The sequence below is a fragment of the Dactylosporangium sp. NPDC005555 genome, assembly GCF_040605635.1.
In the GTDB taxonomy this organism is placed as follows: domain Bacteria; phylum Actinomycetota; class Actinomycetes; order Mycobacteriales; family Micromonosporaceae; genus Dactylosporangium.
In genome coordinates this window covers 209,748-320,393 of sequence record NZ_JBEXDG010000004.1, presented here as the reverse complement: position 1 = coordinate 320,393, position 110,646 = coordinate 209,748, and the positions used below count along the sequence as shown (strand labels likewise).

The following is a 110,646-nucleotide window of genomic DNA, read 5'->3' as shown; positions in this document are numbered from 1 at the left end:
GTCGACAGCATGTGTAACGGGAGCTTCGTTGCTGCGCAAGCCGCCACGCGGCATCGACAACCCTCGACGCAAATCCTTAACTCACCGGCATTGCGCCAGGGCAGCACAAGCTCTTCCGGATCATGGAAACGCCCCGAACCAACATCCCCCGGCCGCCCCAGCATCACCGCCGAGGCACCCATCATCCGCGCACCACCACCCACGACTCCAGCAGTCGCGGCCAGACCGGACCCCCTGTGCACACCGGTTACCCACCACAGACGCAGAGCGCGACGACGACCTCGGAACCGGCGGCTCGAGCTGCCGTTTGATGCCACTCGTGCACCACCGCGGCGACGTGACCAACAGCGGGCAGAGCGACGGGCACCCGGCCCGACGCGGCGAACGCTGCCGGGCGGCCCATCCACACGAATGTTCGAAGCCGGCGCCCAAGCTGATTCGGCCAACGCCACCACATCCGTGCCGACGGAAGGGCACCCCGAGGCGAGCCCGGGAGCGGCGCCCGCGCAGATACCGCGGATGCCCGCTGCCCACCTATGGCGGCCCGCGCCGTTGCCGGCCCTGGCCGCGCGATGCGGCGCCGACCGCAGGCCGCTGCAGCGGACGCCCGTGACGTCGCCGGCCAGTCCACGACCAGGCCCGCTGCAGAGCGACCCGACCCGGCACACCCGACCCGGCCGAACCAACCCGAACCAACCCGAACCAACCCGAACCAACCAACCCGGACGGAGCCGGACCGAGGCCGAGCGGAACCGACCGAGCGGAACCGACCGAACCGAACCGAGCCGAGCCGAGCCGAACGAGCGGAACCGAACCAACCCGGACGGAGCCGGACCGAGCGAGCCGAGCGAGCCGAACCGACCTGAACCGACCTGAACCGACCAATCGAACCAGCGTGCGGGCGGCGGGGAAGGGGTGGAAGGGCAGTGGTCCGGGCCGCCGATCCGAGAGGGATGGGCGGCCCCGGGCGGTGGGTCAGCCGCGTTCGACGATGTGGCCGACGATTTCTGGGGCTCGGAGCTGGGCGCCTGAGCCGTCGCGGCGCTGGTCGGGGGCTGGGAGGTCGCGGGGTTCACCCTTGGCGGATGAGGCGGCGGGGCGGGGACCGACCCAGGCGAGCACCAGCCGGGTCTCGCCCTTGAGGAAGCGCTGGGCTCGGACGCCGCCGGTGGCGCGGCCCTTGGCCGGGTAGAGGCGCAGCGGGGTCAGCTTGGCGTTGCCGATGGTGGCGGTGACGACCATGGGCTCGCCGTGCTGGGGGTCCTGGATGTTGACGGCGCCGAAGTAGAGGACCTGGACGCCGTCGGGGAGGGCCATGCCGGCCATGCCGCCGCCCTTGAGGCCCTGGGGGCGGACGAGCTTGGCCGGGAATCGGAGCAGGGACGCGTCGGAGGAGACGAAGGCGAGGGTCTCGGTGCCGTCGGCGAGCCAGGTGGCGCCGACGACCTCGTCGCCGTCGCGGAGGCCGATGACCTCGAACTCGTCGGCGCGGACGGGCCACTCGGGGGCGCAGATCTTGACCATGCCGTTGCGGGTGCCGAGGGCGAGGCCGGGTGAGCCTTCGGCGCCGGGGCCGCCGAGCGGGGCCAGGGCGACGACCGTCTCGCCGGCCTGGAGGGAGACGAGCTCGGCGGTGGACATGCCGCCGCGCAGAGAGACGGTGCCGGTCTGCTCGGGCAGGACGGGCAGGGGCAGGACGTCGACCTTGAAGGCGCGGCCGAGGCTGGTGACGAGCAGGACCTGGCCGCGGGCCGTGGTGTGCACGACGGCGCGGACGATGTCGTGCTTGTCGCGGCCGGCCTTGCGGCTGCCCTCGGGGGCCTCCTCCGACTCGGCGGCGGTGCGGGCGACGAGGCCGGTCGCGGAGAGCAGGACCTGGCATGGGTCGTCGGACACCTCGAGCGGGCCGGCGGGGACGGACGCGGCGAGGACCTCCTTGAGGTCGCCGTCGATGAGGGTGGTGCGGCGCGGCTGGGCGAACTCCTTGACCACGGCGGCGAGTTCGTCGGAGACGACCTTCTTGAGGACCTTCTCGTCGTCGAGGATCTGGCTGAGCGCGGCGATCTCCTCGTTGAGCCGGGCCTGCTCGGCTTCGAGCTCGATGCGGTCATACCGGGTGAGCCGCCGCAGCGGGGTGTCGAGGATGTACGTGGCCTGGATGTCGCTGAGGCCGAACTCGCTCATCAGCGACGCCTTGGCGGCCGCGGCGTTCTCGCTGGCGCGGATGAGGGCGACGACGCGGTCGATGTCGAGCAGCGCGACGAGCAGGCCGTCGACGAGGTGCAGCCGGTCCTGGCGCTTCTTGCGGCGGAACTCGGTGCGCCGGGTCACGACCTCATAGCGGTGTGCGAGGAAGACCTCCAGCAGCGGCTTGAGGCCAAGGGTCTGCGGCTGGCCGTCGACGAGGACGAGGTTGTTGACGCCGAACGACTGCTCCAGCGGGGTCAGCCGATACAGGTCGGCGAGCAGCGCCTGCGGGTTGACGCCGACCTTGCACTCGATGACGAGGCGGGTCCCGTTCTCCCGGTCGGTGAGGTCTTTGACGTCGGCGATGCCCTGCAGGCGCTTGGTCTTGTTGACCTCGTCGGTGATCTTCTCGATGACCTTCTCGGCGCCGATGCCGTAGGGCAGCTCGGTGACCGTGATCGCCTGGCGGCCGCGGCTGCCTTCGAGCAGGCCGATCTCGATCCGGCCGCGCATGCGCACGACGCCGCGGCCGGTCTCGTAGGCGCGGCGGACCTCGTCGAGGCCGAGCAGCAGGCCGCCGGTCGGCAGGTCGGGGCCGGGGACGAACTCCATGAGCTTGTCCAGGGTGGCCGCCGGGTGGTTGATCAGCCAGCGGGCCGCGGCGACGACCTCGCCGAGGTTGTGCGGGATCATGTTGGTCGCCATGCCGACGGCGATGCCGGAGGAGCCGTTGACCAGCAGGTTGGGGAACGCGGCCGGCAGCACCGAGGGCTCTTCGAGGGAGCCGTCGTAGTTGGGCCGGAAGTCGACGGTGCCCTCGTCGAGCTCGCCGACGAGCAGCATCGCCTCCCGCGACATCCTCGCTTCCGTATACCGCGAGGCGGCCGGCCCGTCGTCGGGCGACCCGAAGTTGCCGTGGCCGTCGATGAGCGGCACGTTGAGCGAGAAGTCCTGCGCCATGCGGACCATCGCGTCGTAGATCGCACTGTCGCCGTGGGGGTGGTACTTACCCATGACGTCACCGACGACGCGGGACGACTTGACGTGGCCGCGGTCGGGGCGGTGCCCCTGCTCGCTCATCGAGAACAGGATGCGGCGGTGCACCGGCTTGAGACCGTCGCGCGCGTCGGGCAGCGCGCGGGAGTGGATGACCGAATACGCATACTCCAGGTAGGAGTCCTCGACCTCGGTGATCAGCGGGTTGTTGAGGACCCGCGCACCCGCCTGGTCGAAAGCGGACAGGTCGGCCTTCACTGGTGTGGCCTTGCGTGCCATGTCGGCGAACTACCCTTCCTGACTCAGGCGTCGATGTTCTCTTGGTCGACCCGCGGCGCGGCCTCGATGAGCCAGTTGCGCCGGGGCTCGACCCGCTCACCCATGAGCAGCTCGAGGACCTCTTCGGCCTTGTCGACGTCTTCGAGGGTGATGCGCCGCACGGCCCTGGTCGCCGGATTCATCGTGGTGTCCCACAGCTCGTCGGCGTCCATCTCGCCCAGGCCCTTGAACCGCGGGATCGGCGTGACGACCTGCTTACCGGCCTTCTCCAGCCGGGTGACGGTGCTGACCATCTCCTGCTGCGTATACGTGTAGATCGTCTCAGGGTTGCGGCCCTTGGTGACGATCTTGTGCAGCGGCGGGACGGCGGCATAGAGCCGGCCGTCGGCGATCGCCGGCCGCATGTATTTGGCGAAGAGGGTGATGAGCAGGGTGCGGATGTGCGAGCCGTCGACGTCGGCGTCGGCCATGATCAGGATCCGGCCGTAGCGCATCGAATCGAGGTCGAACGTGCGGCCGGAGCCGGACCCGAGCACCTGCACGATCGCGGAGCACTCGGCATTGTCCAGGACCTGCTGGATATTGGCCTTCTGCACATTGAGGATCTTGCCGCGGATCGGCAGCAGCGCCTGATACTCCGAGGAGCGGGCCATGCGGGCGGTGCCCAGGGCGCTGTCGCCCTCGACGATGAACAGCTCGCTGCGCTGCACGCCGGTGGAGCGGCAGTCGACGAGCTTCGCCGGCATCGACGCGCCCTCGAGGGCCGTCTTGCGGCGGGCGGCGTCCTTCTGCTGCTTCTGTGTGAGGCGGACCCGCGCCGCGTCGACGATCTTCTGCAGGACGGTGCGCGCCTCGACCTTGGTCTTGCGGGCCTCGACCCACGCCTTGATCTGCTGCTCGACGATCGCCTGCACGACCCGGGTCACCGGCGCCGTGGACAGCTCGTCCTTGGTCTGCGAGGTGAACTGCGGCTCGGGGATCCGCACGTGGATGACGGCCGTCATGCCCTCGAGGACGTCGTCGAGGGTCGGCAGGTCCTCCTTCGGCCGCAGCAGGCCGCGGGTGTTGCGGATCGCGTCGGCGAGGGCGCGCAGCGCACCACGCTCGAAGCCGCGGCGGTGCGTGCCGCCGTGCACATTGCGGATCGTGTTGGTGAAGGACTCCACGACCCGCTCATAGCCGGTGCCCCAGCGCAGCGCGATCTCGACCTCGGCGCGGCGCTCGACGTTGGCCTTCATGACGCCGTTCTCGTCGGCGGCATTCTCCTTGTAGGTGCCCTCGCCGGTGATGTGCAGCTGCCCGCAGACCGCGCGGTCGCCGGACGGTGCCAGGAACTCCACCATGTCGGCGAGCCCGCTGGGATAGTGGAACGTCTCGGTCGAGATCTGCCCGCCGGTCGCGTCCTTGAGCACATAGGCCACGCCGGGGACGAGGAACGCGGTGTTGCGCAGCTTTGCGCGGACCGTCTCCACGTCGAGCGCGGCGCCGGTCTCGAAGTATCGGGCGTCGTGCCAATAGCGGGTCGAGGTGCCGGTGGACGAGCCCCGCTTCATGCGGCCCGTGACGCTGAGACCGGAGCGGCGGGTGAACGGCGCCGCAGGGCCGGTGCCGTCGAAGTCGCCGGGGACGCCGTGCTGGAAGGCCATGTGGTGGACCTTGCCGTCGCGGCGCACGGTGACGTCGAAGCGGTGCGACAGCGCATTGACCGCGGAGGCGCCGACGCCGTGCAGACCGCCGGAGGTCTTGTAGCCGGAGCCGCCGAACTTGCCGCCGGCGTGCAGCCGGGTCAGCACCAGCTCGACCCCGGACATGCCCGACTTGGCGTGCACGCCGACGGGGATGCCGCGGCCGTCGTCGTCGACCTGGACCGAGCCGTCGGCGTGCAGGGTCACCTCGACGCGGGTCGCGTGGCCCGCGATGCCCTCGTCGGTGGAGTTGTCGACGATCTCGTTGAACAGGTGAGCGACGCCCCGGCTGTCGGTCGAGCCGATGTACATGCCGGGCCGTTTGCGGACAGCGTCCAGCCCTTCGAGGAGCGTGAGGTCGTCAGCTCCATACAAGGTCTCGGGTTGTGCGGTCAACTCGATGCTCTCCAATGATCTGGTGCGCTGCTGCCCGCGAGCGTAGCCGCAGGGTCTGACATTTCCGTGGCACCCTCGCCGGATGTGGCGCCCGACGCCTCAAAACACGAGGCAGCACGCCGGAACAACAGGCTTTCCGCGTGCCCGCACGGTCCGTCACGAAAACCCGAACTGCCGGACGACCCGCGCCGATGTGCCGGACACACGCACTTTCCTCACCGATGCCGATTGAGGAGCACCCCGCCGTGACCCCTCCGCTGCGCGTGTTCCACGACATGCGGGTCGGCGGGAAGATCTACCTGGCCGTCGTCATCTTCTTCGCCACCACGGGCGGGACCGGCGGGCAGGGCCCCAGCATCGCGGAGTTCGTGCGGATGGTCCACGCCGACGACGCGATCGTCGACGAGTCCATCGCCGCCCACCGTTCAGTGAAGCACGGCGACAACGAAGACGCCGTGCGGGCCTTCGAGAAGGCCGCCCGCGACGGTGCCGCGTTCCGGCAGCCGCCGCCGGCCGGCATCACGGTCCCGACCGGACCTGCTCGCGCTCAACGCGACGATCGAGGCGCTCCGCCCGGTTCAAATGCTAGGCGCTGGTCCGGTCGATCCAGGAGCGGTAGCTGTCGCCGGTGCCGTGCCCTTCCGTGTAGTACTCGCGCAGGTCGCTTCGGGTGAGGAAGCCGGCGACGAAAAGCAGCAGGCCCGCCGTGATGAGCCCGGCGACGCCGTGCACCCACAGGTACCACTCCGGGACGGCCCGGGCGTATTCCTGCCGCAGCAGCTCCGGCTCCTCGCCGGTCGGCGCCACCGCCCACTCGGGGCCGCCGACGAGCCCGCACAGCAGTGCGAGGCCGAGCAGCGGGCCGATCACCCAGAGCGCCGCCCTGACCTTCGGGCTGTGCCGCCGCACGACGAAGGTCAGCGCCGCGAGCAGGACCGTGCCGACCGCCGCGACCAGCAGGTTGTTGTGGTAGTCCGCCTCGACCTGGCGCAGCGACCTGGGCGACATGAGCACGGTGTGCAGCGCCGCGAGGTCGCGCGTGACGACGGCCGTCACGAACGTGTCGACGGCCAGCAGCGCGGCGGCTGCGGCGACGGACCAGAACACCAGCCTGACCTGGTTGCCAACCTGCATCGGCACACGCTATCGGCGTGACCTGCGCCGCGCAGCCCCATTTGGCACCGACAAAGGCGACCGGCATAGTGCACAATTCGCCGGTGGATCCTGTGATGGCCCTGGCCGGGCTCGGCGTCGGCATCGTCGTCGGGTTGACCGGCATGGGCGGCGGCGCGCTGATGACCCCGATCCTGGTGCTGTTCTTCGGGGTCCCTCCCCTGGCCGCGGTCTCCAGCGACCTGGCGGCGAGCGCGGTGATGAAGCCGTTCGGCGGCTGGGTGCACGCCCGCCGCGGCACCGTCAACTGGGCGCTCGTGCGCTGGTTGTGCCTGGGCAGTGTGCCGTCGGCGTTCGCCGGGGTGCTGCTCATGCGGGCGCTCGGCAACGGCGAGGAGGTCCAGGACATCGTCCGTGTGGCGCTCGGCGTTGCACTGCTGCTCGCCGTCGTCGGACTGCTGCTCAAGTCGTACAAGAGCGGCAAAAGCGAAAAGTCGGACAAGCCACTGATCGTCAGGCCCGTGCCGACCGTCCTGCTCGGCGCGCTCGGCGGGGTCGTCGTCGGGATGACGTCCGTCGGATCCGGCTCGCTGATCATTGTGATCCTGCTCGCGCTGTACCCGATGCTGCGCCCCAACGATCTCGTCGGCACCGACCTGGTGCAGGCCATCCCGCTGGTCGCCGCGGCGGCGCTGGGCCACGCGTTCTTCGGCGACCTCAAGCTCGACCTCGCCGCCGCGGTCCTCGTCGGCTCGATCCCCGGCGTGCTCATCGGCGCCCGCCTGTCCTCCCGCGCCCCCGCCGGCGTGGTGCGGGCCGCGCTGGTCATCGTGCTGATCGCGAGCGCGCTGAAGCTGTTCGAGGTGCCGACGGCCACGGTCGGCGCCGTCGTCGCGGCCACCACCGTCGCGGCCGTCCTGATCGGCCTGCGCCGACGTTCCGCGGTTGCCGCGTCGGTACCGCCAACGCCCGCCGAACCGGCAGCGGCCCTCGTCACGGGGCGGGACCAACCGCAAGATCGGCGCACGGAGGACGAGACGCACCCGAAAGGGGCACAATCCCAGTGAGAGTGTGACCTCGCTGAAGGAGTACTTGAATGCCTCACGGCCGACTCAACCAACTGCCCGAATGGGCCGCGCTGGCGAAACACCGCGCCGAGCTGGGTGAGGTGCACCTGCGGGACCTGTTCGCCGACGACCCGGGCCGCGGTGAGAAGTACTCCCTGCAGGTCGGCGACCTGTACCTCGACTACGGCAAGCACCTGGTCACCGACGAGACCCTCGGCCTGCTGCGCGACCTGGCCGCCGCCTGCAACGTCGACGAGCTGCGCGACGCCATGTTCCGCGGTGACAGGATCAACTTCACCGAGCACCGGGCGGTCCTGCACACCGCGCTGCGCGCCCCGCGCGACGCGGTCGTCGAGGTCGACGGCGAGAACGTCGTGCCGAAGGTGCACGCGGTGCTGGACCGGATGGCGGCGTTCGCCGAGCGGGTCCGCTCCGGCGGCTGGACCGGCCACACCGGCGAGCGGATCACCACGATCGTCAACATCGGCATCGGCGGCTCCGACCTCGGCCCCGCGATGGCCTACGAGGCGCTGCGCGGCTACACCGACCGCAACCTTTCTATGCACTTCGTCTCCAACGTCGACGGCGCCGACCTCTACGAGGAGGTCCGCGCGGCGGACCCGGCCAGGACGCTGTTCATCGTGTCGTCGAAGACGTTCACCACGATCGAGACGATCACCAACGCGACCGCCGCCCGCCAGTGGGTCCTCGACGCGTTCGGCGGCGACGAGACCGCGGTCGCGAAGCACTTCGTCGCCGTGTCGACCAACGCCGGCGAGGTCGCGAAGTTCGGCATCGACACGACCAACATGTTCGAGTTCTGGGACTGGGTCGGCGGCCGGTACTCCTACGACAGCGCGATCGGCCTCTCGCTCATGATCGCGCTCGGCCCGGACAGCTTCCGGGAGATGCTCGACGGGTTCCACGCGATGGACGAGCACTTCCGCACCGCGCCGCCGGAGTCCAACGCGCCACTGCTGCTGGGGCTGCTCGGCGTCTGGTACCGCAACTTCCACGACGCGCAGACGCACGCGGTGCTGCCCTACAGCCACTACCTGTCCCGCTTCACCGCCTACCTGCAGCAGCTGGACATGGAGTCCAACGGCAAGTCGGTGGACCACGAGGGTCACCCGGTCGAGTGGCAGACCGGCCCGGTCGTGTGGGGCACCCCCGGCACCAACGGCCAGCACGCCTACTACCAGCTCATCCACCAGGGCACGATGCTCATCCCGGCGGACCTGATCGGCTTCGCGCAGCCGGCGCCCGGCCTCGGCGTCTTCGCCGGGCAGCACGACCTGCTGATGGCCAACCTGTTCGCGCAGGGGCAGGCCCTCGCGTTCGGCAAGACGTCCGAGGAGGTCGCCGCGGAGGGCGTCGCCGCCGAGGAGGTGCCGCACCGCACGTTCCGCGGCGACCGGCCCACCACGACGATCCTCGCCGACAAGCTGACCCCGTCGGTGCTCGGGCAGCTCATCGCCCTGTACGAGCACAAGGTCTTCGTCCAGGGCGCCGTCTGGGACATCGACTCCTTCGACCAGTGGGGCGTGGAGCTCGGCAAGGTCCTCGCCAAGCGGATCGAGCCGGCCCTCACCGGCGGCGGCGACACGTCCGCGCTGGACCCGTCGACCGCCGCCCTGGTCAAGCGCTACCGGGCGCAGCGCGGGCGCTGAGTGCAGGTCACCGACGACGAGCTCACTCGGATGTCCCTGTCCGAGCGGGCCGACCTGGCCCGGCGGCTGGCCCTGCTCGTCCCGGCACCGCGTGCCGGTGAGCGGGTCCGGCGCCGGTTCGTCGTCGTGGCCGTGACCGCCGCCCTGCTCATGGTCCCGTGGGTGGTGGCGCTCGCGTGGACGCTGCCGCCGCGGTACCTCGCCGGGCAGTGGCCGGCCACCTGGGTCGGCTTCGACCTCGTCCTCGCCGCCGCCCTCGCCGGCACCGCGTGGGCGGCGGTGCGCCGCCGGCAGGTCGTCCTGCTGACCGCGATCGTCAGCGCGACGCTGCTGGTCTGCGACGCCTGGTTCGACATCATGACGGCGGCGGGGCCGGACCGCTGGATCAGCCTCGGCACGGCGCTGCTGGCCGAGCTGCCCCTCGCGGCGTGGCTGTTCTACATCGCGCACCACCTGATCCGCCTCAGCCTGCGGCGCTTGCTCACCCTGTCGGGCGAGACCGTCGACGACCTTCCCCTGTGGCGGATGCCGCTGTTCGGCGTCCCGCCCCGCCACCGTTAGGTTCACCGCCACGGCGACCCGCCGGACGCTCGGCTGCGACGCGGCCGACCCGCACGCCCTCGCCGCCTCCTGGACGGCCGCCCTCGGCTACGCCGGGGCAGGCCGGGTCGGGCCTTCCGGACCGCCGCGATGACCTGCTCGCCGGTCGGGCGGCCGTTGTGTCCGAGCCCGGCTACGACGACCCGGACGGCGCGTCGATCGTCGACCCGGACGGCGCCGGCCCGGCGATCGGCTTCCTGCGCGTGCCGGAGCGGAAGACCGCCAGGAACCCGTCCGGGGTGCCGGGCCGCACCTGATCCGCGACAAGGCCGCCGGGCCGGCCGCCGCGGGCGCCACGCTCGTGCGCGAGGAGTCCTACGGCGGGCAGCCCGGCCACATCGTCATGCTCGACCCGGAGGGCAACGAGTTCTGCGCCGCTACCTGCTGAGCTCCTCCAGCAGCGTCGGCCGGGCCGGCGTCCAGCCGAGCGAGCGGGCCTTCGCGCCGGTGGCCTGCTGGTCCAGCAGCAACGCGTCGGCGAACAGGGCGCCGAAACGGGCCCGGGAGTCCTCGGCGGTCTCCGGTGCCACCCCGGCGCCGCCGGACGCGGCCTCGGCGACCTCGCGCACCGTCGGGTTGGCCCCGGACACGGCGAGCACGTAGCCCAGCCGCTCGCCGCGCTCGGCCACGGTGACGTACAGCGCGGCCACGTCCTCCACGTGCACGGTCGTCCAGTGCTGCGAGCCGTCGCCGACGAGCCTGACCCGTCCGGCCTCGTCCCGCCCCGGTGCGAGGACCCCTGCCGGGATGCCGCCGCCGTGGCCGTACACGATGCCGGGCGCGACGATCGTCGCCACCAGGTCCGCGTCGAGCACCAGCCGCTCGACCGCCGTCCGCCACGCGGTCAGGGCCGGCGGCGCGGGCGGTGTGTCCTCGGTGATGTCGGCGTTGTCGCCGTAGATCCACACGCCGCTGGTGTGCACGTAGGGCTTGCCGGTGCCGGACAGCGCCTCGACCGCCGCCGCCACGATCGCCCGGTCGAACTGCTCGCTGGTCCCGTCGCCGGGCGCCGCGGTGTGCACCACGGCGTCGGCGGCCGCGAACAGCCGTGCCGTCCACGCGGTGTCGTAGACGTCGCCGACGGCGGCCTCCGCGCCCGCCTTGGCGACCTTCGCCGCCGCCTCGTCGCTGCGCACCAGGGCCGTGACGGCGTGGCCCGCCGCGATGAGCTGCTCCAGCACCACGGAGCCGATGTAGCCGGTCCCACCGGTCAATGCGATCTTCATGTGCTGACGGTAGGACCGGACCGCCCCGCGGCGCAGCGTGACGGAGAATTCGTGCCGGCCGGGAATTCGCCCCTGACGAGGCTATTCCCGGCGCAGCGGTGACGTGCACTGCAAAGCAGCGCGGTCACGGCAGCACGGTCAGGGCAGCACGGTCAGGGCAGCACGGTCAGGGCAGCACGGTCAGGGCAGCACGGTCAGGGCAGCGCTTCCGCTTTGCGGAGCAGCACCGCCCGCTCCGGGGCGTTGCGGCACAGGCGGGCGGCGAGCTCCAGCTCCGCCCGCGCCTCGGCGGTGCGGCCGAGCCGGATGAGCAGCTCGCCACGGACCCCGGGCAGCAGGTGCGAGCCGGGCAGCCGGTCGGTGGCGACGAGGTCGTCGACGATGTCGAGGGCCCGCTGCGGGCCGCTCGCCATGGCCACGGCGACGGCCCGGTTGAGCTCGACGACCGGTGACGGCGCGATCCGCCCCAGCGCCTCGTAGAGCAGCACGATGCGGTCCCAGTCGGTGTCGGCGACCGACGGGGCCGCCGCGTGGCAGGCCGCGATCCCGGCCTGCAGGCCGTACGGGCCGAGGCCTTTCTTCGACGCGGCGCCGAACGCGGCCAGCCCCCGGCGGATCGCGGACCGGTCCCACAGCCGCCGGTCCTGGTCCTCGAGCAGCACGGCCTCCCCGTCCGGGCCGGTGCGCGCCGGGAACCGGGCCGCGGTCAGCTCGAACAGGGCGAGCAGCCCGTGCACCTCAGGCTCGCCGGGCAGCATCGCGGACAGCATCCGGGCCAGCCGGATCGCCTCGGACGCGAGATCCGTGCGCAGCAGGTTGTCGCCGGCGGTCGCCGTCGAGCCCTCCGTGAAGATCACGTAGAGGACGCTGAGGACGCCGCCGAGCCGGCCCTTGCGGTCCTGCGCGGGCGGCAGCTCGAACGGCACCCGGGCCGCGGCGATCGTCTTCTTCGCCCGGGTGATCCTCGCCTGGATGGTCGGCACCGGCACCAGGAACGCCCGGGCGATCTCCTCGCTGGACAGGCCGCCGACGGTGCGCAGGGTCAGGGCGACCTTGGCCTCCGGCGCGAGCACCGGATGGCATGCCACGAACATGAGCGCGAGGATGTCGTCGTCGATGCGGTCCGGGTCCCAGGGCAGCTCCTCGTGGGGCTGCGGGGCGACCGCGCCGGCGGCGGCCTCCCCCTCGGTGAGCTGCCCGGCGAGCGCGGCGTAGCGGTCGTCGCGGGTGGACCTGCGCCGGAAGCTGTCGATCGCGCGGCGCCGGGCGGTCGACAGCAGCCAGCCGACCGGGTTGTCCGGCGCGCCGTCCCGTGCCCAGCTCACCAGCGCCTCGGCGACCGCCTCCTGGGCGACGTCCTCGGCGAGCTCGAAGTCGCCGGTGAAGCGGGTGAGCGCCGCCACGATGCGGGCCGACTCGATCCGCCACACCGCCTCGACGGCCCGCCGCGCCGCCTCACTTCCCGGGGGCGGGCCGTCGCTGTCGAGGGCGGACATCAGACCTGGCCGGTCCGCTCACGCCACGCCCGCTCCTTGACGATCCACTCGTTGTCCTGCGGGAACTCCTCGATGCTGGGCACCCGGCGGATCTCGGTCTTCGAGCCGGGGATGGCGGGGATGCGCTTGGCCCACTCCACCGCCTCCTCCTTGGTGGCGACCTCGAGGATGTAGAAGCCGCCGAACAGCTCCTTCGTCTCCCCGTAGGGCCCGTCGGTGACGACCGGGATCTCGCCGTCATGGCTCACCACGACGCCCTGCGTCGGGTCGTCCAGACCCTCCGCGGCGACGAGGACCCCGGCCTTGATCAGCTCCTCGTTGAACCGGCCCATGACGTCGAGCATCTCCTCGAACGGCGTCTCCATCATCTTCGCCATTGTCTCGTCGCTGCCGCGCATGATCAGCATGTACTTCGCCATCGTCGTTCTCCTTGCTCTTGGGGTTCGCTCCTCGACCCTCTCACCCCAAGGTCGAACGACCCGGCCGACGATCGACAGACCCCCGGAAAAATTCTTCCGAGGGTCTGTCGATGGCGCTCTCACCTGCGGTCGAGCAGCACCTCCGCGGCGCCGCCGTCGACATGCAGCGTGTACCGGTCGGCCGCCTGCTGCCAGCCGGGCAGCGCCAGGACGGTGCCGCCGGCGAGGTTCTGCTTCGCGGACGCGTCCAGGGTGGCCTTGCCGACGGTGCTGCCCGCGCCGAGCGTCAGCTGGGCCGGCGGCCCGGCCGGCGCGTGCACGAGCAGCTTGCCGACGCCGCCGACCCGGATCGGCAGCTCACCCTCCGGTTTCGGGACGGTGACCTCGAGCTCCTGCACGCCGGCGACCACGTCGACCGCGGCGAGGCGGCCGGAGGCGAAGTCGACGACCTGCCGCAGCCCGCCGCCGGCGAGCCGGAGCTGCCAGCGGACGGTCGAGTTGAGATACACGTGGACGGTGGCCTGCCCGGCGATCTCCGTGCCGTTCAGGCTGAGCCGGACCACGTCGCCGTCGACCGCGGCAGCCGGTTCGACCCGGCTGCCGGGGAGCGTCGAGGCGCGGTACAGGTACCCCTCCATCGGCTCGCTGTGGATGATCACCGACTCCGCGCCGGTGACCACCTCCAGGGTGGCCGCCTGCCGTCCGTCGAGGGTGCCGGTGACGGTGTGCACCGGTTCCTGGGCGGCCGGCGCGTCCGGCTTGCTGGTCCGGGTCGTGGCGATCACGAGCCCCACCAGTACCAGCGCGATCGCCGCCACACCGGTCAGCAGCCTCAGCAAGGGTGATTTGATCATGGGCTGGTGCAGCTCAACGTGGGGGCGGTCGCCGGGGCGGTGCCGGTGGCGTTGAAGCCGAACGCCGTGGTGGCGCCGGCGGCGAGGACCCTGTTCCAGTCGACGTTGCTCACCGCGACGTTCGGCGGTTGGCTGACCAGCGTGCCGTTCCAGGGTGCCCCTTCGAAGCCCTGGCCGCCCTGGTACGCCCACCGCACGGTCCACCCGTTGAGGCTGCCGGACCCGTTGTTGCGGACGGTGACCTCGGCCTGGAAGTGGCCGGCCCACGAGCTGGGCACGATCCGCCAGGTCGCGGTGCACGCGCCGGTCCCGCCTGACGGTGCCGGCGACGACGACGCGGAGCGCGAAGGCGACGGCGAGACCGATCGGGACGGTGACGGCGACACGGACCGGGACGGCGACGGCGACACGGACGCCGACGGGGACGTGGGCGGCTGGTTGCCGATGCCGGTGACCTCGCCGTGCCCGCCGTCGAAGGCGATGTCGGAGCAGCTGAAGAAGTTCTCCTGGCTGTCGGAGCGCACCCACTGGACGAACAGCATGTGCCGGCCGGTCTTCGCCGACGGCAGGGTGGTGTTGAAGTAGTAGTAGTTGAGCGCGCCCGGCGGTCCGGACTGCGGTGGGTCGGTGCTGCTCCAGAACGGCTCGAGGTCGCCCCACGCGAGGGGCGTCGTCGGCGACCAGCCGTCGCGGGTGACGTAGAGGTGGAACGTGCCGGGGTGCGCGGCCCAGTTGCTGTAGCGCAGCTGGATCGTCGAGCCGGCGGTCAGGTGGGTGACGGGCCAGTCGGCGCGGGCGGCGTTGTACGCGGCGTACTTCGTCGTGCCCGCCCCGCAGATCTGCCCGTCGGGGATGAAGCCGGTGGTGCGGCCGCCGGCGTCGGAGCGCAGCACGCCGAACCAGTCGTACAGCGGCTGCTGCCCGCCCTGCGCGACGGCGTCGGCGCAGGCGGGGTTCGTGGGGATGATCTGCCCGGTGGCGCGCAGACCGTCCACGTAGCACAGGTAGGTGCGGCTGCCGGGGACCATCGCGACGCCGTGGGCGCCCGCCGGGGCGGGCACCACGAGGACCGCGACAGCGCCGACGGCGATGGCCGCCAAGACGCTCCAGATTGGGCGCAATGTGCTCCTCCTCACATGAGGTGAGCGCAGTGTTCCCACGGCCTCCAGCCATTGGCAAGCATCGACGCCACCCGCGCGGCGGGACTAGGGCGGGCCGGTGAAAGTTCCACGTCAGCCGGTGATGGACAGCCGCGCCGTGGTGCCCTTTCCGCTGGAGGTGAGGGTCACGGTGCCGCCGTGCGCGATCGCGGCCTGCCGGGCGATGTGCAGGCCCAGCCCGACACCGGGGACGGCCTCCTGGCGGGCGTGCCGGCCGCGGTAGAAGCGCTGGAAGACGTAGGGCAGTTCGTCGGCGGGCACCCCGACGCCGGTGTCGGCGACCTCGACGGCCGGGGCGGGCCCGCCGGTGACGGACACGGTGACGTCGCCGCCGGCGGGGGTGAAGAGCACCGCGTTGCGCACGAGCTGCTGCACGGCGTGGGTCAGCTGGGTGATGTCGGCCCGGACCGGGACCCCCTCCGGCGACGGCACCGCGGCCAGAGCGACCCCGCGCTGCTCGGCGAGGGCGCCGCAGGCGCGCCAGGCGGCCTCGACGACCATGTCCAGGTCGACCTGGGTGCGGTGCGGGTCGCTCAGGACGTTCGCCGGCCGGGTGCCGGTCAGCAGGTGGTCGACCATGCGGATGAGCCGCTCGCCGTTGCGCTGGATCGGCTCGACGAGCCGGGTGTACGCGGCGAGCTCCTCCTCGTCGGCGAGCAGCTCCAGGTAGCCCTGGATCGCGGCGACGGGGGTGCGCAGCTCGTGCGAGACGGTCGCGATCAGGTCCTCCTCGCGCTGGGTGGCGCGGGCCAGCTCGTCGCCGAGGTCGGCGAGCAGGATCCGGTTGCGCAGCAGCGACAGGTGCCCGACGGCCTGCGCGGCGAGGGTGTCCAGGGCCTCGCGCTGGCGCGGCCCGATGTCGCCGGGGCGGTCGTCGACGACGCACAGGGCGCCGAGGGCGTGACCGTCCTCGTCGACCAGCGGGGAGCCCGCGTAGAACCGGACGTGCGGTTCTCCGGTGACGTTGCTGTACGTGTGGAAGTGCGGGTGGACACTGGCGTCGGGCACGACGAGCTGGCGGCGGCCGGCGGTGGTGTGCGCGCAGAAGGAGATGTCGAGGGGTGTCTCGGCGACGGGGACGCCGGTGCCGCCGGCGAACCACTGCCGGTCGCGGTCGATGAGGGCGACCGCCGACACCGGGGTGTCGAAGATCGAGGACGCGAGGCGGGTGAGATCGTCCAGGGCGCGGGGGCGGGGACCGTCGAGGACGCCATAGCTGTGCAGCGCGGCGAGGCGGGCTTCCTCGTCGTGCGTGTGTGCCGTCATCTCGGTCCCCCAGCTTCGCTCTGTGCTCCCCTCAGCGTCGCCGACGCCGGGGTGCCCGCGTCATCGTGTTCGGTTGCCGTGCGGGTGCGAACTTCCGCTCACGGTGAAATCCGGTTGTACGAGTGAGTGCTCGCTCATTAAGGTGTCGGCGTGAACCAACGGCCTGTGCAGACCCGCCGCCGGCGCGTTCCCGCGTTGTCGCCGGACGAGCGGCGGGCGGCGATCATCGCCGCGACCATCCCGCTGCTGCGCACCCATGGCGCGGCGGTCACGACGAAGCAGATCGCCGAGGCCGCGGGCGTCGCCGAGGGCACCATCTTCGGCGTCTTCCCCGACAAGGCGTCGCTGATCCTCGCCTCGCTCGGCACCGCCTTCGACCAGGAGATGGTGCTGCGCCAGCTCAGTGCGATCGACCCGGGGGCACCCCTGCGGGAGCGCATGAGCGACGCGGCGACGATCCTGTTGCGCCGGTTCGAGGAGAACGTCCAGCTCATGATGGTCGCCCGCACGCTGCCAATGGAGACCGGGCGGCGGCAGGTCGAGGAGCTGATGGAGGGCCGGCGGCGACTGACCGAGGCGGTCGAGGCGATCATCGCGCCCGACCGCGCACTGCTGCGACGCAGCCCGGCCACCACCGCCGGACTGCTCGTGCTCCTCGTCATCGCGACGGTCCGGCCCGAGCTGGCCGAGCCCGACGCGCTCGACGCCGACGGCGTGGTCGCCGTCCTGCTGGACGGCCTGCTGGTCCGCCCGACCGACATCTCCGGGGGAGACGCCTGACGATGCTCATCCAACTACTCAAGACCTATCTGGGACCGTATCGCAGGACGATCTGGCTCATCGTGCTGCTGCAGCTGGTGCAGACCACTGCGACGCTCTACCTGCCGACGCTCAACGCCGACATCATCGACGGCGGCGTGGTCAAGGGCGACACCGACTACATCATGCGCATCGGCGGCTGGATGCTCGCCGTCACGCTCGTGCAGATCGTCTGCTCCGCCGCCGCGGTCTACTACGGCGCCCGCACCGCGATGGCGCTCGGGCGCGACGTGCGGGCCGGCATCTTCGCCCATGTGCAGGTGCTGTCCACGCGGGAGGTCGGGCAGTTCGGCGCGCCGTCGCTGATCACCCGCACCACCAACGACATCCAGCAGGTCCAGATGCTGGTGCTGATGACCTTCACACTGATGGTGTCCGCACCGATCATGTGCGTCGGCGGCATCATCCTCGCGCTCGTGCAGGACGTGCCGCTCTCCGCGCTGCTGCTGGTCGTGGTGCCGATCCTGATCGGGGTCATCGCCGTCATCGTGGTCCGGATGCGGCCCCTGTTCCGCACCATGCAGGAGCGCATCGACCTGGTCAACCGGGTCATCCGCGAGCAGATCACCGGCATCCGGGTCATCCGCGCCTTCGTCCGCGACGAGCACGAGCGGGTCCGGTTCGCCAGGACCAACGGCGACCTGCGCGACGTCTCCCTCGCCGTCGGCCGGCTGATGTCGCTGATGTTCCCGACCGTGATGCTCGTCGTCAACGCCTCCAGCATCCTCGTGCTGTGGTTCGGCGCGCACCGCATCGACAGCGGCGGCATGCAGGTCGGCGCGCTGACCGCGTTCCTGAGCTACCTGATGCAGATCCTCATGGCGGTCATGATGGCGACGTTCATGTTCGTCATGATCCCGCGGGCCGAGGTGTGCGCCGAGCGCATCCAGGAGGTCCTGACCACCGGGTCGAGCGTCGTGGCGCCGGCGAAGGCGGTCACCGTGCTCCCCCGCCGGGGCGAGCTGGAGCTGCGCGGTGTCGAGTTCCGGTATCCGGGCGCGGAGTCGCCGGTGCTCAGCGGCATCGACCTCGCCGCCCGCCCCGGGGAGACCACGGCGATCATCGGCAGCACCGGCGCCGGCAAGACCACGCTGCTCAACCTGGTCCCCCGGCTCATGGACGCGACCGGCGGCACCGTCCTCGTCGACGGCGTCGACGTGCGCGACATCGACCCGGCGCTGCTCTCGGCGACCGTGAGCATGGTGCCGCAGAAGCCGTACCTCTTCTCCGGCACCGTCGCGTCCAACCTGCGCTACGGCCGGCCCGACGCGACCGACGCCGAGCTGTGGCGGGCCTTGGAGGTCGCGCAGGCCGACGACTTCGTGCGGGCGATGCCCGAGGCCCTCGATGCGCCGATCGCGCAGGGCGGCACCAACGTCTCCGGCGGGCAGCGGCAGCGGCTCGCCATCGCCCGGACCCTGGTCGCGCGGCCCGAGGTGTATCTCTTCGACGACTCGTTCTCCGCCCTGGACTACGCGACCGACGCGGCGCTGCGCGACGCGCTGCGCGCCGAGATCGCCGACGCGACGGTCGTCATCGTCGCTCAGCGGGTCAGCACGATCCGCGACGCGCAGACCATCGTCGTGCTCGACGAGGGCCGCGTGGTCGGCACGGGCACCCATTCCGAGCTGATGGACGACAACGCGACCTACCGCGAGATCGTCCTCTCCCAGCTCACCGAGCAGGAGGCGGCAGCATGACCGGTGTGGAGCGAAGCGGAACAACCGGGCATCGGATGCTCGGTCCTGGGTCAGGCGGGCGCCGGAGCGCAGCGGAGGCGACAGCATGACCGGTGTGGAGCGAAGCGGAACAACCGGGCATCGGATGCTCGGTCCTGGGTCAGGCGGGCGCCGGAGCGCAGCGGAGGCGGCAGCATGACCGGACCTGGACGGCCCGCTGGTGGCGGGTCACGGCCGACGCCGCCCGCGTTCGGACCCGGACGGATGATGATGGGTGCCGGCGGGCCGCCGGCGAAGCTGGAGGATTTCAAGGGCTCCAGCAAGCGGCTGCTGCGGATGCTCGCCCCTGACCGGGCGCTGATCGCGGCGGTGCTGGTCTTCGGCATCGGCAGTGTCGTGCTGTCCGTCGTCGGGCCGCGGCTGCTCGGCCACGCCACCGACGTCATCTTCGAGGGCATCGTCGGCCGTGGGCTGCCCGCGGGCATCAGCAAGGCCGACGCCGTCGCGGGGGCGCGGGAGCGCGGGCAGGACCGCTTCGCCGATCTGCTCGCCGCGATGGACCACGTCGTGCCGGGGCGCGGCATCGACTTCGACCGGCTCGAGCGGGTCCTGCTGTGGGTCGCCGTGATCTATCTCGGCGCCTGGATCCTCGGCCTGCTCCAGGCCCGGCTCACCACGGTCGTCGTGCAGCGCACCGTCTACCGCCTGCGCGCGCAGGTCTCGGCGAAGCTGTCCCGGCTGCCGCTGAGCTACTTCGACCAGCAGCCGCGCGGCGAGGTCCTCAGCCGCGCCACCAACGACACCGACAACATCGCGATGACCCTGCAGCAGTCGCTGAGCATGCTGCTCACGTCGCTGCTGACCATCGTCGGGGTCCTCGGCATGATGTTCTGGATCTCGCCGCTGCTCGCGATCATCGCCCTGGTGACGGTGCCGGTGTCGGTGCTGGTCACGATGCGCATCGGCAAGCGGTCGCAGCCGCAGTTCGTCCGGCAGTGGGCCAGCACCGGCAAGCTCAACGGGCACATCGAGGAGATGTTCACCGGCCACTCCGTGGTGAAGATCTTCGGCCGGCAGGCGGAGGCCTCGAAGACGTTCGAGGAGCACAACGAGGCGCTGTACACCGCGTCGTTCCAGGCACAGTTCATCTCGGGTCTCATCCAGCCCGCGATGATGTTCATCGGCAACCTCAACTACGTGCTCGTCGCCGTCGTCGGCGGCCTGCGCGTCGCGTCCGGGTCGCTGTCGCTGGGCGACGTGCAGGCGTTCATCCAGTACTCGCGCCAGTTCAGCCAGCCGCTGACCCAGGTCGCGAGCATGGCCAACCTGGTGCAGTCCGGGGTGGCCTCCGCCGAGCGGGTGTTCCAGCTGCTCGACGCCGCCGAGCAGTCCCCCGATCCGGTCAAGCCGTCGCGGCCCGCCCAGGTGCGCGGCAAGGTGACCTTCGAGGGCGTCTCCTTCCGGTACAACCCGGACGAACCGCTCATCGAGGACCTCACCCTCACCGTCGAGCCCGGCCAGACGGTCGCGATCGTCGGCCCCACCGGCGCCGGCAAGACCACGCTGGTCAACCTCGTCATGCGCTTCTACGACCTCACGGCCGGGCGCATCCTGCTCGACGACGTCGACATCGCCACGATGACCCGCGACGACCTGCGCGAGCAGATCGGCATGGTCCTGCAGGACACGTGGCTCTTCCAGGGCACCATCGCGGAGAACCTCGCCTACGGCGCCGACCACCCGACGCAGGACAAGATCGTCGCCGCGGCCGAGACCGCCCACGCGGACCGCTTCGTCCGCACCCTCCCCGACGGCTACGACACCGTCATCGACGAGGAGGGCGCCGGCGTCTCGGCGGGCGAGAAGCAGCTCATCACGATCGCCCGGGCGTTCCTCGCCGAGCCGACGATCCTCATCCTCGACGAGGCCACCAGCTCCGTCGACACCCGCACCGAGGTCCTGATCCAGCGCGCGATGAGCACCCTGCGGGCCGGCCGGACCAGCTTCGTCATCGCGCACCGCCTGTCCACCATCCGCGACGCCGACCTCATCCTCGTGATGGAGCACGGCACGATCGTCGAGCAGGGCACCCACACGTCGCTGCTCGCCTCCGGCGGCGCCTACGCCCGCCTCTACTCCGCCCAGTTCGCCGCGGCGGCGGTCGAGGTCGACTGACCGCACGGCCGTGCCGGCGCCACTGTCGCCGGCACGGCCCTCCGCGGCGCCGGGCGAGAACGGAAACGGGCCCCGCAACCGGCGAAACCGGGCGGCGCGATAGGGTCCGGCGATGATCGATCAGGACGGCTATTTCGGGGAGCGGGTCGCGGCCCGGTACGACGAGTCGTCGAGGGAGATGGCGGACCCCGCGGTCGTGCAGCCGGCCGTCGACACCCTCGTGCAGCTCGCCGACGGCGGGCGGGCTCTCGAGCTGGGCATCGGCACGGGCCGCATCGCGCTGCCGCTGGCCGCCCGCGGGGTGCCCGTGCACGGCATCGACATGTCCCGGGCGATGGTGGCGAGACTGCGGGAGAAGCCCGGCGGCGACGCGATCGGCGTGACGATCGGGGACTTCGCGACGGCCCGGGTCGACGCGTCGTTCTCCGTGGCGTACCTGGTCTTCAACACCATCATGAACCTGACGACGCAGGCGGCGCAGGTCGCGTGCTTCCGCAACGTCGCCGCGCACCTGCAGCCGGGCGGCCGGTTCGCCGTCGAGGTCATGATGCCCGACCTGCGCCGGCTGCCGCCGGGGCAGGACGTGGTGCCGTTCATGGTCGGCGAGACCCGCTGGGCCTACGACCTGTACGACGTCGCCACCCAGTCGATGAGCTCCAACTACGTCGAGATCTCGGGCGGGCGCGGCGGCTTCCGGTCGATCCCGTTCCGCTACGTGTGGCCCGCCGAGCTCGACCTGATGGCGCAGATGGCCGGCCTGCACCCGAAGGCCCGCTGGGCGAACTGGCAGCAGGAGCCCTTCACCAGCGACAGCGCCCAGCACGTCTCGGTGTGGGAGAAGCCACTGCTGCAGGACTGACACGGCGGGTGGACGCCACCAAAATGTGTTGATGCGCAATCGGCGGGTGAACCTGCTCGACATCGGGTTGGACCAGTCGTTCGACGCCTCGATGGCGTTCGTGCAGTCGACGCTGCAGAGCATCAACGCGGGCCTGCCGGACCCGATCGTGGACATCGACTTCGTGCGCTCCCGCGACCCGGACACGATCTTCGCCGCGTTCACCGCCGCCTGCGACGTGCTGCACGTGATGGCACACGGCGACCACGCCGAGACCCCGACGTTCAGCAGCAGCGACGGCAGGACCACGCTCGCCCTGGAGGAGCTCGGGGACTACTCCGCCGAACGCGGGCACGGGCTCAACGCCAGCACCGTCCTCGCCGACGGCTGCAAGACGGGCATCGGCGCATGGCAGAAGGCGATCCGCGACTGCCTGCACGGCGAGATCGTCTACATCGGCACGTCGACGCGGGTCGGCTGGCACGAAGGCACGGTGTTCTGCTCGGCGTTCTACGGCGCGCTGTTCCGCAACAAGGGCAAGGGCCAGACACCCCTCGCGCAGTCGCTGGACGCCGCCGAACGCGCGGTCAAGGCCTACGAGGCGATCACCGACCGGGCCTGCCCGTACAAGGTCATGGTCCTGGAGCCGAGCCGCCAGGCCCTCCTCGCCTTCCGCTGAAGGCCCGGCGCGTCGGGACAACCGCATAAAGCCGGATTTGTCGGGTAGCTCGCGCGCCGTGCTGACGAACCTTGCGCATCTGGACTCGTTGCGGGTCCGCGTCACCCCGCCGCCGCAGCCGGGGCACACGACGTACCGGCTGGCCGAGGAGCCCGCAGTCGAGGTCGTGTGGACCTACGCGGAGCGGCTCCCGGACGGCAGCTACCTCCCCGTCGGCGGCGGGCCCGCCGACCCCGACACCGGCCACTACACCCAGGGCGCGTTCAACGCCGACGACATCGCCCGCGCCGCCGTCGTCTACCTGCGGCACTGGCGCGCGACCGGCACCGGCACCAGCCGCGACGCGGCCCGGCAGCTGCTGCGCGGCCTGTGCTTCCTGCAGACGGTGCACGACGACCCCGACGACCAGGCGCACGGCAACGTCGTGCTGTGGCAGCAGCCGGACGGCACCCTCAACCGCAGCGGCATCCCCGCGGAGAGCCCCGACCCGTCCGACAGCGGCGAGTCGGCGTGGCTGGCCCGCACGGTGTGGGCACTGGGTGAGGGCTACGCGGCGTTCCGCACCGATGAGCAGGGTGACCCGGACTTCGCGGCGTTCCTGCGGCGGCGCCTCCGGTTGGCGATGAGCGCCATCAGCCGTCAGGTGCTGCCACGGTACGGCCAGTGGCGCGTCGTCGAGGAGTCGGCCACGCCCGCATGGCTGATCGGCGACGGTGCCGACCTCACCGGTGAGGCGTTGCTCGGACTTTGCGCGTACACCGGCTGCAGCGGCGACGACGACGCGCGGAAGCTCCTGGAGCAGCTCGCGGAGGGTGTCACGGCGATGCGGACGGGCACCCCGTGGACGTGGCCGTTCGGGGCGGTGCTGCCGTGCGCCCTGTCACGCAGCGCCTGGCACGCGTGGGCCGGGCTGGCGCCCGCCGGGCTGGCCCGCGTCTACGAGGTCGCCGGTGACCTGGCGGCCCGGGACGCGGCCCTGGCGGACGCGGCGTCGTTCACCCCGCACCTGCTGGTGGAGGGCGGCCCGGACAACCTGCGGGTCGCGGTGCCCGGCTCGCGGGAGGCACTCACGATCGACGGGGTGCAGCTGTCGTACGGCGCGCAGTCCCGCGTCGAGTCGCTCCTCGCGACGGCGAGGGTGACGGGCCGTCCGGCGCTGTCGACCCTGGCCGGCATCGCCGGGTCGTGGTTCTTCGGCAACAACCCGGCCGGGGCGCCCATGTATGACCCGGCGACCGGCCGCACCTACGACGGCGTGGACATCGTCGACGGCTCGCCGCGGCAGCTCGGCCGGCGCGGCGTCGTGCACCGCGACGCGGGCGCGGAGTCCACGATCCACGGACTCCTGGCGATGCTCGCCCTGGACGCCGACCCGCACGCGGCGGCGGTCGCGCGGATCACCGAGACCGACCCCGACACGTCCGCGGCCCCCGGGAGCTGCCGCGACGACGCCGAGGTGCGCTGCCGGACGCTGCGCGACCCGCGGACCGAGGCGCGGGTGACGCTCCTGCGCAGCATCGCGACGAGCACCAGGATCTGCGACGTCGACATGCCCGGCGACGGCGCCGCCACCGTGACCGTCAACGACCCCGGCGGCGAGGAACTGGAGCACTACACGACGACGGCCGGCCGGATCCGGGCCCTCGTCCCGGCCGGCGGGTTCACGATCATCACCCGGATGCCCGGGGAGGGTTAGCCTTGGCGGGTGCGTGATCATTCCGCCGGTGTCCTCACCGCGGTCGCCGTCGGCGGGTCCGCGGGCAGCGCCGCCCGTTACGGGGTGGCGCTGCTGCTGCCGCACGACGCCGGCACGGGTGTGCCGTGGGCGACCCTGGCCGTCAACGCGCTCGGGTGCCTGCTCATCGGGGTCCTCTCGGTCGTCGTCGAGGGGCGGCATCCGCTGCTGCGGCCGCTGCTCGGGGTCGGCGTGCTGGGCGGGTTCACGACGTTCTCCACGTATACGGTCGACACGGTCGTCCTCGTCTCGCGGGGTGCGGTGTGGACCGCGGCCGCGTACGTCGCCGGCACCCTGATCACCGCCCTGGCGGCCGTGTCGCTGGGGGTCTGGTCGGCGCGGCGGGTGCGGGCGCGATGACCCTGCTGCTGGTGCTGCTCGGCGGCGCGGTCGGGGCGCCCGCGCGGTATCTCACCGAACGGGCGCTGAAGGGCCGCTCGCCGCTGGGGACCCTCCTGGTCAACGTCTTCGGCAGCGCGCTGCTGGGCGCGCTGATCGGCGCCGGCGACGCGCTGCCCGTCACCGTGAAGACGTTGGTGGGCACCGGGTTCTGCGGCGCGCTGACGACCTACAGCACGTTCAGCCTGGAAACGCTGCGCCTCGTCGAGGAGGGCCGGGCCCGGCGCGCGGCCGCCTACGTGGCGGCGAGCCTGGTGCTGGGCCTGGCCGCCGCCACGGTCGGCTATGTCATGAGTTCAGCGTCATGAGCTCAGCGTGACCTCGCGTGCAGCAGGCGGAACAGGGTCAGCCACTGCTCGGGCCAGACCAGTCCGACAGGGGTGCCGTGTTCGAGCCGCAACGCCCGGAACGCGGCCGCGACGCGGCGCTGGTCGTACCGGCGGCACAGCGACGCGTGCAGTGAGCCGCCGACACCGCTGAACCCGAGCTCCACGAACGCCGCATAGCCCCCCGGCGGGGCGAGCGGCCGGGGCCGGCGGGTCAGCCGCAGAATGCCGCCGTCGACGCGGGGCACCGGCCGGAACGCCTCCCGCGGCACCCGCCCGGCGAGCTCCCACTGCCACCGCGGCCAGGTCGCGATCGTGAGACGGCTCCAGCGGCCGTAGTCGCCGGTGCGTTTGCGGGCGTATTCGAGCTGGGTCAGCAGCGTCGCCCCGGTCAGCCCCGGCGCGTGCAGGCACCAGTCGACGACGGCGGACGTCAGCGCGTACGGGATGTTGCCGACGACGGTGAACGGCTCCGCCGGCGGCCGCGCCGCGAGGAAGTCCGTGACCCGGACGGTGACGCCGTCGCGGGCGGGCAGCGCCGCGGCGAGCACCGGGTCGACCTCGTAGGCGATGACCCGCCGGCACCGGCCGGCCAGCGCGGCGGTGAGGTGCCCGCGCCCGGCGCCGACCTCGACGACGACGTCACCGGGGCCGATCCCGGCGGCGTCGACCAGCCGCCGGACGGCACCGGGTGCGGTGAGGAGATTCTGGCCGTACACGCGACGGCTTCTGCTGCTGGATGATGGCGCCATGACCGTGGTCCCGTCTGCCGCCCCTGTTCCAGGGGTGGCGAAACACGGACAGGCGGCATCGCGGCCCGTCCGTTTCCGAAGATGGACTCGGAGGGCCCTGGCGCGCGACTACGGCTTCTACAGCGGCGTCAGCCGGCGGACCAGGGCGCGACGCCGGGCGCGCAGGCGCATGGCCGGCACGGCCGACATCGCCGCCGCCGCGAGGAGTGCATGCGTCATGGTCATCGCCGCACCGTAGCCCACAGGACCCCGCACGGCATCCGAATATCGCGGTGGCGTCACAGCCGGCCGGCCTCGGTGATGCGGTGCAGGAACTGCCGGGTGCGGGGCTCGCGCGGGTCGCCGAACACCTGCTCCGGCGGGCCCTGCTCGACGATCAGGCCGCCGTCGAGGAAGCAGACCCGGTCGGCGACCTGCCGGGCGAAGCTCATCTCGTGCGTCGCGAGGATCATCGTGACGCCGTCGCCCTTCAGGTCGCGGATGAGGGCGAGGACCTCACCGACGAGTTCCGGGTCCAGCGCGGAGGTGACCTCGTCGAGCAGCAGCAGCCGCGGCTCGTTGACGAGGGCCCGCACGATCGCGACCCGCTGCTGCTGCCCGCCGGAGAGCCGGTCGGGGTAGGCGGCGGCCTTGTCGGCGAGCCCGACCCGGTCCAGCAACGCCAACGCCTTCGCCCGGGCCTGCGAGGCCGGCAGTCTGTGCACGTGCCGCGGGGCGAGGGTGACGTTGTCCAGGACACTCAGGTGCGGGAAGAGGTTGAACGCCTGGAAGACGATGCCGATGCGGCGGCGGACCTTGTCGGGGTCGGCGCGCGGGTCGGTGATGTCCTCGCCGTCGAGGTGGATGGTGCCGTCGTCGACCTGCTCGAGGAGGTTGACGCAGCGCAGCAGCGTCGACTTGCCGGAGCCGGACGCGCCGATGAGGGCGACGACCTCGTGCTCGTCGACGTCGAGGGAGACGCCACGCAGCACCGGATGGCCGTTGAACAGTTTGTACACGCCGTCGAGGCGCAGCACGGTCACAGCCGGTTGTCTCCTGACTGGCGGCGGGCGGCGCGCAGCGTGACCCAGTCGGTGACGGCGACGACGGGGATCGCCAGCAGCACGAACAGGACCCCTGCGACGACGTACGGGGTGTAGTTGTAGGACCCGGCGGTCTCGATCTGCGCGGCCCGGATCGCGTCGATCGGCCCGGCGAGGGAGATGAGCCCGACGTCCTTCTGCATCGCGACCAGGTCGTTGAGCAGCGGCGGCGTGACCCGCCGGACCGCCTGCGGCAGGACCACGTGGCGCATCGTCTGCCGGTACGTGAGACCCAGCGACCGCGCGGCGGCCCGCTGCGACGGGTGGACGGACTCGATGCCGGCGCGGAACACCTCGGCGATGTAGCCGGCGTAGGTGAGCGTGATCGCGATCCCGCCGAGCACCAGCACCGACGGGGTGCCGCTCAGGCGCAGCCCCGGCACGCCGAACGCGAACAGGTACAGGGTCACGATCAGCGGCAGGCCGCGGAAGGTGTACGTGTAGCCGGCCGCCAGCGCCCGCAGCGGGAAGAACACCGCCGGCCGGATGGTGCGCAGCGTGGCGATGCCGAGGCCGAGCAGCACCGCGGCGACGGCACAGACGACGAGCAGCCGCACGTTGAGCCAGAGGCCGCGCAGCACCGCCGGCAGCGAGTCGCGGGCCACGTCCCAGGACAGGAAGCTGGCCCGGAAGCGGTCCCAGCCGGGCGCGCCGGTGACGGCCGCGTAGAGCAGGACCCCGACGACGAGCGTGGACCCGGCCGCGACCGCCACCGACAGGATCGTCTGCCGGCGGCGGTACGCGTCGCGTTCCAGTTGTAACGGGCTGGGTTTGAACGTCATCAGGTGAGCGTCGGTGCGCCCTGCACGGACGACAGCCACTTGTCCGTGAGCGTCTTGAAGGTACCGTCGGTGCGCAGCGTGTCGACGGCCTGGCTGACGCAGGTGGTCAGCGAGGATCCCTTGTCCAGCACGAGACCGAACTGCTCCGGGGTGCCGGACGGCTGCGGCAGCTGCCCGACGATCTGCGCGTCGGTGATCTCGGCGCCGGTGATGTAGAACGCGGTCGGCAGGTCCACGACGAGCCCGTCGATCTGCCCGTTCTGCAGGGCCTTCTTGGCGTCGTCGTTGTTGTTGTACACCTGCGGCTGCGCCGTCGGCTTGACCACCTCGGTGATCGAGCGGTAACTGGTCGTGCCGACCTGCGCGCCGAGCTTCGCGCCCTTGAGGTCGGCGACACTCTTCGCACCGGCGATCTTCGACGTCTTCAGCGCGATGACCGTCTGCGTGACGTCGTAATACGGGGCGGAGAAGTCGACGGCCTGCTTGCGCTCGTCGGTGATGGAGAACTCGTTGACGTCGAAGTCGAACGTCTTCTTGCCGGGCGCGATCGCGTTGTTGAACGTGACCCGGGTCCAGACGACCTGGTCCTTGCTGTAGCCGAGCTTGGTGGCGACGGCGTAGGCGACGGCGGACTCGAAGCCCTCGCCGGACTCGGGTTTGTTGTCCTTGAACCACGGCTCGTAGACGGGCTCGTCGGTGGCGATCGTGAGCTTGCCCGCGGCGACCGTCTTGAGGTTCGCCTGGTCGCACGCGGCGGAGCCGCTCGAGACGGCCGGGGTCGCGGTGGTGTCGTCGTCGGCCGGGGCGCAACCAGCGGTGGCGAGCGCCGCCGTGAGCCCGGCGGCGACGAGAAGGGTCCTTGAGCGCATGGCGGCGATCCTACCCACCGAGGTGATATGAAATGGATCTCCAGTGTGTCGGATCACGGCAGCGGATCGGTGCGGCGCGGCATGAGCAGCAGCGCGCCGACGCAGAGGACCGCGACGCAGGCCACAGCGATGAACACATGGTGCGTGGCCGCATACAGGCTGTCGCGCGCGTAGTCGAGGACGGCCGGCGGGGTGTCCTTCGCCTTGAGCACCACGTCGGTCGCGTCGGCGCCTTCACCGAGTTGCTCCCGCATCCCGGGCGGCGCGGCCGCGAACCGCCGGTCCAGGGTCGTGTTGGCGATCGCGCCGAAGACGGCGGCGCCGACCGCGCTGCCGATCGACCGGAAGAACATGTTGGTGCCGGTGACCACGCCGCGGCGGTCCCAGCCGACGACCGACTGCACGGCGACGAGGCTCGGGCTCGACACGAACCCGAGCCCGATCCCGACGACGAAGCACGCGACCGCGACCATGGGGATACCGGTGTGCCGGCCGAGCACGGCGCACATGACGGCGCCGGCGATGACGGCCACGCTGCCCGCCAGGGACGTGTCACGGAAGCCGAGACGCAGGTAGACGCGGCCGGACAGGGTCGCGGCGATCGGCCAGCCCAGCGACATCGCGGCGACGACGAACCCGGCGACGACGGCGCTCGCACCCAGGACACCCTGGGCGAAGCTCGGCACGAAGGACGTGAGCCCGATGAGCAGCGCACCGACGGTGAGCGCGACGAGGTTGCCGCCGACGAGCACCCGGTGCCGGAACACCCACAGCGGCAGGACCGGCTCGGCGGCGCGGCGCTCCACGAACCAGAACGCGACCATCAGCACCGTGCCGGCGGCGAAGACGGCGATGCTCGGCGCCGACGTCCACGCCCAGGTGGTGCCGCCTTCGAGGGTGCCGAGGATCAGCAGGCTGCAGCCGGTGACGAGCAGCGTCGCGCCGAGGTAGTCGACGCGGTGCTCGCGCCGCTCGATCTTCTCCTTCAGGTTGCGGGCGAGCATCCACGCGGCGAGGACGCACAGCGGGACGTTGACGAAGAAGATCCACCGCCACGACAAGTAGTCGGCGAACACGCCGCCGAGCGTCGGCCCGATCACCGACGACACGCCCCACACCCCGGCGACGTAACCCTGCACCCTGGCGCGTTCCTCGACCGTGTACAGGTCTCCGATGATCGTCATGTTCATCGGCTGGATCGCACCGGCGCCGATGCCCTGCACGGCCCGGAACACGATCAGTGTCACCATGTTCCACGCGAACCCGCACAGCACCGACCCGAGCAGGAACGCGGCGATCCCGGCGAACATCACCGGCCGCCGGCCGAAGACGTCGGCGAGCTTGCCATACAGCGGTGTCGTCACCGCCTGGGTCAGCAGATACACGGAGAACAGCCACGGGAAGTGCGAGAAGCCGCCGAGGTCGCGGACCACCGACGGCACCGCGGTCGCGATGATCGTGCTGTCCAGCGCGACGAGCGCGGTCGTCAGCATCACCGACGCGAGGACGGGTCCGCGCTCCGAGCGCAGCCCCACCGCCTTCCGGGGTGTGAAAGTGGCGTTGCCCATGGGCTGACCTTACGGGACACCGACCAGCCCGACGCGGCTCAGCGCGTCCCTGCACGCCACCCGCCGACGCGGTCGTCGTCGACACTGTCATGGGGCTTCGAGGGATTCGGATCTCGCGATGACCGGGCGGTCATCCGGTTTCAGGCCTCGCCGTCGCGCTGTCCGGGCTCCGCGGTGCGGAACGTCCTCCTCATGGACGACCTCATGGACGACCCGGGTCATTCCCGGCGACGGCCGGCACGGCCGCGCCGTCCTTCCCGGCGACGAGGCCCGGCAGCGGAGCGGCGGCACACGACAGCACCGACGCGACAACCGGCAGCGCGGCCAGCCGCCACGTCCCCGGGTCCGGCACCCGGCGGGCCGCGACCCCGGCCAGCTCCGGCGCGTCGCTCAACGCGAGATCCGGGAACCGCGCCAGCAGCGCCCCGATCGCCACCTCCGTCTGCACCCTCGCCAGGGGCGCACCGAGGCAGAAGTGCGGGCCGTGCGCATAGCCGAGATGCGCCCCCGCAGCGGTCGAACGCAGGTCGAGCCGCTCAGGATCGGGAAACACCCGCGGATCCCGGTTGACCGCGACGAGCGCGGCCGTCACCGGCTCCCCGGGCCCTACGGTGACGCCCGCGAGGTCGGTGGGGTGCCGCACATACCGCGGAATCGTCAGCAGCTGAGGACCGCACCATCGCGTCAGCTCCTCCACCGCGCCGGGCAGCAGATCCGGCTCGGCGCGCAGGAGCTCGGCGCGGGCGGGGTCTTCCAGGAGCGTCGCGACGGCATTCGCGATGAGGTTGACGGGGGTCTGCCCGGCGAGGACCAGGTGCCAGACGAGGGTGATCAGCTCCTCCTCGGTGAGGCCGTCGCCGAACATGCCCGCGACGTGCGGTGCTGCGGCCCGCGCGCCGTCGATGATCGCCGGGACGGCCGCCATGAACGCCGGTCCGTTGCCGGCCGCGACCGCACGCCCGTGCACCAGCCACGCGGGGCGGTCGGCGTCCGGAACCCCGACGAGCTCGCAGATGACCTCCATCGGCAGCGGTCCCGCGAACGCCTCGAGCAGGTCGACCGGGCCGTCGAGCAGGCGATCGGCGACCCCGTCGAGCAGCCGGCCGACGATCCGCTCGACCGCCGGGCGGAAGGCCGCCGCGCGCCGGGCGGTGAATCCTGGCGCGCTGAGCCGGCGCAGCCGTTGATGCTCGGGGCCGTCCATTTCCTGCATGGTCCGCATGAACCGGCGGCAGTGCTCAGGCACGTCGGGGCGCTGATAGCTGGCGGCGCCGTTGGCGAACCGCGCGTCGGAGAGCATCGACCTCGCCTCGGCGTGCCTGGTCACCGCCCACATCGGACCGAAACCGGGCGCGAGGAGCCTGGCGACGGGCGCACGCTCGCGGGCCCGCCCGTAGACGGCGGCGGGGTCGTGCGGCAGCTCGGGGTCGGTGAGGTCGATCTCGGGCACCAGCAGCATGACTCAGATGATAGCATCATTTGGATGATGACGATATCTTCAGCCCCATGGCCCGCCTCACCCGCGCCGAGACCCAGGTGCGCAACCGCGCGGCCGTCCTCGCCGCCGCCCGTGCCGAGTTCGCCGAGCGCGGATTCCGCGACGCCAAGATCGACGCGATCGCCGAGCGCGCCGAGCTCACCCGCGGCGCCGTCTACTCCAACTTCCCCGGCAAGCGCGCCCTGTATCTCGCCGTCCTCACCGACGACGTCCCGGCCGTCCCCGCGACCGCCACCACCACGACCCCTCGCGAGGCGCTCGGCGCCCTGGCCAGGGCATGGATCGCCCGGCTGCCCCTCGCCACCGACGACGCCGCGCCGCTCGCCACCGACTTCATGGCCGAGGTCGTCGCGGACCCTTCGACGCGCGCGGCGTTCGCGCAGCTCAAGCAGCTCGACGCGATCGTCCTCGGACTCACCCTGGAGCGCCTGGGGCACGACGACCACCGGCAGGTCCGGCTGGCCGAGCTGGCGCTCACCGTCCTGCACGGCGCGAGCCAGCTCGCCGCGGCCGCCCCGGGCTTCGGCGAGCCGTTCAACGTCGTGCGGGCCGTCGAGCAGCTGCCGGACATCGTCGACACGCGGATCCCCCCGCAGGTCACGACAGTGGCCCAGGCGACCGACGAGCCATGGGCGCAGCCGTCCACATTGGACCTGTTGCATGGCGTACGAGCGGAAGCCCCGCCGGACGGGATCGTCGCCATCCTCGGCCTGCACCGCCTCACCGCCATCGAGCACGCGCTCCGCGGCGGGCTGCCCGTGACCGCGACCCTGGTCACCGACACCCCCGACGAGCTGCTGCCGCTGGTCCGGCTGTCCCTGGCCGAGCTGCGGCACGACCTGTCGCACGCCGCCCCGCCGGCCGCATGGCCCGACCTGCGGATCAGCTGCGATCCGGAGCCCGCGCCGGACACCACGGAGATCGCACTGCGCCTCGCCGGCGGCCGGATCGTCGCGCGCGCCTCCGGATGGGGCGCCTGCGCCGCCATCCTCTAGCTTGCCATTTCAGCAAGACGACTTGCCGTTCGCGCCAGAGCGACGGACGCTCGACGCATGGACAACGCATATGACGTAGCGATCATCGGCGGCGGCGCGGCCGGCCTCAGCGCGGCGCTGACCCTGTCCCGGGCCCGCCGCCGGGTGCTGGTCATCGACGCCGGCGAACCCCGCAACGCTCCCGCGGGACACGTGCACAACTACCTCGGCAGAGAGAACACGCCACCCGGGGAGCTGCTGTCGACCGGCCGGGCGGAGGTCAGCTCGTACGGTGGCGAAATCCGCGACGACGTCGTCACCGCCGTCACCGGCGCGGTGCCGCATTTCACCCTGTCGATGGCCGGTGGCGGGACCGTCTCGGCACGGCGGGTGCTGGTCACCACGGGTCTCGTCGACGAACTGCCGGACATTCCGGGCGTCGCCGAACACTGGGGCAGCCGGGTGCTGCACTGTCCCTACTGCCACGGTTGGGAGGTCCGGGACCGGCCCGTCGCCATCCTCGCCACGACCTCGATGGCGGCGCATCAGGCGCTGTTGTGGCGGCAGTGGACGCCCGACGTGGTGCTGTTGCTGCACACCGCGCCCTCGCCGTCCCCCGAGGAGCTCGCGCGGCTGGAGCGACGCGGGATCAAGCTCGTCTCCGGGGAGGTCGTCGCGTACGGGCAATCCGGCGCCGAACTCGCGGACGGCACTCTCGTGCCGGTCGACGCCCTGGTGCTGATGAGCCGGATCGCGGCGCGCGTCTCGGCACTCGAGCCACTGGGGCTCTCCCCCGTCCCGTTCGAGGCCAATGGCATTCCTCTCGGCACCCACGTTCCTTCCGGTCTGGGCGGCGCGACGTCGGTGCCGGGCGTCTTCGTGGCGGGCAACGTCACCGACCCGATGGCCACGGTCATCGCCGCCGCCGCGGCGGGGGTCAGTGCCGGTGGCTTCATCAACATGGATCTGGTGCTCGAGGAGGCCGCTGGTTGAGCCGCGCCACAATCCGTGAAGTTTCCTAGGACACTAGGTTTCAGGTATCGTCGGCGGCATGGAGGCCGTGCTGCAGCTCGTCGATCGGATCGCTGACGTGGTCCGGGATTCCCTCCGAGCGGTGATCCTGCACGGTTCGCTCGCGACCGGTGACTTCCTGGCCGGCCGCAGCGACATCGACCTGCTCGTGGTGGTCACGGACCTCCGCCACGACCGGGCCCGGCTGCTGGAGCGGCTCGTCCTTGAGGCCGACCTCGGCGACGCCGCCGGCATCGACCTGCACGTGGTCACGGCGGCCGTGGCGGCGCGTCCGGAGCGGGCGCCGCCGGTGGAGCTGCACGTCGGCCGCTATGCCGAGGGCGCCGTCATCGCCGCGGCCGACGCCATCGAGGCGGCCGGCCAGGTCGCGGGCGCGGATCGGCACCGGGCCTGCGACGGTGCCGGGGTGGCCGCCGGGCGGGCGGAGATCACTCACCGGGTCTCCGCTGATCCCGACATGGCGGTCGAGTGGCGATGGCGCGGGCCGCGGGCGGGGCGTTGCACGGGCCACCGCCCGCTGAGGTGATCGGCGAGGTGCCGGCACGGTGGTTGCGCGACCGTGGACGCCACTGGCTGACGACGTGGCAGGGCCTGACCGACGACGACGAGCACGCCGCGCACATGGTGCTCACGGCGTGCAGGATGTGGCGGTTCGCTGCCGAGGGCGTCCACTGCGGCAAGGTCGACGCCGCGACGTGGGCCCTCGGCCGGGACCCGAGCCTGGCGGCGGTCGGGCCGGCGGTCCGCCGGTACACCACCGGCGGCCACGACCGGATCGAGCCGGCGGCGATCGGTCACCTGCTCGCCACGGTGCTCAGGAAGACCGCCGAAGCGTGGGAGGGCCGACCACACGGGGGTGGACCAGGACGCGGGTCGTGGGCGCACGTCCAGTCCTTCGGCACCGTGAGCAGATAACGCGCCTCCCTTTGGCGGCTTCCTCCCGGGCGGCTCCGCGTCGTCGTGCGGGAGCGGCACCTCGCCCTCGAAACCGCGCCGGGCGCTGGGGCAGCGCAGCGGTTCCGGCCGTCGTGGACGGTGCGTGTCGACGTGGGCGGGCGGTGTCCGCGATACGGTGTGACGGTGACCGCAGCGAATGAGGAGCGCGACGGGGTCGCGTTGACGAACCTCGACCAGCCGCTGTTCGACGAGGCGGGAGCGACCAAGCGCGACCTGGTCGACTACCTCGACGCCGTCCGCGACCGGATCATCCCGGCGCTGCGGGGCAGGCCGCTGTCGGTGATGCGGATGCTGCGCGGGCAGCAGCCGTTCATGCAGAAGAACCTGCCGAAGTACACGCCGGACTGGGTGCCGCGGGTGACCGTGTGGGCGGAGTCGTCGAAGCGGGACGTCACCTACGGGCTGTGCGAGGACCGGCGGACACTGCTGTGGTTCGCCAACCAGCGGTCGATCGAGTTTCACCCGCTGCTGTCGAAGGCGCCGGACTTCGCGCACACGACCCACATGATCCTCGACCTGGACCCGCCGTCGCCGGACGCGTTCGAGCTCGCGGCCGGCGCGGCCAGGCTGATCCGGCAGGTGCTCACCGACCTCGGCATGGACAGTGCGGTGAAGACGAGCGGCGCCAAGGGGCTGCACGTGTTCGTGCCGATCGACGCGCACGCGCCGATGGAGGACATCGCCGCCGCGACGCGGGCCGTCGCGTCCAGGGCCGCGAAGCTCGACCCGGCGATCGCCACGACCGCGTTCATCCGCGAGGACCGGGAGGGCAAGGTGTTCCTCGACCCGACGAGGGTCGGCGGGGCGACCGTCGCCGCCGCGTACAGCCCGCGGCTGCGGCCGGGGACGCCCGTGTCGTTCCCGCTGTCGTGGGACGACCTCGACGACGTGAAGCCGGCCGACTTCACGATCCACACCGTGCCCGCCCTCCTCGGCGACGGCGACCCGTGGGCGGACCGGATGCCTGCTCCGCAACGGCTCGACGCCAAACTGATCGAGGAGGGACACACGATTCCCGTGCCGCGCGTACAGGCGATGCATGAAGGAAAACGCCGGGCCAAGGCCAAACGCGACGCGGCGGTGGACGGCTGATGCCGATCGTCGTCGACGCGCCGAGGGAGGAGTGGGCGGCCCGCGGCCTGGCGCTCGCCGCGCGGATCCGGCAGGAGCTGGCACCGCACGCGCTCGCCGTCGAGCACATCGGCAGCACGTCCATCCCGGGGATGCCCGCGAAGCCGATCTTCGATCTGCAGGTCAGCGTCGCCGACCTCGACGCACCGCTGGACGGCCCTCTCGAACTGCTCGGCATGTCGAGAGGGCGGCACGTGCACGACCACGTCCCCGCCGGACTGACCGACGACCCCGGCAGGTGGGTCAAACGGATTTGGACCGGCGAGGGCGTCAACCTGCACGTGCGCCTCGCAGGCTCGCCGAACGAGCGGCTGGCGCTGCTCTTCCGCGACTGGTTCCGCGCGCACCCCGCGGCCGTCCCCGCCTACGGCGCCTTCAAGACCGCCCTCGCCAGAGCACTGTCCGGCGTCCCTGACGACATCGGCGAATACAGCGACGTCAAGGACCCCGTCGTCGACCTGGTGATCGTCGTGGCCGAAGCGTGGGCCACCGCGACCGGCTGGTCCGTCACCCGAACCCCGTGAACACCGGGTGCTGCTTTAGCAACGCGCGTCAGCACGCCGCTCATGAACAGGAGGCAGCCGGGCACATGCGGGATGCCGCGGGTCGCCAACGGTCCCGGTAGGCGGTCGGGCTCTCCCCCACGATCGCGGTGAATCGGGACGAGAACGAGCCGAGGCTGCTGAAGCCGACCGTCATGCAGATCTCGGTGACGGTCAGGTCGGCCGAGCGCAGCAGGTCCTGGGCGCGCTCGATGCGGCGGCGGGTCAGATAGCGCATGGGTGGCTCACCGAACGCCGACTCGAAGCTCCGCCCGAAGTGATACTTCGAGACCCGCGCGACGGCGGCGACCGCGTCGAGGTTGAGCGACTCGCGATAATGCCGGTCGAGGTGGTCGCGAGCACGCCGCAGATGAGCCAGGAGCTGCACGGGCACCACCCTCGTCGTCATGCCAGCACTGTACCGCCGCCACGGAGCACCGTCACCTGCCGTATTCACCTCCGTGCGCAGTGCGACGGGGGATGTGAAAGGTGCCCGGATTCGGCTAGGTTGGCCGGGCATTACGTTTTGTCGTTCGCTGTCAGCCGTTCGTGTGAGGGGGTGCTCATGGTGTTCCGGCGCAGGACCATGGTCACGTTGGTGGTCGTCTCGATGCTTGCCCTCACTGCGTGCGGCTCGGACAAGAAGAAGGACCATTCGACCGCCCTCCCCGCCACCGGCGCACCCACCGCGCCGGCGTCCGCGGAGCCGTCACCGACGGCCGCCGCGTCGCCCTCGGCGGGGCCGTCCGCGTCGAAGTCGCCGGCAGGAAAGCCGTCGCCGAAGCCGAGCGCGTCGACGGTGAAGGGTCCCGAGGGCACGTTCGTGATCCGCCCGCCGGGCACCGGTCACGGCGCCGCGGGCTCGCAGAGCCGCACCGGGTCCACCGCGGTCGCGCTGACGTTCGACGACGGGCCGGACCCCGTCAACACCCCGAAGATCCTCGACCTGCTGCGCGACAACGGCGTGAAGGCCACCTTCTGCCTCGTCGGCTTCCGCGCCCGGGACAACCCGGCCCTGGTCAAGCGGATCGCGGCCGAGGGGCACACCCTGTGCAACCACTCCTGGCAGCACCTGACGGACCTGGCGAAGAAGGAGCCGGGGTACATCGACTGGGACCTCAAACACACGAACGACGCCATCCGTGCCGCCGCCGGCGCCAACGTTCCGATCAAGTACTTCCGGGCACCCGGCGGCAACTTCACCCCGGGCCTGATCGCGAAGGCGAAGGACATGGGGATGGCGTCGATCTACTGGGACGCCGATCCCGCGGACTGGAACCATTCGAAGGACGCCAATGACGCCGCCCACATCAAGCGGGTCATCGCCGAAGTGAAGAAGCAGATCCGGCAGGGCTCCATCGTGCTGTCGCACGACAACAAGCAGCCCGACACGATCGTCGCCTACCAGACGCTGCTGCCGTTCCTGAAGCAGTACTTCACCCTCGAGGCCCTCTGAGGCGCTCGTCGAGGGCGGCTATGTCGGGCAGGAACCACGCGTCGCGGCGACGGTTGGACTCGCGGACCAGGTCGCTCAGCGCGGTGCTGGCCTCGACCGGTGCGGTGATGTCACCGACGACGGCGAGCCGCACCCGGTAGTTGACGAGCTTCTGCAGGATCTCCCCCGCCACCCCGGTCCGCAGCGTCCAGAACTCGGCGGCGATCCGGGCGGCCGGCACGACGAGCAGCTCGGCGTCGTGCTCCAGCGCGGCGCCGACGAGGTCGCCGGCGTCGAGCTCGGTGCCGACGGCCGGGCCGTCCTCGGGCAGGATCAGCGTCGCGAGGCCGTGCAGGGTGGTGACGGTCGGGTCCATGCCGCCGATTGTCCCCTCACCGGGGCACTCGGTGCAGCACGGTTTCGGTGAGCGCGCCGCCGGCCACGGTTGCCGTCATGTAGGTGGCGTACGGCTGGCTCCTGCGGTCCGTCGGCGACCCCGGGTTGAGCAGTCGCAGCCCCGCGGGTGTAACGGTGTCCCACGGGATGTGGGAGTGGCCGAAGACGAGCAGATCCCGGCCCGGGAAACGGTCCTGGCAGCGTGGCTCCCGGCCGGTCGCCGGTCCGGTCTCGTGCACGACCGACACCCGCAGCCCGTCGAGGTCGGCGTCGGCGATCTCGGGCAGCCGCGCCCGCAACGCCGGGCCGTCGTTGTTGCCGTACACGCCGATCAGCCGCGCCGAACGGGCCTCGAGGCGATCCAGGAACGGCTCGTCGACCCAGTCACCCGCGTGGATGACGACGTCGGCGGCCTCGACCGCTGCCCAGACCGCCGCCGGCAGGTCCCGGGCCCGCTTCGGTACGTGGGTGTCGGCGACGAGCACGAGCCTCATCCGGCCGACGGTACCCGTACATGGAGAAGCACCCCGGAAAACCGGGGTGCTTCTCGCAGCATGCTTACGCCTTGGTGACGACCGTGCCGACGATCTTGTCGCTCAGGGTCTGCTTCTTCTGGTCCCACAGCGGGAACAGGTAGCCGATGCAGCAGATGCCGTCGACGACGTGCGCGAGGTCACGGACGAACGCCATGCCGGCGCCGATCGGCTGACCGGTCTGCTCCTTGATCAGGTGCAGGCCGAGCGCCTTCTTGCCGAGGCTCTGGCCCTGGCCGCCGAGGTACCAGCGGTTGTAGCCCAGGTAGACCAGGCCGAGCAGGAAGAAGACGAAGTAGAGCACACCGAGCGTGCCGTCGTCGTTGCGGCCGAGAGCGGCGCCGATGCCGACCAGCACCGCGTACGGGAGCATGTCGATGATGTAGGCACCGACGCGCACGGGCCAGGATGCGAGGTTCATGGAACTCCTTGGACGTGAACAACTGGGGGTATTGCGAAACGTTCCGGCTCAGGCGAACCCGAACCGGTGCAACTGGAAGGCCCAGCTCACGGCTGCGGCCACGAGCATCGCCCGTCCCATCCGTGACCGGGCCCGGTCCGACCACGGCACCGGGGCGCCGATCAGGCCGAACTGCCGCAGCATGATCAGCGGAATGGTCACGAGCGTCACCGCCGCCAGACCGAAGATGCCGGGGTTCGCCGCCGCGGCGGCGCCGAGGTGTCCGTGCACGAGCGCCACGGCGGCGGTGGTCAGGCCGCAGCCCGGGCACGGGATACCGGTGAACGTGAACAGCAGGCACGGGGCACCGAGACCGGTGGACGCCGTGAACATCGGCCAGCACGCGGCGGCGACAGCCGCGGCGGCGCCGAAGCCACCGAGTCGTTCCGGGACGGAGAACTGCTTACGCACGTGACCTGCTCGATCGACGGTATGGAATCGCGATCGTATGGCACGGGGTCAGTCGATCACCACCCCGTTAGGTCATCCGAACGCACAGCATCCGCGCCGAACGCGGTGACAGAATCGTACGCATACCGGTACACACGCGGATGCAAAGGGCGTGAGCGCGACAATATCGATACGAAAGATTTGTGCGGTGGACGCGCGGCGTGCACCCTAACCCGCCCTGGTCCGCCCGCCGCGCCCGGCCTCAGCCGCCGCTCAGGCGCCCGCGTGTTTTTGCGCACCTGCACGCGCATGACATCCGTCATGGGGTCGCGGGTGACGCCACACAGATCCGCCGCGGTGGATGCCCGGCGATGCTTCTGGCATGACGAACGCAGCAGTCCAGTTGACCGGCCTGACGAAGCGGTTCGGTGCACTCACCGCCGTGGACGGGCTGGACCTCACGATCCGCCGGGGCGAGGTCGTCGCGCTCCTCGGCCCGAACGGCGCCGGCAAGTCCACGACGATCGACATGCTCCTCGGCCTGCTGCGCCCCGACGAGGGCACGGTCCTGCTCGACGGGCAGTCGCCGGCGAAGGCGATCGCGAGGGGCACCGTCGGCGCGCTGCTGCAGAGCGGCGGCCTGCTGCCGGACCTGACCGCGGGCGAGACGGTCCGCCTCACCGCCGCCCTGCAGCAGCGGTCGCGGCCGGTACGGGAGGTGCTCGAACGCGCGGGCGTCACCGAGTTCGCCAACCAGCGGGTCGGTGGCCTCTCCGGCGGGCAGCAGCAGCGGATCCGTTTCGCGATGGCCCTCGTCGCCGACCCTGACCTGCTGGTGCTCGACGAGCCGACGACCGGCATGGACGTCGAGACCCGCCGCGGCTTCTGGACCACGATGCGGCAGGAGACCGCGCAGGGCCGCACCGTCCTGTTCGCCACGCACTACCTCGACGAGGCCGACGCGTACGCGGACCGTATCGTGCTGCTGCGCTCCGGCCAGGTCATCGCCGACGGCACCGCCGCCCAGATCAAGGCCGCCGTCACCGGCCGCACCATCCGCGCCACCCTTCCCGGCGCCGACCTCGTCGGCCTCGCCGCGCTGCCGGGCGTCGACCGCGTCGAGACCCGCGGCGACGTCATCATGCTGCACTGCGAAGACTCGGACACCGCCCTGCGGTCCCTGCTCGGCTCCACCGACGCGCGAGACGTCGAAGTCACCGCGCGCAACCTCGAAGACGCCTTCATCGCCCTCACCGCCGCCGGGAGCGCCAAGTGAACACGACCTACCTCCGCATGGAGATCGTCCGCCTCGTCCGCAACAAGCGCGTCGTCATCTTCTCCATGCTCATGCCCGCCCTGCTCCTGCTCATCATCGGCGGCGTCTCCGTCGGCGGCGACCCGGACGCCAAGAAGTACGTCATGGTCAGCATGGCCCTCTTCGGCGCGATGACCGCCGCGCTCACCAGCGGCAGCACCATCGCCGTCGAGCGCGGCCTCGGCTGGAACCGCACCCTGCGTCTCACGCCCCTCTCCCCCGGCGGCTACGTCGTCAACAAGGTCATCGTCGCGCTCCTCGTCGCCGTCCCGCCGGTCCTCGTCACGTTCCTCGTCGGCGCCATCGGCCTGCACGTCCGCCTTACGCTGGTCGAGTGGGTGCTGTGCTTCGCCGGGGCCTGGCTGTCGGCGCTGCCCTTCGCCGCGCTCGGCGTCGTCATCGGCTACCTCGCCAAGCCCGACGGCGTCCAGCAGGTGACCGCGCTGCTCAACCTGACCCTCGCCGCGTTCGGCGGGCTCTGGGTGCCGGTCCAGCTGATGCCGAACCTCATGCAGCAGATCGCGAAGCTCACGCCCTCCTACTGGACCGGCGAGGTCGCCCGCAGCCCCCTCGACCACGGCCACATCGACGTCCAGGCCATCCTCGTCCTCGGCGGCTGGACCGTCGCCCTGGCACTCGTCGCGCTGCGCCGGTTCCGCGTCGACACCGCTCGCGCCTGAGCCGTCGGTACCGTGTCCGTCATGAGCGACCCGACCAGGCGCCGCCCCACACCCAGACTCTTCTGGCTGTGGGCGGCGGTCTGGCTGTTCTACATGGCCAACCCCATCGGTGCCGCCTGGCGCCGCCCCGAGGTCTGGGAGCGCGCGGTCGGCATCACGGCGGCGCTCGCGTTCTGCGTGCTCTACCTGATGTCGTTCGTGGCCGCCCGCACCGCTGTGAACCGCACGGGAGCGCCGCTGAAGCCGGCCTCCTCGCTGACGCGGCTGGGACTCATGGCCGCCCTGGCCGCCGTCCTGACGTCCGTGGTGGGCGAATCGGGGCTGACGGCCCTGGTCTATCTCGGCGTCATTGCCATCTTCACCCTCGGCCCGCGGCTCGCCTGGACCGTGGTGCTCCTCGCCGCCGGGACCGCCGCCGCGCTGCCGAAGCTCGTGCCCGGCTGGGACGGCGGTATCGACCTCACCTTCGCCGTCCTCGTCGCCGCGCTCGCCGTCTGGGGCGTGACGCGCGTCTTCCAGCGCAACGCCCAGCTCGCCGAGGCCCGCGAGGAGATCACCCAGCTGGCCGTCGCCGCCGAACGCAACCGCTTCGCCCGCGACCTGCACGACCTCCTCGGCCACTCCCTCACCGTCGTGTCCGTGAAGAGCGAGCTCGCCGCCCGTCTGGTCCGCCTCGCCCCGGACCGCGCCGAGGCCGAACTCGCCGACATCCAGCGCCTGGTCCGTGAGGCCCTCGTCGACGTCCGCGCCGCCGTCTCCGGCTACCGCGACATGTCCCTGGCAACCGAGCTCGCCTCCGCCCGCAGCGCCCTGGACGCCGCCGGCATCGAGGCCGAGGTGCCGCTGACCGCCGAGGCCGCCGACCCCGCCCAGCAGCAGCTCTTCGCCTGGGTCGTCCGCGAGGGCGTCACCAACGTGATCCGCCACAGCGAAGCAAAGCACTGCTGGATCCGCCTCGAACGCAACGCCGTCGAGATCAGCGACGACGGCCGTGGCCCAGCCGGCCGCTCTGGCAGTCCGGGCAGTTCGGGCAGTCCAGGCAGCCCTGGCAGCCCTGGCAGCCCCGCAAGCCCCGGTGCCGCCTCGGCCGCTCGCCGGGACGCCGTCTCGGCTTCCTCTGCCCACTCGTCCACGGACCGGGCTTCTGCCGCTGGTCCTGCCGACCAGGACGCTGCCGGCCACGGCTTGGCCGGCCTCCGCGAACGCGTCGACTCCGCCGGCGGCACCCTGATCATCGGCAACCGCGACGGCGGCGGCTTCGTCCTGCGCGCCACGGTCTGACCGGCCCTCCCGTCCTCGACCCGCGAAGGCGACCGTTTGCTGTTCAACAGGCCTAAAGCAGTTGTCAGCGACCAGGCCCCCGGGCAGGCTCCCGCTGGTGGACACACCTCCGATCCGGACGGATCCCTCTCGCTCGCCGTCCACGGCGCCGTCCACGGCCGCTGGCCCTTGGATTCGGCAGCCGCCTGGCAGCACCCCTGCGAACCCGCCAACGCCACAGGAGCCCAGCTCAGCAACACAGGCCGCACAGACCGGCACGGGCACCGCGAACGGAGCACGCAGCATGGGCAGTACAGGTGGGGCTGACGGCACCAGCGGGGCGGGCGCCGCGAGCAAGACGAGCGTCACGAACACGGCGGACGGTGCGAACACCACGAGCACCACGAGCGCCACGGGCACGACGGGCGCCACGAACACGGCGGGTGGTGCGAACACCACGAGCATCGCGGGCACGACGGGCGCCACGAACACGACGGGCGGTGCGAACACCACGAGCGCCGCGGGCACGACCGGTGGAGTAGGCACGACCGGTGGAGCGGAACCTGTGGCGGACGTGGTCGAGCGAGCCCTCGCGACGGTCGACGCGGCGCTGCCGACGACGGTGCGGGCGAAAGCCGAAGCGGCAGGTGCGCACGACTGGCTGCGGCGACTGCCTGAGCTCGTCGCCGGGATCGAAGAGGACTGGGCGGTGCGCGTCGGGCGGGTGTACAGCGACGCCACCGAGGCCTTCGTCGCCGACGTGACCATGGCCGATGGCACGCCGGCGGTGCTGAAGCTGATCGTGCCGCGCCCCGGCAACGCGACGGCGAACGAGATCACAGTCCTGCGGCTCGCCGGCGGTGACGGTTGTGCGCGGCTGCTCCGGCACGACGTGGCGAGGGACGCGCTGCTGCTGGAGAAGCTCGGCCCGAGCCTGTCCGAACTGGGCCTGCCGATCACTCGCCGGCACGAGATCCTTTGCGACGTGGCGAGCCGGGTGTGGCGGCCCGCACCGGATGCCGGACTGCCGACAGGGGCGGCGAAGGGCGAGTGGCTCGCCGCGTTCATCACAGATCTGTGGGAACGGCTGGACCGGCCGTGTGCCGAGCAGACCGTTGCGCACGCCCTCTCCTGCGCCGAACGCCGGGTCGCCGCCCACGACGACGAACGTGCCGTCCTCGTCCACGGCGACGTCCACGAATGGAACACGCTGCGCGCGGCTGACGGCTTCCGTCTGGTCGACCCGGACGGACTGCTCGCAGAGGCGGAATACGACCTCGGCGTCATCATGCGCGAGGACCCGGTCGAACTCGTGGCCGCCGACCCCCGCGACCGGTCGCGCTGGCTCGCAGCCCGCACCGGCCTCGACGAGACCGCGATCTGGGAGTGGGGCGTCGTCGAACGCGTCTCGACCGGCCTCGTCCTCGTCCAGGTCGGCCTCCAGCCCTTGGCCGCCCAGATGCTCGCCGCCGCCGACACCATCACCGCGATGCGCATCTGACACCTCCTCGTCTTTCAGCGTGCCGGCCTCAGGTTTCAGCGGGCCGGCCCCGGGCCGGCGAAGCGTCGCCATCAGCCTCAGTGCGTCGTTGCCGCCGGGTCGCCCCGTGCATCGACGTCACCGGGCCATTCGTGCGTCGTTGCCACCAGGTGCCCTGTGCGCGGCGCTCGCGAGCCGCAGCGAGGTCACAGCGTCCGCACCAATGCGGCTCGGCCACCGAGACTGCCCGGCATCAGCCTCACCGTCGCCACCGAGGCTGCTCGGCACGGGTCGCGACCGCTGCCGCCGCGACCGCTTGCCAGTCGGCGCTCGTGGACTGCCGGCATTGCCGCCGCGATCGCCTTGCGGCGCGCGGCGCGTCCAGCACTGAGTGAACGGCGCCCTGATGGCTTCGGCCGCGGCATCCCCACGTCCGCCGGCGTCGGGCACGCGGGCGTGAGGTGCTCGTTGGCGAACAGGCGGGCGTGAGGGTGCTCGTTGGGCGTCATGCGTGCGACAGGAGGACACGGGCGGCAACGTTGCGGGTGGCGATGCCGAGGCGCGTCTTCGGGATCAGCATCGTCGTGGCGAGGCCGACGGAGCGCTGCTTGGCGTCTGTGTGGGTGCGGTGGGACGACTCGTATGCCATGAAGGCCAAAGCATGGTCGGACGGGCTTGCTGCCAGGGCGGTGGCAAGGGTGTGCGCACCGGCCATGGCGAGGCTTGAGCCGTCGCCGAACAGGGAAACGCAGGACGCCGCGTCGCCGAGCAGCGTCACCCTGCCGTGCGACCAGGACGGCAGGCGGACCTGGCTGACGGAGTCGAAATACAGGTCCGGTGTCGTCTGCAGCCGGTCGAGCAGCTCTGGGACACGCCAGCCTCCACCCGCATAGGCGTCCGTGACGATCCGCTTGTGCTGGGCTGCGTCGCGGTGGTCGAAGCCCTCGACCATCGGGCCACGGAAGATGAACGCGACCATCGCCCGGCCCGTCGACGGATGGATCGACACCAGCTTGCGGGGCGTGTTGTGCATCAGGACGTCGTGCGGATATTCGGCCGGGCCGTCCAGCGGCATCGTGGCCACCCAGACGCCCATGTGCCGCACGAACTCACGCTCAGGGCCGAAGACGAGCCTGCGCACCGCGGAGTGCAGGCCGTCGGCGCCGACGAGGAGGTCGAAACGGCGTGCAGCTGCGCGCTCGAACATGACGTCGACGCCACCGCCGTCCTGGGTCACCGAGGTGATGGTGTCGTCCCACAGCAGCTCGGCGTCGTCGCGGGCGGCCTCCTGCAGGATCGCGGCCAGGTCGCCGCGGGGCAGCTCGACCTCGCGGTTGCCCGCCGCGCTCTTGGAGGTCGGCATCGGCACGCGGCCGGACGGACGGCCCTTGGCGTCGATGACGAGCATCGAGGTGGCGTGGGTGGCGGCGGCGCGCAACTGGGGCATGATGCCCAGCTCCTCGGCGACGGGCAGGGCCGGACCGCGCACGTCGACCGGATTGCCGCTTGAGCGCAGGCCACCGGCGCGCTCCACGATCGTGGGGCGGAACCCGTGGCGGGCCAGGAAGTGCGCGAGTGTCGGGCCGGCCACGCCGGCGCCGGAGATGAGGACCGTGGGAGGAGTCATGCCCGAGACAGTACCTGCATTCAGTGCAGAAATACAACGAGTGCAAGTTGACACTTGGTGCGATACGATGTCGGCATGAACCTGCGTGACCGAAAACGCGCTCGCATCCGGCAGTCGCTCGTCGACGCCGCGACGGAGCTGTTCGAACGGGACGGCTATGAGCGCACGACGGTGGCGGACATCGCCGCGGCGGCGGACATCGGCACACGCACGTTCTTCAGCTATTTCGCCAGCAAGGAGGAGTTGCTGTTTCCCGAGAGCGACTACCGGGTGCAGGCGGCCGTCGATGCGATCGCGGCCCGCGACCCTGAGGACACCCCTGTCGAAGTGCTGGTCCGTGCCCTGCATCTGACCGGCGCCGACAGCGACGACCTGACCGACCGGTTGGCGGCGCTGCGGCTGCGACTGATCCGGGAGGTGCCGGCGGTGCGGGGGCGGGCGCTGCAGATTCAGCTGGACGCGCAGCAGCAGATCGCGGCGCACCTGGCCGAGGCGTTCCCGGAGCAGTTGGACCGGGTCAAGGCCGGCGCGCTGGTCGGGGCGTTCGTCGGCGCCGTGACCGGGGCGGTGCAGGTGGTGATGGACGACATGCCGGCGCACCACGACCCGAAGGAGCTGCGGTCGGCGGTCGAGGAGGCGACAAGCGTTGCGCTGCGACCTTGGATGACGACCCGGAGCCGCTAGGACGTTCCGCTGATGACATCCCCCGCAAGGCTGCGCCGGGCCGGATCAGGCGCGACCAGGCGGGGCCGGACCAGGCCGGACCAGGTGAGGACAGACCGGGCCGGGCCCGGACGGGTGAGGTAAGACCGGGGCGGGTGGAGCCGGGGCGGGCGGGCCGGGCGGGGCGAGCTGGGCAGGGCGAGCTGGGCAGGGCGAGCTGGGCAGGGCGAGCTGGGCGGGCCGGGCGGGCGGGCGGGGCAGGGCGGGCCGGGCGGGCCGGGCAGGGCGCGCCGGGCCGGCGGGGCAGGGCGGGCTTGAGGTGGACCCGGAGTGTTGCTCCAGGGAGTGGGGACCCCACCGGACGGGTGACCCGCGGCGAAGAGTCGGGCATGATCGTGGCAAGGTGGCAAGCGCGACACCATAGCGCGGAAACGGACAAGGGGGACGAACAATGAGCTTCTTCGACCGGGTGAAGGACCTCGCGGACCAGCACGACGACAAGGTTGACGCGGCGTTGGAGAAGGTCGGCGACATCGTCGACGACAAGACGGGCGGCAAGCACACCGAGCACATCGACAAGGCCGTCGACGCCGCGCAGCAGCACACGGGCGCCGGGGACAGCACCAAGAACCAGTAGGGCTAGGCGGCGGCCTTCTTGGCCGCGGCGTAGGCCAGGTGCAGGAAGTCGGCGCCGGCGATCGCGCTCGCCACGCCCATGCCGAAGCGGGTCAGTCGCGGGGCGAACACGAGGCCGGCGCCGAGGCCCGACGCGACCCAGACCGCGGTGCAGAAGGGGCAGGTCAGCAGCTCGCCGAGGGCATGTTGGACGCCGTGGCCGCGGGGGCTCTCGTTGAGTTCCGCGGAGCCTGCGGCGCTCTCGAACTGGGTGACGGGTGCGCGCAGCGGGCTGGTGATCGTGTCCTTGGTGATGAGCCGGGACAGCTTGTGGGTGGACACGGCGAGCAGTGCCACGTCCGCCGCCGAGGGACGCTCCGGGAGCCCTTTTCCGGTGAGTTTGGCAACACCCGCGGCCGCGGCGACTGCGGCGCTGAAGACGGCCATGACCGTCGCGTACCCACGCAGCGGACGCTCATCGGGGGCCTTGCGCGCGTACGCGTCCGCGGCGCGAACATCGATGCCTGCCATAGGGGCCCGGCTACCCGAACCGTGCGACCGGCAAACCAGGTGATCGTCTCGGGTACGATGGGTCCGCAACGTCGACCCCCGCGCCGCGACCACCACCGTCAGCGCCGGGCAGGACGACCCCTCAGACGTTCGGAGACTTCATGGCGGTCCGCCGCCTCATCCCTTCCTCCTCGTCGGCGAGCTTCGCCGATCTCGGCGTGCCCGCGCCGCTCGTCGCGGTGCTCGCCGCCAACGGCGTGTCCGAGCCGTTCCCGATCCAGACGGCCACGCTGCCGGATGCGATCGCCGGCCGTGACGTGCTCGGTCGGGGCCGCACCGGCTCCGGCAAGACGTATGCGTTCGTGCTGCCGGTGCTGATCCGGCTCGCCGCGAGCCGGGCGCGCAACCCGCGCCGTCCCGGCCGGCCGCGGGCGCTGGTGCTGGTGCCGACCCGTGAGCTCGCGACGCAGGTCGAGGCCGCGATGTCCCCGCTCGCGCAGGCGCTGTCGCTGCGCACCCAGGTCGTGTTCGGTGGCGTCGGGGCCAACCCGCAGATCGCCGCCCTGCGTGCCGGTGTCGACGTGCTCGTCGCCTGCCCCGGCCGGCTCGACGACCACGTCCGGTCCGGTCACGCCCGCCTCGACGACATCGAGGTCACGGTCCTGGACGAGGCCGACCACATGGCCGACCTGGGCTTCCTGCCGGTGGTCCGCCGGCTGCTCGACGCGACGCCCACCGACGCGCAGCGGCTGCTGTTCTCCGCGACGCTCGACGCGGGTGTCGACGTGCTCGTCCGCCGGTATCTGACCGACCCGGTGACGCACAGTGTCGACCCGGTCTCCGCGCCGCCGGTCGACATGACCCACCACGTGCTGCACCTGCGGGACGAGGACCGCTTCCCCGTGCTGGTCGAGCTGACCGCGGCGCCTGGACGCACCGTCGTGTTCACGCGCACCAAGCGTGGCGCGAAGACGCTTGCCCGCAAGTTGGTCGCCGCTGGTGTACCGGCCGTCGAACTGCACGGCAACCTGGCGCAGAACGCGCGCGACCGGAACCTCACCGCGTTCTCCGACGGCAGCGCCCGCACGCTGGTCGCGACCGACATCGCCGCCCGCGGCATCCACGTCGACGACGTCGCGCTGGTCATCCACGCGGACCCGCCGGCGGAGCACAAGGCGTATCTGCACCGGTCGGGCCGCACCGCCCGGGCGGGCGCCAGCGGCACCGTGATCACGCTGATGACCGACAAGCAGACCGGCGACGTGCGGCAGCTGGCCCGCGAGGCCGGGATCAAGCCGACGATCACCCGGACGCGGCCCGGCGACTCGCTGCTGACGGAGCTCGCCCCCGGCCAGCGCACGTTCCACGAGCCGCCCGCCGAGCCGGTGGCGGTCCCCCGCCAGCAGGGCCGCGGCCGGGCCAGGGCCGCCGACGACGACACCGACGCCCCGCGCACTGCAGGACGCCGCTCCGGCCGCCGTCGCGGCGCCGGCGCGAGCGCGGAGCACGCCACGAGCGCCGGCGGCCGCGGTACACCGGCGGCACAGGAAAACACGAACCGCCGGAGCACCGCGGCGTCGACCGGAGGCACCCGCGGCACCACGGCGACGGGCGGCACCCGGGGCGCCACGGCGGGTGCGGGCACCCGCGGCACCGCGGCGGCGACCGGGGAAGCCCGGAGCATCCGCGGCGGCCAGCAGGCGAGCACCAGGCGCGCCGCGGACCAGGGCACCACGAGGCGCGCCGCCGATCAGGGCGCGGCACGCCAGACCACGAGCGAAACCGGTGAGGCCGGCGGTGGTGGACGCCGTCACGGGCGCCGGCCGTCCAACCAGCGGGAAGGTCAGCGTCAGTCGTCCACGGCGACCGGCGCCGGGACCACCGGCGGGGGCACGGCGAAGGCGACCGGCACGGCGTCCACCGCCAGGCCGGCCGGCGTGGCATCGACCGGCAGACCGGCCGGCGCCGCGGCGTTCTCATCACAGACCAGGGTCGGCCGCCGCAGCGGACGCTGACAAAGCAGACGCTGACGCAGACAAAGCCGACACTGACAGCAGCGGGTGGGATCGCTCACCGATCCCACCCAGTCGCGTAACAGAGCGTCAGGCCGGCAGACCCCACCGGACCAGCTGGGCCTGCCGCAGCTGCGCCGCCGGGTCGTGGGTGGCGTCGATCGCCCGTGCCCGCTGGTCCAGCCGGCGAAGGGTCACCGAAGAGGCCCATCCGGGATCAGACGTGCACCGCGAGCCGGGTGTCGCCGCGCATGCGATCCGGCCGGCCGGATCGCAGCACCACGAAAGCGCTCAGGAGACGGCCGGCGCCGCCGACGTTGCAGGGCATGGCACGTGCCCGCACCGAGTCCGCCCGGCAGATCGCCGACCTGCTCAAGACCGCCCGTGCGGCGCTCGGGCTGAGCCTGGCGTTCATGACCCGGCTGGACGAGACGACCCAGCACCTGGAGGTCGTGGAGTCGGCGCTGCCGATGCTGTTCCGCGACGGCACGAAGCGCCCCCGGGCCGGCTCGTTCTGCCAGTCCATCATGGACGGCAAGCTGCCTGCGGTGATCCCGGACGTCACGAAGTTCCCGGAGGCGATGCGGCTGCCCGCGGCGAGGATGCCGCGCATCCGCAGCTACGTGTCGGTGCCGGTGGTGCTCAGCGACGGCACCGTCTACGGCACGTTCTGCGCCGCCGGGCTCGGTGCGGACAAGGAGCTCAGCCGGCGCGACAAGGCGCTGATGGAGGTGCTGTCGCAGGCCGCCGCGCTGATCGTCGAGCCGGACTTCCGCCGGCGGGAGCTGCACGCGGAGATCGGCGACCGGATCGGGCCGGTCATCGACGCCGGCGGGCCGCACGTCGTGCTGCAGCCGATCGTCGACGTGGCGACCGGCCGGCGGATCGGGGCGGAGGCGCTGAGCCGGTTCCCGAAGGAGTGGGACCGCGGCCCGGACGCCTGCTTCGCCGAGGCGCACGAGATCGGCGTCGGCGACCGCCTGGAGATCCTCGCCCTGCGGAAGGCGGCGGAGCATCTGCCGCGCGTCGGCGGGTACATCGCCATGAACATCTCACCGTCGACGCTGCTCACCGAAGCATGCCTGGATCTGCTGGGCGGCCTGCCGCTGGACCGGATCGTGCTGGAGCTGTCGGAGCACCAGCAGGTCGAGGACTACGACCGGCTGAAGGGGGTCCTCGCCCCGCTGCGCGGCGGCGGGATGCGGCTGGCGATCGACGACGTCGGTGCCGGGTTCTCCTCGCTGCGGCACATCGTGCTGACCCAGCCGGACGTCATCAAGCTGGACCGCAGCATCGTCACCGGCGTCGGGGCCGACCACGTGCTGCGCGTCCTCACGAGGTCGCTCGTCGACCTGGCCGAGGCGTGCGGTGCCACGGTCGTCGCGGAGGGGGTGGAGACCGAGGCCGACCGGCTCGCGCTCGCCGACCTCGGTGTCCATCACGGTCAGGGCTGGTTCTTCGGGCGCCCTGGTGCCCCGTCGGCGCTGCGGCCAAGTTACGAGCTGAGGCAGCCGATCCTGGACGCGCCGATGGCCACGTCGTCGAACCACAGGGTGTCGTCGCCGACGCCGTAGCTCTCCCAGCCCAGCCGCAGGTCGGTCACCCGCGGCTGCCACACCTTCGACATCCACTGCTGGTCGATGTCGGGGGTCGCCACCCCGTCGGCCTGCAGGCCCGGCACGGCGGCGCCGTTGAGCCACGTCGAGAGCAGCCCGCGGCCGTCCACCATGAACTCCACGCAGTTCCACTGCCCGGTCGGCAGCGGACGGCTCTGCGCGACACCGGCCGGGCTCTGCGCCGGCAGGGTCGCGTCGTCGGACTCACGGTTCCACTGCAGGGCGCTGTTCTGCCCGCCGAGGCGCAGGTCCTTGCCGTCCGCGTTGTCCTTCAGCGCCGCGAACGCGACGTGCGCCACGGGCAGGGCCGTCGAGTGACGGACGTACATCCGCGCGTACCAGACGGAACCCAGACCACTGAGGTCCTTGGTGGGCTTCACGTAGACGTGGTTGCAGTAGCCCGCCTTGCCGTCGACGCGGACCGACTTCGTGCCGCTGTGCGTGACGGCGGTGTCCACCGTGGCCGTTCCCGTGCCTGAGCAGTTGGCGTTGGAGACCGTCCACGCACCGGACACGCCGCCGCTGGTCTGGCTCTCGAAGCCGTCGCAGAACGCCGCGCCGGTGCAGCCCGCGGGCGGCGGGCCAGAAGACGTGCCGGCGGACGGCGAAACCGAAGCCGATGCCGATGCCGATGCAGGAGGCGGCGTCTGCCCGTTGGCAGCGCAGGAGAGCTGCGGCGTCATGGCCGTGCCGTTGGCCAGGAGGCCGAACGTGGTGCTGCCGCCCGGCGGGACGGTGCCGTTCCAGGTCGCGTTGACCGCGCTGACCGCGGCGCCGCTCTGGGTCAGGACCGCGTTCCAGCCCTGGCTCACCTGCTGCCCGCCGGGCCAGGTCCACCCGACACGCCAGCCGTTGACCGCGGCGGTGCCGGAGTTGGCCACCTTGACCTCGGCCTGGAAGCCGCCCTGCCAGCTGTTGGTGATCTGGTACGTGGCGGTGCAGCCCGCGTTCCCGGTGGGCGGCTTCGGGCTGGCCGACGAAGAGGCCGAGGCCGAGGTGGACGCGGAAGGCGAGGCCGACGTGGACGGGCCGGGACCGGTGGTGCCGACGCCGGTCACCTCGCCGTGCCCGCCGTCGAACGTGACGTCGGAGCAGCCGTAGAACGTCTCGGTGCTGTCCGACCGGGACCACACCGAGTAGATGATGTGCCGGCCCGACTTGTTCGACGGCAGCCTGCCGCTCCAGTAGTAGTGCCCGTCGTTGGTGCCGGGCGAGCCGACCTGCGCCGGGTTCGTCACCTGGAGGAACGGCGTGGACTCCAGATCCGACCAGCCGAACTGCCGGGTCGGGTCGAAGCCGTCCCTGGTGACGTACAACGAGAACGTGCCCGGGTGCGCAGCCCAGTTACTGTAGTCGAACTCCATTGTGGAGCCTGACGTGAGGTGGGTCAGCGGCCAGTCGGACCGGTTCAGGTCGAAGCCGGAGAAGTCGTAGACGGTCGCGCCGCCGCTGCAGAGCTTCCCGTCCGGGATGAAGCCGGACGTCCGGCCGGCACCGTCGGAGCGCAGCATCGCGAACCAGTTGTAGAGCGAGTTCGGCCCGCTCTGCGCGACGGCGGCGGCGCACGCCGGGTTCTTCGGCTGGATCGCCCCGGTGGCGTTCAGGCCGTCCTTCCAGCACAGATACGTCCGGCTGCCCGGCACCATCATCGCGCCGTGCGCGGCCGCCGGGTCCGCCGCGATGACCACCGTGCCCGCGCCGACGGTCGCCGCCACGAGCCACAGCGCCAGTCTTCGTCGTCGATTCATGGAACCTCTCTCCCCAAAGGCATTCACTGCCCTGGATTGCACGGGGTGTGACCGTCCCCTGGCAACGAACCGGCGACCGGACGGTGCATCGACGCTGGAGGGCCGTGAAACATTCACCGAATGGTCGGATATTTCGATACTTCAGGTGAACCGCTCGCGCGGGACACGTGCGACCCTCGATGCTTACCGCCATGTCGAGCACTGGACCGGCAGCGGTCCTCGAAGCGGCGGAGCTCTGCGCTGCCGCAGGCGATCACGCCGATGCCGCCCACCTGCTGGCCGACGCCCTGGTCACGGGCCCCGCAGACGCCGACCTGCTGCGCGCGCTCGCCGAGGCGCAGTCCGCGATCGGCTGGGACGGCTGCGCGCTCGCCCTGCTCGCCGAGGCTCACCGCACCGCCCCCGACGACGAGGCGGTGATCACCGCCCGTAACGCCTCGCTGCGGGAGCACGGCCGCTTCGTCGAGGCGCTCGCCGTGCTCGGCACGACCCCGCACCGGGCCCTGCGCGCCGGCACGTACGCGGACATGGGCCTGCCCGTCCTCGCCGTCGAGACCGACCCGACCGGCCGCCGCGGCCTGTGGTGGCGCACCGGCGGCCCCGTCGCGGCCCTGCGCGCGCGTCGGCGCCGCGACGAGGACGAGATCCTCACCGGCCTGGTCGAGGCGGCCGGCCCCGCCACCCGGACCCCGGTCGACATGCCGGCACTGCTCACCCGGATCGTCAACGGCACCGACCAGGACCGCGACGCGATCGCCGCCTGCCGCGCCTCGGTGGAGCACATGGACGCCGGCCGCCCCGCCGAGGCCGCCACCGTCCTCGCCGACGCGCTGCGCCGCGACTCCACCCATCCGCTGCTGCTGCGCCGGGCCGCCCGGGTCGCCGAGCAGCTCGACCGTCTCGCTCCGGCTCTGGCGCTGTACCGGCGGATCACCGTCGACCCGAGCCCGGTCGCCGCACTGGTCCGGCAGGGCACGCTGCTGATCCGGATGCACCGTCTGCCCGAGGCGGTCCGGTTCGTCGAAGGCCTCCCTGCGGAGACCGCCCGCGCCCTTCCCCTGCGCCGCATCGTGGCGACGGCCCACGACGCCGCCGGGCGGCCGGACCCGCAGACGATGGCCGCCTGGCCTCCACTGCCCGTCGAGGACCTGCTCGGCCCGCTCGCGACCGGGCCAGCCGCGGACCTCATGGACGCCACCGCCAGCGCGGCCGACACCCTGCACCGCGCCCGTCGCGCCGACGAGCAAGGCGACGAGCAGGCCGCGGTCGACGTCCTCACCGCGGCCACCGGCGACGGGGATCCGCAGATCCTCAAGGAGCTGTGGGGCCGGTTGTCCCGGGCCGGCCGGGAGGAGGAGGCCCTCGTCCGGGCCGGCGAGCTGGCCGCGACGGACCCGAACGACGTCGACGGGGTCACCGAGCGGATCATGACACTGCACTGGCTGGGCCGCACGAGGGAGGCGCTCGACCTCATCGCGGCGCAGCCGGCGGCCGTCCGCGCCGCGCCCTGCGTCCGGGAACCGCGGTCGTACCTCTACGAACGGCACCGGCTCCCGGTGCTCGCGCTGGACGCGATCGGCGCGGGCCCGACTGCGTCCGCCTGGCAGCGCGGCCGGCGCCGGCTGCTCTGGTGGGCCACCGGCGGTCCACTGTGGATGATCCGGCGGCGGATGCGTGACGCCGACCGTGCAGCACTGGCGTCCTGGCAGGCCGACGCGCTGCCACTGCTGTCCACACTGGACGCCACCGTCCCGTCGGCCACCGCGGCCATGCGGGCGGTCGTCGACCGTCAGGTGCTCGACCGGACGACGCGAACCCTGTACTGGAGACGCGTCACTGTCGTCGCCGTCGCGGCGGTGCCGCTGATCGCCGGTCTCTCGCTCATCGCGGCCGGCCCCGCGGCGTCGGCGGTCGCCGGCCACATCCCGGTGATCGTCCTGCTCATCGTCGCCGCCCAGGTCCTCGCCGCCGTCCTCGGCCGGGTCGCGCGGGCCTGGGCGATCCGGCGGTCGAGGCGGGCCGAGCCGCGGGCTGTCGCGCTCACCGAGACCCTCGCCCTCCTCGGCGAGCTGCAGCAGGTCGGGCGGCGCAACGAGCTGCGGTGGCGGCGGTTCTGGCTGGAGCGGCTGGAGCGGATCGCGTCCGCGGTCGAGCACGACCTGCCCGCGGTGTTCGGCCTCGTCGACGCCGACACGCACCGGCGGCTCGCCGAGGGCGGGCAGGGGGCGGCACGGGCGGTGCGGCAGTTGAAGTTCCTGGTCGCCGCGCCCTCGTCGGCCGACGCGTGGCGGCGGGTGGAGGAGGTGCTGCGGCACAACGCGGGGGCCCTCGCCACCGGGGAGCTGGGTCGGTTGCGGCGGGCCGCGGCGGTCGCGGTGCCGGCGCCGCTGCGGCGCAGCCGCCGTGCGGTCGCGGTGGCGATCCTGCGCATGGCGCTGTTCGCGGGGCTGCCGCTGGTCGCCGTGTACATGGCGCAGCCGTGGCTCAAGTTCTCCGGGACGGTGCACGACTGGGCGAAGGTGGTCGGGCTGGCGTGGGCGCTGCTGTACGTGCTGCTGCACCTCGACCCGACGCTGCGGGAGAAGCTCGGCACCGTCCTGGCCGCCCTCAGCCCCGGTGAGCAGCGACCCGACGCGGTGGCACGTATCCGGGATTCGGGCAGGTCAGCGGCTCCGTAATGTTCTGTGCATCGCAAGGAACAACCACACACACCGCGAACCACACACATACAAGGGGCCATGACATGAGCGAGTACGGCGAGATCGAGACCGGCCAGGAGCACGCCGAGGTCGAGCAGCTGCAGCAGGTCGACGCGAGCGAGCAGGACTACCAGTCGCAGTTCGGCGTGTACGAGCAGGACCACGCCTCGGCCGAGTCCACCAGCTTCGACCAGGGCCGCCACGTCGAGTACACGGACCCGAGCGGCGCGCACTACGAGGAGACGGAGTTCACCTCGTACGACCACTCCGCCGCCGAGACGGACCACGTCTTCGCCGCCGAGGGCTCCGAGTCCGCCAGCTCCAGCGAGTTCCACCAGCTCGACACGCTGCGCGCGCAGCTGGACTCGGCGTTCGCCCAGGCGACCGTCGTCCAGGACGGCCCGGCGATCGCCGCCTCATAGACGAACAGCGCAATCCCTGCAGCGGTGCCGGTCAGCCTGAGAATACGGCGGGCCGGCACTGACTCGTGCGCGACCTTTCGTAAGCCGACGGGCGGGCCTCCACGTGGAGACCCGCCCGTTTTGGAGCAGCGGTCAGACGTTGTACGGGATCCGCAGCGTCGACTGGTTGCCGTTGGCGGCGGAGGCGTCGATGCGGACCGTGGTGGCCGCGTTGCCGATCGCGTTCCAGACCTCCAGGCGGACACAGCCGTTGCTCATCGCACCGAGGCTGCCGGTCGAGGAGGACAGGCCGACCGCAGACGTGTACGCCTCAGTCCCCGGCACCGGGTCGGTGGCGAAGTACCGGTAGGTCTCCACCCGCTCGTAGCTGCCGTTGTTGGTGAGGTCGTACGACACCCGGGCCTGGATGCCCTGCCCGACGGTGCTCCCGGCGTCGACGTGCAGCGTGAACGCCGTCGCCGCGCCGTTGGTGCTGCCGGTGATGCCGCACTTGGTGTAGATGACCGGGTTGTGCGGCGTGCCGTCGTAGTTGCCGTTGGCGGCGCTGACCGACTGGGTGCCCGCGGCCGTCCCGGCGGCCGTGTTGAGCGCCGGCCCGCTGCGCAGGTAGAACAGGTTCGACCCGACCGGGGGCTGCGACGACGGCGGCGGCGAGGAGGGCGGCTGCGACGACGGCGGTTGCGACGTCGGGGGCTGTGACGTCGGCGGGTTGCTGGTCCCGCCGCCGCCGACCCAGGTGTACGCGCCGGTCGTGGCGGTCTTGCCGGCGGGCACGGTCAGCGTCCGGCCGTCGGAGAACGTCACGGTGAGCGGCGAGCCGGTCAGGTTCGACGCCACGTAGGTCTTCGCGCCGTTCTTGGTGAACACCGCGTAGAGCGGCGTGTTCGCCGTGACGGACGTGTCGACCTGGCCGAGCGCGGCGAGGTTGCGCAGCCAGTGGAACGTGTGCGCCTTGCTCTCGCCCTCCTCCGGGGTGTAGCCGGTGTTGGCCCGGAAGTTCGCCAGGGCGGTGTCGCCGTTGCCGAGGGCCTGGAAGGACCACAGGACGTCCTGCCAGACGGTCGGCGGGCCGCCGTTGTTGGTGACCATCTCGTTCCAGTTGACGCTGTTGTAGGCCGGCTTGTAGCCCATGTACAGCGAGCCGCCGGTGATCGGCAGCATGTTGATGCCCTGGATCATCTCCGGCTCGGCGGAGAACCAGGTGGCGTACGCGCCGCCGTCGCCCCAGACCATGCCGACCGTGTTGTGCGCGAACGTGGCCGGGAAGTTCTGGTTGGACGAGTCGAACCAGTACTCCTGGATCGCCTGCGCCTGGGTGGTGTAGATGTACAGGCCGGCGTCGCGGATCGCGGTGTTGCCGGTCGCCTGGCCCCACTGGATGAGGGCGTTGGCGAAGTTCATGCCCTCCGACGAGGACTCCTGGTTGTTGCCGGCGCCGAAGGCACCGTGGCCGGAGGCCCAGTCGTGACCGGCGTAGATGTCGAAGTCCCGCAGGAACGGGAACATCGCGTCGTTGCGGTCGGGGTTGTTGGCGTCGCGGATGAGCAGGTTGACCATGCTGCCGTAGGCGTTGCTGGCGGCCCAGGCGGGGTCGAACTTCGCCAGGGTCGCGGCCGCGGCGATGTAGTAGCCGTAGTGGAAGTGGTGGTCGTTGAGCTCGCTGTCGGAGCCGTACGAGGCCGGGTAGCCGATCAGGGTGCCCCAGTTGGCGTCGTAGACGAACAGCCGGGTCGCCTCACCGGGGCTGGCGGTGAACCAGTTGGTGAGCCGGGTCCGGATCGCGGCCAGCAGCGCGTCGCGCTGCGCGGTGCGGCCGAGCTGGTCGGCGATCTCGGCCAGGCGCGCGGCGCGGCCGACGCCCTTGCCGGTCCAGTAGGTGTCGTCGCCGAAACCTGCCAGGGGGTCGCCGGTGGCGGCCTGGTCGAGGTAACCGCCGAGCGTGGCCAGGTCGGCCCCGCTGCTGTCGGCGACCGCGGGGATCTCCGGCAGTACACCCTGATACTTCGTGCCGGTGGTGAACGACGAGACGCCGGTGAGGCTCTTCATCGGCCCCCGCGCCGAGACGTAGGTCTGCGCGATCGGGGTGGCGCCGGTGAGGTTCTTCCACTGGTGCGGGTAGAGCGACACGACGGTGCCGCTGCCGCTGCCCTCGCGGGCCGTGGTGGTGAAGGCGTAGGTCGCGTTGACCGTGCTGGTGCCGGCGTTGTACGCCCAGCTGACGTTGGTGCCGGTCACGTGGTTGTGCGCGTAAGTGCCGTACGTGTTGGCCAGGGCGGTCCGGTCGGCGGCGGGCGTGGACGGCGTCGTCGGCAGCAGCGCCACCGAGTAGTAGTCCTTGCCGGCCAGCGTCGAGGTGATGTTGTTGCCGCTGACGGTCCAGGTGGCCCCGGTCGGGGCGTAGGCGACGTAGTCGTGGCCGCGGACGGTGAAGCCGATCCGGGCGCCGCTGTTGCTCCACACCGCCGGCGCGCCGCCGAACGTCAGCTGGGCGTTGCCGCCGCTGGTGCGGGCGTAGACGAACGGCAGGCCGTGGCCGATGGTGGCGCGCAGGGTGCGGGCGCCGTCGGACCAGTAGGGCGTCACCGTCCAGTCGGTCCAGCCGTCGACCTTGGTGTCCGGGGAGTTGAGGCCCGAGACGCCGAGGGTGAACTCCGTCGTGTACGGGTAGTGGTACTCCCCCACGCCGGTGGCGGTGCCGGAGATGGCGGCCTCGGTCGTGTAGCTGACGCCGAGCCCGTTGTTGGCCGGCTTGAACGCCATCGGGTGCGCGTTGAGCGGCTCGGAGTAGCTGCAGTCGAACTTCTTGAACAGCAGCGAGGACCACCAGTCGTTGGTGGGCACCGCGCCGGTCGGGGCGTTGGCGGTGACCCACTGCCGGGGGTTGGTGCCGATCGATCCGCAGCCGGCCGGCGGGGCCTGACCTGCGGGGCGGGTGGTGGCGTAGCTACCGGAGCCGAGCGTTGCCGCGTCGGCGCTCTGCAGGGCGAGGAAGGTGACCGCGGTGCTGACGAGCGCGAGCGCGGCGGCACCGGCGAACCAGGGTCGGCCTCGGGTAAGGCGCATCGGGTAGGACTCCGATCAGAAGTGGGCGGCTTCTTGGGTCCCTGGTGATTTTGGGCAACGCCTCTGACCATTGTCAATGGTCAACTTCAGAGAGCGCTCTCAAGTATCGCTGTGAGCTGGGGTTTTATTCTGAGAGCGCTTCCCGCCAGTGGACCAGCGCGAGGTGCACGGCGGCGACGGCGCGGCGCCAGGAGACCTCGACGTCGCGCGGGTCGTTGAAGCCGCCACGGCGCTCCAGGTCCACGAAGCCGTGCAGCGTGCTGCGCAGGAGCCGGACCGCGTCGGTGGCGTCGGGCTCCGCCAGGCCGTAGCCGCGCAGCATCCCGTACGTGAGATCGACCCCGCGGTGCGATCCGGCCGCCTCGACGGGCTCCTGCATCGCCGCGTAACGCCCCGGATGCGCCCTGGCGTAGCCGCGGTAGGCGTCGGCGAACGCGACGAGGGCGTCCCGGCCGGCCCGCCCCGCGACCGCCGGCCCGAGCAGGTCGGCGAACTCCGTGGCGGCCAGGAGCGCGATGCGCTGCCGCAGGTCCCGCAGCCCCCGCACGTGCGAGTAGAGGCTGGCGTCCTTGACCCCGAAGTGCCGCGCGACCGCCGACACGGTCACGCCGGCCAGGCCGACCTCGTCGGCGAGGTCCGCGGCGGCCCGGGTGACGAGGTCGGCCGTGAGTCCCACACGTTTCACCCTAGCCACAATAGTCATTTGCCTAGGGTCATTAGGCGTCGGTACCGTCGGCGGCGTGAGACCACTGAGCGAGCCCGACATCCGCGCGTCCTTCGTCAACTGCTCCAAGGGCGAGGCGAAACGCATCGCGCTCCCCCGCGACCTTGCCGAACGGCCGTGGCCCGACCTCGACTTCCTCGGCTGGCGCGACCCCGGCACCCTGGACCGCGCCTATCTCGTGGCACCCGCCGGCGACGAGCTCGTGGGCATCACGCTGCGCATCGCGACGCAGCAGCGCGGCTTCCTGCACCGCAACATGTGCTCGCTGTGCCTGACGACCCATCCCGGCACCGGCGTCTCGCTGATGACCGGCCGCCGCGCGGGCGAGGCCGGACGGCGCGGTGACTCCGTCGGCTCCTACATCTGCACGGATCTGGCCTGCTCGCTGTACGTGCGCGGGCTGCGCACCCCGGACGCCGGCGGCGGCCCGAGAGAGACGCTGAGCGTGCAGGAGAAGGTCGAGCGGACCCGCGGCAAGCTGGCGGCCTTCCTCGCCCGGATCGTGTAGGCCGCGTCAGCGGCCCTCGCTGGTGCCGATGACGGTGCCCCGCGCGTCCTTGGCGACGCCGGTGACGTTCGCGGTGTCCTGGGCAGCGACCCCGGCGATCCAGGCGATGCGCAGTTGCGGGTGGGCGCTCCAGCGGACGGAGCCGTGGCCGGTCGACGTGGGTGCCGTCAGGGTGACCTCGGTGGCCGGGCCGACGTAGGTGAGCAGGACGACCTTCGTGCCGCCGGGCTGGTCGAACTCCTGGCGGCCGCCGTAGAACCCGATGTCGAACGGCGGGCGGGCGTAGCGGCCCAGGCCGCGCAGCTCGGTGGGTGCGCCGGCCCCGTGGACGCTGCCGGCGAGGAGGCTGGTGCCGCGGTCGTCGCCGCTGAACCACAGCACGAGCTTGCCGCCGTCGGCGAGGATGACGCCGGTCGGCATCAGGTCGCCGATCTGCACGGAGGTGTCGGCGATGACGAGCTGGCCGTCGGTGCGCTGGACGTAGCCGCCGGTCGCGACGACGGTGCCGGCGGCGTCGCGGGCGGTGAAGGCGAGGTCGGGGCTGGGCCCGCCGACGGCGCCGGTCGGCCCGACCGCGATCCCGGCGCGCCGGGCCCAGAACACCGTCGCCCCGGGCAGGCCGGGCAGCTCGGTGCTGGTCGCGTCGACGCGCTGCCCGTCGGCGGTGACCTCGACGCGGAGGCCGGCGCCGCGGACCACGCCGTAGTCGACGATGCCGCCGTGGCGGTCCTCGAACTCCCCGATCACGGAGAACTGGCCGGGCTCCGGCGTCATGAGGCCGAGCTCCAGCCGGCGGAACTGCCCCGTCGCGGCGTTGTAGAAGCCGGCGGGCACGCCGTTCATGTCGTCGCCGGTGGCGGCGATGAAGAACTCCTCGTCCGGGCCGTAGGCGATGCCGGTCCGTACGGCCTCGGAGAGGTCGGGCACCGGCAGGGGCGTCATGACGGGCGCGACGTTCGACGGCGGCGGCGGGAGGGGGGACGGCCCGCCCGGCCCCGCGGAGAGGACCGTCATCGTCGCGCCGATCGGCACCAGTACACCTGCGGCGAACGCGAACAGTCCCGCGAAACGCCGCCGCCGGGCCCGCTGCCGCACCTGCGCGAACGTCACCCCGGGCGCGAGGTCGGCGGTCTCGTCCCGCATCGCCCGGCGGAGCTCCTCGATGCTGCGCATCACCGCGCCTCCTTCGTCTCGTACGCCGGGTCGAGGCGGGGGTCGATCCGCAGCTTCTGCAGTGCCCGGGCGTTGGTGCTCTTGACCGTGCCGACGGCGACGCCGAGCTCGTCGGCGGTCTGCTGCTCGGTGAGGTCCAGGTAGTAGCGGCAGACGACGACGGCGCGTTCCCGCCGGGTCAGCCGTTGCAGGGCCTGCGCGACGCTCTCCCGGGCGGCGATCCCGTCCGCCGGGTCCCGCTCGGCCCGGCGGACGGGATCCGGCACGTCGGCCATGGGCCGCTCCCGCAGGAAGCGCCGGCGCCACCAGTCGTTGTGCAGGTTCACCAGGATCCGCCGGGCGTAGCCGTAGGCGTCGCCGCCCTCGATGCGCGACCAGGCGGTGTAGGTGCGCACCAGCGCCTGCTGGGTCAGCTCCTCGGCCTGTGCCGCGTCCCCCGCGAGCAGGTACGCCACGCGGTACAGCCGGGCCGCGCCGGCGTGCATGAAGCTGACGAACTGTTCGTCGCCGTTCTCGGGCATGCTCTCCATACTCGCCAGCGGGCGGAAAGGTTCTACCCTTCCGGGAGCGTGAAGGAGAACGTGGCGCCGCGGCCCGGCTCGCTCTGCGCCCACACCCGGCCGCCGTGCCGGTCGACGATGCGCTGCACGGTGGTCAGTCCGATGCCCGTGCCGGGGAAGTCGCTGCTGGAGTGCAGCCTGCCGAACGGGCGGAAGAGCTGGTCGGCGCGGTCGGCGGGGAACCCGGCGCCGTTGTCGCGGACGTAGAACGCCTGCGGCGAGCAGCCGATCTCGATCCGCGCCCGCAGGGTCCGGCCGGTGAACTTCCACGCGTTGCCGACGAGGTTCATCAGGACCGCGCGGACCAGCTCACCGTCGCAGGAGGCCCGCATCCTGGGCTGGATGCCGACCTCCACGTCGCGCTCCGGGTCGCGCTGGCGCAGCTCCTCCACGACGTCGACGGCGACCGCCGACAGGTCCACGTCGCTGCGCTGGATCTGGCCCCGGTTGGCGCCGGCCAGCTGCAGCAGCGCGTCGATGAGCGCGTTCATCCGCAGGGCCGCCTTGTGGATGCGCAGCGCCAGGTCGCCGGGCTCGTTGCCGGTCTGCTCCTCCATCAGCAGCTCGCTGAAGCTGAGGATCGTCTGCAGCGGCGAGCGCAGGTCGTGCGAGACGGAGCCGCTGAACGCCTCCAGCTCCCGGTTGCGCCACTCGAGCTCCTCGACGAGCTCGGCGCGGGTCTCGGCGACCTGCCGGGCGGCGCGCTCCTCGGCGGCCTCCAGCTCGCGGCGCACGAGCTCGTCACGGATCCGCCGGTTCTGCTCGTGCAGCTGCTGCCGGCGGATGTGGGCACGGATGTGCGCGCGCAGCGTGCTCACCCCGTCGTCGCGGCGCACGTAGTCGTCGGCGCCGGCGGCGAGGCAGTCCAGCAGCAGGTCGCCGCCGCCGAGCCCGATGACCGGCATGTCCCGCAGGCCCGGCACCGACCGGATGCGGGAGCACAGCTCGAGGCCGCCGGTGTCGTCGACGGCCAGCACGACGCAGCCGGCGGGCTGCACGGCGAGCATCGCGAGGGCGTCGTCGGCGTCGGGCGCGGCGACCGGCTCGTAGCCCTCCTCCCGCAGCTGTTCCGCGGCCCGGTCCAGGAATCCCCGGTCGGGGTCGACGAGGAGCACCTTGACCTGACCGTGGAACGGGCCGGCGGGCGGCAGCGGGGTGGCGGTGCTCTTGCGCAGCACCGCGGCGAGCTTCGCCAGGACCACCGCGAGGTTCTCCTGCTTGCGCACGAACGCGTCCGCGCCGGCGTCGAGGATCTGCAGCTCGGTCGCGTAGTCGTCGGAGGCGGTCAGCAGCAGGCACGGCACGTTGCGCAGGGTCGCGTCGAGCCGGACCCGGCGGATGACGGTCGCGCCGTCGATGCCGGGCAGGACCCCGTCGACGACGATCGCGCTGGGCGGGCGGGCCGCGGCGACCCGCAGCCCCTCCTCGCCGCTGACCGCGAGCAGGACCTCGTAGCCGGCGTCGGAGAGCAGGTCCCGCAGCTCCTCGCGGAACGTGAGGCTGTCGTCGATGACCAGCACCGAGCGTTCGGCGGGCGCGTCGGCGCCGCGCTGCAGCAGCTCCCGGCTGCGGGCGACGACGGCGTGCGCGTCGTAGGGCTTGCCGACGTAGTCGTCGGCGCCGTGCCGCAGCCCGCGCAGCCGGTCGCTGACCTCCGCCTCGCTGGACAGCAGCAGCGCGATCACCCCGGCGTGGCGGGGGTGGGCGCGCAGCCCGCGCAGCAGCTCGACCCCGTCGGCGTCGGGCAGCAGCACGTCGAAGAGCGCGACGTCGAACTGTTCGGCGTCGAACGCGGCGAGCGCGTCGGCGCCGGTCGCGCACAGCACCGTGCGGAAGCCGCCCTCCTCGAAGGCCTCGTGGAGGTCCATCCGGACGGTCAGGCTGTCGTCGACGATCAGGACCGTGTTCGCCATCCGACCTTCTCCGTCAGGCTCGCCGCGATCTGGTCCGGTGGCAGGATCTCCACCGCCGCGTTCAGGGCCACGGCCTCCTTCGGCATCCCGTAGACGACGCAGCTGCCCTGGTCCTGCGCGTACGTGTGGGCGCCGGCGCGGCGCATGGCGAGCAGGCCCTCGGCGCCGTCGCGGCCCATACCGGTCAGCAGGACGCCGGTGGCGCCGTTGCCGACCTCCGCGGCGATCGACTCGAACAGTGCGTCGACCGACGGCCGGCACGAGTGCCGGGGCGGGCCGGAGCTCAGGTACAGGTGCCCGCCGCGGACGGTCAGGTGCCGGTCCGGCGGTGCCATCACGACCTGCCCGGCGATCGACTGGAGGCTCTCCCCGCCGCGGGCGTAGCGCACCGTGTGACCCGTCTGTTCGGCGAGCCAGCCGGTGAACGCCTGCGCGAAGTTCTCGTTGGCGGCGAGGTGCTGCACGTACAGCAGCGGCACCGTGAAGCTCTGGGGGACGCCGCGCAGCAACGTGACGATGGCACCGGGCCCGCCCGTCGAGGCGCCGATCGCGACCAGTCGTCTCGGGATCTGGTGGGTCCGGGCGGCGCCCCGGACCGCGGTGGCGGCGGCGCCGGCCGGGCGGTGCCGGGTCACCACCCGGATCCGGGAGACGACCTTGACCGCGGTGCGCAGCCGCGCGCCCCACGAGTCGTCGGAGGCGTCGCCGCGCGGCTTCTCCAGCACGTCGACCGCGCCCGCGGCGAGCGCGTCGTAGGTGGTGAACAGCTCCTGGCGGGACGTGGAGCTCACGACGAGGATCGGCGTCGGCTGGCTCGACATGATCCGCTCGGTGGCGACGAGGCCGCTCATGACCGGCAGGACCACGTCCATGGTGATGACGTCCGGTCGCAGCCGCCGGCACAGGTCGACGGCCTGGGCGCCGTCGACGGCCTCGCCGACGATGTCGAAGCCGTGCCGAGCCGTGAGCGCCTCGCGCAGGCACTGCCGTACCGTCGCGGAATCCTCCACCACCAGGACCTTGATCACGGGGCGCCCACCAGCTCCCGGATGTGACCGAGGAGCTCCTCCTGGTTGAACTCCGACTTCACCATGTAGGCGCTGGCACCGGCGTCGGCGCCACGACGGCGGTCCTCCGCCGACGACCGTGAGCTGACGAGGATCGCGGGCGTCTCGCGCAGCACCGGGTCCTCGCGGGTCAGCGCGACGAACGTGAACCCGTCGATGCCCGGCATGTCGATGTCGACGAGGAACAGCGCGTAGCGGCGCACCTTGGCCCGCTCCAGGGCCTCCTCGGCGGAGGCGGCGAGCTCGACCTCGTAGCCCGCGGACTCGAGGATGCTGCGCTCCAGCATCCTGGTGGTGAGCGAGTCGTCGACGACGAGGATCGGGTCCCGGCCCGTCCCGGTGCTGGGCTCGCCGGTCACCGGGTCCGCGGCGGGCACCTTCCCGGCGGCCGCCGCGGCGAGGCCGTGCGGGTCCAGCACGATCCGCGGGTTGCCCTCCGCGTCGATGGACAGGCCGTTGATGACCGCGCTGGCCGGGGCGAGCTCCGGCAGCGGCCGCACGACGAGGGCCGACGTGCCCAGCAGGCGGTCGACGCCGACGGCCACGACGCGGTCGCCGGCGGTGAGGATCACCGCGACGGCGCCGGCCGTCGGTTGCTGCGCCGCGGGGACCAGCACCGTCGCCAGGGGCAGGAACGCGATGACGTGCCCGTCGTGCGCCATCGCGCCGGCCGCGGCGGCCGCGGTGACCTCGACGGCGCCGAGCAGGACGCAGGTGCGAACGGCGTCCAGGGGCAGCGACACCAGGGTCCCCGCGGCCTCGACGACGAGCCCCGACAGCGACACCAGCGACAGGGGGACCACCAGCTCGACGGTCGTGCCGCGGCCCGGCTCGGTGCTGACGTTGACCTCGCCGCCGAGCTGCTCGGCGACGTCGCGGACCGCGTCGAGGCCGATGCCGCGGCCGGAGATGCCGGTGACCTCGCCGGCGGTGCTGATCCCGCCGTGCATGAGCAGGCGCATCAGCTCCCGGACGTCGGGCTCGGCACCGTCGGGGACGAGGCCTCTCGCCTCGGCCTGCTCGCGCACCGCGCCGAGGTCGAAGCCGCGGCCGTCGTCGCGGCACCGGAAGGCGGCGTTCGTGCCGCGCCGGTGGACCTCCACGGCGACGTGCCCGGCGGCGGGCTTGCCGGCGGCGAGCCGCTCCCGCTCGCTCTCGACCCCGTGCGACACGGCGTTGCGGACCACGTGCAGCAGCGCGCCCGACGCGAGGCTCAGCACGTGCGGGTCGAGGCGCAGGTCGCCGCCGCGGCTGTCGAAGACGACCTTCTTGCCCTCGCTGCCGGCGGCGTCGTACGCGGCGCGGTGCAGCGTGGTGAGGACCGTGGCGACCGGCACCAGGCGGAGCCGTTCGGCGCGGCCGCGGATGTCGTCGAGCTCGCGTTCGACCTGCTCGACGGTCTCGGTGAGCTGCCGGCCCAGCGCGGTGAGGTCGGCGGCGAGGCGGGTCGCCATCGCGCCGGTGCGGCCGTCGGCGCCGTCGGACTGCGCGGCGCGGATCCGCAGCTGCTCGGTGATCGCCTCGGCCGCCCGGCGGGCCCGCTCCACGGTCGCGACCTGCCGGCGCAGCGGGGCGAACCGGGCGTGTGCCTCGCCGACGGCGTCGAGCAGCTCGTCGATGTCGGCGCTGTCGCTGCGGACGGGTGCCGCTATTTCAGTCGGCTTTTCTACCGTTTTTTCTGGTTCGGTCGATTTCTGCAACGCGCCGGCCAGGGCAGTCATCCGGTCGGTCAGGGTCAGCAGGGCGCCGACGGTCTCCGGTGGCACCGGCTCGGCGCCGTCCCGGTATGGGACCAGCAGCTCCTCCAGGGTGTGCGCGGCGTCGGCGATGTCGGTCTGCCGGACCACCCTGGCGGCGCCCTTGAGCGTGTGCGCGTGCCGCAGCAGCCGGGCCACGGGCTCGCGGTCCGCGCCGTCGCGGGTCAGGTCGAGGACGCCCTGGGCTAGCTGGTCGACCAGCTCGCCGGCCTCGATCCTGAAGTACCGCAGCGGATCCTTGGCCACCGCGGGCGCCGGGGCGCTCAATGCCGCTCGGACGCGGCGGCGACCAGCCTGAGCAGCTCGTTGGAGAGCCCGGCGAGGTGGGTCGCGGTCTGCCTGGTCTGCACGGCGCTGGACTCGCTCTCCTGGGTGACCCGGGCGGTGTCGGTGACGGCGACGTTGACCTGCTCGACCGCGGTCGTCTGCTGCTTGGTGGACAGCTCGATCTCCCGCGCCGACTCGGTGGTCGTCGCGACGAGGTCGGCGATCTGCTGGAACGACGCGGTGACGGCGCCGAACTGCCGGGTGCCGGCGTCGACGGCCTTCGCACCGGTCTCGGTGGCCATCACGGTGGTGTTCACCGCGCCGCGCACGTCGTCGATGAGCGCCCTGATCTCCTTGGCGGATCCGGCGGTACGGTCGGCGAGCTTGCGGATCTCGTCGGCGACGACGGCGAAGCGGCGGCCCCACTCCCCCGCCCCGGACGCCTCGATCGTCGCGTTGATGGCCAGGATGTTGGTCTGCTCGGCGAGCTCGGACACCAGGTCGACGACGCCGCCGATCTGCTGGCTGCGCTGACCGAGCTCCAGCATGTGCTGCACGATCAGGTCGACCTGGCGGCGGATCGCGGTGATCGACTCGCGGGCCTGCTCGATGGTCGCGTCGCCGGAGTGCGCCGCGACCGCGGTCTCCTCGGCGATCTTCGCCACCCGCTGCGAGCCCTCGGAGATCTGCCGCGACGTGATCAGCAGCTCCTCGATCGTCGTGTTGATCTCGCTCATCGCGGTCGCCTGCTCGCGGGCTCCGGTCGCCTGCTGGCTGGCGGCGGCCTCCAGCTGCGCCGACGAGCTCTGGATGTGCCCGACCGCGCCGGCGACCTGCCGGGCCAGCGCCCGGATCAGCAGCATCGCGATGACCACGCCGAGCAGCACCGCGAGGGCGGCGATGACGATCACCGCGACGGTCGCGGTCCGCGCCGTGTCCGAGGAGCCGTCACGCTTCACCGTCAGGTCCTGGCGCAGCAGCGTGGCGACCTCCTCGATGTGCTCGTTGAGCGTCTCCCGCTGCGGCACCACCGTTGCCTCGAACGCGCCGGCGATCCGCTGCGAGGAGATGGCCGGGTCCTTGCGCGTCGCCATGACCGCCTCCAGGGCCGTCTGGTGCGACTGCTCGGCCTGGACGGCGGCGTCGAGCAGGTCCCGCTCGCGCTGCGACGTCGCGATCCCGCGGAGCCGCTGGACCGTCTGGGTGAACTCGGCGCGGGCCGCGGTGATCTGGTTCTGGAACGTCTCGTCGCCGGTCAGCAGGTACCCGCGGGAGGCGCTGCTCTTCTCCTCGACCGCGACCCGCAGCTGCTGCGCCTCGACGAGCCCCTGGACGCCGACGTCGATCACGTCGTCCTTGCCGGCGACCACGGCGTTGAGCGCGCCGATGGTGACGCCGCCGGTGAGCAGGGTCAGCAGCACGACGACCGCGAAACCCGCGGCGAGCCGGCGGCCGAACGTCCATTCTCGCTTCATCGTTCCCCGTTTCCTGCTGTTTTCCCTGCCCGGCCCGTCAGCGCTTCGATGGCGGCGCGGACGGCGGGCACGTCGACGATGGGGCGGGCGCCGCCCTCCAGCGGCACGATGCCGCGCAGGCAGCCGCGCGGGCCGTGGCCCGTGGACTCCTCGACGATGAGCTCCCCCGGCACGCGCAGGTGGCCGTCGAGCTCCTCGAAGGCGAGGGCGACCAGCGGCTCACCGGCGGCGAGGACCAGCCAGCGGGCGGCCTTCGACCCTTTCTCCGCCGGCCCTGCCGCCGGATGCCCGAAGACGGCGGCGAGGTCGTAGACGGGCACGATCGAGCCCCGGAAGCTGGCGACGCCGAGCAGCGACGGCAGCGGTCCCGGCAGCCGCGTCACCGGACGGTCCGGGAAGAGGCCGGCGGCCTGCGTGAGGCGCAGCGCGTACCGGTGGCCGCCGACCCTGATGGCGAGGAGGTCGTCGAAGCCCGCGACCTGCTCGCGGTGCGGGTCGGCGAACGAGCTGTCGAACGAGTCGCGCAGCTCCGCCAGGCGCTGCCGCATGTCCCCGACGTCGTGCCACTGTGCGGTTTCGCCGCCTCGATGGGTTTCGCCGGCTCGATGGGTTTCGCCGGCTCGATGGGTTTCGCCGGCTCGATGGGTTTCGTCGGTTCCGTAGGTTTCGTCGGTTCCGTCGGTCCACCCGGCGCTTTCGCCGCGCTCCTTGTGCCGGCGGTCGCTTTCGCCGCGTTCGTTGTGCCGGGGGTCGCTTTCGCCGCGCCACCGGTCGCTGTCCAGGGCGGCGTGCCGGGCGGTGGTCATCGGGCGGCGGCCAGTTCGGCGTGGCAGAGCGCGATCAGGGCGCCGCGGCCGAAGCCGCCGCCGAACAGCAGGATGCGCTCGTCGCTCTCGTGCCGCAGCAGGGCCACGGCGCGGTCGAGTTCGCGTTCGGCGGTCCGCAGGTCGCCGCGGCGGCGGGCGAGCAGCCCCAGCCGCAGGCGGGGCATCGCGAACGCGGCGTCGAGGTGCGCGGCCATCCGGTGGTGCTCCTGCGCCGCGCTCTTGTCGCCGTCGCCCTCGCGGCACTCGGCGAGCAGGTGGTGGGCGTCGGGGTTGAGCGCGTCACGGTCCAGCAGCCGGTTGCACAGGGCCGCGGCCCGGCCGGTGTGCCCGAGGTGGGCCAGGACGGCGCCGCGCACGAGCATCACGTCGGGGCGGTCCGCCTCGGCGGTGTCGATGGCGTCGAGCACGGCGAGCGCGTCCTTGAAGCGCTCCTCCTGCACCAGTTGCAGCGCCCGGTCCCGCTCCCGGCCCAGGTTCGACCGGACCGGCCTGGCGGGCGCGGTCTTCCTGACCGGTGCGGGGAGCGTCTCCGGCTTCGGGGTGGCGGCCGTCTTCCGGTAGTAGAACGTGCCGTGGGAGTGCTGCACCGTCAGCGCGGTCGGCCGGCTGCCGAGCGAGTCGGTGTGCCCCAGGAACAGGTAGCCGCCGGGTGAGAGCGCCCGCGTGATCCGGGCGACCGCGGCCGCGACCGTCGCCGGCGTCAGGTACATCAGCAGGTTCCGGCAGAAGATGACGTCGTACGTGTCGGGGGCGAACAGCAGCGGGTCGTCGTTGGCGATGTTGTACTCCAGGAACCGCACCCGCCCGCGGAGCCGCTCGTCGATGTCGACGCCCTCGGCGACGGTCTGGAACCAGCGCTGCTGCGCGGGGGCCGGGGTCTCGCGCAGCGACCAGCGGGAGTACCGCCCGGCGGCGGCGACCCGCAGCGCGGCCCGGTTGACGTCGAGGCCGACGATCGACACGTCCCAGGACGGCTCGACGCGCTCGGCGGCGACCATCGCCAGGGTGTAGGCCTCCTCGCCCGTGGAGCAGCCGACCGACACCAGCCGTAGTCTGCGCTCCGCGGCCCGGGCGCGGATCCGCTCCGGCAGCGCCAGGTCGGCCAGGACGTTGAACTGCTCGATGTTGCGGAAGAAGTACGTCTCGTTGATGGTCACCGCCTCCGCCAGCGCGGCGAGCTCGTTGTTCCAGGCGGTGCCGAGGCGGTCGAGGTACCCGCGGCCGGTCAGGCCGTGTTGCGTCGCTCGTACCCGCAGCACCTCGGCGAGCTGAGGATCGCGTTTGTCGTCGAAGGTCATGCCGAGGCGCCGCGACAGCAGCTCGCGCAGGCGGACGACGTCATCGCTACGCGCCAACGGACACCGCCGGCCACTCGGCGTCCGACATCAGCCCGTCGCCGCGCAGGAACAGCAGCGGCCTGGAGTCCAGGACGCCGACGGCCGCCACGAGCCTGGTCGCGGCCGAGGCGAGCATCGGCGGTGGTGGGCGGCTGTCGTCCGGTTCGACGGGCAGGACGCCGACGACGGGCCCGGTGGCGTACGCGAGCGGACCCCGCCCGGTGCGCGTCGTCACGAACCGGTAGGGCCGCTCCACCCGCGCGCCGAGCAGTCTCGCCGTGTCCACGACGGGCACCGGGAGGCCGCGGATGACGCTGACCCCGAGCAGGACGTCGGCGCTGCCCGCCAAGGGCTGCACCGGCAGCGGCCGGATCGTCTCCACCACGTCGCGCAGGGCCAGGGCACACAACAGGTCGCCGACGCCGAAGACCAGCGACAGTCCCGGCGGCGCTTCTGTGACAGCTGTGATCGCCACGTGATCATGATATGTGGCATTGGTCGGTTTTTTACTACTATCGGATGAGCCTGGCTTCCTCGGGCGGCCGTTTCTGTCGTACCCCTCGGATAGCTTGCCGGGTATGGATGTGACCGCACCTGTCGCCCGCCTCGCCGCCGCCGCGGCCTTCATGCTCCGCCTGCTGACCGGCCGGTCCCTCCAGCCGTCACACGCGGGCGCCCTGCTGCGCGCCGATGACGCAGGCCTGCACCTCACCGCCACCGACGGCGAGGTCACCGTGCACCTGCACGCCCCGGCGACCGTCCATGCCTCCGGCGAGGTCGTCGTGCCGCGCCGCTCGCTCGCCGACACGCTGACCGCCCTCGACGCGGCCGACGTCCGCCTCACCGTGCAGGGCGGCCGCCTCGCCATCCGCGTGCCGGGCGCCAGGTTCGCCCTGCCCAGCCTCCCCGACGCCGCCCCGCCCAGCTTCGCCCTGCCGCCGGCGCTCGGCTCGGTCAGCGGCGAGGACCTGCGCACCGCGGCGGTCCCCGTGGCCGGCGCCGCGTCCCGCGAGCACGCCCTGCCGATGTTCACCGGCGTCCGCCTCCGCACCCACGACGCCGTGCTGACCCTGCTCGCCACGGACCGCTTCCGCCTCGCCAGCGCCTCCCTCCCGTGGCACCGCGCCACGGACGCCGGGCAGGCGGACGGCGCCCCGGTCGAGGCCCTCGTGCCGGCGGCCGTCCTGACCCGCGCCGCGCAGCAGCTGGGCCGCGTCCCGATGGTCCACGTCCATGCGGGCGACGACCTGTTCGCCCTGTCCTGGGACGGCGGCAGCATCACCACCGCCACCATCGGCGGCGGCTATCCGGACACCCAGCTCTCCCGCCTGCTCGACGTCACTCCCGCCTGCACCGTCGAGGTCGACGCCGACACCCTCGCCCAGGCGGTCGACCGCGCCGCCGCATATGGCGGCCCCCACGGTCGCGTCACCCTCCAGACCATCGACGGCGCCCTCCTCGTCCGCGCCGACGACCCCCTCACCGGCGAGTCCGAGCAGACCGTCAAGGCCACCGTCGACGGCGGCCACACCGTCCGTTCCTTCCAGGCCCGCCTGCTGACCGACGCCCTGCGCGCCTTCCCCCACCACTGCGTGCAGCTCCGGATCCAGGAGGGCATGCGCGCGACCGCCTTCACCGCCCCCTTGCCCACCGCCACCCTCGACTACCTGGTCGTCCCCCTCCGCACTCCACCCACCTCCTGAATGACCGATTCCTCACTCGGCTGGTGAGGCGAGGCGGGTTGATCAGGACGCGGAGGAAGGGTGTCGATGGCCGGTTTGTGACGACCGACCTCGATACCCTTCTGACCGCACTGCCCGTCTTCCTCGATGCTCATGTGATTCCTACCGGCACCGCGGGGTGGGACGCCCGAAACGGCTGTCCGACGCGGAGCCTGCTCTGCCTGGCCGCGGCCCAGGTCCTCATAGGCCACCCGTCCCAGCGCCGCGGTTCCGGCCGCGGTTCCGGCCGCGGTTTGCCACAGCCGCCTCGGGCACCTGTTCCCGCCGTCTGGTGTGGGCCGCGCCGGGCGCGGACAAGGCAGCCCTGGCCGGGTTCTTCGCCCGGCTCGGACCCGAACGCTGCGCCGCATCACGCACGTCTCCGCCGACGCCGCCGGCTGGATCCGCCAGTTTTCTCGACCACCATCAACTCACCGCCGGGATCGTTCTCATCGGCGACAAAGGCATTGCCGGCAACGACTTCCACCGCCACCTCACCGGCATCAGCATCACGTTCCTGCGCCCAGACCGCCGCGACGAGTCCCACCGGCACGGCAACCTGGCACCCATCCGGACGCGCATCGAGTCGATAAGGGCCAGCTCTCCCTCGAACAGCACGGCGGGCGAACACCGATCACAGCGTTCGCCCGCATCGCCCAACGCATCCTCGCCCTCGCCGCAGCCATTGACACCGACGCCGGAACGCGGCGGATCGACGTCGAGTTCGAGGGATGGAATGCGCCCGAACTCCACTCCTCGATCATCGACAGCGACACAGGGCCGATCCTCCGCGGCATCCACCAGGTGCCGAGACCAGAACGCGGTGGATTACTGGTGTCCTGACCCCAGCGATCGACCGGGTTGGTCAGTGCGGCCCGGTGGGGTCAGGGGGCCGTGGCCGGCATCGTGGAGGTGGTCGGCGAGGTGTTCGCGAGGATCCGCGGCACGGACGATGGCATCACGCCTGCCGGGCGGCGGTGTCGATGCCGGGCATGGCGGGCAGCTGGGCGTGCATCGCGTCGAGGATGTGCGACGGCGGGGTTCCGGAGGCGGGGACCGTCCGCCGGCGTCGCTCGTGCCGGCGGACGGTCGTACCACGGAAGAACGAAGAGCGATCGGCGACGCAGAATCAGTTGTCGCCGAGCGGGTCCAGGCTGCCGGTGAGGCCGGAGACGCCGCAGGTCGGGGCGGACCAGAAGCGGCTCGGGCGGCCGTCGACGTGGGTGTGGTCGTTGTGGTCGGGGTAGCCGGGGCCGAGGATGCCGGCGAAGCCGTGGTTGCGCGCGGTCTGGGCGAGTTTGCACAGCGAGTGCGGCCCGGCGCCGAGGTCGGCGGCGTCGCCGTACAGATGCCGGCTGGTCGAGGCGCCGCCGACGGCGTTGTTGCACGAGACGCTGCGGAAGCCGCTGGTCACGCGGATCGGCTGGTCGCCGAGGGCGTGCCGGAGTGCCTGGAGCTTCCACATCGTGACCAGGGCGTTGGCCTTGGCCGTCGCGGCGGAGACGTTGCCGCCGGCCCAGGTGGTGTTGCAGTTGTTGAGCTCGGCGTAGCTGAAGCTGACCGGGGTGCAGTCGTCGTCCTGGAGGGCGTAGAACTTCGCGAATGTGGCGGCACCCGCGACACCGTCGGCGGTGAGGCCGTATGCTGCTTGGAACCGGGCCACCGCTGATTTTGTCGCGGGCCCGAACTGGCCGTCGATTCCGAGGACCGCGCCCGAGCCGGGGTAACCGGCGACGCGGATCTGCAGCTGCCGGACCGCCTCTCCCGACGATCCCTGGGCCAGGACCCCGCTCCACGTGTAGCAGGCGTCCGCGTGTGCCGGTGCGGCCGTGACGGCGAGTGTGCCCGCCGTCGCGCCGATCATGAGCAGCGCCGCGCTGAGCAGGCGCATCAATCTTCGCATAGACGCATATAAGTGTACGAATGGAGAGAAGTCAATGGATGTCCGTCGCTACATTCTGACGGGGACGCCCGGCGCCGGGAAGACCACGATCGCACTGGCGTTGCGGGCCAGGGGGCACCACGTCGTCGAGGAGGCGGCGACCGACGTCATCGCCGGGTCACCGCACGAGCGGCCGTCGGATCGGGACGACTTCGTCGACCTGGTCGTACACCTGCAGCGGCGACGGCAGGAGGAGGCCGGTGACGTGCCGGTCCAGCTCTTCGACCGCTCCCCGCTGTGCACCCTCGCGCTCGCGCGGTACTGCGGCCGGGAACCCTCCCCCGCGCTCGCCACGGAGGTGGAGCGCGTGGAGCGGGAGCGGGTGTACCAGCGGCTGGTGTTCCTGGTCCAGCCGATCGGCTTCGTCACCCCGACCAGGGCCCGGCGCATCACCTACCCGCAGTCGCTGGTCTTCGCCGCGATCCACGAGGAGGTGTACCGCGAGCACGGCTACGACCTGCTCGAGATCCCGCCCGCCCCGGTGCAGGAGCGGGTCGAGATGATCGAGGAGCGACTCACGCATGCGCGTGGGTGAGGCGGCCACCTCCGAGGATCTGGTGCGGCGCCTCGGCGCCGAGCAGTTTCCACAGTGGACGGACCTGCCGGTGACGCCGGCGCGCGGACCGGGGACCGGCAAGGCGATGCACCCGACCTCACCGTGCGGCTGCCGCGGCTGCCGGGCGGCGGCGCCCGGGCAGGTCGCGGCTCGTCAGACCCCCGGGGGCCGGCCGGCAGCGAGGTCGGACGGGATCAGGCTGTACATGACGAGGTCGTGCCGGCCGGAGCGGGAGACGGCCACGTTGCGCAGCACGCCTTCGGGCTGGAAGCCGGCCCGCTCCGCGACGTGCCGGGACGCGGTGTTGGCGGGGGCGGCCTGCAGGGCGATGCGGGCGAAGCCCTGCTCCGTCAGCGCCCACCTGGCGACGGCCGCGGCCGCCTCGGCGGCGACGCCACGGCCGCGGGCCCACGGGGCGGTCCAGTAGTGCATCTCCGCGGTCATGGCGATCCAGTCGGCGCCGAACAGCGACACGTGCCCGACGAGGCGGCCGCCGTCGCGGGCCGTGACGGCGAAGCCGATGCCCTTGCCGGTGCGGCGGCGGTCCTCGATGCCGGTCGCGCACCAGCCGAGGGCCACGTCGAAGGCGGCGCCGGCGTACGCGTACCCGAGCGGCGCCGAGTCGATGAACCTGGCGTCCTGCCAGACGGCGTGGACGTCCGCGGCGTCACCGGGCACGAAGGGGCGCAGCAGCAGCCGGTGCGTGGTCAACGTGACCGACGGCAGCACAGGGTCACGCATCGGGGGAAGCTCCGCTCAGGGCAGGGTCACGCTGTCGACCGGGTCGGCGGAGATCTCCCACCGCTCCCACCACAGCCCGTCGGGCAGCTCGCCGGACGCCTCGACGATGCGACCCAGCAGGTCCAGGCTCTCCTCGGACACGTCGACCTGCGCCTCGTCGACGATCGCCGACAGCTCCCGCAGCCGCTCCCGCATGACGACGCCGACCAGGTCGCGGCCCGCGGGGGTCAGCGCCAGCCAGGTCGAGCGGCGGTCGTTGTCGCGGTGGAAGCGCCGCACCAGGTGCTTGCGCTCCAGCCGGTCGCACATGCGGGTCAGCGTCGACGGGGCCACGTCCAGCTCCCTGGCCAGCTCCGCGCTGCGTTGCGGGCCGCTGGTCGCCAGCAGCACCAGCGTGCGGTACTGCGCCAGCGTCACGTCCGCGTCCAGTGCCGCCAGATTCCGGGCGGCGAGCACGACCATGCTGCGGCTGACCGCCAGCAGCGCATGAACCAGCGCCTCGTTTCCCCGCGGGGTGGTCATCCGGACATCGTTGCATGATGGATACGTCCTTCTGCGTGCACTATCGTGTCAATGGACGGTTGCAGTAGTGCAACATTCTTGAAGGAGGCCAATGAACGGGGACGGCACGCCGGAGCTTGCCCGCATCCTCCTCGTCGAGGACGACGCCGGCGATGTCGCGTTCACCCTCGAGGAGTTCCGCGAACACCGGCTCCGCAACGAGGTCACGGTGATCGGCAACGGTCTGGAGGCGATCGACCACCTCGAGCGCCGCGGCGCTCACGCGGACGCGCCGACACCGGACATCGTCCTGCTCGACCTCAACCTGCCGGGCGTCGACGGCCGGGTCGTGCTCGACCGGATCCTCGGCAACCCCCGTCTCGCCGACCTCACCGTCGTGGTCCTCACCGGCTCGCCCCTCGAAGAGCAGATGCTGCGCGACTTCGGCGTCCCGTCGGAGCACTTCTTCCGCAAGCCGGTCGACTTCGCCCAGCTCGCGAAGCTCATCAACGGCATCGACCGCTACTACCTGGTGATCGACCGGCTCACCGGGCGATGATCAGCGGGCGGTAGTCGGCGGTCGTCAGCGGCAGCTCGGTGAGCATGCCGTCCGCGCGGGGCACCTTCACCACCTGACCGTCCAGGAGGAAGCGGACGGTGTCGACGTCGGTGCGCGAGTCCAGGGTGCACACGATCTGCCCGATCGCGAGGATGTCGTCGGTCCGGCCGCCCTCCTGCACCCTGAAGGACACCTCGGCGGTCCCGTCGACCAGCCGCACGCCCCTGACCAGGTCGGTGCCGGTCAGCGCGCTGGTCAGGCCCTCGTCGAGCTCGTCGTCCGTCGGGCCGGCGGCGAGGTGCCCGAGCAGCACCGACACGTCCCCGGTCGAGCCGACCCGCCGGTCGACGGCCACCAGCCGATCGCCGCGCACGAGGTACAGGCGCTCGATCACCGGACCCGCGGTGTTCTCGGCGGCCTGCCGCGGCGGGCTGACGATCACCAGGGACGACTCGAGCGGGCGCGGCGCGTGCTCGTCGGGCACCCCGCACCCCTGCAGGGCCAGCACGAGCAGCCCGGCCAGCACGAGACGGCGCCTCACGGCACGACCCCCGGCAGCTCGACCCGGAAGCGCGCGCCGCCGCCGGGGCGGTCGAGGACCACGACCCTGCCGCCGTGCGCCGTCGCGTGCTGGGCGACCAGCGACAGGCCGAGGCCGGTGCCGTCGCCGCCGCCGCGGGCGCCCGCCGACCGGCCGCGGACGAACCGGTCGAAGATCACCTCCCGGTCGGCGGGGCGGACGCCCGGGCCCTCGTCGTCGACCTCGACCCGGCCTGTCCCGGCGACGCAGGTGAGCCGGACCGCGACGGGCCCGCCGCCGTGCCGGACCGCGTTGTCGAGCAGGTTGGCCAGGATCTGCTCGAGCCGCCGCCGGTCGACCAGCCACCGGGAGGCGTCGTCGCCGGGCGGCTCGACGAGCCCGGCCCGCAGGCCCTGCGCCTCGACGACCTTCCGGGCGAGGTCGTGCGGGTCGACCGGGGCGCGCCGGGCCGGTTGGTCGCTGCGGGCCAGTTCGAGCAGGTCGTCGACGAGCGACTGGAAGCGTTCGATCTCCTCGACGACGAGTCCGGCGGCGAGCGCGGTCCGGTCGTCGAGGTGGGCCCGCCGCCGGTGCAGGACGCTCGCCGACGCGGCCAGGGTCTGCAGCGGGGAGCGCAGCTCGTGGCTGACGTCGGCGGCGAAGCGGCGGTCCCGCTCGTGCCGGCGGGCGAGCTGGTCGACCATGCCGTTGAACGACGTGGTGAGCCGCGCCAGGTCCGGCTCGGCGGCCGGGTCGAGCCGGGCGCTGAGGTCGCCGTCGGTGATGCCCTGCGCGGCGTCGGCGACGGAGCGCAGCGGCCGCAGCACATACCTGGTCGCGTACCAGCCGAGGCCGGCGCCGGCCGCCGCGACCGCGGCCGCGACGAGGCCCAGGACCCAGGCGAGGGTCCGCAGCGTCTGGTCGAGCTCCCGCAGGTAGTCGATCTCGTAGAGGGCGGTCCCCGGCGACAGCGGCACCCCGATGACGAGGGCCGGGACGCCGTCGACGCGGATCCACTGCGCGCCCTGCCCGCCCTGCTCGACGAGCGCCCGCAGCCCGGCGGGCACCGCGTCGGCCCCTCCGGTGTCGGCGTTGCGCGTGTACCAGAAACCGTCACGGTGCAGCAGCGTGCGCCGGTTGCCGCCGGTGTCCAGCGACTTGAGGATGGCGACGACGTCGGGGCGGTCGCCGTCGAGGCTCGCGGTGATGATCCGCGCGTCGTAGGCCGTGGCCCGGACCGTGGCCCGCTCCCGCCCGGCGAGCAGAGCGCCGCGGGTGAACTCGTAGGACACGAACGCCATCGAGGCGGACAGCGCCAGTGCCCCCGCGGCGAACCCCGCGATGACCCGTGTGCGCAGCCCGGCCTTTTTCATCGGTGCAGCTTGTAGCCCATGCCGCGGACGGTCAGCAGGCGGCGGGGCGCCCGCGAGTCGTCCTCGATCTTCTGCCGCAGCCGCCCGACGTGGACGTCGACCAGGCGCTCGTCGCCGACGTCGTACTCCCACACGCGCTGCAGCAGCTGCTGGCGGCTCAGCACCAGTCCGGGGTGCTCGGCGAGCTCGCACAGCAGCCGGAACTCGGTGCGGGTCAGCGCGACCGGCACGCCCGCGACCCGGACCTCGCCCGCCTCAGGCATGATCTCCAGGTCGCCGAAGACGAGCGTCGACACCGTGGACAGCACCGCGCGGCCGCGCCGGCGCAGGGCCCGCAGCCGCGCCGACAGCTCCTTCACCGCGACCGGCTTCACCAGGTAGTCGTCGGCGCCGGCCTCCAGCGCCGCCACGATGTCGTGGGTGTCGTCGCGGGCGCTGACGACCACGATCGGCACGTCGTCGTCGCGGCGCAGCTGGCGGATGCACTCGAAGCCGTCGACGCCGGGCAGCATCAGGTCGACCAGGACGGTGTCGGCCGGCTCGGCGCGTTGCGCGACGAGCCCGTCCTCGGCGGTGGACACGCCCCGCACCGAATAGCCCTCGTCCTCCAGCGCCAGCATCAGCGACAGCCGGATCCGATCGTCGTCCTCGATGACCAGTACGCCCGCCACCACAGCATCATGCCAGGCCGGAGGCGTTGTCATCGAACTGTCATACTTCCGCGGAACAGCCGCCACATGCGCGGCGGAGGCTCGCTGCATGCACACCGGCATCGACGTCCCCACTGCTGCCCGGACACCGCTCGTCGAGATCATGGTCACCGAGGAGCTCGACGCCGCGTCCGAGCCGCGCGTCCGAGCGCTGCTCGAGGACGCGCTGACCATGCATCCGGAGCAGCTCGTGGTCGACCTCGCCGACTGCCCCTTCATCGACGCGACCGCGATCGGCATGCTCCTGGACATCCACCGGCAGGTCTGGACGTCCGGAGGCAGGCTCACATTGCGGGCGCCGTCACCCCGCGTCAGGAGAACGTTGCAAATCGCGCACGTAAATCACGTGTTACGAATGGTCCCGGAGGACGACGGACACGACATGATGACGAAGACCCAGTGACCTGATCGGACTCAGCTCAGTGAGAGGAGCGGCGACCGTGACCGCGGCGACGACACCTGACGGCACCGACTTCACGTTGATCTGCGATGCCTGTGGCCAGAGCGTGACCGGGCTCGGCGCGACCATGCACAACTGGGACCTCGTCTGGAGCCTGTTCCGCCGGCACGGCTGGACCGGCGCCCGGCTCGCGACCGGCCCGCACAGCTGCGGGCGCTGCTCCCGGGTGCCGCTCGCCTCCGCCGACCCGGACCCGGTCGGCTGGCTCGCCGGTGACGCGCCGCCGACCGCCGCCGGCTACGACGTCGTCGAGGCGCCCGCCGAGCCGGTGGCCGAGACGGACCCGCGGGTCGAGGCGGCCGTCGTCGAGGAGGCGCTCGTCGTGTCGCTGAGCGGCGATCTGGACATCGAGGTCGGGCCGGCGCTGCGCGCCGCGCTGTCGCCCGCCGGTTACCGCCCCGGCCACCTGGTCCTCGACCTGAGCCGGGTCGCCACGCTCGACTCGTCGGTGCTGGGGCTGCTCGTCGCCGCCCGGCACCGCGCCGCGCAGGCCGGCGGCCACACGTGCCTGGTCGGGCTCGCCCCGTTCATGCGGCGGATGATGCACACCCTGTGCCTGCTGCACCTGTTCGTCGTCCTGCCGGACCGGGCCACCGCGATCGGCTGGCTGCGCGGCGACGACGCGGACCTGCCCCGCCAGCGCGACCTGCGCGGTGAGACGACGCCCGCCTGATCGTGACAAACGCTGCATCGAACTATAGAAATGTCAGGATGAACGGAAGTTCCTGACATCTCGGAGGGAAGTGCAGCATGCCCAGCTCCCCCGCCAGCCCATCCGCCGGCTCGTCTGTCAGCCGGCGCGGATTGCTCGGAGCGGCCGCCATCGTCGGGGCCGCTCCGGCGCTGCTCGGTGCCGAAGCCGCGAGCGCCGCACCCGCGCACCGCCAGTCGCGGGTGCCGCTCGACCGGATCAGCGTCCAGCTCTACACGCTGCGCGACCAGCTCAGCGCCGACCTCGCCGCGAGCCTCGCCCAGCTGCGCGCGATCGGCTACACCAGGGTCGAGCACGCCGGTTTCGTCGGGCGGACCGCCGCCCAGTTCCGCGGCTTCCTCGACGCCGCCGGCCTGAAGGCCACCTCGGGCCACGTCGCGATCCCGCAGCCGTGGGACGCGACCGCGTGGCAGCGCGCCCTCGACGACGCGAACATCGTCGGCAACCGCCTCATCGTGCACCCGTTCTTCGGCGTCGACGCCACCGGCCAGCCGATCCGCGACGGCGCCAGATACCACGCCCTGGCCCGCGACCTGAACCGCGCGGGCGCCCTGGCCCGGCGCGCCGGGCTCGACTTCGGCTACCACAACCATCACCTGGAGTTCGTCCGGCAGGACGGTGGGTCGCGCACCGGGTACGACATCCTCACCGCGGAGACCGACCCTGACCTGGTGCACCTCGAGGTCGACCTCTTCTGGGCGTGGCGGGGCGCCGCCGACCCCGTCGACCTCGTCCAGCGCCACCGCGGGCGGATCCGGCAGGTCCACGTGAAGGACATGGACACCGCGGCGTCGTTCACCGACCCGGGCGCCGGGCTCATCGACTTCGGCCGGATCTTCGAGCACGCGCGCGAGGCCGGCCTGGTGGAGTACATCGTGGAGCGCGACGACGCGGGGACGCCGCCGCGGACTCCGGCCGACGCGCTGACCACGGCGCGCAACGGCTACCGGTTCCTGTCGGACCTGCGCTTCTAGCTCACCATTCGTGCGGCAGGCGGTAGCGCCAGTTCGCCGCCAGGAACGCGCCCGCCGGGGTCCGGTAGAACGGCCACACGCGCTCACCGGACCTCGGCAGGTCGCGGCGCACCCGGCGGGCCTTGGCGCCGTCGAGCTTCGTCTCCCCGTAGCGCCGGTCCGCGTGCACGGCGGGCAGCTGCACCCACGAGGGCCACCTCGCGTACCCGTCGGGCTCGAAGTCGAGGTGCACGGCGACGAGCAGCACCGCGTCCACGCCCCACGGCTCGCCGCCGGCGCGCACCTTTTTCCGGATGACCTGGACGTGGTCGTGCAACTCGTGCAGCGCATCCGGGAAGTTGCCGGCCTCGTCGCCGTCGCCCCACCCGTCGAGGTGCGCGGTCAGATATTCGCCGTCGGGGGTGCGGACGCGGACCCGGTCGGACGGCGCGTCGCGGGGCGGGTCGCCGAGGGGATCCCGGCGGACGTTGGCGCGCTTGTGGAGGACCTGGACGGCGTGGGTCTGCAGCGCCTTCGCGTCCTTGGCCGGCAGATATTCGTGGGCGGCGGCGTCGGCGTAGGCCTCGCCGTCGCCGTAGACCGCGAGGGGTGGCGGCTGCATGATCCCCTCGCCGGGGAAGAAGAACCCGCGCTGCCGCTCCCACTCGAACATCGGCCACTGCACGGCCGCGTGCGCCGCTCCACCGCCCAGCAACGACCCGGCGAACACTCCACCGGCGACCAGCATCGTTCTGCGCTTCACCCGGATGAGTCTAGTCCCGTTTTTCGCTTATGTACCGATATATGAGCAGCTCTGGGCTATGTAGAAAAACGGCCTAGCCCTATGTAGAGTGGGTGTGTGACGGCAGGTGTGCGCATGACGGCGGCGGTGGCGAAGGTGTTGTCGGCCTTCCTCACCGACCCGGCCGTGGACCGATATGGCCTCGATCTCATGCGGGTGACCGGCCATCCGAGCGGCACGTTGTATCCGATCCTGCTGCGCCTGCAGCGGGCCGGCTGGGTCGACGCGCGCTGGGAGGACGTCGACCCGGTGGCCGCGGGGCGGCCCGCCCGCCGCTATTACCGGCTGACCCCCGACGGCGTGGTCGCCGCCCGCACCGCCGTGGCGGAGCTCTATGAGCAGCTGACCCCCGGCACGCCCCGCACCACGCCGGGGCTGGCATGACGGCGGCGGACCGGCTGGCGGAGGCGCTGCTGCGCTTCGCGGCGCGGCGATGGCCCGCGTCCGTCCGCGAGGAGCAGTCCAGGGAGTGGTCCGCCGAGCTGCACGCGCTGCGCACCGAGCCCGGCGCCGGGGCCGGGCGGCGCGCACTCGGCCAGCTGCGGTTCGCGTTCAGCCTCGCCGCCGCCTCACCGGTCGACGACGAGGACGGCGTGCCCCGCGGCTGGCGGGAAGGCCTGCCCGAGGCCGGCCGGGCGCTGCAACCCCTCGCGGCGCTGACGGTCTTCGGGGTGCTCGCGGCGGGCCCGGGCGCCGGCATCCTGCGCACGGTCAGCGAGTGGCTCCTGGGCCTGGCCGGCGTGCCGATCCGCTGGCCGGCGGGCATCGCCGTCACCCTGGCCACGTCACTGCCCGCGCTGCTGATCCTCACCGCCGCCGCGTGGTGGCTCGGCCGCCGCCTGCCCGTCCGGCGGCACCGCGGCCTCGCGTCCGCTTCGGCCCTCTCGGTGGCGTTCGCCGTGCTCGTGGTGGGCACGGTGACCGCCGTCGGCCCGGGCGCCGGCAGCGCGCTCGCCCTCAGCCTCGCCATCGGCGCACCTGCCTGGGCGCTGCTCACGGCGGCGCTGACCCTGGCGGTCGTGCGGCTCGCGGCGCGGCCCCGCCACCGGTGGCCGGCCGCCGTGCTGGCCCTGGCCGGGATCCCGGTCGTGGTGGAGCTGGCGGTGACCGCCGCGGTGCTGCCGTGGGTCCTCACCTCCGGCGCCGACCTGTCGACGGCACTGAATTGGGCGCCCTCGCTGCTGTCCGGCACGGCCGTCTCCGGCGACGCCGGCACGTGGCACCAGTCCGCGGAAGCGATCGCGCTGTCCAATGCGACCAACACGTATCCGTCGCACCTGCTCGTCCTCACCGGGCTCGCCATCGGCCACGGGCTCGGCGCGGCACGTCCGCGCCCGGTCCGCCGCCCCGCGCCGCAGCCGGTCCACGCCCCGGCGCCGCTGCGCCTTCCCCCAGCCGCGACGGCCGCCGGCGTGGTGTCGCTGCGCCCGTCCCCGGCCGCGCCGGGCGCCGGCGTGGTGTCGCTGGTCGCGGGGCTGTTCGCCTGGGCGTATACCCTCGCGGTGCTCACTCCGGCGATGCCCCTGGTCGGCCGGACGGCCCCGATGCCGGGCGGCGACGGCGAGCTCTACATGTGGGTCGCCGAGCTGCGCTGGGGCGGCATCACGCTCGCCGCGCTCGGCCTCCTGCTCGCCGCCGCCGACCGCCGCGCCGCCCCACTCGCCGCCGCCGCGCAGACCGTCGCCCTGCTGATCGTCGACGGCGTCCTCGCCCGCGCCGAAACCACCGACCTGCGCACCGCCCTGACCGCCGCCGCGATCACCGCCGCCGTGTCGTGGCTCATCGCCGGCACCCGCCCTGCCGCGCCCGCCGCCGCGGACGGCCTGCTGACCCGGCGCCGGCTCGCCTGGACCTCGGTCATCGCCGCCTGCTGCGGACCCGTCCTGTTCGGCCAGGGCACCCCCGAGGTCAACCACCCCTTCCTGCCCCCGGGCCTCGCCGGCGTGACCGCCCTCCTCGCCGCGACCCTCGCCGTGGTCGCCGCCCAGGCCGCCGCGGCCGCCCGCCCCACCCGCCTGCGCCCGGCCTGGTCAGCCGCCGTGACCGCCGTCCCCGCCCTGCTGCTGGGCGGGCTCGGCCTCGCCACCGGCGCCGGCGTCTCCAACACCGTCACCAGCGCGGGCTTCCTCCTCACCGTCCCGATGATCCTGCTGGTCGTCGCCACCATGCGCGCACACCGCCCCAGCCAGGGCTGGTCCAGACCGACCCTCTGGGTCGTCCTGTCCCTGACCAGCCCGGTCCTGAGCGTCGCGGTCGTCGCCGTCTCGCTGATGCTGTCCATGGTCACGGCCAACGTCCTGTTCGCCGTGGCCGGCAGCAGCTGGGCCGCCGACGGCATGTCCTTCCTCCCGGGCACGGTGGTGCTCGCCGTGGCCATCGGCGTCGCCGTCTCCCGCACCGTCATCCGCGCCACCGAACCCCCCACCGGCCATCCCGCCCCACCCGACCTCCCACCTGCCCCCCAGCCGACCCAGGCCGCCGACCTCGCCACGCCCCCGGCCACCGACGCACCGCGGGGTCCGCAAGCGGCGGCTCAGCACCCGACCCGGCCAGCCACCGCCCAGACCGCACGCCCGTAGCCCGCCACCAGAGCCCTTTGCCGCGGCCCTGGACGCGGCCCTGGACGCGACCCTGGACGCGACCCTGGACGCGACCCTGCGTCTGATCGACCCACGCCGGGCTACCGCCCGAGCCACCCGCCCCGCAGCCCGATCCCCCGCAGAGGAGCTGGAGGCGGAGGCTGGCGGAGAGGGCCGGGTCGCGGCCGGACACCACACGTGCGACCACAGCGCGGTGGTCGCCGGTGTGGTCTGCGTGGGTCGGCGGGGGTGGCCAGGCGAGCAGGACCGATGCCGGGGTCAGGGGTGCAGGAGGTGGACGGCGGACGCTTCGATGGTGCGGGCCTCGTCCAGGAGGTCGGCGAGGGTGGCGAAGACGGTGGCCGGCTCGGCGTCGCGGGACTCGCGGGCGGTGGTGGCCATCGCTGACCAGATGGCGCCCGAGGCGCGCAACGCGGTGGCCGCCGTGGCGAGCCGGGGGCGGCGGGTGAGGGTTGCGGCCTCGTCCAGGAACGCTGCGTAGATGGGGCGGGTGGCGCCCGGGGCGGTGTACTGCTCTTCGAGGCATTCGTGCACGCGACGGAGGGCGGACGCGTAGGCGGGCGGGGTCGCGAAGCGGCGGGTGAAGCCTGACTTCGTCCTCGTGTCGCGGAGCTGGGCCGCAAGGCGGGTCATGCCGGTGAAGCCGAAGTTGGCGTCGAAGGCGTTGCCGAGGACCGGGCCGGTGAGGTGGGCGGCGGTTTCCGCGAGGGCCGAGTCGATGGCGGCGCCGAGATCGGCAGGCCGCAGGTCGACGCCGGCCGCCACGCCACCACCCGTGCCCGGCGCGACGGTGAGGCGGTGGTGGCGGCCCTTGCGGTGGGCGGACCAGGCCAGCGTGAACGCGTCCACCGGCAGGCTGTGCGGGGCGTCGTCGTGGACCGTGAAGCCGTCGACGGACTCGCCGGTCACGAGGACGCCGTACGGGTCCGCGTCGACAGCCGTCACAGGCGTGGGGTGCCACGGGAGCCGGGCGGCCGAGACCGTGCAGTACACGGGGCGACCAGCGGCAAGGAAGGCCCTCAAGGCCTTCAGGGCGGGCCCCGCAGCGGTGCTGTGGGCCTCGGTGAACGCAATGCCGAGGCGGGTCAGGACGGTGGGGGCCCAAGGGGCGGGGTGGTGCTGGGCGACGATGGTCAGGACCGGTGGCATGCCGCGGTAGTCGAAGACGGCGGCCAGGAAGCCGATGCCGCCGCCCAGGCCGCAGATCATCGGCTCGGTCAGCGAGAACCCCGCGGCGAGCAGCAGCTCGCGCACGACGCCGCTGGGCTGGTGGTGGAGCTGGGCGGGGCGCGCGGCCAGGATGTGCCTGCGGGCGGTGGTGTACGACTCGCCGGTGCGAGCGCTGCGCTCCCGGACGAGGCGCTTCAGGTGCTTGTGATCGGTCATCGCGAACTGCCTCACCGACGGTCGGGCCGCGTCGCCTGCCCACGCGAGCGAGACGGCGACCGTCGTGCGGAGGGTCGGTGGACCGGCCGGGTGCACAAGGGACCGTCCGCGATGGCAGGGACCACCTTCTCCCCCGCGTCGCCGGTGGGCGTGGGCCACCGGTCAGGGGGTACGGCGCGCGGCGGCGCCACCCGGCAGCATACCCCCGACCTGTGTTTCACTGGGTTTCGTGGCTGGTGAGCGGCGGTTCGTGGTGCAGCGGCACCGGGCGACGCGGCTGCATTACGACTTCCGGCTGGAGATCGACGGGGTCCTGGTCAGCTGGGCGGTGCCGAAGGGGCCGACGCTCGATCCGAAGGTGCGGCGGGCCGCGTTCCACGTCGAGGACCACCCGATGGACTACATCGACTTCGAGGGGGTCATTCCCGCCGGTGGGTACGGCGGCGGCGACGTCATCGTATGGGACGCCGGGACGTGGGAGCCGTACAAGGACCCGGATCCGGGTGCGGCGGTCGCCGCCGGGGAGCTGCACGCGCGGCTGCACGGCGAGAAGCTGCGCGGCACCTTCGTGCTGGTGAAGACCAAGCAGGGCAAGGACGACTGGCTGCTGCTGCACAAGCGCGACGAGCACGCCGTGGACGGCTGGGATCCCGAGGAGCATCCGCGGTCCGTCCTCAGTGGACGCACGAGCGAGGAGGTGCTCGCCGACCCCGACCGGCTCTGGGACCCGCACACCGGCGCCCGTCCGCTGAAGGCGAGCCGGGACGAGCTCGAAGCGCTCGACAGGGCCGGCGACGGCGACACGTGGCATGTCTACGGGCGGGACCTGAGCATCAATCATCCGGACAAGGTCGTGCGGAAGCAGGCACCGGCGACGAGGCGGGAGCTGCTGCGGTACGCCACCGTCATGACGCCGACCGTGCTGCCGTACATGCGTGCGGTCACCACCGATCCCGCGGCGCTCGTCGAGGCCGCGGACTGGCGGGTGCCGGTCACGAACATGGCGGTGATCGACCTGGGCGGCGGGAACCCCTGGGCGGACCAGGTGGTCCTCGCGCAGCTGTACCGGACGGCGTTCGAGCACCTGAGGATCCGGGCCGGCATCAAGGTCGGGCCGGCCATCGAGCTGTGGGTGCCGGCGACCGGCGACCCGACCGGCTGGATCCGGTCCCTCGCGAGGTCGATGGCGGCGGTCATGCCCGAGCTCACCCACCACGGCGCGCCGGCCGGGCCGACGGTGCTCGCGCCGTACAGCCCGATCGCCGCGCCCGGCGCGCCGGTGTCGACCCCGATCGGGTGGGACGAGCTCGACGACCCGGACCTGAGCCCGGACAACTTCACCGTCCTGACGGTCCCGGAGCGCCGCGACGCACGCGGCGACCTGTTCGCCGTCGTCCTTGAGCCGCCCCGGGACCTGCCGGCACTGGATCAGGTGTAGCCGCACCGCAGGCCCGGGCGTCGGCAGCCCGATCTCGACGACTACCGCGCGGCGACCGCCCGCGGCGACGAGAGTCCGGGCGCGCCCACCGTGCGGATGGTCGACGGCCGCCCGCAGACCCTGCGCCGGGTGCCGGCGCGCATGACCACCGAGACGGCCCGGCACGCCGGCCACGCTGACATCCTGCGCGAGCGGCTGGACGGCACCACCGGCCGGTAGCGGGTCACGCGACCGCCGCGGCCGCCGCCCTGCCCGCCACCCGGCCGGAGAACAGGCAACCACCCAGGAACGTTCCCTCCAGGGAGTTGTAGCCGTGCATCCCGCCGCCGCCGAAGCCTGCCGCCTCGCCTGCGGCGTACACCCCGGGCAGCGGCGTGCCGTCGGCCCGCAGGACCCGCGCGGCGAGGTCGGTGTGCAGGCCGCCGAGGGTCTTGCGGGTCAGGATGTTGAGGCGCACCGCGATGAGCGGGCCCGCCTTCGGGTCCAGCAGGCGGTGCGGGGTCGCGACGCGGATGAGTTTGTCGCCACGGTACGCCCGGGCGCCGCGGATCGCGGTGATCTGCGCGTCCTTGTTGAACGGGTTGGTGAGCTGCCGGTCGCGGGCCTCGATGACGGCCTTCACCTCGGGTGCGGACAGCAGCGACGAGCCGGCGAGGGTGTTCATGCCGGCGACGAGCTCCTCCACGGTCGGCGCGACCACGAAGTCGGCGCCCTTGCGCTTGAAGGCCTCGACCGGGGCGGGCGCGCCGGGGCGGACCCGCTGCAGCACCTGTTTGACGCTGCGGTTCGTCAGGTCCGGGTTCTGCTCGGAGCCCGACAGCGCGAACTCCTTCTCGATGATCTTCTGGGTGAGGACGAACCAGCTGTAGTCGTGTCCGGTCGCCATCAGATGCTTGAGGGTGCCGAGGGTGTCGAAGCCCGGATACAGGGGCGCCGGCAGGCGCTTGCCGGTCGCGTCGAGCCACAGCGACGACGGGCCGGGCAGGATGCGGATGCCGTGGTTGGGCCAGACGGGGTCCCAGTTCTGCAGGCCCTCGGTGTAGTGCCACATCCGGTCCGGGTTGATGATCTGCCCGCCGGCGGCCTCGGTGATGCCGAGCATCCGGCCGTCGACGTGCGCGGGGACGCCGGCGACCATGCGCTGCGGCGGGCTGCCGAGCCGGGCCGGCCACGCCTTGCGGACCAGGTCGTGGTCGCCGCCGATGCCGCCGGACGTGACGATGACGGCCTGCGCGGTCAGCTCGAACGCGCCGGTGACGTCCCGGGAGCTCGTCTGTCCACGGTGGACGTCGCTGGGCGCGAGCACGGAGCCGCTGACGCCGGTGACGACGCCGCCGGTCTTCACGAGGCCGTCGACGCGGTGCCGGAAGCGGATCTCGACCAGGGGGCTCGCCTCGACCCTCTTGGCGAACGGCTCGACGACGCCCGGGCCGGTGCCCCAGGTGATGTGGAAGCGGGGCACGGAGTTGCCGTGGCCGTCGGCGGGGCCGCCGCCGCGCTCGGCCCACCCGACGACGGGGAACACGCGGTGGCCCATGGCGCGCAGCCAGGACCGCTTCTCACCGGCGGCGAACTGCACATAGGCCTCGGCCCAGCGGCGCGGCCACAGGTCCTCGTCGCGGTCGAACGCGGCGCTGCCGAGCCAGTCCTGCCAGGCGAGCTCCACGGAGTCCTTGATGCCCATCCGGCGCTGCTCCGGCGAGTCGACCAGGAACAGGCCGCCGAACGACCACCACGCCTGCCCGCCGAGGCTCTGCGGCGGCTCCTGCTCCAGCAGGATCACCCGCTTGCCGGCGTCGGCGACCTCGGCGGCCGCGACCAGTCCGGCGAGTCCTGCCCCGACCACGATCACATCTGCATCCACACCATCAGACTAGGCACCGGCGTGCGAGAATCGTGGCGCCGGGAGCAGAATCTCGGCGTCACTTTGTCACTGCGGTGACAATATCGGGAGGTGCACGGTCGACCTCAGCGCAACCGTCCGGGACCGCCTGCGCGGGCTGCGCGAGCGCCTGCACGAGCACACCCTGGCGACGGTGAGCGATGCGATGCTCGCCCAGGGCCGGTCGTTGACGGGCGGGCAGGGCCGCGGGCTGACGATGGGCGTCGAGACGGCCGTCGACGCGTTCGTCGACGCGTTCGTGGCCGGCGGCGACCTGACCCGCACCCGCGCGGTCTTCCACGAGCTGGGCCGCACCGAGTATCGCGAGGGTCACCGCATCGACGCGCTGCGCTCGGTGCTGACCGTCGGCGGGCGGGCGATCTGGTCCACGGTCAGCGATCCGGCGTCCAGGCTCGACCGCGGCGACCTGTCCGCCGTGGCTCACGCGCTGTTCGGATACGTCGACGTGCTCGCCGGTGCCGCCGCCGAGGGGTATCTGGACGAGCAGCAGGACGCGGCGCACGACTGGGCGCTGGTCCGCCGGCGGCTGATCACGCTGCTGGTGCAGCCCGATCCGCCCGGTGACGCCGCCCTGCACGCGGCCGCGGAGGCGGCACGGTGGCCGCTGCCGGCGGCGGTGACCGTGGTCAGCGTCGAGGGCACCGACGCCGAGCATCTCGCCCGGGCCGTCGGCGGCGGCGCGATCGCCACCGTCATCGACGGCGCCACCAGCATCGTCGTCCCCGCCCGCGGCACCACCCCCGAGACGGCCGGCGCACCTCCGGCCACGGGCCACCCCGGCGGCACGGTCGTCCGGGGCCTCACGGATCACCCCGGCGGCACGGCCGTCCGAGGTCCCACGGGCCACCCCGGCGGCACGATCGTCCGGGGCCTCACGGGCCACCCCGGCGGCACGATCGTCCGGGGTCTCACGGGGCGACGGGCGGCGGTCGGGCCCGAGGTGGAGCTGCGGCGGGCCCGGATCTCGCACCGGCTGTCCCGGCGGGCTTTGCAGCTGCAGCAGGCCGGGCTGCTCCCCGACGGCGTCGCCGGCTGCGACGAGCACCTCGTGACCCTGCTCTGCGTGTGGGAGCCGGGTGTCGCGGACCGGCTCGCCGCCCGCGCCCTCGCGCCCCTGGCGGCGGCGACCCCGGCGTCGCGGGAGGTGCTCGCGGAGACGCTCCTGCAGTGGCTGCGCTGCCAGGGTCAGGTCATCCCGACCGCGGAGGCGCTGCACACCCATCCGCAGACCGTCCGCTACCGGCTCCGCAAGCTCCGGGAGGCGTACGGCGCCCGCCTCGACGACCCCGACGAGCGCCTCGCGCTGCAGCTCGGCCTGCGGCACCACCGCAGCGGGCGGTAGCGGTCGCCGCGGACGGCGCGGCGCCACACACCGACCGTAGTGACCGGCGTCGACGCCGGCCGACCGGCATCCGATGCGTCTGTGACGCAGGCCACAGCGACCCGATCGCCGCGCCACTCCGTCAAAGGAGTGAGCGGAGGAGGACTCGGGTGGAGCTGGAGCTGCGGTCGCGGCTGACCGACGAGCTGTCGACCGGCCCGGAGCCGCCGATCGGGGACCTGGTCGTGGCGTCGATGCGGCAGGGCCGGCGGCTGCGTGTGGCTCGGCGGCTGCGGATGGGCGGGATCGCCCTGCTGGCCGTGGTCGTCGCGGCGGGCCTGGTGGGCGGGGTCGTCACGCTGCGGCCGGCGGCGCCGCAGGTCGTCACGCCCGCGACGGGGACGGACCCGCTCGTGCCGGCGACGCCGGCCGGGCTGCTGGTGCTGCTGGAGTCGCTGCTGCCGGACGGCGTGACCAGCGGCTACGCCGCCACCCCCGGCGGCGGCCTGATGGTGCAGGTGTACCTGGACACCGGCCACGGCCCGGGCATGCTGCGGGTCGCGGTCGGCAGGGACGCCGACGGTCCGGCCGCCGTGGGCCACCGGGCCGTCATGGACGGCGGGGGCGCCGTCACCGGCCCGGTGCGGCGCGCGGACGGCGCCCAGGTGACCGTCGTCTTCCTGCCGGACAACTGCGTGCAGCGCACCGTGGTGCTGTTCGACCGCCCCGACGGGATCGTCGTGCAGGTCAACATCGCCGCCTGCCTCGCCTGGGACGGCACCGGGAACCCGCCGGGGCCGCAGGTGCTGACCGCCGTGCAGGCCGAGGCCGTGGCCGCCGACCCCCGCTGGGGCACGATGCTCCCCCGGTCCCTCGTCGACGAGGGCGCCGCCAGACACCCGACCCTGCCGGATCTCGCATGAGCGGTCCGGAGCGGAGCGGGAGGACCGCTCATCAGGGGCTCAGTTCTGGCTCAGGCCGACGCCGGAGCGCAGCGGAGGTGGCGGCATGAGCGACGTCGATGCGGAGTTCGTCGAGTACGCACGGGCGGCGGCGCCGAAGTTGCGGCGCACCGCCTACCTGCTCTGTCACGACTGGCACCTGGCGCAGGACTTCACGCAGACGACCTTGGCCAAGCTGTTCGTGAGCTGGCGGCGGATCCAGCGGCGCGACTCTCCCGACGCGTACGCGCGGAAGGTCCTGCTGCGGGTGTTCCTCGACCATCAGCGGCGCAGCAGCAGCCGGGAGCTGGTCGTGGCCCGCATCGCCGAGACGGAGGCGCCGGCGGACCAGCCGGAGCTGCGGCTGACGCTGCTGGAGGCGATGGGCCACATCTCGGCGCGGGACCGGGCGGTCCTGGTGCTGCGGTACTGGGAGGACCAGAGCGTCGACACGGTCGCCGACCTGCTCGGCATCTCCGCCGGCACGGTGAAGTCGCAGAGTGCCCGCGGCCTGTCCAGGCTCCGCCGCCTGCTCGGCACGACCGAACTGGCGTTGCGCGACTGAGCCCGCACTGTCGCGACCGGGCCCGGCGCGGCGAGGAGTGGCTCAGCGGATCGCGAAGACGGCCAGGCCCTCCGGGGTCTCCTCGTGCACCTCGACGAGCGTGACCGATGCCTCGGCCGGACCGTGCCGGGTCCATGCGACGAGCCGCTCGACCGCCTCCAGGGGCCCCTCGAAGACCGCTTCGACCCGGCCGTCGTCGAGGTTGCGGACCCAGCCGCCGAGCCCGGCGCCGGAGGCGACCCGGCGGCAGGTGTCGCGGTAGTACACGCCCTGGACCTGTCCCGACACCAGCACCCGCCTGCGTTCCATGCTGCGACGGTACGTCAGGCCGACGGCCGGTCGGGCAGCAGGCGCTCCTCGTGGTCGAGCTCCCGCTCCAGCACGCGCAGGCCCTCGTCGGGGAGCGTGCCGGCGTCGCGCCACCGCAGCAGCTCCTCCCGCTGGGCGTCCATCGCCGCCCGCCGGATGCGCAGCGCCGCCTCGTACCGTGGCGAAACCGGCATCTCCGGGGACTCGGCGTTCTGCAGCAGGTCGAGGCGGCCCTGATAGCGGGCGAGCCGCTGGCCGAGCAGGCCCCGCATGACCTGGATCGCCTCGGCCTCGGCGGCGACCTCCTCCGGGTCGCGGTGAGCGGCGTCCCCGGGGTCCTGGAGGTCGTCGAGGCGTTCGAGGGCGGCACGGACGGACGCCGAGCGGGCCTCGTTGCGCAGGCGGGCCTCGTCGACGGCGTCGGCGCGCAGGCCCAGGCGGCGCACCAGCGGGGCGAACGTGAGCCCCTGCCCGACCAGCGTCACCAGCACGACGACGAGGGTGCAGAAGAGCAGCAGGTCCCGGTCGGGCGTGATCCTCGGCAGTGTGAACACGGCGGCGAGGCTGATCACGCCGCGGGTCCCGGCCCAGCTCAGCGCGGTCACCTCGCGGCCGGTGAGCTTGTCGGAGTGCTGCCCGGTGCCCAGCCGCGAGTGCAGCGACCTGGGCAGCGACTGGGTCAGCAGCAGCCACAGCGGCCGGATGAGCAGCACCGCCCCGACCGACACGGCGACCGCGACGACGATGGTGGACGTCTCGTATTCCCGCAGCCCCCGGATCACTTCGGGCAGCTGCTGGCCGATGAGCAGGAACACGAAGCCTTCGAGCAGGAAGTCGACGAGCCGCCAGACGGCGCTGGTCTGCAGGCGGCTGGCGCCCGAGCCGGCGCGGGGCGCGTGGTGGCCGACGACGAGCCCGGCGACGACGACGGCGAGGACTCCGGAGACGTGCAGGTGCTCGCCGAGCAGGTACGCGGCGAACGGCGTGGCGAGCGAGACCGCGTTCGCGGACATCGGGTCGCGGGTCAGGGGGCGCAGCAGCCGGACGACGTAGGCGACGGCGGCGCCCGTGGCGGCCCCGCCGACGGCCGCGACCACGAACTTCCAGACGGCCGCGGTCGCGGAGAAGCCGCCGCCGACGACCGCCGCCGACGCGAAGCTCAGGATGGTCAGGGCGGTGGCGTCGTTGAGCAGGCCCTCGCCCTGGATGATCGTGACGAGCCGCTGGGGCAGCCCGACCTTGCGCCCGACGGCGAGGGCGGCGACCGGGTCCGGCGGGGCGGCGGCGGCGCCGACCGCGATCCCGGCGGCGAGGGTCGCCCCGGCGACCAGGTGGTGGAAGCCGTATCCGATGACCAGGGCGGTGATGAGCACCAGGATCACCGACAGGCTGACCACGATCCGGACGTTGCGCCGGATGGCCAGCAGCGACGAGTCGAGGGCGGCGCTGTAGAGCAGCGGCGGCAGCACGAACGTCAGCACGATCTCCGGCTCGAGCACGACGTTGGGGCCGGGCAGCAGCGCGTACGTGATGCCGACGACGGGCAGGAGCGCCGCGGCGGGCAGTCCGGTGCGCCCGGCGAACCAGCGCACCACGACCACGACGGCTACCGCGGCGAGGACGAACAGCAGCAGCGTCTCGGCATTCACTTCCCCATTGTCAGGGGTTACCGGGTGGAAGCCTTCACGGACGGCGACTTCGTCGGGGTCGCACCCGGGGCGACGGCGGCCTGCTCGGCGTTGTTGTTGACCATTTCGGGGTGGGCGGCGACGAACGGGCCGACCTCGTCACGGACGATCGCGGCCAGGAGTTCCTTCGCGGTGTCGTCGAGGATCTCGTAGGACTGCCCGCCGATCGTCTCGGAGTGGTAGTCACCGTTGTTGACCTTCAGCGTCACCATCTGGTCCGGTTTGATGCCTTTGAGGGTGAAGATCCAGTCGGTCAACTGGATGCCGTGGTTGTAGAAGGAGACCGCGGCGCCCATCCTGTTGAGCATCTCGGCGACCTTGATCGGGTTGGTGATGACGCCGGCGCTGGTCGCCTTCTTCACCATCGCCTTGATGAACTGCTGCTGGTGGCGCTGGCGGCCGTAGTCGCCGTCGTTGTTGGCGAGCTTGTCGCGCTGCCGGACGTAGTCCAGGGCCTCCCAGGGCTCCATGTCGTAGCAGCCGACCTCGTAGATCTGGGGGCGCATGTTGGGCTTGAGGGTGGTGGGCAGGTCGTTGGAGAAGTTGTAGGGCACGCCCTCGGCGCCGGTCTTGGTGTTCCAGCCGGTGTGGATGGAGGTGACCCTCTCGTCGACGCACATGTGCACACCGCCCATCGCGTCGACCAGGCCCCTGAAGCCGTCGAAGTTGACGATCGCGGCGCCGTTGAACTTCAGGCTGCCGCCGGCCAGGTTGCTGACGGTGGTGGCGAGCAGCTCGAGGCCGCCGTCGCGGCCGCCGCCGTTCTCCGAGCCCGCCGCGAACGCGGAGTTGATCTTGGCGGTGCCGCCGGTGTACCTCGTCTTCGCGAACGCCGGGATCTTGACCCTGGTGTCGCGGGGGATCGACGTCAGGTAGACGGCGTCATGGCTGGCGGGGATGTGCGCGACGATGATCGAGTCGGCGCGGGAGCCCATCTCGGCGTTGTCCGGGCGCTCGTCGACGCCGACGAGCAGCAGGTTGATCGGCCCGTTGATGGTGTTGCCCTCCGCGGCGGCCTCGCCGAGCCCGCCGGTGTGGGTGATCTCGTCGCTGTAGTGGTCGAGCAGCAGCTTGCCGCCGATCAGCCCGCCACCGCTCGCCACGAGCAGCAACGCGCCCAGCACGAGCAGCAACTTCGCCCACAACGGATCTTTGCGCTTCTTCGCCTCGCCGCGCCGCTTCGCCACTCCACGCCCTTCCCGACCGTCGAACTCAACCTGAAGACGGAACCGGGGCGTGCAACGTTGCGTCTTGCTTCTCTCCTCGGCCGTCTCCGACGATAGCGCCGCCGAGTTTCCACTGGTCGACTGGCGTTCACCTGCCGGACCGTCGCGCAGTGTGGCGCTGGTCACCCACCGGCGCCGTCCACCACGTCGTCGGAGGAGCGGCGGGGCGGCTCCGGAGCGGCGCCCGCACGGCCGGGGACACCGACACGGACGACCATCGCCGGGTGGCCGACGTCACCGAGCATCCGGCGCAGGACGGTCCGGGCCGGCTCGACCTCGACCAGGTCGCTCATCGGCGAGGCGGCCAGGCCGTCGCCGGTCGCGGTGAGCAGCACCGCCGACAGCGCCTCGCCCGCCGCGATCCAGTCCCGGGGCAGGTCACCGCGAGTGACCAGGACCGCGTAACGGGCGTGCCGGTCGGCGACCTCACCGCCGGTGTAGACGCTGGGCCGCTCGGCGGTGCCGGTGAAGTCGCGGATCGGCACGGTGCGCGGCCCGGACCCGGCGGCGGTCGCCGGGGGCACCCCGTCGGCGTCGTCGTCGCGGACCCACGCCGCGAGCTCCGCGCGGTACGCCGGGTCGCCCTCCTCCACGTCGGCGGCGTGCCCGGCGGCGACGACGACCCCGACGAGGTCCTGCGGGCGGACCAGGTGCAGGTCGGCGCCGGCGGCCGCGGCGGCCTCGCGGAGCCGGTCGAGGGCCGCGTCCGGCACGTCCCGGTCGGCGAACGGCCGCCGGTCCGTGCGCCGGATGCCCATCGCCCGGCGCAGCCGCTGCGGTCCGGCGGCCCGCTCGACGGGACCGGCGTGCCGCACGGTGGCGAGCAGGTCGGGGTCGTCGGCGTCCGGTAGGTACGCCACCTCGCAGCCGATCCCTTCCGCGGCGAGCGCGACCCGGGCGTGGTGCAGGGCTGCGCCGCAGCTGAGCGTCAGCAGCCTGCCGTCGGGGTCGATCACCGGCAGCTGCCGGGTCCGGTCGGCGCGCAGCTGCGCGGTGTCGCCGTCGATGCGCCAGCGCCACGGCTGGGTGTTGAGGATCGACGGCGCGCCGAGCGCGGCGAGGACGGCGTCGGTCAGCGCCCGGCCGGCCGGGCTGACCCGCACGCCGGTGCCGCGGTCGGTGTACTGGATGGCGGCCATGACGGGCTCCTTCGAGGTGTTCGGATTGTCGGCACCTCCACCGTCGCGCCTCGGGGCGGGCGGCGGGCAGTGCACAGGTGCCCGCACCGGCGGGACTTTCGGCCCCTGCGGTCCGGGACCCCGGGGGATGCCGGTGTACGGGTGGCCGCCGCGCCTGCCACGCAGCGGAGTGCGTGTCCGGACCTGACCGGTGGCAGGATCTGGGCCTGCGGGCTCCGCTAGGCGGCGGCGGTCCGCGGCGCCGGGGCGCGGCGCGGGCGGGGCAGCCAGCGGACGGCGTCCGCGGTGCGCGGGTCCGAGCCGTAGGCCAGCAGGGTCAGGAACACGCCGTAGACGGGCAGGTGGCCGAGCAGCTCCGGGGCGCCGAAGATGAGCAGCGTCGCGTTGAACGGGACCGCGGCGACCAGCATCGCCAGCTGCGGCATCGCGCCGGACAGCACGAGCAGGCCGAACAGCAGCTCGGTGGCGCCCGCCACCAGGATGAACGTGTCGGCGGGGACGTGCAGCCCGAAGTAGGCGAAGACGTCCAGCTGCGGGTAGTGCGCAAGCGTCGCGCGGGCCATCGCCGGGTTGGCGAGCTTCTCCGAGAACGCGAGGGTCACCAGGGCGGTGGCGACGCCGACCCGCAGCGCGAGCAGCGCCCGGCGCAGGACCCGCGGGTCGGCGGCGACGGCGCCGTGCCGGTCGCCCGACGGCGGCAGGAACGCGAGGAACCCGGCGATGCCCAGCAGGTCGGCCGCCTCCAGGAGGCTGACCGGTCCGGTCGCGGCGAGCGCGACGGGCCCCACGACGACGAGGAGCAGGGCGGCGGGTCGCAGCCGGTACCCGGTGATGAACCAGACGCCGAGCGCGCCCTCCACGACCGCGAGCAGCGCCGGCGCGGGCAGCCGCGTCAGCTCCAGGTCGGCGGCGAGGAAGTAGCCGCGGGCGGCGAGCGTGAGCAGGCTGACGCCGAGGTGGATGGCGAGCAGCCGCGGCAGGAACGGCGTGATCCGGCCGATCGGCCGCAGGACGGTCAGCTCCGGGGTGCCCACCCGCCGTCCGACGGCCCGCCACGCGACGGTGACCGCGATGACGAGCGCGAGCGCGGCGAGCGTCACGGGCCGGGCCGCGAACGACCAGTCCGGCGTGTACGCCGACGGGTCCTTCAGGAACCACTTCTCGTGCGCCAGCACCGTGTCGTCGAGTCGCATCGGGTCGCCTCCAGCGTCCGCCGTCCGTCCTTGCCGCATTCAGCATCGGCAACGACGGCGTTACGGCTCAGGGCCGAAGGTCCCGTCATGCACGGGACACCGGCCACCTGGCCGGCGGCCGTTCACCTGTCCACTGCGATCCAGGTCGCGGCGGCCAGGGCGAGGACCGCGCCGTCGGGCCCGTACAGCGTGGACAGCACCGTCGCCTTGCGGCCCTCGGATCCGACGTGCCGCCCGACGACGACGCACTCGGCGCCGGGCGCCGGCACCGCGTCCACGACCGTGGTGATGCGGCCCAGCACGTACGGGCGGCCCTGCGTGAGAACGGACCACCCGCCGGGGCAGTCGAGGGCCGCCCACACCATGACCGGCGACACGTCCAGCGGGACGCGCCACGGGGTCGCGGTGCGGCCGTCCTGGACAGGGCCGGGGAACAGGGCGAGGCCGTCGGTGCGGTCGGGCCCGCAGACGTAGCAGGTCGGGAAGGGGTGCGCCGTGAACCCCGGATAGCGCTCCGACGCCTCGACCGCCGCTCCGAACGGGACGGCCTCGACCGGGTCGGGTCTTCCGCCCTGCCCGGCGCGAGCGGACGCGACCAGCGCCTCGCCGTCATGCACCTGCACCGAGTCCGCGCTGGTGCTGACGGTGAGCTCGGTGTCGAGCGGCGGCGGCCTGCGCAGCGTGACCTCGACCGCCGAGGCCCGGACGTGGGCCGCCACGAGACCGGCGGTGTAGCCGCCGTTGCCGGAGCCGGGTGGGCCGTTGAACCGCGCCGGGATGATCATGTTGCCCCTTCACGTACGCTGCCCGCATGGACGGCTTTCCGCGTTTCGACGTGCCGGGGCAGGTGGCCCTGGTGACCGGGGCCGCGCGGGGCCTCGGCCGCGCGATCGCCCTCACCCTCGCACACGCGGGCGCCGACGTCGCGCTCGGGCTGCGCGACCGCTCCGCCGACGCGGGCCTCGCCGACGCGGTCACGGCGCTGGGCCGCCGGGTCCTGCCGCTGCAGATGGACGTCACCGACGTGGCGCAGATCCAGGCCGCCGTCGACGCGACGGTCGCGCACTTCGGCCGCCTCGACATCCTCGTCAACAACGCCGGCATCGCCCCCGAGAACCCCGCCTCCGACGTGACCGAGGCGGACTTCGACCGCACCCTCGCCGTCAACCTCAAGGGCACCTTCTTCACCAGCCAGGCCGCCGGCCGCGTCATGATCCGCCAGGGCCACGGCCGCATCGTCAACATCGGCTCCCAGGCGGGCGCGGTCGCCCTCCCCGGCGAATCCGTCTACTGCATGACGAAGGCCGCCATCTCGCACCTGACCCGCTGCCTCGCCGTCGAATGGGGCCCGCACGGCATCACGGTCAACGCGGTCGCCCCCACGTTCATCCACACCCCGGGCACCGAGGAGTACCTCGCCGACCCCGCCCACCGCAGCGACGTCGTCGACCGCATCGCCGCCCTTCACCGGATCGGCGAACCCGTGGAGGTCTCCGGCGCCGTGCTCTTCCTCGTCTCCCCCGCCGCCTCCCTCATCACCGGCGAAACCCTCCTCATCGACGGCGGCTGGACCGCTCGCTGAGGTCGCGCCCGGACGCCGGTGGCCCGTGCCCGCGGTGCGGGACTATCCCGTCGCCTGCACCTCATACGCGTCGCGGGCGGCCATGATGTGCTCGATGTTGTCCTCGGCCCAGGACTTGAGCGCGCCGAGGACCGGGGCGAGGGACCTGCCCAGATCGGTCAGCTCGTAGTCGACGCGGACCGGCACCGCGGCGGTGACCGTGCGCTTGACGAGGCCGTCGCGCTCCAGCGCGCGCAGCGTCTGGGTCAGCATCTTCTGGCTGGCGCCGGCGATGCGCCGCCGCAGCTCGCTGTGCCGGCGCGGGCCGTCGGCGAGCGCGTTGACCAGCAGGCCGGCCGAAGTGGTACCCCTGGACGAAGCGGTAACCCAGCCGGTACAGCTCCTCGGCCTGCGCCGCGGTCTCGACCCCTTCGGCGATCGCGGTCAGCCGCAGGTGGTTGCTCACGTCGATGAGCGCCCGCGCGATCACGGCCTGCCGGTTGGGCGTACCGACGTGATCGACGAACGACTTGTCGACCTTGAGGATGTCGACCGGCGCGTCCACCACATCCACAGCGTCTTCCGCACCCCTGCTGCATCGGCCGCTTCCGGCCCGGTCTGAGCGTGCTTCAGCTCACTGTGACGACGACTTCGTCGAGCTGTGCCCGCAGCTGCGACCTCGGCCGCGCCCCCACCACCTGGGAGACCAGTTCGCCGCCCCGGAACATGCTCAGCGTCGGCATGGACATCACCCCGTAGGCCCGCACCGCCTCAGGGTTCGCATCCGAATCGATCTTCACGATCCTCACCCTGCCCTCGTACTCCACGGCGAGCTCCTCCAGCACCGGCGCCAATCTGTGGCACGGCGGGCACCACTCGGCCCAGAAGTCCACCAGCACCGGCAGCTCGCTGCCCAGCACCTCGTCTTCGAACGTGGCATCGGTGACGTCCAGCATCAGCCCAGCTCCTTCACGATCGTGGCCCGGATCCGCCGTAGCCGCACGATGTAGTCGTCGATCTCGGCGAGCCGCCTGGTGAGCACCTCGACGGACGCCGGGCACTCGGCGCCGGAGCTGTGCCCCTCCCGGATGCACTCCACGAACGGCCTCGTGTCCTCGAGGTTGAACCCGATCTCCAGCAACGCGCGGATCTCCCGCACCAGCCGCAGATCCTCCTCGTCGTAGTCCCGGTAGCCGTTCGAGCTCCGCCTGGCACTGAGCAACCCCTGCTGCTCGTAGTACCGCAACGCCCGCGCACTCGTCCCGGCCTGCTCCGCCAGCTCACCGATCCGCATGCCGCCAACGGTAAACCTTGACAGTGACGTCAACGCCAGCGTGTGTTTGCCGCCCCAGGGTCGTCTTTGCAAGCCGCCCGTAGCGGGTCCGCGGCGGAGGCCCGCCCGCGTTTGGTTCACCGGTCGCGGTCGGAGACCGGCAGCTCGGGCACTTCGCGGTCGTCGACCAGGCCGCTGTGCCGGACCGCGTCCACAACGGCCGGATCGAGCAGGAGCGCTCGGCCCTCGTTTCCGCCCGTGTACAGCGTGAAGACACGAACCGGCGTGCCCGCCGCGACCAGCAGCTCGTTCACGAGCGCGAGAGGCCGGACGGTCGCCTCGAACCACGGCGAGTCGGTGTGCGGATCGCCAGCATCCAGAATCACACACCGGCGACCGTTGATGTCCACGACGTAGTCGTCGTGGCTCCCGGACACCGTGCGGACCTGCAGCGTGACACCGAAGCGACGCAGCGCCGGAGCCATCTCGCGGAGCAGGTCCTCAACGTTGCCCTCCGCGAGTTCCTCCCCGTCGGCGTGAAACGCCACATCGTCAAGGACGGCGCAGGTGAACGGGTAGCCTCCGGCCGCCACTTCCCGCCACTGGGCCTCCGCCGCAGCGGGCGGCTGGTCGTGCCAGAAGCCCGCGTCGGCGAGCGTCCGCGCCAGCTCCCGCCACCGACGGTCCTGCCCGGCAGCAGCGGGACCGCGACGCGACCAGAGCAGCCTTATGCGCCGCGCCGTCATACCCACCGCCCGCCAGCCACCTCGACCCGGCGTCCCGCCGATATCAGCGGTGCTCCCGGTGGCATGAGAGGCACGATCAGGCCGGCTCGTGATGTACGGGGTGTCCTGGTCCTGATCGTGAGGTGTCAGCGGGCCGGCGCGGTCCCGGGCCGTGCAGTGCGGTGAGCAGTTCGGCGTATCCGGCGGCCGTGCCGATGTGCGGGCGATGCTGGGGATGGATCAGGTAGTGGTGGAGGGTGTGTGCCAGGAACAGCGCGTTGACGGTGTCGGTGTTGATCTGTCGGGTGAGGGGCAGGCCGGTGACGCGGACCAGGTCCGGTCTGGCATACGTGAGTCGCAGGAGCCTTGCAGAAGGTGTGGTGGGTGGTAGCGAGTTCGTCGTCAGGGCATCCCACGGGACGGTGACGGTGCCGAGAAGGCTGCGGTCCATCACGCCCTCCGGCCGCAGCTGCACCCCGATGCCCCGCCACGCCACCGCGGCGGCGAGCAGGACGGCCATCACGACGATCAGGAGCGCCAGGATGCCGAGTGTCCGCGCCATGGCCAGCCCGATCAGGTCGGAGGATGCCGGGTCACGCGGCACACCACGGGCGTTGACCGCGGCCGTGACAGCGGCCGCGCTCATGAAGGCCACACCGGAGGCGTTGTAGACGTGGCCCGGCTGGCGCAGCGTACGAAACGCCGGCACGCCCGCGTCGACGACGAACGCAGCCGGTCGCCACCGGGCCTGCGCAACGAGCGTCAGGACCATGAACACCAGGCCGAGCAAGGGCAGCAGCGCCGCTACCGCAAACCTGGTGCCGCTGTACGGTGCCGCCAGCAGGTGCACTCCCAGGAGCCCGCCCGCGACCGCCACGCCGCCGCCGAGCACCCGGCGCGGATGACGGGCGGTGCCGGCGAGGATCGCGGAGATCATCCCGGCAGCCTAGGTGGTGCCGGCCCCGGTAAGGAACCTCCAGCCGACCGCACGGTCGGGGGCGCTATGGTACGCCGGTGGGAAGCAGCGTCAACTACGTCGTCGTCCGCGACGCCGGGTACACCGTGTACGCGCAGGGCGGCGGCGCGGGCCACGGGATCGACTACAACTTCGCAGCCGGTCCAGAGGTGGTGCTGCGCTGGCTGGCCAACCTGGGTGACTTCGCGGACGGTCGCTGGTTCGACGACGTCATGTGCGAGGGCGGTGTGCTGATCGACGTCGACCGCCGGGTCCTGCTGCTGTTCAACACCGTCTACAACAGGATGGTGTATCGGGCGGCGATGCTGGAGGCGTATGCGGCGACGTGGCCGGGCTGGGAGATCCGGTGGGCCTACGACGGCGTAGCGGACCTGATGGCATACATCGGGGTCGACCCGGCCGGCGCCCGCAACGACCATCGCCCGGGGCGGACCGGGCGCAACGAGTTCGAGCCGGACGACCCCGTCGCGGCCGTCGTCACCATCCGCGGCGCCGACGGCCGGGTGCGGCTGTACGGATTGAACCCCGACAACGCGTGGCGGCGCTGGCACATGGGATCCGACCTGGTCGAATGGGTCGCCGCCGGGCCCGAGCTTCCCGAGTCCGCCACGAACTCCCCGACGGCCGGCCTGGATCTCGACCCGGCCGCCCGGCGGGCCGGGCTGTGGACCGTGGAGCCGTTGCATGGGCTGCGGCAGCGCTGGGCTGAGCTGTGGCCCGGGTGGACGCTCGAGTTCTGGGGCGACGACTGGGCCCGTCAAGCGGTCCACGACCCGGACCGGCTCTACGACTCGATCATGCCCCACGCGATCACCCACGGCCGCGAGACACTCGCCAAACGGCTGCGAGATCACTGGTCCGTCCGCTCGACGGTACTGGCGAACGGAACCAGCGAGAAAGACCTGCAGGAGATGTACGACGTGAACTTCGGCGGGATCCGCGGCCACCTGGACACCGACGTCACCGCGGACGAGATCGAGCACCTCGCGGCGCTGCTTCGCGGCCCGCGGACGACCCCGTAGCGACGACGGCGGCCGGCACGGCCGCGACGGCCCGCCGTGGGCCGGTCCGGGACCGAGGCGCCGGACCCGAGCTCCCCGGGGCCGTCAGCCGGCCAGGTGGCCCCAGTGGGGTTCGAGCTCGTGCCAGGTGCCCTGGGCGGCGGCGGTGCCGTCGAGGAGGACGACGACGCGGTCGGCCTGGGTGAGGGCGGCGCGCTTCGAGGTGGAGCCGATGACCGTGACGCCATGGTCCCGCAGGGCGCGCCACAGCGCGAGTTCCGTGGTCACGTCCAGGGCGGAGGATACGTCGTCGGCGATCAGGAGCTCGGTGCGTGGGGCGAGGGCGCGGGCCAGGGCGAGTCGCTGGAGCTGGCCGCCCGACAGGCGGGTGCCCTTGTGGCCGATGAGCAGGCCGAGGCCCGCCCCCGCGGCCGCCAGGTCGTGGGTGAGCTGGGCGGTGGAGACGGCGTCGTCGGCGTCGACCTCGTGGCCGAGGCTGATGTTGTCGGCGACGGTGCCGGACAGGACGCGCGGAAGCTGGGCGACGTAGCCGATCTGGTTGGGGCGCAGGAACATCTCGGGTTCGGTGACGGGTTCGCCGTTCCAGCGCAGGGCGCCGGTGTGGTGGACGATGCCGGCGAGGGCGCGCAGCAGCGACGACTTGCCCGAGCCGACGGGGCCGACGACCAGGACGAGCTCGCCGCGGGAGATGGTGAGGTCGAGGTCGCGCACGGCCACGGTGCCGTCCTCGTGCACGGCGGCGAAGCCGGCCAGGTCGAGGCGGCGCAGCGGGCGGCGGGGCGGGGCGACGGGCGCGGGTGCCACGCCTTCGGAGAGGTCGACGCCGGGGACGGCGGCCGCGTATTCCCCCTCGCCGGTCATCGCGACGGTGCGCCGGGTCCAGACGCGGGCCGACGGCAGCTGCGAGACCAGCGATGCGGTCGTCCACGCGAACCAGCGGGCGGAGCCCAGCGTCGACACGGCGACGAGGGTGGCGCCGGCGGAGAGGTTGCCGGTGAGCAGCAGGGCCCAGGCGCCGATCGGCAGCAGGCCGCTGGCGATGGCGGGGGTGGAGCGGGCCCAGACCTGCATCGAGATCTCCCAGCGCTGCCGGCCGCTGCGGATGTCGTCGAGCTTCGCGAGGTGGTCCAGGACGGGCACGGTGGCGCCGGCGAGCTTGACCGTGCGCGCGGCGGACAGCGACGAGACCAGGGACGTGGCGAACGCGGCCCGGGCGGCCACGGTCTTGGTGGCCGAGCGTTTCAGGACGGGGCCGAACAGGGTGGCGGCGAGGCCCGAGACCACGATCGTGGCGGCCATGAAGGCGGCCGGGACGAGGGAGCCCGACACCAGCGTCATCGAGACCAGGACGAACGCGCAGATCCACTGGTCGATGAGGTTGTCGGCGAGCACGACCACGCGCTCGGTGTCGCCGCCCTGGGCGACGACCTCGGCGGGCGTGTGCGAGCTGACCCGGCGCGGGCCGGTCTGGCCGTGGACCAGGCGGAGGCTGATGCGCAGCAGCTGCCTGACCCACCACTCGGGGAACCATTTGCCCGTGTAGTACGGCAGCGGCAACGGCAGCAGGAGACCGGCGACGATCCCGGCGGCCGGCCACAGCAGGCCTCCGGAGCCGTCGACGAGGTCGGCCCACAGCCACGGCAGGACCGAGCCGTCGAGGCCGAGGAACACCATGACGGCGAACATCGCGACGGCGGCGAGGCCGTAGCGGGGGTCGTTGGTGGCGAGCTTGTAGATGTTCCACAGCGTGCGGGCACGGGGCAGCTTCGGCAGCGGCGGCGGATCCGTCTTGTCCGACACAGCGGACACGAGGGAACCCTCCAGCGGCGAGGGCCGGTCGAGAAGACCGACGCCGCCAGAAGGCACCGGCACCCGGATCTCCGATTGGGCGAGCAGGGCCGCGAACCGGGTGGAGGACGACATCGGGCCGGACTCGACGACCGCGCCGTCGGCGAGGACCACGACCTCGTCGCAGCGGCGCACCGACGACAGCCGGTGCGCGACGATGATGCCGATCCGCCCGACGAGGAGCCGGTCGGTGGCCCGCTGCACCTGCGTCTCGGTGACCGGGTCGAGCCGGGCGGTGGCCTCGTCGAGGATCACGACCTGCGGGTCGCGCACGACGATGCGGGCGAACGCGACCAGCTGCTCCTGCCCGGCGGACAGCACGTGGCCGCCCTCGCCGAGCCTGGTCGCCATCCCGTCGGGCAGCTCCGCGACCCATGAGGCGAGGCCGAGCTCGTCCAGGGCGGATGCGGCGCGCGGCAGCAACGAAGGGTCGAACAGGGCGATGTTCTCGGCGAGGGTGCCGGCGAGGATCTCGGTGCGCTGCGGCACGACGGCGATCCAGCGGCGCAACGCCTCCACGTCGAGGTCGAGCAGGTCGACGCCGCCGAGGAACACGGCGCCGCGCGGCAGGTCGACCGCGCGGGTGAGGACCTTCGCGAGGGTCGACTTGCCGGAGCCGGTCCGGCCGACGAGCGCGTAGGAGCGGCCGCGCTCGAAGGTGAGGTTGACGTCGAGCAGGGCGGCCCGGGCCGCGGACTCCTTGGTGTAGCGGAACGTCAGGTCCCGCACGACGAGGTCGCCGGCGGACGGCTCGCCACCGCCGGCGGGCTCCTGCGGCGAGTCGCGCAGCAGCTGGACGCGGCCCCAGGCGCCGAGCGCGTATTGCAGCTCCGGCACCAACCGGCTGGTGTGCTCGACCGTCGCGCCGAAGCCGAGCGCGAGCAGCCACACGGCCGTGAGCCGGGCGCCGTCGATGTGGCCGGCGGTCATGGCCCACAGCCCGGCGACGACGATGACGGCGATGCCGGCCCGGACGGTGCCGGCGGCGACCGCGGTGACGGCGCCGGAGCGCGTCCACACCTGCCGGCCGCGCTCGAGCACGACGCTGGCGCGGTGGGCGTACAGCCGCAGCACATAGGGACGCGCGAGGCTGGTGCGCACGTCGTCCTGGCCGTGAATGGACTCCTCCATGACCGCGGCGAGGTCGGACCAGGCCTCCTCCTCGCCCATGCGGGCGGTGCCGATCTTCGCGGCCGGCTTGCGCAGCACGGCGGTGAGCCCGGCGACGAGCACGACCATGGCGACGCCGGCCGGCCACCAGACATACATGGTGGTGGCGATCGACAGCGCGCCGAACGCGACCGACTGGGCGATCCGGACGCCGCTGCCACGCAGCTCGGAGGCGACCTGGTAGACGTCGCCGTCGATGCGGTCGAGCAGCTCGCCGACCGGCGTGGTCTCCAGCGTCGGCAGGTCCTGGCCGAACGCGACCCGGCACAGCCGCCGGCGGACGTCGGCGGACCAGTCGGCGGTGACGCGGGCCATGATGAGCCCGACGACGAGGTCGGTGAGCACGGCGGCGACGAGCGCCACCGCGAGAATCGTGAACATTGTCCATGATCGATGGATCAGGACGGACCCGGCGACGCCGGCCGCGGCGGCCTGACCGGCGGCGCCGAGGATGACCAGGAACACCACCAGACCGGTGCGGCGCGGCGACGTGGCCCAGAGGTCACGGAGCAGGCGCATGGTGAGATCCCCCCGGATCGTTGTGGCGGCCTCTGCAGACTGCTCCGCGACCGGGGACAATTCAAACCAATTACAGGAGATCAGCGGCCGTCCCGATCGTCGCGGCCCGGCCCCGGGCGACCGCGGCGGCCCGCTCGACAGGCGTCAGCGCAACGGATGCGGCACCGGCGAGCGCGGTCACGTGCGGCCGGGTGCGGTCCGGTCCGCCGCGCACCTTCTCCGCCGCCGTGACCAGCGTCACGGCGGTCGCGGGGTCGCCGTCCAGCAGCATGACCTCGGCCGCGTCCTCGATCACCGCGCCGGCGACGGGCCCGCCGAACGCCGCGTCGGCCGGCTGGACCCACCTGGCCGCGTGAGCCGGCGGGCTCAGCGTGACCAGCGGCCGGCGGCGGCCTGCGCGGCGAGGCCCACGGCGGCCAGGGCCGGCAACGCGACCGCGACCGTCGCCGCGGGCACGGCGAGCGGCGGCGGGGCGGTGCCGGTCAGGCCCGGCAGCGTGCCGCCGACCGCGATCCACGCGATCGCCGCGGCGACGATCCCCGCGACGCCCGCCGCGGCCACGAGGGCGAGCACGACGAGGGGTTCGACGAGCGTCGAGGTGGTCCGGCGCAGGCCCTGCACGCGCAGCGCCCGCAGGTCGGCGGTGGTGGTGCCGATCGCGGCGACGGCGAGGCCGGCCGCGCCGAGGGCCGCCGACAGCCAGCCCGCGAAGAGATAGAACCGCAGGCCGAGCGCGGTGCCGCCGGCCGCGATCCCGGAACGGGTGTCGGCGACGGTGCGGCGGCTGGTGACCGTGAGGCCCTGGGCGCGCAGGGCATCGACGACGGTGGGCGGCGCGGTGGCCGACAGCCACACCTCGGCGCCGGTGGCGCGGCCGTCGTCGGCGGCGAAGAGGTCGGCGTATTCGAGGTCGACGAGCGCGCCGCCGCGCCCGACGCGGGGCAGCCGGCGCGCGACGGTAGCGGTCGCGGGGACGGCCTTGCCGCCGAAGGTCTTGAACGTGTCGCCGGCCGGCAGGACCGACGTCACGACGGGGAGCGCCTCGGGTCCGCCCCCGGGACGCAGCGCGCCGGCGCCGGGCTGGGAGGTCATCGGCAGGCTGAACGTAACGCCGTCGGGGCCGGAGGTCGCGGTCGCGCCGGGTCCCAGGCGCCATTCGGTCGTCGGCGGCGAGTGCAGCGTGACGACGGTCGCCGGCCCGACATAGGGCGGCAGTTGCACGGCGATCTCGACCAGTCTGCAGCCGCGCACGCACATTGGGGATTCGCCGGTGTACGACTGCCGCCCCGCCACCAGCTTCCCGAGCTCGACGGTGCCGGTGCTCTGCCCGTCCAGCGGGGCGACGGTCGCGGTCAGGACCAGGTCCGGCCGGTCGATGGTGACGGCGGTGACGTCGAGGGTGACCTTCCCGCCGGTGTGGACGATCGGGGTGAAGGACAGCGGCGGGTGCAGGCGGGCGGCCACGTCGGCGGCCGGTGGCGCGCCGGCCGGCCACAGCGCAACGGCGGCAAGCCGGGCCGCGTCGACCGCGACGGCCGCGGCCTCGTCGCCCTCGCCGTCGCGCAGCGGCACGACCGCCATCGCGGACCGGCCGCCGGGGTCGGCGGCGCGCACGGCCCGCAGCAGCTGGCCGCGGCTGGTCGCGTCGACCCCGAGGACGACCGCGGCGCCGGTGTCGAGGTCGGCCTGCTGCCGCTGCCGCTGGTCGGCCGCGGCGGTGGCGCCCGCGGCGAACGCGAGCGACCCGACGGCGACGGTCAGCAGCGCCAGCAGCCGCGCGCCGACGGGGCGCCGGGCGAGCCGGAACCCGGCGAGCGCCCCGGCGAGCCGGAGCCGGCCGGTGGCGGCGCGGCGCAGGGCCCGGCCGGCGGACAGCCCGCTGAGGATCGGCACGATCCGGCCGGCGAGGACGGCGACGGCGAGCATGACGAGGGCCGGCGCGAGCAGGGCCACCCCGCCGGGCCGGCCGCGGACCTGGACGACGGCGACGACCGCGGCGACGACGAGGACGCCTTCAAGGGCGAGGCCGCGCCAGCGGGCGGTGTGCCGGTCGACCTGCCGCAGCAGCGCCGACACGGGTGCGGAGACGGTGCGCAGCGCGACGGTGACGGCGACAGCGAGCGCCCCGAGGACGGCGACGGTCGCGTACGGCCAGGCGCCGCGGGTCTGCCAGCCGCCGGCGGCGGTGAAGCCGACGAGGGCGCCGGTCAGCACCGACAGCAGCGTCTCGCCGGTGGCCAGCCACCACCGGCCGGGCCGGGCGACGCCGCGCAGCGCGACGACGCCGTGCTCGAAGCGGCGGGCCCGGATGACCGTGGACACGGCGAGCGTGATGACGGCCCAGGCGAGCAGCAGCACGGGCGCGACCGCGAACGGGACGGCGGCGCGGACCTCGGCGCGGCGCTCGGCGATGCGGTCGAGCAGCACGTCCAGGTCGGTGCTGAGCCGGGCGTCGTCGTTGCCGCGCTGCTGCGCCTCGTCGACCCATTCGCGTAAGCCCGGAAGGGTCTCCACGGTGATGGCGCCGGGCGTCGGGTACGCGTCGTAGGCCTGCAGCTCGCTGGGCCGGGCGAACGTGTCCAGGGTGCGCCGGTCGACCTGGAACGCGTCGCGGATGCCGCCGAGACGGCCCCAGTAGGGTTCCGCGCCGTCGCGGGGTTCGACGACGCCGACCACGGTGAGCGCGGTCGGCTCTCCGGCCCGCAGGAACCGCGAGCTCGTGATGTCGTACCTGGACCCGGCCAGTGACACGGTGTCGCCGGGGCGCAGCCCGAGCCGGTCGGCGGTGCGCCCGGTCAGGACCGTGTCGCCGGCGCCCATCAGGCAGCGACCGGCGACGACGCGGACGTGCTCGCAGATGCCTTCGCGGTACACGACGGTGGTCAACTGCGCGGCGGTCGCCATCACGAGGTCGCCGGGCTGGGCGACGAACTGGGCGGAGAAGACGCTCGCGTAGCCGGGTGCGTCGAGCCAGCCGTCGGCGAGGTTCTCGAACGTCTTGGCCATGCTCCCGCCGTTGGAGGACTGGACCTCGCCGGTGATGAGCACGGTGCGTTCCGACGGCGAGGCGCCGGCGACCTCGGTGCGGACGATCCGGTCGTCGGCGCGGGCGAGGTACGCGGGAGCGGCGAGCGCACCGGCGGTGGCCAGGGCGGTCAGGAGCATGACGGTGACGGCCCGGCCGCGCCGCGACCACAGCATCGCCAGGACGAGCACGATCACCGCGACCTCCCGGCGTTGTCGCCGTCGTGTGTGCCCTCGCCGTCACCGCTGCCGTCACCGGGCACGCTGTCGTCGGGCGGGCCGCCGCCGGACGGGCCGCCGCCGGACGGGCCGCCGCCGGACGGGCCGCCGCCAGTCGGGTTGTCGCCAGTCGGGTTGTCGCCCGACGAACTGTTGTCAGGCGCGCCGTCTCCGGACGAACCACTGCCAGGCGGGCTGTTGCCAGGCGGGCTGTTGCCGGGCGGGCTGTTGCCGGGCGGGCTGTTGCCGGGCGGGCTGTTGCCGGGC

Annotated in this window: 103 protein-coding genes and 5 pseudogenes; 46 read left to right on the top strand and 62 right to left on the bottom strand. The window is 72.7% G+C overall.

The genetic code is table 11. The annotated features are described in order from the left end of the window. The 4 genes from ABZS58_RS07350 to ABZS58_RS07335 all read right to left on the bottom strand — a co-directional run. On the bottom strand, positions 1-185 hold a 185-nt coding region (locus ABZS58_RS07350; protein WP_354778572.1), incomplete at its 3' end, for a hypothetical protein. Positions 186-975: 790 nt separating this feature from the next. Continuing rightward, entirely contained in the window at positions 976-3,462 is a 2,487-nt protein-coding gene (locus tag ABZS58_RS07345; protein ID WP_354778570.1) for a DNA topoisomerase IV subunit A, read from the bottom strand. A 23-nt stretch (positions 3,463-3,485) separates the two neighbouring features. Continuing rightward, entirely contained in the window at positions 3,486-5,543 is a 2,058-nt protein-coding gene (locus ABZS58_RS07340; protein WP_354778568.1) for a DNA topoisomerase IV subunit B, read from the bottom strand. Positions 5,544-6,128: 585 nt separating this feature from the next. Then, complete coding sequence (locus ABZS58_RS07335) at positions 6,129-6,677, bottom strand: hypothetical protein (protein ID WP_354778566.1); 549 nt, start codon at positions 6,675-6,677, stop codon at positions 6,129-6,131. An 83-nt stretch (positions 6,678-6,760) separates the two neighbouring features. Between ABZS58_RS07335 and ABZS58_RS07330 the strand changes: the two genes are divergently transcribed. From ABZS58_RS07330 to ABZS58_RS07310, 5 genes are all read left to right on the top strand, one after another. Continuing rightward, on the top strand, positions 6,761-7,723 hold the full coding sequence (locus tag ABZS58_RS07330) for a sulfite exporter TauE/SafE family protein (RefSeq protein WP_354778564.1): 963 nt from the start codon (positions 6,761-6,763) through the stop codon (positions 7,721-7,723). A 29-nt stretch (positions 7,724-7,752) separates the two neighbouring features. After that, positions 7,753-9,393, top strand: a complete 1,641-nt coding sequence (gene pgi, locus ABZS58_RS07325; protein ID WP_354778562.1) for a glucose-6-phosphate isomerase — start codon at positions 7,753-7,755, stop codon at positions 9,391-9,393. 30 nt (positions 9,394-9,423) lie between these two features. Continuing rightward, the gene (locus ABZS58_RS07320) at positions 9,424-9,954 is read left to right on the top strand and encodes a hypothetical protein (protein WP_354778560.1); all 531 of its coding nucleotides are present in this window, start codon (positions 9,424-9,426) and stop codon (positions 9,952-9,954) included. A 158-nt stretch (positions 9,955-10,112) separates the two neighbouring features. Further along, complete coding sequence (locus tag ABZS58_RS07315; RefSeq protein WP_354778558.1) at positions 10,113-10,250, top strand: hypothetical protein; 138 nt, start codon at positions 10,113-10,115, stop codon at positions 10,248-10,250. Continuing rightward, positions 10,247-10,381: a VOC family protein gene (locus ABZS58_RS07310; protein WP_354778598.1), complete on the top strand. Its 135-nt coding sequence runs from the start codon at positions 10,247-10,249 to the stop codon at positions 10,379-10,381. Before ABZS58_RS07315 ends, ABZS58_RS07310 begins: the two co-directional genes overlap by 4 nt. On the opposite strand, the gene ABZS58_RS07305 is transcribed toward ABZS58_RS07310, so the two are convergent. From ABZS58_RS07305 to ABZS58_RS07280, 6 genes are all read right to left on the bottom strand, one after another. Further along, on the bottom strand, positions 10,371-11,219 hold the full coding sequence (locus ABZS58_RS07305; RefSeq protein ID WP_354778556.1) for an NAD-dependent epimerase/dehydratase family protein: 849 nt from the start codon (positions 11,217-11,219) through the stop codon (positions 10,371-10,373). The genes ABZS58_RS07310 and ABZS58_RS07305 overlap by 11 nt on opposite strands. Positions 11,220-11,413: 194 nt before the next feature. Then, complete coding sequence (locus tag ABZS58_RS07300; RefSeq protein ID WP_354778554.1) at positions 11,414-12,715, bottom strand: RNA polymerase sigma factor; 1,302 nt, start codon at positions 12,713-12,715, stop codon at positions 11,414-11,416. Beyond that, positions 12,715-13,134, bottom strand: coding sequence for a YciI family protein (locus ABZS58_RS07295; RefSeq protein WP_354778553.1), 420 nt, complete (start codon positions 13,132-13,134; stop codon positions 12,715-12,717). The genes ABZS58_RS07300 and ABZS58_RS07295 overlap by 1 nt, the downstream gene beginning before the upstream one ends. 119 nt (positions 13,135-13,253) lie before the next feature. Then, positions 13,254-13,973: a hypothetical protein gene (locus ABZS58_RS07290; protein WP_354778551.1), complete on the bottom strand. Its 720-nt coding sequence runs from the start codon at positions 13,971-13,973 to the stop codon at positions 13,254-13,256. An 11-nt stretch (positions 13,974-13,984) separates the two neighbouring features. Further along, positions 13,985-15,109: a lytic polysaccharide monooxygenase gene (locus tag ABZS58_RS07285; protein ID WP_354778549.1), complete on the bottom strand. Its 1,125-nt coding sequence runs from the start codon at positions 15,107-15,109 to the stop codon at positions 13,985-13,987. A 111-nt stretch (positions 15,110-15,220) separates the two neighbouring features. Continuing rightward, a complete protein-coding gene (locus ABZS58_RS07280) occupies positions 15,221-16,414 on the bottom strand; it encodes a GAF domain-containing sensor histidine kinase (protein WP_354778547.1) in 1,194 nt (397 codons plus the stop codon). Positions 16,415-16,564: 150 nt separating this feature from the next. Here ABZS58_RS07280 and ABZS58_RS07275 point away from each other — a divergent pair, with 150 nt between their 5' ends. The 8 genes from ABZS58_RS07275 (at position 16,565) to crcB (ABZS58_RS07240) (ending at position 25,046) form a co-directional block, all read left to right on the top strand. After that, positions 16,565-17,194, top strand: coding sequence for a helix-turn-helix domain-containing protein (locus ABZS58_RS07275; RefSeq protein WP_354778545.1), 630 nt, complete (start codon positions 16,565-16,567; stop codon positions 17,192-17,194). 2 nt (positions 17,195-17,196) lie between these two features. Continuing rightward, a complete protein-coding gene (locus ABZS58_RS07270; protein ID WP_354778543.1) occupies positions 17,197-18,933 on the top strand; it encodes an ABC transporter ATP-binding protein in 1,737 nt (578 codons plus the stop codon). Between the two features lie 243 nt (positions 18,934-19,176). Then, entirely contained in the window at positions 19,177-21,087 is a 1,911-nt protein-coding gene (locus tag ABZS58_RS07265) for an ABC transporter ATP-binding protein (RefSeq protein WP_354778596.1), read from the top strand. Between the two features lie 112 nt (positions 21,088-21,199). Next, positions 21,200-21,946 (top strand): class I SAM-dependent methyltransferase, encoded by a 747-nt coding sequence (locus ABZS58_RS07260; RefSeq protein ID WP_354778541.1) that lies wholly within the window; start codon positions 21,200-21,202, stop codon positions 21,944-21,946. Between the two features lie 31 nt (positions 21,947-21,977). Then, complete coding sequence (locus ABZS58_RS07255) at positions 21,978-22,604, top strand: hypothetical protein (RefSeq protein WP_354778539.1); 627 nt, start codon at positions 21,978-21,980, stop codon at positions 22,602-22,604. Positions 22,605-22,662: 58 nt separating this feature from the next. Beyond that, positions 22,663-24,300: a hypothetical protein gene (locus ABZS58_RS07250; RefSeq protein ID WP_354778537.1), complete on the top strand. Its 1,638-nt coding sequence runs from the start codon at positions 22,663-22,665 to the stop codon at positions 24,298-24,300. A 9-nt stretch (positions 24,301-24,309) separates the two neighbouring features. Further along, positions 24,310-24,699 (top strand): fluoride efflux transporter CrcB, encoded by a 390-nt coding sequence (gene crcB, locus ABZS58_RS07245; protein WP_354778535.1) that lies wholly within the window; start codon positions 24,310-24,312, stop codon positions 24,697-24,699. Further along, entirely contained in the window at positions 24,696-25,046 is a 351-nt protein-coding gene (gene crcB, locus ABZS58_RS07240; protein ID WP_354778533.1) for a fluoride efflux transporter CrcB, read from the top strand. The genes crcB (ABZS58_RS07245) and crcB (ABZS58_RS07240) overlap by 4 nt, the downstream gene beginning before the upstream one ends. A 2-nt stretch (positions 25,047-25,048) precedes the next feature. Here crcB (ABZS58_RS07240) and erm read toward each other — a convergent pair whose 3' ends face one another. From erm to ABZS58_RS07210, 6 genes are all read right to left on the bottom strand, one after another. Beyond that, complete coding sequence (gene erm, locus ABZS58_RS07235; RefSeq protein ID WP_354778531.1) at positions 25,049-25,816, bottom strand: ErmE/ErmH/ErmO/ErmR family 23S rRNA (adenine(2058)-N(6))-methyltransferase; 768 nt, start codon at positions 25,814-25,816, stop codon at positions 25,049-25,051. A gap of 278 nt (positions 25,817-26,094) precedes the next feature. Continuing rightward, positions 26,095-26,838, bottom strand: a complete 744-nt coding sequence (locus tag ABZS58_RS07230; RefSeq protein WP_354778529.1) for an amino acid ABC transporter ATP-binding protein — start codon at positions 26,836-26,838, stop codon at positions 26,095-26,097. Further along, on the bottom strand, positions 26,835-27,680 hold the full coding sequence (locus ABZS58_RS07225; RefSeq protein ID WP_354778527.1) for an amino acid ABC transporter permease: 846 nt from the start codon (positions 27,678-27,680) through the stop codon (positions 26,835-26,837). Before ABZS58_RS07225 ends, ABZS58_RS07230 begins: the two co-directional genes overlap by 4 nt. Further along, positions 27,680-28,549, bottom strand: coding sequence for an ABC transporter substrate-binding protein (locus ABZS58_RS07220; RefSeq protein ID WP_354778526.1), 870 nt, complete (start codon positions 28,547-28,549; stop codon positions 27,680-27,682). Before ABZS58_RS07220 ends, ABZS58_RS07225 begins: the two co-directional genes overlap by 1 nt. A 53-nt stretch (positions 28,550-28,602) precedes the next feature. Next, positions 28,603-30,117 (bottom strand): MDR family MFS transporter, encoded by a 1,515-nt coding sequence (locus ABZS58_RS07215; protein WP_354778524.1) that lies wholly within the window; start codon positions 30,115-30,117, stop codon positions 28,603-28,605. A gap of 202 nt (positions 30,118-30,319) precedes the next feature. Continuing rightward, positions 30,320-31,576: a cytochrome P450 gene (locus tag ABZS58_RS07210; protein ID WP_354778522.1), complete on the bottom strand. Its 1,257-nt coding sequence runs from the start codon at positions 31,574-31,576 to the stop codon at positions 30,320-30,322. A gap of 20 nt (positions 31,577-31,596) precedes the next feature. Between ABZS58_RS07210 and ABZS58_RS07205 the strand changes: the two genes are divergently transcribed. From ABZS58_RS07205 to ABZS58_RS07180, 6 genes are all read left to right on the top strand, one after another. Continuing rightward, entirely contained in the window at positions 31,597-32,610 is a 1,014-nt protein-coding gene (locus ABZS58_RS07205) for a TetR/AcrR family transcriptional regulator (RefSeq protein WP_354778520.1), read from the top strand. Between the two features lie 57 nt (positions 32,611-32,667). Then, positions 32,668-33,582, top strand: coding sequence for an NAD(P)/FAD-dependent oxidoreductase (locus ABZS58_RS07200; RefSeq protein WP_354778518.1), 915 nt, complete (start codon positions 32,668-32,670; stop codon positions 33,580-33,582). Positions 33,583-33,640: 58 nt separating this feature from the next. After that, positions 33,641-34,147 carry a nucleotidyltransferase domain-containing protein gene (locus tag ABZS58_RS07195; protein WP_354778516.1) on the top strand — a complete coding sequence of 169 codons (507 nt, stop codon included), beginning with the start codon at positions 33,641-33,643 and terminating at the stop codon, positions 34,145-34,147. Between the two features lie 23 nt (positions 34,148-34,170). Further along, the gene (locus tag ABZS58_RS07190; RefSeq protein ID WP_354778514.1) at positions 34,171-34,536 is read left to right on the top strand and encodes an aminoglycoside adenylyltransferase domain-containing protein; all 366 of its coding nucleotides are present in this window, start codon (positions 34,171-34,173) and stop codon (positions 34,534-34,536) included. 165 nt (positions 34,537-34,701) lie between these two features. Further along, positions 34,702-35,670, top strand: coding sequence for an ATP-dependent DNA ligase (locus ABZS58_RS07185; RefSeq protein ID WP_354778512.1), 969 nt, complete (start codon positions 34,702-34,704; stop codon positions 35,668-35,670). Further along, complete coding sequence (locus tag ABZS58_RS07180) at positions 35,670-36,233, top strand: GrpB family protein (RefSeq protein WP_354778510.1); 564 nt, start codon at positions 35,670-35,672, stop codon at positions 36,231-36,233. The genes ABZS58_RS07185 and ABZS58_RS07180 overlap by 1 nt, the downstream gene beginning before the upstream one ends. 40 nt (positions 36,234-36,273) lie before the next feature. Here ABZS58_RS07180 and ABZS58_RS07175 read toward each other — a convergent pair whose 3' ends face one another. Next, the gene (locus tag ABZS58_RS07175) at positions 36,274-36,660 is read right to left on the bottom strand and encodes an AraC family transcriptional regulator (RefSeq protein WP_354778508.1); all 387 of its coding nucleotides are present in this window, start codon (positions 36,658-36,660) and stop codon (positions 36,274-36,276) included. 156 nt (positions 36,661-36,816) lie between these two features. Here ABZS58_RS07175 and ABZS58_RS07170 point away from each other — a divergent pair, with 156 nt between their 5' ends. Further along, positions 36,817-37,707: a polysaccharide deacetylase family protein gene (locus ABZS58_RS07170; RefSeq protein ID WP_354778506.1), complete on the top strand. Its 891-nt coding sequence runs from the start codon at positions 36,817-36,819 to the stop codon at positions 37,705-37,707. Here the strand turns inward: ABZS58_RS07170 and ABZS58_RS07165 are convergent. From ABZS58_RS07165 to ABZS58_RS07150, 4 genes are all read right to left on the bottom strand, one after another. After that, positions 37,688-38,062: a DUF4180 domain-containing protein gene (locus tag ABZS58_RS07165; protein WP_354778504.1), complete on the bottom strand. Its 375-nt coding sequence runs from the start codon at positions 38,060-38,062 to the stop codon at positions 37,688-37,690. The two genes, ABZS58_RS07170 and ABZS58_RS07165, sit on opposite strands and share 20 nt — an antisense overlap. A gap of 16 nt (positions 38,063-38,078) precedes the next feature. After that, complete coding sequence (locus ABZS58_RS07160) at positions 38,079-38,576, bottom strand: YfcE family phosphodiesterase (protein ID WP_354778502.1); 498 nt, start codon at positions 38,574-38,576, stop codon at positions 38,079-38,081. Between the two features lie 64 nt (positions 38,577-38,640). Further along, positions 38,641-39,036 carry an RDD family protein gene (locus ABZS58_RS07155; protein ID WP_354778500.1) on the bottom strand — a complete coding sequence of 132 codons (396 nt, stop codon included), beginning with the start codon at positions 39,034-39,036 and terminating at the stop codon, positions 38,641-38,643. Positions 39,037-39,084: 48 nt separating this feature from the next. After that, positions 39,085-39,486, bottom strand: coding sequence for a DUF2752 domain-containing protein (locus ABZS58_RS07150; protein ID WP_354778498.1), 402 nt, complete (start codon positions 39,484-39,486; stop codon positions 39,085-39,087). 361 nt (positions 39,487-39,847) lie between these two features. Between ABZS58_RS07150 and ABZS58_RS07145 the strand changes: the two genes are divergently transcribed. From ABZS58_RS07145 to ABZS58_RS07130, 4 genes are all read left to right on the top strand, one after another. Next, positions 39,848-40,741, top strand: coding sequence for an ABC transporter ATP-binding protein (locus ABZS58_RS07145; protein WP_354778496.1), 894 nt, complete (start codon positions 39,848-39,850; stop codon positions 40,739-40,741). Further along, on the top strand, positions 40,738-41,460 hold the full coding sequence (locus ABZS58_RS07140; protein ID WP_354778494.1) for an ABC transporter permease: 723 nt from the start codon (positions 40,738-40,740) through the stop codon (positions 41,458-41,460). The genes ABZS58_RS07145 and ABZS58_RS07140 overlap by 4 nt, the downstream gene beginning before the upstream one ends. 21 nt (positions 41,461-41,481) lie before the next feature. Further along, the gene (locus ABZS58_RS07135; RefSeq protein WP_354778492.1) at positions 41,482-42,741 is read left to right on the top strand and encodes a sensor histidine kinase; all 1,260 of its coding nucleotides are present in this window, start codon (positions 41,482-41,484) and stop codon (positions 42,739-42,741) included. Positions 42,742-43,024: 283 nt separating this feature from the next. Next, positions 43,025-44,221 carry an aminoglycoside phosphotransferase family protein gene (locus tag ABZS58_RS07130; protein WP_354778490.1) on the top strand — a complete coding sequence of 399 codons (1,197 nt, stop codon included), beginning with the start codon at positions 43,025-43,027 and terminating at the stop codon, positions 44,219-44,221. A 484-nt stretch (positions 44,222-44,705) separates the two neighbouring features. Here the strand turns inward: ABZS58_RS07130 and ABZS58_RS07125 are convergent, their stop codons facing one another. Next, positions 44,706-45,827, bottom strand: a complete 1,122-nt coding sequence (locus tag ABZS58_RS07125; protein WP_354778488.1) for an FAD-dependent monooxygenase — start codon at positions 45,825-45,827, stop codon at positions 44,706-44,708. 75 nt (positions 45,828-45,902) lie between these two features. On the opposite strand from ABZS58_RS07125, the gene ABZS58_RS07120 reads away from it, so the two are divergent. Both ABZS58_RS07120 and ABZS58_RS07115 read left to right on the top strand, forming a co-directional pair. Next, a complete protein-coding gene (locus ABZS58_RS07120; RefSeq protein WP_354778486.1) occupies positions 45,903-46,511 on the top strand; it encodes a helix-turn-helix domain-containing protein in 609 nt (202 codons plus the stop codon). A gap of 430 nt (positions 46,512-46,941) precedes the next feature. After that, entirely contained in the window at positions 46,942-47,127 is a 186-nt protein-coding gene (locus tag ABZS58_RS07115; RefSeq protein WP_354778484.1) for an antitoxin, read from the top strand. 2 nt (positions 47,128-47,129) lie between these two features. Here ABZS58_RS07115 and ABZS58_RS07110 read toward each other — a convergent pair whose 3' ends face one another. Continuing rightward, entirely contained in the window at positions 47,130-47,636 is a 507-nt protein-coding gene (locus tag ABZS58_RS07110; RefSeq protein WP_354778482.1) for a DUF1360 domain-containing protein, read from the bottom strand. A 140-nt stretch (positions 47,637-47,776) separates the two neighbouring features. On the opposite strand from ABZS58_RS07110, the pseudogene ABZS58_RS07105 reads away from it, so the two are divergent. Both ABZS58_RS07105 and ABZS58_RS07100 read left to right on the top strand, forming a co-directional pair. Continuing rightward, a pseudogene (locus tag ABZS58_RS07105) lies at positions 47,777-48,973 on the top strand (DEAD/DEAH box helicase); the annotation flags it as partial. Positions 48,974-49,953: 980 nt separating this feature from the next. Further along, complete coding sequence (locus tag ABZS58_RS07100; RefSeq protein ID WP_354778480.1) at positions 49,954-51,201, top strand: EAL domain-containing protein; 1,248 nt, start codon at positions 49,954-49,956, stop codon at positions 51,199-51,201. On the opposite strand, the pseudogene ABZS58_RS07095 reads toward ABZS58_RS07100, so the two are convergent. Continuing rightward, a pseudogene (locus ABZS58_RS07095) lies at positions 51,123-51,722 on the bottom strand (cellulose-binding protein); the annotation flags it as partial. The gene ABZS58_RS07100 and the pseudogene ABZS58_RS07095 overlap by 79 nt on opposite strands. Before the next feature lie 174 nt (positions 51,723-51,896). After that, positions 51,897-52,991: pseudogene (locus tag ABZS58_RS07090) on the bottom strand (lytic polysaccharide monooxygenase); the annotation flags it as partial. Positions 52,992-53,182: 191 nt separating this feature from the next. On the opposite strand from ABZS58_RS07090, the gene ABZS58_RS07085 reads away from it, so the two are divergent. Both ABZS58_RS07085 and ABZS58_RS07080 read left to right on the top strand, forming a co-directional pair. After that, entirely contained in the window at positions 53,183-55,669 is a 2,487-nt protein-coding gene (locus ABZS58_RS07085; RefSeq protein WP_354778478.1) for a hypothetical protein, read from the top strand. A gap of 65 nt (positions 55,670-55,734) precedes the next feature. Beyond that, on the top strand, positions 55,735-56,112 hold the full coding sequence (locus tag ABZS58_RS07080; protein WP_354778476.1) for a hypothetical protein: 378 nt from the start codon (positions 55,735-55,737) through the stop codon (positions 56,110-56,112). 132 nt (positions 56,113-56,244) lie between these two features. On the opposite strand, the gene ABZS58_RS07075 is transcribed toward ABZS58_RS07080, so the two are convergent. Together ABZS58_RS07075 and ABZS58_RS07070 are read right to left on the bottom strand one after the other, a co-directional pair. Beyond that, positions 56,245-59,175, bottom strand: coding sequence for a glycosyl hydrolase (locus tag ABZS58_RS07075; protein ID WP_354778474.1), 2,931 nt, complete (start codon positions 59,173-59,175; stop codon positions 56,245-56,247). Between the two features lie 124 nt (positions 59,176-59,299). Beyond that, positions 59,300-59,860, bottom strand: coding sequence for a WHG domain-containing protein (locus tag ABZS58_RS07070; RefSeq protein WP_354778472.1), 561 nt, complete (start codon positions 59,858-59,860; stop codon positions 59,300-59,302). Between the two features lie 55 nt (positions 59,861-59,915). Here ABZS58_RS07070 and ABZS58_RS07065 point away from each other — a divergent pair, with 55 nt between their 5' ends. Further along, positions 59,916-60,407 carry an FBP domain-containing protein gene (locus tag ABZS58_RS07065; RefSeq protein ID WP_354778470.1) on the top strand — a complete coding sequence of 164 codons (492 nt, stop codon included), beginning with the start codon at positions 59,916-59,918 and terminating at the stop codon, positions 60,405-60,407. A gap of 6 nt (positions 60,408-60,413) precedes the next feature. Here ABZS58_RS07065 and ABZS58_RS07060 read toward each other — a convergent pair whose 3' ends face one another. From ABZS58_RS07060 to ABZS58_RS07020, 9 genes are all read right to left on the bottom strand, one after another. Next, positions 60,414-61,583, bottom strand: a complete 1,170-nt coding sequence (locus tag ABZS58_RS07060) for a hypothetical protein (RefSeq protein WP_354778468.1) — start codon at positions 61,581-61,583, stop codon at positions 60,414-60,416. After that, entirely contained in the window at positions 61,580-62,101 is a 522-nt protein-coding gene (locus tag ABZS58_RS07055) for a SigE family RNA polymerase sigma factor (RefSeq protein WP_354778466.1), read from the bottom strand. The genes ABZS58_RS07060 and ABZS58_RS07055 overlap by 4 nt, the downstream gene beginning before the upstream one ends. Positions 62,102-62,133: 32 nt before the next feature. Beyond that, on the bottom strand, positions 62,134-64,053 hold the full coding sequence (locus ABZS58_RS07050) for a response regulator (protein ID WP_354778464.1): 1,920 nt from the start codon (positions 64,051-64,053) through the stop codon (positions 62,134-62,136). Next, positions 64,035-65,081 carry a chemotaxis-specific protein-glutamate methyltransferase CheB gene (cheB, locus tag ABZS58_RS07045; protein ID WP_354778462.1) on the bottom strand — a complete coding sequence of 349 codons (1,047 nt, stop codon included), beginning with the start codon at positions 65,079-65,081 and terminating at the stop codon, positions 64,035-64,037. Before cheB ends, ABZS58_RS07050 begins: the two co-directional genes overlap by 19 nt. After that, entirely contained in the window at positions 65,078-67,144 is a 2,067-nt protein-coding gene (locus tag ABZS58_RS07040; RefSeq protein ID WP_354778460.1) for a response regulator, read from the bottom strand. Before ABZS58_RS07040 ends, cheB begins: the two co-directional genes overlap by 4 nt. Further along, entirely contained in the window at positions 67,141-68,619 is a 1,479-nt protein-coding gene (locus tag ABZS58_RS07035) for a methyl-accepting chemotaxis protein (protein WP_354778458.1), read from the bottom strand. Before ABZS58_RS07035 ends, ABZS58_RS07040 begins: the two co-directional genes overlap by 4 nt. Further along, a complete protein-coding gene (locus ABZS58_RS07030) occupies positions 68,616-69,167 on the bottom strand; it encodes a chemotaxis protein CheW (protein ID WP_354778456.1) in 552 nt (183 codons plus the stop codon). The genes ABZS58_RS07035 and ABZS58_RS07030 overlap by 4 nt, the downstream gene beginning before the upstream one ends. 254 nt (positions 69,168-69,421) lie before the next feature. Continuing rightward, positions 69,422-70,801, bottom strand: a complete 1,380-nt coding sequence (locus ABZS58_RS07025) for a CheR family methyltransferase (protein WP_354778454.1) — start codon at positions 70,799-70,801, stop codon at positions 69,422-69,424. After that, on the bottom strand, positions 70,791-71,258 hold the full coding sequence (locus ABZS58_RS07020; RefSeq protein ID WP_354778452.1) for a chemotaxis protein CheW: 468 nt from the start codon (positions 71,256-71,258) through the stop codon (positions 70,791-70,793). Before ABZS58_RS07020 ends, ABZS58_RS07025 begins: the two co-directional genes overlap by 11 nt. Before the next feature lie 103 nt (positions 71,259-71,361). Between ABZS58_RS07020 and ABZS58_RS07015 the strand changes: the two genes are divergently transcribed. Next, complete coding sequence (locus tag ABZS58_RS07015) at positions 71,362-72,486, top strand: DNA polymerase III subunit beta (protein ID WP_354778450.1); 1,125 nt, start codon at positions 71,362-71,364, stop codon at positions 72,484-72,486. Positions 72,487-72,874: 388 nt separating this feature from the next. On the opposite strand, the gene ABZS58_RS07010 is transcribed toward ABZS58_RS07015, so the two are convergent. Next, entirely contained in the window at positions 72,875-73,051 is a 177-nt protein-coding gene (locus tag ABZS58_RS07010) for a hypothetical protein (protein WP_354778600.1), read from the bottom strand. Between the two features lie 582 nt (positions 73,052-73,633). Further along, a complete protein-coding gene (locus tag ABZS58_RS07005; protein WP_354778448.1) occupies positions 73,634-74,395 on the bottom strand; it encodes a D-Ala-D-Ala carboxypeptidase family metallohydrolase in 762 nt (253 codons plus the stop codon). A gap of 46 nt (positions 74,396-74,441) precedes the next feature. On the opposite strand from ABZS58_RS07005, the gene ABZS58_RS07000 reads away from it, so the two are divergent. Continuing rightward, positions 74,442-74,981 (top strand): AAA family ATPase, encoded by a 540-nt coding sequence (locus tag ABZS58_RS07000; protein WP_354778446.1) that lies wholly within the window; start codon positions 74,442-74,444, stop codon positions 74,979-74,981. Positions 74,982-75,155: 174 nt separating this feature from the next. On the opposite strand, the gene ABZS58_RS06995 is transcribed toward ABZS58_RS07000, so the two are convergent. Continuing rightward, positions 75,156-75,743 (bottom strand): GNAT family protein, encoded by a 588-nt coding sequence (locus ABZS58_RS06995; protein ID WP_354778444.1) that lies wholly within the window; start codon positions 75,741-75,743, stop codon positions 75,156-75,158. Positions 75,744-75,758: 15 nt separating this feature from the next. Then, positions 75,759-76,265, bottom strand: a complete 507-nt coding sequence (locus ABZS58_RS06990; protein WP_354778442.1) for a MarR family transcriptional regulator — start codon at positions 76,263-76,265, stop codon at positions 75,759-75,761. Between the two features lie 91 nt (positions 76,266-76,356). On the opposite strand from ABZS58_RS06990, the gene ABZS58_RS06985 reads away from it, so the two are divergent. Next, positions 76,357-76,803: a response regulator gene (locus ABZS58_RS06985; RefSeq protein ID WP_354778440.1), complete on the top strand. Its 447-nt coding sequence runs from the start codon at positions 76,357-76,359 to the stop codon at positions 76,801-76,803. On the opposite strand, the gene ABZS58_RS06980 is transcribed toward ABZS58_RS06985, so the two are convergent. Genes ABZS58_RS06980 through ABZS58_RS06970 form a run of 3 tightly spaced genes read right to left on the bottom strand, consistent with a single transcriptional unit; the run spans position 76,790 to position 79,367 of the window. Continuing rightward, positions 76,790-77,344: a GerMN domain-containing protein gene (locus ABZS58_RS06980; RefSeq protein WP_354778438.1), complete on the bottom strand. Its 555-nt coding sequence runs from the start codon at positions 77,342-77,344 to the stop codon at positions 76,790-76,792. The two genes, ABZS58_RS06985 and ABZS58_RS06980, sit on opposite strands and share 14 nt — an antisense overlap. Beyond that, on the bottom strand, positions 77,341-78,696 hold the full coding sequence (locus ABZS58_RS06975) for a HAMP domain-containing sensor histidine kinase (protein ID WP_354778436.1): 1,356 nt from the start codon (positions 78,694-78,696) through the stop codon (positions 77,341-77,343). The genes ABZS58_RS06980 and ABZS58_RS06975 overlap by 4 nt, the downstream gene beginning before the upstream one ends. Then, entirely contained in the window at positions 78,693-79,367 is a 675-nt protein-coding gene (locus ABZS58_RS06970) for a response regulator transcription factor (RefSeq protein ID WP_354778434.1), read from the bottom strand. Before ABZS58_RS06970 ends, ABZS58_RS06975 begins: the two co-directional genes overlap by 4 nt. A gap of 88 nt (positions 79,368-79,455) precedes the next feature. Here ABZS58_RS06970 and ABZS58_RS06965 point away from each other — a divergent pair, with 88 nt between their 5' ends. The 3 genes from ABZS58_RS06965 to ABZS58_RS06955 all read left to right on the top strand — a co-directional run bounded on the left by ABZS58_RS06965 (position 79,456) and on the right by ABZS58_RS06955 (position 81,552). Next, on the top strand, positions 79,456-79,809 hold the full coding sequence (locus ABZS58_RS06965; RefSeq protein WP_354778432.1) for an STAS domain-containing protein: 354 nt from the start codon (positions 79,456-79,458) through the stop codon (positions 79,807-79,809). A 37-nt stretch (positions 79,810-79,846) separates the two neighbouring features. Further along, positions 79,847-80,539: an STAS domain-containing protein gene (locus ABZS58_RS06960; RefSeq protein WP_354778430.1), complete on the top strand. Its 693-nt coding sequence runs from the start codon at positions 79,847-79,849 to the stop codon at positions 80,537-80,539. 77 nt (positions 80,540-80,616) lie between these two features. After that, on the top strand, positions 80,617-81,552 hold the full coding sequence (locus ABZS58_RS06955; protein WP_354778428.1) for a sugar phosphate isomerase/epimerase: 936 nt from the start codon (positions 80,617-80,619) through the stop codon (positions 81,550-81,552). A 1-nt stretch (position 81,553) separates the two neighbouring features. On the opposite strand, the gene ABZS58_RS06950 is transcribed toward ABZS58_RS06955, so the two are convergent. Further along, a complete protein-coding gene (locus ABZS58_RS06950) occupies positions 81,554-82,294 on the bottom strand; it encodes a hypothetical protein (RefSeq protein ID WP_354778426.1) in 741 nt (246 codons plus the stop codon). A 108-nt stretch (positions 82,295-82,402) separates the two neighbouring features. Here ABZS58_RS06950 and ABZS58_RS06945 point away from each other — a divergent pair, with 108 nt between their 5' ends. Continuing rightward, positions 82,403-82,717, top strand: a complete 315-nt coding sequence (locus ABZS58_RS06945) for a PadR family transcriptional regulator (RefSeq protein WP_354778594.1) — start codon at positions 82,403-82,405, stop codon at positions 82,715-82,717. Beyond that, positions 82,714-84,912, top strand: coding sequence for a hypothetical protein (locus ABZS58_RS06940; RefSeq protein ID WP_354778424.1), 2,199 nt, complete (start codon positions 82,714-82,716; stop codon positions 84,910-84,912). Before ABZS58_RS06945 ends, ABZS58_RS06940 begins: the two co-directional genes overlap by 4 nt. Before the next feature lie 279 nt (positions 84,913-85,191). Here the strand turns inward: ABZS58_RS06940 and ABZS58_RS06935 are convergent, their stop codons facing one another. After that, positions 85,192-86,319: a DUF4872 domain-containing protein gene (locus ABZS58_RS06935; RefSeq protein ID WP_354778422.1), complete on the bottom strand. Its 1,128-nt coding sequence runs from the start codon at positions 86,317-86,319 to the stop codon at positions 85,192-85,194. Positions 86,320-86,548: 229 nt separating this feature from the next. Here ABZS58_RS06935 and ABZS58_RS06930 point away from each other — a divergent pair, with 229 nt between their 5' ends. Then, a complete protein-coding gene (locus ABZS58_RS06930; RefSeq protein WP_354778420.1) occupies positions 86,549-87,757 on the top strand; it encodes a DNA polymerase ligase N-terminal domain-containing protein in 1,209 nt (402 codons plus the stop codon). Between the two features lie 54 nt (positions 87,758-87,811). Then, a pseudogene (locus ABZS58_RS06925) lies at positions 87,812-87,976 on the top strand (DUF664 domain-containing protein); the annotation flags it as partial. A gap of 4 nt (positions 87,977-87,980) precedes the next feature. On the opposite strand, the gene ABZS58_RS06920 reads toward ABZS58_RS06925, so the two are convergent. Continuing rightward, positions 87,981-89,621: an FAD-binding dehydrogenase gene (locus tag ABZS58_RS06920; protein ID WP_354778418.1), complete on the bottom strand. Its 1,641-nt coding sequence runs from the start codon at positions 89,619-89,621 to the stop codon at positions 87,981-87,983. A 172-nt stretch (positions 89,622-89,793) separates the two neighbouring features. Between ABZS58_RS06920 and ABZS58_RS06915 the strand changes: the two genes are divergently transcribed. The 3 genes from ABZS58_RS06915 to ABZS58_RS06905 all read left to right on the top strand — a co-directional run bounded on the left by ABZS58_RS06915 (position 89,794) and on the right by ABZS58_RS06905 (position 92,487). Further along, positions 89,794-91,002, top strand: a complete 1,209-nt coding sequence (locus ABZS58_RS06915; RefSeq protein WP_354778416.1) for a helix-turn-helix domain-containing protein — start codon at positions 89,794-89,796, stop codon at positions 91,000-91,002. 149 nt (positions 91,003-91,151) lie between these two features. Beyond that, complete coding sequence (locus ABZS58_RS06910; protein WP_354778414.1) at positions 91,152-91,904, top strand: hypothetical protein; 753 nt, start codon at positions 91,152-91,154, stop codon at positions 91,902-91,904. Between the two features lie 85 nt (positions 91,905-91,989). Beyond that, positions 91,990-92,487: a SigE family RNA polymerase sigma factor gene (locus tag ABZS58_RS06905; protein WP_354778412.1), complete on the top strand. Its 498-nt coding sequence runs from the start codon at positions 91,990-91,992 to the stop codon at positions 92,485-92,487. Between the two features lie 42 nt (positions 92,488-92,529). Here the strand turns inward: ABZS58_RS06905 and ABZS58_RS06900 are convergent, their stop codons facing one another. The 6 genes from ABZS58_RS06900 to ABZS58_RS06875 all read right to left on the bottom strand — a co-directional run bounded on the left by ABZS58_RS06900 (position 92,530) and on the right by ABZS58_RS06875 (position 98,827). Next, the gene (locus tag ABZS58_RS06900; RefSeq protein ID WP_354778410.1) at positions 92,530-92,796 is read right to left on the bottom strand and encodes an acylphosphatase; all 267 of its coding nucleotides are present in this window, start codon (positions 92,794-92,796) and stop codon (positions 92,530-92,532) included. 14 nt (positions 92,797-92,810) lie between these two features. Further along, the gene (locus tag ABZS58_RS06895; RefSeq protein ID WP_354778408.1) at positions 92,811-94,445 is read right to left on the bottom strand and encodes a Na+/H+ antiporter; all 1,635 of its coding nucleotides are present in this window, start codon (positions 94,443-94,445) and stop codon (positions 92,811-92,813) included. A gap of 17 nt (positions 94,446-94,462) precedes the next feature. Next, positions 94,463-95,671: an LCP family protein gene (locus ABZS58_RS06890; RefSeq protein WP_354778406.1), complete on the bottom strand. Its 1,209-nt coding sequence runs from the start codon at positions 95,669-95,671 to the stop codon at positions 94,463-94,465. Between the two features lie 161 nt (positions 95,672-95,832). Then, a complete protein-coding gene (locus ABZS58_RS06885; protein ID WP_354778404.1) occupies positions 95,833-96,849 on the bottom strand; it encodes a nitroreductase family protein in 1,017 nt (338 codons plus the stop codon). Positions 96,850-97,067: 218 nt separating this feature from the next. Continuing rightward, positions 97,068-98,042 (bottom strand): hypothetical protein, encoded by a 975-nt coding sequence (locus ABZS58_RS06880; RefSeq protein WP_354778402.1) that lies wholly within the window; start codon positions 98,040-98,042, stop codon positions 97,068-97,070. Positions 98,043-98,164: 122 nt separating this feature from the next. Continuing rightward, positions 98,165-98,827: a hypothetical protein gene (locus tag ABZS58_RS06875; protein ID WP_354778400.1), complete on the bottom strand. Its 663-nt coding sequence runs from the start codon at positions 98,825-98,827 to the stop codon at positions 98,165-98,167. A gap of 26 nt (positions 98,828-98,853) precedes the next feature. Here ABZS58_RS06875 and ABZS58_RS06870 point away from each other — a divergent pair, with 26 nt between their 5' ends. After that, positions 98,854-99,624 (top strand): SDR family NAD(P)-dependent oxidoreductase, encoded by a 771-nt coding sequence (locus ABZS58_RS06870; RefSeq protein WP_354778398.1) that lies wholly within the window; start codon positions 98,854-98,856, stop codon positions 99,622-99,624. A 42-nt stretch (positions 99,625-99,666) separates the two neighbouring features. On the opposite strand, the gene ABZS58_RS06865 is transcribed toward ABZS58_RS06870, so the two are convergent. The 6 genes and pseudogenes from ABZS58_RS06865 to ABZS58_RS06840 all read right to left on the bottom strand — a co-directional run bounded on the left by ABZS58_RS06865 (position 99,667) and on the right by ABZS58_RS06840 (position 102,538). Then, complete coding sequence (locus ABZS58_RS06865; RefSeq protein ID WP_354778592.1) at positions 99,667-99,897, bottom strand: helix-turn-helix domain-containing protein; 231 nt, start codon at positions 99,895-99,897, stop codon at positions 99,667-99,669. A 52-nt stretch (positions 99,898-99,949) separates the two neighbouring features. Further along, positions 99,950-100,159: pseudogene (locus ABZS58_RS06860) on the bottom strand (EAL domain-containing protein); the annotation flags it as partial. A gap of 73 nt (positions 100,160-100,232) precedes the next feature. Beyond that, positions 100,233-100,559: a thioredoxin gene (gene trxA, locus ABZS58_RS06855; protein ID WP_354778396.1), complete on the bottom strand. Its 327-nt coding sequence runs from the start codon at positions 100,557-100,559 to the stop codon at positions 100,233-100,235. Beyond that, positions 100,559-100,897 carry a MerR family transcriptional regulator gene (locus ABZS58_RS06850; protein ID WP_203844090.1) on the bottom strand — a complete coding sequence of 113 codons (339 nt, stop codon included), beginning with the start codon at positions 100,895-100,897 and terminating at the stop codon, positions 100,559-100,561. The genes trxA and ABZS58_RS06850 overlap by 1 nt, the downstream gene beginning before the upstream one ends. A gap of 116 nt (positions 100,898-101,013) precedes the next feature. After that, positions 101,014-101,622, bottom strand: a complete 609-nt coding sequence (locus ABZS58_RS06845; RefSeq protein WP_354778590.1) for a hypothetical protein — start codon at positions 101,620-101,622, stop codon at positions 101,014-101,016. Between the two features lie 76 nt (positions 101,623-101,698). Further along, positions 101,699-102,538, bottom strand: a complete 840-nt coding sequence (locus tag ABZS58_RS06840; protein ID WP_354778394.1) for a hypothetical protein — start codon at positions 102,536-102,538, stop codon at positions 101,699-101,701. Positions 102,539-102,615: 77 nt separating this feature from the next. On the opposite strand from ABZS58_RS06840, the gene ABZS58_RS06835 reads away from it, so the two are divergent. Continuing rightward, on the top strand, positions 102,616-103,599 hold the full coding sequence (locus tag ABZS58_RS06835) for a hypothetical protein (RefSeq protein WP_354778392.1): 984 nt from the start codon (positions 102,616-102,618) through the stop codon (positions 103,597-103,599). An 84-nt stretch (positions 103,600-103,683) separates the two neighbouring features. On the opposite strand, the gene ABZS58_RS06830 is transcribed toward ABZS58_RS06835, so the two are convergent. The 4 genes from ABZS58_RS06830 to ABZS58_RS06815 form a co-directional block, all read right to left on the bottom strand. Continuing rightward, on the bottom strand, positions 103,684-107,136 hold the full coding sequence (locus ABZS58_RS06830; RefSeq protein ID WP_354778390.1) for an ABC transporter ATP-binding protein: 3,453 nt from the start codon (positions 107,134-107,136) through the stop codon (positions 103,684-103,686). A gap of 70 nt (positions 107,137-107,206) precedes the next feature. Continuing rightward, entirely contained in the window at positions 107,207-107,431 is a 225-nt protein-coding gene (locus ABZS58_RS06825) for a hypothetical protein (protein ID WP_354778388.1), read from the bottom strand. Between the two features lie 71 nt (positions 107,432-107,502). Further along, positions 107,503-110,358, bottom strand: a complete 2,856-nt coding sequence (locus tag ABZS58_RS06820; RefSeq protein WP_354778386.1) for a hypothetical protein — start codon at positions 110,356-110,358, stop codon at positions 107,503-107,505. Beyond that, positions 110,355-110,646, bottom strand: a 292-nt coding sequence (locus ABZS58_RS06815) for a hypothetical protein (RefSeq protein WP_354778384.1), incomplete at its 5' end; no start/stop codon positions are given. The genes ABZS58_RS06815 and ABZS58_RS06820, both read right to left, overlap by 4 nt.

Bases quoted from the DNA above. Each gene is read 5' to 3' on its own strand.
- ABZS58_RS07345 (WP_354778570.1), bottom strand. From the start codon at position 3,462: ATGGCACGCAAGGCCACACCAGTGAAGGCCGACCTGTCCGCTTTCGAC.
- ABZS58_RS07335 (WP_354778566.1), bottom strand. From the start codon at position 6,677: ATGCAGGTTGGCAACCAGGTCAGGCTGGTGTTCTGGTCCGTCGCCGCA.
- pgi (WP_354778562.1), top strand. From the start codon at position 7,753: ATGCCTCACGGCCGACTCAACCAACTGCCCGAATGGGCCGCGCTGGCG.
- ABZS58_RS07320 (WP_354778560.1), top strand. From the start codon at position 9,424: ATGTCCCTGTCCGAGCGGGCCGACCTGGCCCGGCGGCTGGCCCTGCTC.
- ABZS58_RS07305 (WP_354778556.1), bottom strand. From the start codon at position 11,219: ATGAAGATCGCATTGACCGGTGGGACCGGCTACATCGGCTCCGTGGTG.
- ABZS58_RS07300 (WP_354778554.1), bottom strand. From the start codon at position 12,715: ATGTCCGCCCTCGACAGCGACGGCCCGCCCCCGGGAAGTGAGGCGGCG.
- ABZS58_RS07295 (WP_354778553.1), bottom strand. From the start codon at position 13,134: ATGGCGAAGTACATGCTGATCATGCGCGGCAGCGACGAGACAATGGCG.
- ABZS58_RS07280 (WP_354778547.1), bottom strand. From the start codon at position 16,414: ATGACGGCACACACGCACGACGAGGAAGCCCGCCTCGCCGCGCTGCAC.
- ABZS58_RS07270 (WP_354778543.1), top strand. From the start codon at position 17,197: ATGCTCATCCAACTACTCAAGACCTATCTGGGACCGTATCGCAGGACG.
- ABZS58_RS07265 (WP_354778596.1), top strand. From the start codon at position 19,177: ATGATGATGGGTGCCGGCGGGCCGCCGGCGAAGCTGGAGGATTTCAAG.
- ABZS58_RS07260 (WP_354778541.1), top strand. From the start codon at position 21,200: ATGATCGATCAGGACGGCTATTTCGGGGAGCGGGTCGCGGCCCGGTAC.
- ABZS58_RS07255 (WP_354778539.1), top strand. From the start codon at position 21,978: ATGCGCAATCGGCGGGTGAACCTGCTCGACATCGGGTTGGACCAGTCG.
- crcB (WP_354778533.1), top strand. From the start codon at position 24,696: ATGACCCTGCTGCTGGTGCTGCTCGGCGGCGCGGTCGGGGCGCCCGCG.
- erm (WP_354778531.1), bottom strand. From the start codon at position 25,816: ATGGCGCCATCATCCAGCAGCAGAAGCCGTCGCGTGTACGGCCAGAAT.
- ABZS58_RS07225 (WP_354778527.1), bottom strand. From the start codon at position 27,680: ATGACGTTCAAACCCAGCCCGTTACAACTGGAACGCGACGCGTACCGC.
- ABZS58_RS07220 (WP_354778526.1), bottom strand. From the start codon at position 28,549: ATGCGCTCAAGGACCCTTCTCGTCGCCGCCGGGCTCACGGCGGCGCTC.
- ABZS58_RS07215 (WP_354778524.1), bottom strand. From the start codon at position 30,117: ATGGGCAACGCCACTTTCACACCCCGGAAGGCGGTGGGGCTGCGCTCG.
- ABZS58_RS07210 (WP_354778522.1), bottom strand. From the start codon at position 31,576: ATGCTGCTGGTGCCCGAGATCGACCTCACCGACCCCGAGCTGCCGCAC.
- ABZS58_RS07200 (WP_354778518.1), top strand. From the start codon at position 32,668: ATGGACAACGCATATGACGTAGCGATCATCGGCGGCGGCGCGGCCGGC.
- ABZS58_RS07195 (WP_354778516.1), top strand. From the start codon at position 33,641: ATGGAGGCCGTGCTGCAGCTCGTCGATCGGATCGCTGACGTGGTCCGG.
- ABZS58_RS07180 (WP_354778510.1), top strand. From the start codon at position 35,670: ATGCCGATCGTCGTCGACGCGCCGAGGGAGGAGTGGGCGGCCCGCGGC.
- ABZS58_RS07175 (WP_354778508.1), bottom strand. From the start codon at position 36,660: ATGACGACGAGGGTGGTGCCCGTGCAGCTCCTGGCTCATCTGCGGCGT.
- ABZS58_RS07170 (WP_354778506.1), top strand. From the start codon at position 36,817: ATGGTGTTCCGGCGCAGGACCATGGTCACGTTGGTGGTCGTCTCGATG.
- ABZS58_RS07165 (WP_354778504.1), bottom strand. From the start codon at position 38,062: ATGGACCCGACCGTCACCACCCTGCACGGCCTCGCGACGCTGATCCTG.
- ABZS58_RS07160 (WP_354778502.1), bottom strand. From the start codon at position 38,576: ATGAGGCTCGTGCTCGTCGCCGACACCCACGTACCGAAGCGGGCCCGG.
- ABZS58_RS07155 (WP_354778500.1), bottom strand. From the start codon at position 39,036: ATGAACCTCGCATCCTGGCCCGTGCGCGTCGGTGCCTACATCATCGAC.
- ABZS58_RS07145 (WP_354778496.1), top strand. From the start codon at position 39,848: ATGACGAACGCAGCAGTCCAGTTGACCGGCCTGACGAAGCGGTTCGGT.
- ABZS58_RS07135 (WP_354778492.1), top strand. From the start codon at position 41,482: ATGAGCGACCCGACCAGGCGCCGCCCCACACCCAGACTCTTCTGGCTG.
- ABZS58_RS07130 (WP_354778490.1), top strand. From the start codon at position 43,025: ATGGGCAGTACAGGTGGGGCTGACGGCACCAGCGGGGCGGGCGCCGCG.
- ABZS58_RS07125 (WP_354778488.1), bottom strand. From the start codon at position 45,827: ATGACTCCTCCCACGGTCCTCATCTCCGGCGCCGGCGTGGCCGGCCCG.
- ABZS58_RS07120 (WP_354778486.1), top strand. From the start codon at position 45,903: ATGAACCTGCGTGACCGAAAACGCGCTCGCATCCGGCAGTCGCTCGTC.
- ABZS58_RS07115 (WP_354778484.1), top strand. From the start codon at position 46,942: ATGAGCTTCTTCGACCGGGTGAAGGACCTCGCGGACCAGCACGACGAC.
- ABZS58_RS07110 (WP_354778482.1), bottom strand. From the start codon at position 47,636: ATGGCAGGCATCGATGTTCGCGCCGCGGACGCGTACGCGCGCAAGGCC.
- ABZS58_RS07100 (WP_354778480.1), top strand. From the start codon at position 49,954: ATGGCACGTGCCCGCACCGAGTCCGCCCGGCAGATCGCCGACCTGCTC.
- ABZS58_RS07085 (WP_354778478.1), top strand. From the start codon at position 53,183: ATGTCGAGCACTGGACCGGCAGCGGTCCTCGAAGCGGCGGAGCTCTGC.
- ABZS58_RS07080 (WP_354778476.1), top strand. From the start codon at position 55,735: ATGAGCGAGTACGGCGAGATCGAGACCGGCCAGGAGCACGCCGAGGTC.
- ABZS58_RS07075 (WP_354778474.1), bottom strand. From the start codon at position 59,175: ATGCGCCTTACCCGAGGCCGACCCTGGTTCGCCGGTGCCGCCGCGCTC.
- ABZS58_RS07055 (WP_354778466.1), bottom strand. From the start codon at position 62,101: ATGCCCGAGAACGGCGACGAACAGTTCGTCAGCTTCATGCACGCCGGC.
- ABZS58_RS07050 (WP_354778464.1), bottom strand. From the start codon at position 64,053: ATGGCGAACACGGTCCTGATCGTCGACGACAGCCTGACCGTCCGGATG.
- ABZS58_RS07035 (WP_354778458.1), bottom strand. From the start codon at position 68,619: ATGAAGCGAGAATGGACGTTCGGCCGCCGGCTCGCCGCGGGTTTCGCG.
- ABZS58_RS07030 (WP_354778456.1), bottom strand. From the start codon at position 69,167: ATGCGGCAGCGCCTGGCGGAGCTGCGCGACTCGTTCGACAGCTCGTTC.
- ABZS58_RS07015 (WP_354778450.1), top strand. From the start codon at position 71,362: ATGGATGTGACCGCACCTGTCGCCCGCCTCGCCGCCGCCGCGGCCTTC.
- ABZS58_RS07005 (WP_354778448.1), bottom strand. From the start codon at position 74,395: ATGCGCCTGCTCAGCGCGGCGCTGCTCATGATCGGCGCGACGGCGGGC.
- ABZS58_RS07000 (WP_354778446.1), top strand. From the start codon at position 74,442: ATGGATGTCCGTCGCTACATTCTGACGGGGACGCCCGGCGCCGGGAAG.
- ABZS58_RS06995 (WP_354778444.1), bottom strand. From the start codon at position 75,743: ATGCGTGACCCTGTGCTGCCGTCGGTCACGTTGACCACGCACCGGCTG.
- ABZS58_RS06990 (WP_354778442.1), bottom strand. From the start codon at position 76,265: ATGACCACCCCGCGGGGAAACGAGGCGCTGGTTCATGCGCTGCTGGCG.
- ABZS58_RS06985 (WP_354778440.1), top strand. From the start codon at position 76,357: ATGAACGGGGACGGCACGCCGGAGCTTGCCCGCATCCTCCTCGTCGAG.
- ABZS58_RS06975 (WP_354778436.1), bottom strand. From the start codon at position 78,696: ATGAAAAAGGCCGGGCTGCGCACACGGGTCATCGCGGGGTTCGCCGCG.
- ABZS58_RS06965 (WP_354778432.1), top strand. From the start codon at position 79,456: ATGCACACCGGCATCGACGTCCCCACTGCTGCCCGGACACCGCTCGTC.
- ABZS58_RS06955 (WP_354778428.1), top strand. From the start codon at position 80,617: ATGCCCAGCTCCCCCGCCAGCCCATCCGCCGGCTCGTCTGTCAGCCGG.
- ABZS58_RS06940 (WP_354778424.1), top strand. From the start codon at position 82,714: ATGACGGCGGCGGACCGGCTGGCGGAGGCGCTGCTGCGCTTCGCGGCG.
- ABZS58_RS06935 (WP_354778422.1), bottom strand. From the start codon at position 86,319: ATGACCGATCACAAGCACCTGAAGCGCCTCGTCCGGGAGCGCAGCGCT.
- ABZS58_RS06905 (WP_354778412.1), top strand. From the start codon at position 91,990: ATGAGCGACGTCGATGCGGAGTTCGTCGAGTACGCACGGGCGGCGGCG.
- ABZS58_RS06900 (WP_354778410.1), bottom strand. From the start codon at position 92,796: ATGGAACGCAGGCGGGTGCTGGTGTCGGGACAGGTCCAGGGCGTGTAC.
- ABZS58_RS06885 (WP_354778404.1), bottom strand. From the start codon at position 96,849: ATGGCCGCCATCCAGTACACCGACCGCGGCACCGGCGTGCGGGTCAGC.
- ABZS58_RS06880 (WP_354778402.1), bottom strand. From the start codon at position 98,042: ATGCGACTCGACGACACGGTGCTGGCGCACGAGAAGTGGTTCCTGAAG.
- ABZS58_RS06875 (WP_354778400.1), bottom strand. From the start codon at position 98,827: ATGATCATCCCGGCGCGGTTCAACGGCCCACCCGGCTCCGGCAACGGC.
- ABZS58_RS06870 (WP_354778398.1), top strand. From the start codon at position 98,854: ATGGACGGCTTTCCGCGTTTCGACGTGCCGGGGCAGGTGGCCCTGGTG.
- trxA (WP_354778396.1), bottom strand. From the start codon at position 100,559: ATGCTGGACGTCACCGATGCCACGTTCGAAGACGAGGTGCTGGGCAGC.
- ABZS58_RS06850 (WP_203844090.1), bottom strand. From the start codon at position 100,897: ATGCGGATCGGTGAGCTGGCGGAGCAGGCCGGGACGAGTGCGCGGGCG.
- ABZS58_RS06845 (WP_354778590.1), bottom strand. From the start codon at position 101,622: ATGACGGCGCGGCGCATAAGGCTGCTCTGGTCGCGTCGCGGTCCCGCT.
- ABZS58_RS06840 (WP_354778394.1), bottom strand. From the start codon at position 102,538: ATGATCTCCGCGATCCTCGCCGGCACCGCCCGTCATCCGCGCCGGGTG.
- ABZS58_RS06830 (WP_354778390.1), bottom strand. From the start codon at position 107,136: ATGCGCCTGCTCCGTGACCTCTGGGCCACGTCGCCGCGCCGCACCGGT.